Origin of the sequence: Pseudomonas chlororaphis, from assembly GCA_001023535.1 — a bacterium.
In the GTDB taxonomy this organism is placed as follows: Bacteria; Pseudomonadota; Gammaproteobacteria; order Pseudomonadales; family Pseudomonadaceae; genus Aquipseudomonas; species Aquipseudomonas chlororaphis_E.
Genome location: CP011020.1, coordinates 5,405,534 through 5,520,876, shown reverse-complemented (window position 1 = coordinate 5,520,876; position 115,343 = coordinate 5,405,534). Strand labels below are relative to the sequence as shown.

The 115,343-nt window shown below is 62.6% G+C and carries 105 protein-coding genes and 2 pseudogenes (1 of these 107 cut by a window edge); 35 read left to right on the top strand and 72 right to left on the bottom strand.

Annotation, left to right across the window (positions count from 1 at the left end; translation table 11 throughout):
- Positions 1–89 precede the first annotated feature (89 nt).
- Positions 90–494, bottom strand: coding sequence for a membrane protein (locus VM99_24095; GenBank protein AKK00995.1), 405 nt, complete (start codon positions 492–494; stop codon positions 90–92).
- A 955-nt stretch (positions 495–1,449) separates the two neighbouring features.
- Between VM99_24095 and VM99_24090 the strand changes: the two genes are divergently transcribed.
- The gene (locus VM99_24090) at positions 1,450–2,268 is read left to right on the top strand and encodes an AraC family transcriptional regulator (GenBank protein AKK00994.1); all 819 of its coding nucleotides are present in this window, start codon (positions 1,450–1,452) and stop codon (positions 2,266–2,268) included.
- A 95-nt stretch (positions 2,269–2,363) separates the two neighbouring features.
- On the opposite strand, the gene VM99_24085 is transcribed toward VM99_24090, so the two are convergent.
- Positions 2,364–3,107: a GntR family transcriptional regulator gene (locus VM99_24085; protein ID AKK00993.1), complete on the bottom strand. Its 744-nt coding sequence runs from the start codon at positions 3,105–3,107 to the stop codon at positions 2,364–2,366.
- Between the two features lie 132 nt (positions 3,108–3,239).
- On the opposite strand from VM99_24085, the gene VM99_24080 reads away from it, so the two are divergent.
- From VM99_24080 to VM99_24060, 5 genes are all read left to right on the top strand, one after another.
- Positions 3,240–4,079 (top strand): ABC transporter, encoded by an 840-nt coding sequence (locus VM99_24080; GenBank protein ID AKK00992.1) that lies wholly within the window; start codon positions 3,240–3,242, stop codon positions 4,077–4,079.
- Complete coding sequence (locus VM99_24075; GenBank protein AKK00991.1) at positions 4,076–5,077, top strand: aliphatic sulfonate ABC transporter substrate-binding protein; 1,002 nt, start codon at positions 4,076–4,078, stop codon at positions 5,075–5,077. The genes VM99_24080 and VM99_24075 overlap by 4 nt, the downstream gene beginning before the upstream one ends.
- Positions 5,078–5,084: 7 nt before the next feature.
- Positions 5,085–5,834 (top strand): ABC transporter permease, encoded by a 750-nt coding sequence (locus VM99_24070; protein ID AKK00990.1) that lies wholly within the window; start codon positions 5,085–5,087, stop codon positions 5,832–5,834.
- A gap of 60 nt (positions 5,835–5,894) precedes the next feature.
- On the top strand, positions 5,895–8,270 hold the full coding sequence (locus VM99_24065; protein ID AKK00989.1) for a hypothetical protein: 2,376 nt from the start codon (positions 5,895–5,897) through the stop codon (positions 8,268–8,270).
- Between the two features lie 304 nt (positions 8,271–8,574).
- A complete protein-coding gene (locus tag VM99_24060; GenBank protein AKK01854.1) occupies positions 8,575–9,075 on the top strand; it encodes a hypothetical protein in 501 nt (166 codons plus the stop codon).
- A 60-nt stretch (positions 9,076–9,135) separates the two neighbouring features.
- Here the strand turns inward: VM99_24060 and VM99_24055 are convergent, their stop codons facing one another.
- The 5 genes from VM99_24055 to VM99_24035 form a co-directional block, all read right to left on the bottom strand.
- Positions 9,136–9,783: a 2-hydroxyacid dehydrogenase gene (locus VM99_24055; protein AKK00988.1), complete on the bottom strand. Its 648-nt coding sequence runs from the start codon at positions 9,781–9,783 to the stop codon at positions 9,136–9,138.
- Between the two features lie 278 nt (positions 9,784–10,061).
- A complete protein-coding gene (locus tag VM99_24050) occupies positions 10,062–10,775 on the bottom strand; it encodes a sulfonate ABC transporter ATP-binding protein (protein ID AKK00987.1) in 714 nt (237 codons plus the stop codon).
- Between the two features lie 3 nt (positions 10,776–10,778).
- Complete coding sequence (locus VM99_24045) at positions 10,779–11,621, bottom strand: ABC transporter permease (protein ID AKK00986.1); 843 nt, start codon at positions 11,619–11,621, stop codon at positions 10,779–10,781.
- 68 nt (positions 11,622–11,689) lie between these two features.
- The gene (locus VM99_24040; protein ID AKK00985.1) at positions 11,690–12,682 is read right to left on the bottom strand and encodes a sulfonate ABC transporter substrate-binding protein; all 993 of its coding nucleotides are present in this window, start codon (positions 12,680–12,682) and stop codon (positions 11,690–11,692) included.
- A 267-nt stretch (positions 12,683–12,949) separates the two neighbouring features.
- Positions 12,950–13,915 (bottom strand): AraC family transcriptional regulator, encoded by a 966-nt coding sequence (locus tag VM99_24035; protein ID AKK00984.1) that lies wholly within the window; start codon positions 13,913–13,915, stop codon positions 12,950–12,952.
- A 175-nt stretch (positions 13,916–14,090) separates the two neighbouring features.
- Here VM99_24035 and VM99_24030 point away from each other — a divergent pair, with 175 nt between their 5' ends.
- Positions 14,091–15,275, top strand: a complete 1,185-nt coding sequence (locus tag VM99_24030; protein ID AKK00983.1) for an L-fucose dehydrogenase — start codon at positions 14,091–14,093, stop codon at positions 15,273–15,275.
- 4 nt (positions 15,276–15,279) lie between these two features.
- Here VM99_24030 and VM99_24025 read toward each other — a convergent pair whose 3' ends face one another.
- The 4 genes from VM99_24025 to VM99_24010 form a co-directional block, all read right to left on the bottom strand.
- Entirely contained in the window at positions 15,280–16,041 is a 762-nt protein-coding gene (locus VM99_24025; GenBank protein AKK00982.1) for a sugar dehydrogenase, read from the bottom strand.
- A gap of 34 nt (positions 16,042–16,075) precedes the next feature.
- Positions 16,076–16,903: a multidrug DMT transporter permease gene (locus tag VM99_24020; protein AKK01853.1), complete on the bottom strand. Its 828-nt coding sequence runs from the start codon at positions 16,901–16,903 to the stop codon at positions 16,076–16,078.
- 76 nt (positions 16,904–16,979) lie between these two features.
- A complete protein-coding gene (locus tag VM99_24015) occupies positions 16,980–17,885 on the bottom strand; it encodes a LysR family transcriptional regulator (GenBank protein ID AKK01852.1) in 906 nt (301 codons plus the stop codon).
- Positions 17,886–17,974: 89 nt separating this feature from the next.
- Positions 17,975–19,507 carry a type I secretion target gene (locus tag VM99_24010; protein AKK00981.1) on the bottom strand — a complete coding sequence of 511 codons (1,533 nt, stop codon included), beginning with the start codon at positions 19,505–19,507 and terminating at the stop codon, positions 17,975–17,977.
- Positions 19,508–19,774: 267 nt separating this feature from the next.
- Here VM99_24010 and VM99_24005 point away from each other — a divergent pair, with 267 nt between their 5' ends.
- On the top strand, positions 19,775–20,215 hold the full coding sequence (locus VM99_24005; GenBank protein ID AKK00980.1) for a CrtK: 441 nt from the start codon (positions 19,775–19,777) through the stop codon (positions 20,213–20,215).
- A gap of 67 nt (positions 20,216–20,282) precedes the next feature.
- Here VM99_24005 and VM99_24000 read toward each other — a convergent pair whose 3' ends face one another.
- From VM99_24000 to VM99_23975, 6 genes are all read right to left on the bottom strand, one after another.
- Entirely contained in the window at positions 20,283–21,206 is a 924-nt protein-coding gene (locus VM99_24000) for a fumarylacetoacetate hydrolase (GenBank protein AKK00979.1), read from the bottom strand.
- Entirely contained in the window at positions 21,203–22,477 is a 1,275-nt protein-coding gene (locus VM99_23995) for an MFS transporter permease (protein ID AKK00978.1), read from the bottom strand. The genes VM99_24000 and VM99_23995 overlap by 4 nt, the downstream gene beginning before the upstream one ends.
- 129 nt (positions 22,478–22,606) lie before the next feature.
- On the bottom strand, positions 22,607–23,656 hold the full coding sequence (locus VM99_23990; GenBank protein ID AKK00977.1) for a type III polyketide synthase PhlD: 1,050 nt from the start codon (positions 23,654–23,656) through the stop codon (positions 22,607–22,609).
- Between the two features lie 158 nt (positions 23,657–23,814).
- Positions 23,815–24,255: a 2,4-diacetylphloroglucinol biosynthesis protein gene (locus VM99_23985; GenBank protein AKK00976.1), complete on the bottom strand. Its 441-nt coding sequence runs from the start codon at positions 24,253–24,255 to the stop codon at positions 23,815–23,817.
- A gap of 10 nt (positions 24,256–24,265) precedes the next feature.
- Positions 24,266–25,462: a 2,4-diacetylphloroglucinol biosynthesis protein gene (locus tag VM99_23980; GenBank protein AKK00975.1), complete on the bottom strand. Its 1,197-nt coding sequence runs from the start codon at positions 25,460–25,462 to the stop codon at positions 24,266–24,268.
- 30 nt (positions 25,463–25,492) lie between these two features.
- Positions 25,493–26,575 (bottom strand): 2,4-diacetylphloroglucinol biosynthesis protein, encoded by a 1,083-nt coding sequence (locus VM99_23975; GenBank protein ID AKK00974.1) that lies wholly within the window; start codon positions 26,573–26,575, stop codon positions 25,493–25,495.
- 416 nt (positions 26,576–26,991) lie between these two features.
- Here VM99_23975 and VM99_23970 point away from each other — a divergent pair, with 416 nt between their 5' ends.
- Positions 26,992–27,600, top strand: coding sequence for a transcriptional regulator (locus tag VM99_23970; protein AKK00973.1), 609 nt, complete (start codon positions 26,992–26,994; stop codon positions 27,598–27,600).
- 36 nt (positions 27,601–27,636) lie between these two features.
- Here the strand turns inward: VM99_23970 and VM99_23965 are convergent, their stop codons facing one another.
- Positions 27,637–28,518 carry a 2,4-diacetylphloroglucinol hydrolase gene (locus tag VM99_23965; GenBank protein ID AKK00972.1) on the bottom strand — a complete coding sequence of 294 codons (882 nt, stop codon included), beginning with the start codon at positions 28,516–28,518 and terminating at the stop codon, positions 27,637–27,639.
- A gap of 146 nt (positions 28,519–28,664) precedes the next feature.
- Between VM99_23965 and VM99_23960 the strand changes: the two genes are divergently transcribed.
- Entirely contained in the window at positions 28,665–29,345 is a 681-nt protein-coding gene (locus VM99_23960; GenBank protein AKK00971.1) for a 2,4-diacetylphloroglucinol biosynthesis protein, read from the top strand.
- Positions 29,346–29,434: 89 nt separating this feature from the next.
- On the opposite strand, the gene VM99_23955 is transcribed toward VM99_23960, so the two are convergent.
- The 12 genes from VM99_23955 to VM99_23900 form a co-directional block, all read right to left on the bottom strand.
- Positions 29,435–30,412, bottom strand: a complete 978-nt coding sequence (locus VM99_23955) for an ABC transporter substrate-binding protein (GenBank protein ID AKK00970.1) — start codon at positions 30,410–30,412, stop codon at positions 29,435–29,437.
- Positions 30,413–30,522: 110 nt separating this feature from the next.
- On the bottom strand, positions 30,523–33,012 hold the full coding sequence (locus tag VM99_23950) for a ligand-gated channel (GenBank protein ID AKK00969.1): 2,490 nt from the start codon (positions 33,010–33,012) through the stop codon (positions 30,523–30,525).
- A 35-nt stretch (positions 33,013–33,047) separates the two neighbouring features.
- Complete coding sequence (locus VM99_23945; protein ID AKK00968.1) at positions 33,048–33,545, bottom strand: endoribonuclease L-PSP; 498 nt, start codon at positions 33,543–33,545, stop codon at positions 33,048–33,050.
- Between the two features lie 25 nt (positions 33,546–33,570).
- On the bottom strand, positions 33,571–35,145 hold the full coding sequence (locus VM99_23940) for a monoamine oxidase (GenBank protein ID AKK00967.1): 1,575 nt from the start codon (positions 35,143–35,145) through the stop codon (positions 33,571–33,573).
- Between the two features lie 81 nt (positions 35,146–35,226).
- Positions 35,227–37,359: a TonB-dependent receptor gene (locus VM99_23935; GenBank protein AKK00966.1), complete on the bottom strand. Its 2,133-nt coding sequence runs from the start codon at positions 37,357–37,359 to the stop codon at positions 35,227–35,229.
- A gap of 411 nt (positions 37,360–37,770) precedes the next feature.
- Positions 37,771–38,730 (bottom strand): dihydrofolate reductase, encoded by a 960-nt coding sequence (locus tag VM99_23930; GenBank protein ID AKK00965.1) that lies wholly within the window; start codon positions 38,728–38,730, stop codon positions 37,771–37,773.
- Entirely contained in the window at positions 38,727–39,914 is a 1,188-nt protein-coding gene (locus VM99_23925; GenBank protein ID AKK00964.1) for an acyl-CoA dehydrogenase, read from the bottom strand. The genes VM99_23930 and VM99_23925 overlap by 4 nt, the downstream gene beginning before the upstream one ends.
- A 90-nt stretch (positions 39,915–40,004) precedes the next feature.
- Complete coding sequence (locus tag VM99_23920) at positions 40,005–41,015, bottom strand: aliphatic sulfonate ABC transporter substrate-binding protein (protein ID AKK01851.1); 1,011 nt, start codon at positions 41,013–41,015, stop codon at positions 40,005–40,007.
- A gap of 14 nt (positions 41,016–41,029) precedes the next feature.
- Positions 41,030–42,382, bottom strand: a complete 1,353-nt coding sequence (locus VM99_23915) for a monooxygenase (GenBank protein ID AKK00963.1) — start codon at positions 42,380–42,382, stop codon at positions 41,030–41,032.
- Between the two features lie 13 nt (positions 42,383–42,395).
- Entirely contained in the window at positions 42,396–43,349 is a 954-nt protein-coding gene (locus tag VM99_23910) for an ABC transporter substrate-binding protein (protein AKK00962.1), read from the bottom strand.
- Between the two features lie 96 nt (positions 43,350–43,445).
- On the bottom strand, positions 43,446–45,029 hold the full coding sequence (locus VM99_23905; protein ID AKK00961.1) for a sulfurtransferase: 1,584 nt from the start codon (positions 45,027–45,029) through the stop codon (positions 43,446–43,448).
- Positions 45,026–45,634, bottom strand: coding sequence for a cysteine dioxygenase (locus VM99_23900; protein ID AKK00960.1), 609 nt, complete (start codon positions 45,632–45,634; stop codon positions 45,026–45,028). The genes VM99_23905 and VM99_23900 overlap by 4 nt, the downstream gene beginning before the upstream one ends.
- Before the next feature lie 239 nt (positions 45,635–45,873).
- On the opposite strand from VM99_23900, the gene VM99_23895 reads away from it, so the two are divergent.
- Both VM99_23895 and VM99_23890 read left to right on the top strand, forming a co-directional pair.
- On the top strand, positions 45,874–46,779 hold the full coding sequence (locus tag VM99_23895; protein ID AKK00959.1) for a LysR family transcriptional regulator: 906 nt from the start codon (positions 45,874–45,876) through the stop codon (positions 46,777–46,779).
- A gap of 128 nt (positions 46,780–46,907) precedes the next feature.
- The gene (locus VM99_23890; protein AKK00958.1) at positions 46,908–47,702 is read left to right on the top strand and encodes an aldolase; all 795 of its coding nucleotides are present in this window, start codon (positions 46,908–46,910) and stop codon (positions 47,700–47,702) included.
- 59 nt (positions 47,703–47,761) lie between these two features.
- On the opposite strand, the gene VM99_23885 is transcribed toward VM99_23890, so the two are convergent.
- Positions 47,762–48,850: an alkanesulfonate monooxygenase gene (locus VM99_23885; GenBank protein AKK00957.1), complete on the bottom strand. Its 1,089-nt coding sequence runs from the start codon at positions 48,848–48,850 to the stop codon at positions 47,762–47,764.
- A 375-nt stretch (positions 48,851–49,225) separates the two neighbouring features.
- Here VM99_23885 and VM99_23880 point away from each other — a divergent pair, with 375 nt between their 5' ends.
- The 6 genes from VM99_23880 (at position 49,226) to VM99_23855 (ending at position 54,023) form a co-directional block, all read left to right on the top strand.
- Positions 49,226–50,098, top strand: a complete 873-nt coding sequence (locus tag VM99_23880; protein AKK00956.1) for an ABC transporter permease — start codon at positions 49,226–49,228, stop codon at positions 50,096–50,098.
- Position 50,099: 1 nt separating this feature from the next.
- Positions 50,100–50,888, top strand: coding sequence for a sulfonate ABC transporter ATP-binding protein (locus tag VM99_23875; protein AKK00955.1), 789 nt, complete (start codon positions 50,100–50,102; stop codon positions 50,886–50,888).
- Positions 50,889–50,925: 37 nt separating this feature from the next.
- Positions 50,926–51,951, top strand: a complete 1,026-nt coding sequence (locus VM99_23870) for a nitrate ABC transporter substrate-binding protein (GenBank protein ID AKK00954.1) — start codon at positions 50,926–50,928, stop codon at positions 51,949–51,951.
- A 48-nt stretch (positions 51,952–51,999) separates the two neighbouring features.
- Positions 52,000–52,812 carry an energy transducer TonB gene (locus tag VM99_23865; protein AKK00953.1) on the top strand — a complete coding sequence of 271 codons (813 nt, stop codon included), beginning with the start codon at positions 52,000–52,002 and terminating at the stop codon, positions 52,810–52,812.
- Positions 52,813–52,897: 85 nt separating this feature from the next.
- Positions 52,898–53,620 (top strand): biopolymer transporter ExbB, encoded by a 723-nt coding sequence (locus VM99_23860; protein ID AKK00952.1) that lies wholly within the window; start codon positions 52,898–52,900, stop codon positions 53,618–53,620.
- 1 nt (position 53,621) lies between these two features.
- The gene (locus tag VM99_23855) at positions 53,622–54,023 is read left to right on the top strand and encodes a biopolymer transporter ExbD (GenBank protein ID AKK00951.1); all 402 of its coding nucleotides are present in this window, start codon (positions 53,622–53,624) and stop codon (positions 54,021–54,023) included.
- A gap of 95 nt (positions 54,024–54,118) precedes the next feature.
- Here the strand turns inward: VM99_23855 and VM99_23850 are convergent, their stop codons facing one another.
- Together VM99_23850 and VM99_23845 are read right to left on the bottom strand one after the other, a co-directional pair.
- A complete protein-coding gene (locus tag VM99_23850) occupies positions 54,119–54,625 on the bottom strand; it encodes a DoxX family protein (GenBank protein AKK00950.1) in 507 nt (168 codons plus the stop codon).
- A 151-nt stretch (positions 54,626–54,776) separates the two neighbouring features.
- A complete protein-coding gene (locus VM99_23845; GenBank protein ID AKK00949.1) occupies positions 54,777–55,721 on the bottom strand; it encodes an AraC family transcriptional regulator in 945 nt (314 codons plus the stop codon).
- Between the two features lie 211 nt (positions 55,722–55,932).
- Between VM99_23845 and VM99_23840 the strand changes: the two genes are divergently transcribed.
- Complete coding sequence (locus tag VM99_23840; protein ID AKK00948.1) at positions 55,933–56,697, top strand: short-chain dehydrogenase; 765 nt, start codon at positions 55,933–55,935, stop codon at positions 56,695–56,697.
- Between the two features lie 51 nt (positions 56,698–56,748).
- Here the strand turns inward: VM99_23840 and VM99_23835 are convergent, their stop codons facing one another.
- From VM99_23835 to VM99_23820, 4 genes are read right to left on the bottom strand one after another with little or no spacing between them, the layout of a single operon-like run.
- A complete protein-coding gene (locus VM99_23835) occupies positions 56,749–57,150 on the bottom strand; it encodes a hypothetical protein (GenBank protein AKK00947.1) in 402 nt (133 codons plus the stop codon).
- Positions 57,151–57,168: 18 nt separating this feature from the next.
- Complete coding sequence (glcF, locus tag VM99_23830; protein AKK00946.1) at positions 57,169–58,386, bottom strand: glycolate oxidase iron-sulfur subunit; 1,218 nt, start codon at positions 58,384–58,386, stop codon at positions 57,169–57,171.
- A gap of 3 nt (positions 58,387–58,389) precedes the next feature.
- A complete protein-coding gene (gene glcE / locus VM99_23825) occupies positions 58,390–59,451 on the bottom strand; it encodes a glycolate oxidase (protein ID AKK00945.1) in 1,062 nt (353 codons plus the stop codon).
- The gene (locus VM99_23820; protein AKK00944.1) at positions 59,451–60,950 is read right to left on the bottom strand and encodes a glycolate oxidase subunit GlcD; all 1,500 of its coding nucleotides are present in this window, start codon (positions 60,948–60,950) and stop codon (positions 59,451–59,453) included. The genes glcE and VM99_23820 overlap by 1 nt, the downstream gene beginning before the upstream one ends.
- Positions 60,951–61,183: 233 nt before the next feature.
- On the opposite strand from VM99_23820, the gene VM99_23815 reads away from it, so the two are divergent.
- Entirely contained in the window at positions 61,184–61,951 is a 768-nt protein-coding gene (locus VM99_23815) for a transcriptional regulator (protein AKK00943.1), read from the top strand.
- Positions 61,952–62,065: 114 nt separating this feature from the next.
- Here VM99_23815 and VM99_23810 read toward each other — a convergent pair whose 3' ends face one another.
- Positions 62,066–63,025, bottom strand: coding sequence for a LysR family transcriptional regulator (locus tag VM99_23810; protein ID AKK00942.1), 960 nt, complete (start codon positions 63,023–63,025; stop codon positions 62,066–62,068).
- 99 nt (positions 63,026–63,124) lie between these two features.
- On the opposite strand from VM99_23810, the gene VM99_23805 reads away from it, so the two are divergent.
- On the top strand, positions 63,125–63,865 hold the full coding sequence (locus VM99_23805; GenBank protein AKK00941.1) for a short-chain dehydrogenase: 741 nt from the start codon (positions 63,125–63,127) through the stop codon (positions 63,863–63,865).
- 74 nt (positions 63,866–63,939) lie between these two features.
- Here the strand turns inward: VM99_23805 and VM99_23800 are convergent, their stop codons facing one another.
- The 10 genes and pseudogenes from VM99_23800 to VM99_23755 all read right to left on the bottom strand — a co-directional run bounded on the left by VM99_23800 (position 63,940) and on the right by VM99_23755 (position 75,648).
- Positions 63,940–64,881, bottom strand: coding sequence for a transcriptional regulator (locus tag VM99_23800; GenBank protein AKK00940.1), 942 nt, complete (start codon positions 64,879–64,881; stop codon positions 63,940–63,942).
- 372 nt (positions 64,882–65,253) lie between these two features.
- A complete protein-coding gene (locus VM99_23795; protein AKK00939.1) occupies positions 65,254–67,050 on the bottom strand; it encodes a hypothetical protein in 1,797 nt (598 codons plus the stop codon).
- A gap of 4 nt (positions 67,051–67,054) precedes the next feature.
- On the bottom strand, positions 67,055–68,047 hold the full coding sequence (locus VM99_23790; protein ID AKK01850.1) for a hypothetical protein: 993 nt from the start codon (positions 68,045–68,047) through the stop codon (positions 67,055–67,057).
- A gap of 115 nt (positions 68,048–68,162) precedes the next feature.
- Positions 68,163–69,074 (bottom strand): annotated as a pseudogene (locus tag VM99_23785) (hypothetical protein).
- A gap of 18 nt (positions 69,075–69,092) precedes the next feature.
- A complete protein-coding gene (locus tag VM99_23780) occupies positions 69,093–70,352 on the bottom strand; it encodes a hypothetical protein (GenBank protein ID AKK00938.1) in 1,260 nt (419 codons plus the stop codon).
- Between the two features lie 13 nt (positions 70,353–70,365).
- The gene (locus VM99_23775; protein ID AKK00937.1) at positions 70,366–71,268 is read right to left on the bottom strand and encodes a hypothetical protein; all 903 of its coding nucleotides are present in this window, start codon (positions 71,266–71,268) and stop codon (positions 70,366–70,368) included.
- Positions 71,269–71,315: 47 nt separating this feature from the next.
- Entirely contained in the window at positions 71,316–72,335 is a 1,020-nt protein-coding gene (locus VM99_23770; GenBank protein AKK00936.1) for a hypothetical protein, read from the bottom strand.
- Between the two features lie 10 nt (positions 72,336–72,345).
- A complete protein-coding gene (locus VM99_23765; protein AKK00935.1) occupies positions 72,346–73,854 on the bottom strand; it encodes a hypothetical protein in 1,509 nt (502 codons plus the stop codon).
- Entirely contained in the window at positions 73,847–74,236 is a 390-nt protein-coding gene (locus VM99_23760) for a cupin (GenBank protein AKK00934.1), read from the bottom strand. Before VM99_23760 ends, VM99_23765 begins: the two co-directional genes overlap by 8 nt.
- A gap of 161 nt (positions 74,237–74,397) precedes the next feature.
- Entirely contained in the window at positions 74,398–75,648 is a 1,251-nt protein-coding gene (locus VM99_23755) for a membrane protein (protein AKK01849.1), read from the bottom strand.
- Between the two features lie 172 nt (positions 75,649–75,820).
- Between VM99_23755 and VM99_23750 the strand changes: the two genes are divergently transcribed.
- Positions 75,821–77,041, top strand: a complete 1,221-nt coding sequence (locus VM99_23750) for a hypothetical protein (protein AKK00933.1) — start codon at positions 75,821–75,823, stop codon at positions 77,039–77,041.
- Positions 77,022–77,849 (top strand): serine acetyltransferase, encoded by an 828-nt coding sequence (locus VM99_23745; protein ID AKK00932.1) that lies wholly within the window; start codon positions 77,022–77,024, stop codon positions 77,847–77,849. The genes VM99_23750 and VM99_23745 overlap by 20 nt, the downstream gene beginning before the upstream one ends.
- A gap of 181 nt (positions 77,850–78,030) precedes the next feature.
- Here the strand turns inward: VM99_23745 and VM99_23740 are convergent.
- From VM99_23740 to VM99_23725, 4 genes and pseudogenes are all read right to left on the bottom strand, one after another.
- Positions 78,031–78,648, bottom strand: a pseudogene (locus VM99_23740) (glutathione S-transferase).
- Positions 78,645–79,166, bottom strand: a complete 522-nt coding sequence (locus VM99_23735) for a hypothetical protein (GenBank protein AKK00931.1) — start codon at positions 79,164–79,166, stop codon at positions 78,645–78,647. Before VM99_23735 ends, VM99_23740 begins: the two are co-directional and overlap by 4 nt.
- 25 nt (positions 79,167–79,191) lie before the next feature.
- Positions 79,192–80,631, bottom strand: coding sequence for an aldehyde dehydrogenase (locus tag VM99_23730; protein ID AKK00930.1), 1,440 nt, complete (start codon positions 80,629–80,631; stop codon positions 79,192–79,194).
- Positions 80,632–80,654: 23 nt separating this feature from the next.
- Positions 80,655–81,833: a hypothetical protein gene (locus VM99_23725; protein AKK01848.1), complete on the bottom strand. Its 1,179-nt coding sequence runs from the start codon at positions 81,831–81,833 to the stop codon at positions 80,655–80,657.
- Positions 81,834–81,984: 151 nt separating this feature from the next.
- Between VM99_23725 and VM99_23720 the strand changes: the two genes are divergently transcribed.
- Positions 81,985–82,758 carry a hypothetical protein gene (locus tag VM99_23720; protein AKK00929.1) on the top strand — a complete coding sequence of 258 codons (774 nt, stop codon included), beginning with the start codon at positions 81,985–81,987 and terminating at the stop codon, positions 82,756–82,758.
- Positions 82,759–82,799: 41 nt separating this feature from the next.
- Here the strand turns inward: VM99_23720 and VM99_23715 are convergent, their stop codons facing one another.
- From VM99_23715 to VM99_23705, 3 genes are all read right to left on the bottom strand, one after another.
- Positions 82,800–83,726, bottom strand: a complete 927-nt coding sequence (locus VM99_23715) for a rhizopine-binding protein (GenBank protein AKK00928.1) — start codon at positions 83,724–83,726, stop codon at positions 82,800–82,802.
- A gap of 86 nt (positions 83,727–83,812) precedes the next feature.
- Positions 83,813–84,601, bottom strand: a complete 789-nt coding sequence (locus tag VM99_23710) for a hydroxypyruvate isomerase (GenBank protein ID AKK00927.1) — start codon at positions 84,599–84,601, stop codon at positions 83,813–83,815.
- A complete protein-coding gene (locus VM99_23705; GenBank protein ID AKK00926.1) occupies positions 84,598–85,620 on the bottom strand; it encodes a dehydrogenase in 1,023 nt (340 codons plus the stop codon). The genes VM99_23710 and VM99_23705 overlap by 4 nt, the downstream gene beginning before the upstream one ends.
- A 180-nt stretch (positions 85,621–85,800) precedes the next feature.
- On the opposite strand from VM99_23705, the gene VM99_23700 reads away from it, so the two are divergent.
- A complete protein-coding gene (locus VM99_23700; GenBank protein AKK00925.1) occupies positions 85,801–87,822 on the top strand; it encodes an ATPase AAA in 2,022 nt (673 codons plus the stop codon).
- On the opposite strand, the gene VM99_23695 is transcribed toward VM99_23700, so the two are convergent.
- From VM99_23695 to VM99_23670, 6 genes are all read right to left on the bottom strand, one after another.
- On the bottom strand, positions 87,796–88,041 hold the full coding sequence (locus VM99_23695) for a hypothetical protein (GenBank protein ID AKK00924.1): 246 nt from the start codon (positions 88,039–88,041) through the stop codon (positions 87,796–87,798). The two genes, VM99_23700 and VM99_23695, sit on opposite strands and share 27 nt — an antisense overlap.
- Positions 88,042–88,061: 20 nt before the next feature.
- Positions 88,062–88,679 carry a hypothetical protein gene (locus VM99_23690; GenBank protein ID AKK01847.1) on the bottom strand — a complete coding sequence of 206 codons (618 nt, stop codon included), beginning with the start codon at positions 88,677–88,679 and terminating at the stop codon, positions 88,062–88,064.
- Between the two features lie 69 nt (positions 88,680–88,748).
- Complete coding sequence (locus VM99_23685) at positions 88,749–89,504, bottom strand: ABC transporter (GenBank protein AKK00923.1); 756 nt, start codon at positions 89,502–89,504, stop codon at positions 88,749–88,751.
- The gene (locus tag VM99_23680) at positions 89,501–89,971 is read right to left on the bottom strand and encodes an ABC transporter substrate-binding protein (GenBank protein ID AKK00922.1); all 471 of its coding nucleotides are present in this window, start codon (positions 89,969–89,971) and stop codon (positions 89,501–89,503) included. The genes VM99_23685 and VM99_23680 overlap by 4 nt, the downstream gene beginning before the upstream one ends.
- A gap of 12 nt (positions 89,972–89,983) precedes the next feature.
- Positions 89,984–90,763, bottom strand: coding sequence for an ABC transporter permease (locus tag VM99_23675; protein AKK00921.1), 780 nt, complete (start codon positions 90,761–90,763; stop codon positions 89,984–89,986).
- Positions 90,760–91,542, bottom strand: coding sequence for a toluene ABC transporter ATP-binding protein (locus VM99_23670; GenBank protein AKK01846.1), 783 nt, complete (start codon positions 91,540–91,542; stop codon positions 90,760–90,762). Before VM99_23670 ends, VM99_23675 begins: the two co-directional genes overlap by 4 nt.
- A gap of 370 nt (positions 91,543–91,912) precedes the next feature.
- Here VM99_23670 and VM99_23665 point away from each other — a divergent pair, with 370 nt between their 5' ends.
- A complete protein-coding gene (locus tag VM99_23665) occupies positions 91,913–92,416 on the top strand; it encodes a transcriptional regulator (protein ID AKK01845.1) in 504 nt (167 codons plus the stop codon).
- A gap of 54 nt (positions 92,417–92,470) precedes the next feature.
- On the opposite strand, the gene VM99_23660 is transcribed toward VM99_23665, so the two are convergent.
- From VM99_23660 to VM99_23625, 8 genes are all read right to left on the bottom strand, one after another.
- Positions 92,471–93,400, bottom strand: coding sequence for an alcohol dehydrogenase (locus tag VM99_23660; protein ID AKK00920.1), 930 nt, complete (start codon positions 93,398–93,400; stop codon positions 92,471–92,473).
- A complete protein-coding gene (locus VM99_23655) occupies positions 93,397–94,716 on the bottom strand; it encodes a lysophospholipase (GenBank protein ID AKK00919.1) in 1,320 nt (439 codons plus the stop codon). Before VM99_23655 ends, VM99_23660 begins: the two co-directional genes overlap by 4 nt.
- A complete protein-coding gene (locus tag VM99_23650; protein AKK00918.1) occupies positions 94,700–95,569 on the bottom strand; it encodes an aldo/keto reductase in 870 nt (289 codons plus the stop codon). The genes VM99_23655 and VM99_23650 overlap by 17 nt, the downstream gene beginning before the upstream one ends.
- 66 nt (positions 95,570–95,635) lie before the next feature.
- Entirely contained in the window at positions 95,636–96,310 is a 675-nt protein-coding gene (locus VM99_23645; protein ID AKK00917.1) for a TetR family transcriptional regulator, read from the bottom strand.
- Between the two features lie 117 nt (positions 96,311–96,427).
- A complete protein-coding gene (locus tag VM99_23640) occupies positions 96,428–98,050 on the bottom strand; it encodes a chemotaxis protein (protein ID AKK00916.1) in 1,623 nt (540 codons plus the stop codon).
- A 173-nt stretch (positions 98,051–98,223) separates the two neighbouring features.
- Positions 98,224–99,558: a citrate transporter gene (locus tag VM99_23635; GenBank protein ID AKK00915.1), complete on the bottom strand. Its 1,335-nt coding sequence runs from the start codon at positions 99,556–99,558 to the stop codon at positions 98,224–98,226.
- A gap of 120 nt (positions 99,559–99,678) precedes the next feature.
- The gene (locus VM99_23630; protein AKK00914.1) at positions 99,679–100,422 is read right to left on the bottom strand and encodes a 3-ketoacyl-ACP reductase; all 744 of its coding nucleotides are present in this window, start codon (positions 100,420–100,422) and stop codon (positions 99,679–99,681) included.
- A gap of 234 nt (positions 100,423–100,656) precedes the next feature.
- Entirely contained in the window at positions 100,657–101,316 is a 660-nt protein-coding gene (locus tag VM99_23625) for an arylsulfatase (GenBank protein ID AKK00913.1), read from the bottom strand.
- 222 nt (positions 101,317–101,538) lie between these two features.
- On the opposite strand from VM99_23625, the gene VM99_23620 reads away from it, so the two are divergent.
- From VM99_23620 to VM99_23605, 4 genes are all read left to right on the top strand, one after another.
- The gene (locus VM99_23620) at positions 101,539–102,420 is read left to right on the top strand and encodes a GntR family transcriptional regulator (protein ID AKK01844.1); all 882 of its coding nucleotides are present in this window, start codon (positions 101,539–101,541) and stop codon (positions 102,418–102,420) included.
- Between the two features lie 294 nt (positions 102,421–102,714).
- Positions 102,715–103,785: a 3-isopropylmalate dehydrogenase gene (locus VM99_23615; GenBank protein AKK00912.1), complete on the top strand. Its 1,071-nt coding sequence runs from the start codon at positions 102,715–102,717 to the stop codon at positions 103,783–103,785.
- 105 nt (positions 103,786–103,890) lie between these two features.
- The gene (locus VM99_23610) at positions 103,891–105,159 is read left to right on the top strand and encodes a membrane protein (GenBank protein AKK00911.1); all 1,269 of its coding nucleotides are present in this window, start codon (positions 103,891–103,893) and stop codon (positions 105,157–105,159) included.
- A 16-nt stretch (positions 105,160–105,175) separates the two neighbouring features.
- Positions 105,176–106,204: a membrane protein gene (locus VM99_23605; GenBank protein AKK01843.1), complete on the top strand. Its 1,029-nt coding sequence runs from the start codon at positions 105,176–105,178 to the stop codon at positions 106,202–106,204.
- 64 nt (positions 106,205–106,268) lie between these two features.
- On the opposite strand, the gene VM99_23600 is transcribed toward VM99_23605, so the two are convergent.
- Entirely contained in the window at positions 106,269–106,910 is a 642-nt protein-coding gene (locus tag VM99_23600) for an aldolase (protein AKK00910.1), read from the bottom strand.
- Complete coding sequence (locus VM99_23595) at positions 106,907–107,869, bottom strand: GntR family transcriptional regulator (protein AKK00909.1); 963 nt, start codon at positions 107,867–107,869, stop codon at positions 106,907–106,909. The genes VM99_23600 and VM99_23595 overlap by 4 nt, the downstream gene beginning before the upstream one ends.
- 236 nt (positions 107,870–108,105) lie before the next feature.
- Between VM99_23595 and VM99_23590 the strand changes: the two genes are divergently transcribed.
- From VM99_23590 to VM99_23570, 5 genes are all read left to right on the top strand, one after another.
- Positions 108,106–109,077 (top strand): transcriptional regulator, encoded by a 972-nt coding sequence (locus tag VM99_23590; GenBank protein ID AKK00908.1) that lies wholly within the window; start codon positions 108,106–108,108, stop codon positions 109,075–109,077.
- 115 nt (positions 109,078–109,192) lie between these two features.
- Positions 109,193–111,880: an aconitate hydratase gene (locus VM99_23585; protein ID AKK00907.1), complete on the top strand. Its 2,688-nt coding sequence runs from the start codon at positions 109,193–109,195 to the stop codon at positions 111,878–111,880.
- Between the two features lie 18 nt (positions 111,881–111,898).
- Positions 111,899–112,951: a hemagglutinin gene (locus VM99_23580; GenBank protein AKK00906.1), complete on the top strand. Its 1,053-nt coding sequence runs from the start codon at positions 111,899–111,901 to the stop codon at positions 112,949–112,951.
- A gap of 62 nt (positions 112,952–113,013) precedes the next feature.
- Entirely contained in the window at positions 113,014–114,336 is a 1,323-nt protein-coding gene (locus VM99_23575) for a membrane protein (protein ID AKK00905.1), read from the top strand.
- Positions 114,337–114,384: 48 nt separating this feature from the next.
- On the top strand, positions 114,385–115,116 hold the full coding sequence (locus VM99_23570) for a restriction endonuclease (protein ID AKK00904.1): 732 nt from the start codon (positions 114,385–114,387) through the stop codon (positions 115,114–115,116).
- Positions 115,117–115,334: 218 nt separating this feature from the next.
- Here the strand turns inward: VM99_23570 and VM99_23565 are convergent, their stop codons facing one another.
- Positions 115,335–115,343, bottom strand: the 3' portion of a protein-coding gene (locus tag VM99_23565; protein ID AKK00903.1) for an LOG family protein. The gene runs 1,365 nt beyond the window's last position; the window shows 9 of its 1,374 coding nt (coding positions 1,366–1,374); its start codon lies beyond the right edge, outside the window — the gene reads right to left on this strand; the stop codon is at positions 115,335–115,337.

Below are 115,343 nucleotides of genomic sequence, written 5' to 3'. Positions count from 1 at the left end.
GACGCCGACGCGATGGCGCCAGGCAATGCTGACTTTCAATAGGGTTGAACGGCGGCCGGCGAACTTCCGGTCGCGGGCCAGTGAAGGTTTTACAGCGTGATACTGGCGGCTGGGTAGAACAGAATATTGAGTACGAAGAGGATCATCCAGAAACCGATTTCGAGCGTTTCGGTAATAGGCTGGATCTGTTTGATTGCGCCGTAGACATGCACGAAGAACATCAGCGTGAAGACCACGAAAAGAATATCGAAGGCATAACTGAAACTGGTGCCGGTGGTGGCTGAACGCAACATCGCTACTTCAACGACAAGGATGAATGCACCGAGGCAACGGCCGAAATAGATAGCCAGATGTTCGTGTTCGGGGACGGTCCAGCGCATAAGCCGGGCCCATTGGAGCGGGGCGAAAAAGATGGGCAAGGCAAAGAAGAGGGTGGTCACCACCATCAGGGTTGTGATGTATTCCTTGCTGTATTGCGCATAGTAACCAAGCATTTAAGAACTCCTTGTCTCATCCGCACGCCTAGGCGCCCGGCAGTAATTATTATTGTGAGCGGCGTGAAGTGTTGCGAGGGCTGACCAGAAGCGTCAATTGTCCAAAAGCGCCTGCTACCAAAAGCGCGGAGGGGAGTAGTACCACTTACACACGCCGTTTCGACCGATGGCCGTGGTATCTGGGCGGAACTCACTGCGGCGAGGGCGACTGGCGTTTGCGCGGCGCGAAACGGGTAGTGTTGAGGTTGAGCACAACTGTGGGTTAGAGGCGAAATCGCCCACGGAAGCCAGGGGATCGCTTCCCAAACAAAAAAGAGCATTTCGGCACGCTTATCGAGCATTTCGGCACAGTAGCCACGCTTTGTTCAACCTAGACTCGAGCTTCACTCTAAGACTCAGATGGAGCCGCGATGAACATCAGATCAGTCCTGCCTGCACTTACCATGGCTGTAGCATTCAGTGGATATGCCGCCGACTTCTCACTGACCAGCCAGGATATTGCTGACAAACGTCCGCTGACCAAGCGCGAAGTGTTCCAAGGCTTCGGTTGCGAAGGTGGCAACACTTCTCCCGAGCTTTCCTGGGCAAACGCTCCCGCAGGTACTAAAAGCTATGCGATCACGGTCTATGATCCCGATGCACCGACCGGTAGCGGTTGGTGGCATTGGACGGTGGTTAACCTGCCGACTTCCACCAATAGCTTGCCGAGAGGAGTGGGAGCGAACCTGCCTGCCGGTGCAGTACAAGGGCGAACCGATTTTGGCCAGCCGGGATTTGGCGGGGCTTGCCCACCTGTAGGGGATAAACCCCATCGATATCAATTCACCGTATGGGCGTTGAAAGTAGATAAGCTACCACTCGACAGTGAGGCCAGCGGTGCCTTGGTAGGGTACATGCTCAATGCCAACGCCCTTGCCAAAGCGACCATTACTTCAACTTACGGACGTTAAGAACGATGCGCCCTTGTGACGGCATACAGCACCGGGAAAACATTATCGATGCGTGTGTCATACGGGCGCGACAGCCATTGACCTTGCCAAGGGTGCCGGTGTTCGTGACCACCTTGTGTCGAGTGCGGCAAGGGGAAAAGCTGTTGCAATGGGATGATCGGGAGATGCGTGCCGGGCCGCAACATCTGATCCTGATGCCGGCCGGACGCGAGCTGGGTATCTCGAACTTCCCCGGACTTCACGGTCACTACATCGCCGATGCGGTGACCTTTCCCATCTCGGCATTGCGTAACTTCAGCGCCCGATATAGCCAGCAGATCATGAGCCGTCAGGGTGTACTGAAGACCGATCTATGCGTCCCTCTGGACAGGCACACCACACAGGCATGGGATCAATTGTTGGCCTCTATCCATGCGAACTCCCCGGACGCATTACGCGCGCTCTACGGGGAAGCGGTTCTTCTGAGTCTGTGCCTTGGTGGCCAGATCGGACCTCTGCTGATGGGGCGCAACGATCCCGTTCGTGAACGTGTGCAGCAGATCGTAATGGGCAGCCCGGAGAAAGACTGGACGGTTGCGACCATTGCACAACGCCTGAATCTGGGTGAGTCGACGTTGCGTCGCCAGCTGGCGAATGAGGGGGACAGTTTCCGGAACATTCTGGAGGGCGTTCGACTGGCCACGGCGTTGCAAGGGTTGCAAACAACTTCTCGCCCTATCGGGGAAATTGCCGCGGCCAGTGGTTACGCCTCGGCCTCACGTTTTGCGGTGCGCTTTCGCTCACACTATGGGCTGTCGCCACGTGAATTGCGGGCAGCGATTTAAGCCTGAAACGTTGCGCTACGATTTGGGCATTCCTTTGCAGGCACCCGCCAGAGGCCGATGCAATTGCACAGCCGGTATTGATCAGGCCTGGATCATCAACTACCCGAACTGGATTTGAAAACACCACTAAGGACAAAGGCATAGCGTTCCGGTCGGATGTAAAACGTCGTGCGGTCGCAGCAGCGGCCGTCGGCGAAATAGGACGTGCGCTCCATGACCAGCAGGGCTGCGCCGCGTTTGATCTGCAGCGCGTCGGCCAGCTTTTTGTCGGCCTCCTGCGCACGGATTGCCAGGTCGGCGCGAATGACCGGCAGGCCGATGATGGATTCGAGAATGGAGTAAATCGGCTGATGTTCGACTTCGGCCCAGGCCACCTCGGCCAGCTCGGCAGGTAAATGGCTGCGGCCCAGGGCGATGGGTTCGCCATCGACAGAGTGCAGCCGTTCCAGTAGCAGGCAATCCCCGGCGTCTTCAAATAATTCCCGCAATGCTTCTGGAACGGCCTGCAAGGCATGGCTGATCACCTGCATGGTGGGCTGAAGTCCTTGCAGCAACAACGCCTCATGGAAGCTGCGCAACGCGTCCAGGCCGTGGCGCACCTGCTTGGCCGCGACGAACGTACCCTTGCCTTGTTTGCGCTCCACCACGCCGTCGTCGCTGAGCTTGCCGACCGCCAGGCGAACCGTGACGCGACTTACCCCGAACCGCTCGCCCAACTGCGCCTCGGACGGCAGCTTGCCGCTGGGTTCATAGTCGCCGCGTTGAATTTCCTCCAGCAACCGGTGGGCGATCTGTTCGTAGAGCGAGGTGGTGCTGTCGCGAAGAATGGACGTAGACACGGTCAGCTTCCAGGGCTTTGAGTGGGGCAGGGCCGTCACTTCTAAGGTTATAAAAATAGGTTATTGGGCGTACTTGTATTAATACGTATTATGTCGGGCATTGCCATTGTAAACGACCCGACGATACTTGCCATGCTCAGAACCTTACCGCGCCGACAGCTGCAAGCCGATGCCCTGACCGTCGCTGATATCAGCTTCAGTTACCCCAATGGGCATCGGGTGTTTTCCTCGTTCAGCCTGAATGCCAGGCCCGGTGAATTCGTCGCGATCCTCGGGCCCTCCGGCTGTGGGAAAACCACGTTGCTGAACCTGCTATCGGGGTTCGTGCAACCCCAAGGCGGGCATATCACCATCAACCAGACCGCGGTGCGGCCAGAGCGTTCGGAGTTGGGGTATGTGTTCCAGGCGCCGCAATTGTTTCCCTGGTTGAGTGCCCTGGAAAATGCCCGTTTTGGCTTGCGGATGAGTGCCCGGACCAGCGAAGCGCAGCAGCGCCAAAAGGCGCTGCAATACCTGCGCCTGGTCGGTCTGGAAAAAGCGGCGCATCAGCTGCCGCATCAGCTGTCCGGCGGTATGCAACAGCGCGTCTCCCTGGCCAGGACCCTGGCGCTCGAACCCAGCGTGCTGCTGATGGACGAACCCTTCGCCGCGCTGGACGCCATCAGTCGTAACAGCATGAACGAAGAGACATTGCGTATCTGGGCCGAGCTCGGCCAGACGGTGTTGTTCATTACCCACGATATCGACGAAGCGGTGTTCCTGGCAGACCGGGTCATCGTGTTGAACATCGCCCCTGGCGGTATTCACAGCGAACTGGAGATTCGCCTGCCGCGTCCCCGTTCCAACCTGCAAACCCGCCGCTTGCCGGCCTTCCTCGATTACCGCAATGAGCTGATGGAACGCATTTCCCAGGTCATGGACGCGCCCCCGGGTACGGCTTTTCCCACCCCCCGACTTGAGATGACAGCATGACCAAACGTTCGCTGCTTGCCTTTTCCTTGTCTGTTGCCACGCTGGCAGGCAGTGCTTTTGCCGTGGCTGGCGAGGATAAACCCTTGCGTATCGGCTACGTCTTTGCCATGGCCAACGCGCCGGCGTTGATCGCCGACAAGCAGGGGTTCTACCGCGAGGAAGGCCTGGACGTCGACCTCAAGGCGTTGGGCGATGGCCCAGTGATCCAGCAGGCCTTGGCTGCCGGGGAGCTGGATGTGGCCTACGTCGGCACGCCGCCCGTGTACCAGTGGTTTTCCCGAGGGTTGCAAAGCCGGATCCTGGCAAAAGTCAATTACGGGCAGGCCGCCGTGATTGTCGATAGCAAAAGCCCGATCACCGACCTGCAAGCGCTCAAGGGCAAGAAGCTGGCCGGGGTCAAGAAGGGCAGTGGCATGGATGTGCTGCTGCGTGGTTACGTGCTCAAGGAAAAAGCCGGCCTCAATCCTGACAAGGACCTGGACATCATCGACATGCCGCCCGGCAATATGAACGCTGCCCTGGAACGCGGCATCGTCGACGCGGCGTTTTCCTGGGAGCCTTTTGTCAGCCAGTCAGTGCTGCGCGGCTCGAGCCGGATCCTGCTGGATGTCAACCAGGCGCTGCCACAGTATCCCTGGTACGTGGTGATCGCCTTGCCGAAAACCTTGCAGGAGCGACCCGATGACGTGGTCAAGCTGCTGCGCGCCCATCGCAAGGCCATCGCCTTTCTCAACGAGCATCCGGCCGAATCGAACCGGCTCATCGCCGAGGCATTCAAGCTAGAAGCGGTGCAAGGCCTGGATGGCAAGACCATTGCCCCAGAGGCCATTGTTGCCCAGGCACGTACGCGGCTGGGCTGGTCGGCGGATTTGCAGGCCTCGGATATCCAGTTCATCCAGCGCCTGATGGATTACTCCCACGACCTGGGTTTTATCGATGCCACGCTCAAGACCGAACAGATCGTGGACACCACTTACCTGGAAAAAGCCGCGCACTGAGTCCGTCATGTCCCTGCCAAAACCGAATTGGGGATGGGCTTCGCTGCCGGTCCTGTTGTTGATCTGGGTGGCCCTGGCCAGCCGCTTTCCCACCTACATCCTGCCGCAGCCCTGGGATGTGGCCCGCGAAGCCGTTCGCTGGCTAGGCGATGGTTCGCTGTGGCAACACCTGCGGGCCAGCGTCCTGGAAGAGCTGGGTGGTTTCTGCGCGGCGGTCGTCGTCGCAGTCGTGCTGGGTACGGCGGGTGGACTGTCGTCGCGTTTTCGCGATTTCAGTTCGCCGCTCAACAGCCTGTTCATGGCCATCCCGCCGATCGCCTGGGCGCCGCTGATCATGATTATTTTCGGCCTGGGTTATGTCTCCATCGTCCTGGTGATCTTCATCGCGGCGATGTTTCCCATGGCGGTGACCATCCAGGAAGGCGTGCAAAGCATCCGTGGCGGAGAAGTCCGCGCGGCGCGCACCCTGGGCGCCAACGCCTGGCAACTGCTGGCCCACGTCTACCTGCCGGCTTCGTTGCCCTTCGTGACCGCCGCGTTGCGCATCGGCTTCAGCCAGGGCTGGCGGGCGTTGGTCGCGGCGGAAATGATCGGCGCCTCCCAGGGTATCGGTTGGATGGTGTCCACCGGTGGGCAGATTGGCAACAGCAGCCAGGTGCTGCTGGGCATCGTCGTGATCGGCCTGATCGCCTGGCTGATGGAGAGTTTTGTGTTCCGGCGCATCGAGCGTCATTACCAGAAATGGCGAGTGCAATAAGCATCGCCATTGTCCTGACCCCCCTTCAAATCTTCAGTGGACCATTGCACGAGGTGTCATGTGAGTAACGTTTTCGATCCCCGCGACGCCGGGCATTACATCGCCCCCCAGGGCCTGTACGAGCGCAACAAGCAACGGCCGTTCCTGGGCAGTATTCACTGCGACCGTGACACGCTGGTCGCCGGTCAATGGGATGAAATCACTCTGATCTACGAGGTCGGTGGCAGTGGTCTGGCCGACGGCGCCTGGCTCAAGCTGGCCTTCAAGTTCTACTCCGATTGGGCCCTGTTCCAGACCTCGAACCCGGCCGGCCCCAACTATGTCAGCGCGGAGTACCAGGCCGGCGAGCTCGTTCCGGGCCAGAGCCAGGCCACCGTGCAGCACCTCAAGGTGCGCTTCGACCAGAAGGGCCATGAGCGGCCGTTCCAGAAGGCGATCATCATCGATATCGTCGACGGCTATCTGAATCCAGGCGACAAGGTCATCATTCGCCTGGGTGATCGCCGTCAGGGCGGGGCGGGCACGCGGGTGCAGAGTTTCGTGGAAAAAGACTTCCGCTTCCGGCTGTTCATCGACCCGTTGGGCAGCTCGAAATTTGCCGAGGTGCCGGGTGATCCGTTGCTCGACATCGTGCCGGGGCCTGCCCACGGCCTGCAGTTGATCGTGCCACGGCTGGTCAGCGCGGGAGAGGCGTTCGATGTGCTGCTCAGGGCCGATGATGCCTGGGGCAACACCTGCCGCCAGTTGCCGCTCAACGGCACCCTGACGTTGGTTGATCCTGAAGGCGTGGAGCGCCAGCGGCCGTTCACCCTGGCGACTGATGGCTGGGCCATTGCCCGGATTGCGGCCGTTGACCTCGGCACGTCGGGCGAGTGGCGCTTGCGGGCCGAGGTGAAGGCGCGGTCCGTGCGTGGGGCCCAGGCGTTTGTCACGGTCGATCCAGCGGGAACAGCATTGCGCCCTCTCTACGCAGACCTGCATGTGCATTCCGATGACACCGTGGGCACCAACGACACCTTGTACAACCTCAGCTACGGCCGCGACGTTGCCGGGCTCGATGTGCTGGGCTACACCGCCAACGATTTCAATATCACCGAGCAACGCTGGGACCAGGCGGTCAAGCTGATCCATGAACTCAACGAGCCGGGCCGGTTCGTCTGCTACCCCGGGACCGAATGGTGCGGTAACTCCTGTGCGGGCGGGGATCGCAATGTGGTGTTCCTGCATGACCGCAAGCCCGAGTTTCCCTTCGATAATCAAGGGCGCCTGGTGCGCTCCTTCGAATGGAACGAGTTCACCGCCGGCACCCTCAAGCCGGGCGCCTGGCCGGTGGATGAGTTGTACGCCGCGTATGCCAAGGATCCCGAAGGCCACCTGATGATGCCCCACGTGGGCGGACGCCGTTGCAATCTTGACTGGCACCATCCGCAGCTTGAGCGACTGATCGAAGTCGGTTCGGCCTGGGGACAGTTCCATTGGGTTTATGCCGAGGCGCTGGCCCGTGGTTATCGGGTGGGAGCCGCGGCCAATAGCGACGAACACCAGGGACGTTGCGGCGGTGGTGTCCCGGCCACGGCGGTGTTTGGCTCCCGTGGCGGGTTGACCGGCGTGTTGGCCGATGGCTTTGACCGGGCCAGTGTCGGCAAGGCGCTTCGCGCCCGACGCACCTTTGCCACGACCGGCGAGCGTTCGTTCGCCAGTCTGCGCCAGGGCGAACATTTCATGGGCGAGGTCTTCACCGCCGACTCGACCGCCAGGCTGGACTATCGACTGTTGGGAGAGGCCGGCTGGGAACAGGTCGACCTGTTCGACGGCGACCAGTTGATCTGGTCGCGCAACCTGCATCAGGAGCTGGGGTTTTCCGCGCAACGCATCCGTCTTCGCCTGGGCGGTGCGCGGATCAAGGACCGTTATCGCGGGGCCTACTGGAGCGGCGAGATTCGCATCACCGGCGCCGTCATCAAGGGCTTTCAAGCGTTGGGCCTGGATCACCCCGAGCAAACAGTCTGGCGCCAGGATGCAACGGTCCTGGCCTTCCGGACCGACACCAATGGCGATACCGACAGCATCGAGATCGAGCTCTCGCAACTGGCCGGCGCCACGTTGCAGATCCATAGCCGCATCGACAACTACATCAAGGTCGGCGATCCATCGCAACCGCAGCCATACGTGCATGCGCCCACGGTGCGGATGGAAGTGCCCGGCGAGCAATTGCTGGCGCTATCGGAGGTGGTTGAAGAGCTGCCGGGTGCGGAACTGAAGGTGTCCCTGGAGAGGGTCACGGCTGCGCCGCTGCCTCGCGAGTTGCAAGGGGCGATCGACCTTGCCGGGTTGAATCTGGAGCGAGGTCGTGAACACCCTCTGTTCATTTGCGCCCGGCAACGGGATCAGTCACGGGTCTGGACATCGGCGTTGTTTTTGACCTTGCCTGCCTGAGGTTGCTCCCGAAGCAGATCGCTCTTGCGTCATTCGAGACCTTGTCTAGAACGATTATTTCTTACGGTTATTTCCATAGGCATTGATTGCATATCCATAACCTCTCAATCGATTCGATCACTGACAAGGTTTCTGCAATGAAAGCGAAATGTGTGCAATGACGGATGAGCTGGCGTTCCTGGCTTCGCCAGGGCTGCTCGAGCATGCATTCGCGCTGTTGGATCGCCATCTTGTTGGGCTCGATTCAAGGCTTAGAATCCGCGCCATCAGTCTTGTCCACTCTCGATCCTTGAAGGAACACACCATGATGAACGCCATGCAGATGCAAATGCCGATGAACGCCAACATGCCGATGATGGGAATGCCGATGATGATGGCTACCATGACCTGCGAGATGATGGATGACGGCATGATGTGCAAAATGATGCCGGCAGCCGGCATGGACATGGCGATGTTCAAGAACAGCGCCGAAATGATGCAGATGATGATGAACTGCGGCATGCCGATGATGATGCACTGCGGCAACATGAGCATGATGTGCATGTCCCAGGCGAGCATGGCCATGCCGATGGCGAACATGATGATGCCTATGCCGATGATGGGCATGCCGATGCCATCGATGAAATGCGTGATGGAATGCACGGTCATGGCTGACTGCATGATGTGCAAAGTCATGCCGATGGCCGGCATGAACATGGACCTGATGAAAAACTGCTGCAACCTGATGATGAAGATGATGAACGACTGCGGCATGCCGATGATGATGAGCTGCAATGGCATGCCGATGATGTGCTGCACCTGCTGAGTCTTACCAGGACCCCTGTGGCGAGGGAGCAAGCTCTCTCGCCGCAGGTTCACCTGCTTTTCAGTCCAGGCGTTCCGGATAGGTCACTACCAGGTACGCCACCGCTTCGCTGTCGGCCGGGTTGCGGTAACGGTGCGCCTGGTCGGCATAAAACAGAATCGAGTCGCCCGTGGAGAGCAGGTAGCGTTCGTCGTTGACGCTGATTTCCAGCACGCCTTGGGATACCACCAGGTTTTCCTGGACGCCGGGGCCGTGTCCATCGGATTGTTCCTCGCCCAACGGGCTCAGGCGCAGCTCGTAGAATTCCGACTGACGTGCGACGTCGAAAGGGAACAGCGTGCGGCTGACAAAGGCGCCATTGGCGCTGACCAAACGTTTGCTCTGGCTGGCCGCCAGCACCGTCACGCCCTCGAAAGCCCGGTGCTCAAGAAATGCAGCCACGGAAACTTTCAAACCCTTGGCGATTTTGCACAGCACTTTGATCGAGGGCACGCTGCGCCCGGATTCGATCTGCGCGAGCATGGCCCGGCTGACACCGCACTGGCGGGCGAGGGCGTCGAGGGAGAGGTGTCGCTTGCCCCGCAGGCGTTGCAGGTTCTGCGCAACCCGTTCGCAGATAGGGTCCTCGTCCAGCGCTTGCAGGTTATTCAGTTCCACTTCAGGGTCGTCGGAACTCGCCAGAAAACGCGAAGGTTCCAGGGCGCTCACGCCTGGTACGTCCGGGTGGGCTGAGAGGCTTGAAGCCACTGGAACGTCGGGTAACCGGCATTACGCGCGTACATTTCCCACATGGCGTGGGCCCGTTGTTGGGCCTGCTTGCGTTTGCGGAATTGGACGAAGTCGATAACGTTGTCAGTCGGTTTCATAAGGCACTTCACTGTCGTGGACGGTGGCGGAATGAGTTGAGATTACGTGGTTATTTTTATAACCATAAATATTGATTTTTTATTTATTAATTCCTTTTGGTTGTTTTCTGGGGCGGCTGATCAGATGACATGGGCGTTGCGCAATTCGCCGAGGGCCAATGCCTTGAGCCGCGCCAACAACGGGTCGCGCCGGTCCCGCGGGTGCTCCAGTTGCACCGTCAGCTCTTGGCGAATGCTGCTGGGGCGAGTGTCCATCATCAGTACCCGGTCGCTCAGGTACAGCGCCTCGTCCACATCGTGCGTCACCAGCAACAAAGCGATGGCGTGTCGCTCGGCCAGTTGTAGTAGCAGGTCCTGCAATTTCATCCGGGTGAAGGCGTCCACGGCGCTGAAGGGTTCGTCCAGCAACAGCACCCGTGGTCGCGAATACAGGCCGCGGGCAATCGCCACACGTTGTGCCATGCCGCCGGACAATGCCTTGGGCAAGGCGTCGGCGAAGCCTGTGAGGCCGACCTCGTCGATCAACTGCGCAACCCAGGCTTCGTCGTAATCGTTGTCATCGCTGAAGCCGATGTTCTGCTGCACCGTCAGCCAGGGCATCAATCGCGCCTCCTGGAACACGAAGGCCAGTTGTTCGGTGTCGCTGAGCAGATGTCCTTCGAAGTCTTTTTCCAGGCCGGCGACGATGCGCAGCAAGGTGCTTTTGCCGCAGCCACTGGGACCCAGCAGGCTCACGGTTTCCCGAGGTTGCAGTTGAAGGTGGATGTTACTGAGCACCGTGGTGGTGGCGAAGGTCTTGCGCTCGACATGGATATCCAGCAGGGCTTGGGTCATGGCTCATTCCTCGGTGCCGGTAAAGGTGTCGCGCCAGGCCAGGAAACGTTTTTCCAGGCCGGCAAGCATGCCGTCGCTGAGCTTGCCCAGCACGGCGAGCACGATGATCGCTGCCAGTACGATATCCGGGCGCGAGGTTTCGCGGCCGTCGCTCAACAGATAGCCCAAGCCCTTGGTGGCGGCGATCAGTTCGGCGGCGACCAGGAACATCCAGGCCAGGCTCATGCCGCTGCGCAATCCGGTGAACAGGCCGGGCAGGGCGGCGGGCAGGAGAATCCGGCGCACCAGGCGGCGGCGATTGAAACCGTACATATGGCCGACCTCCACCAGCTTGCGGTCGATGTTGCGAATCGCTGCCACGCCATTGAGGTAGACGGGAAAGAACGCGCCGATGGCGATCAGCACCACCTTCGAGGTTTCGTCGATGCCCAGCCACAGCAGGAGCAACGGCACCCAGGCCAGGCTGGGGATCGAACGCAGGCCGGCGAAGGTGGGTTCCAGATAGGCTTCGGCTTCCCGGCTCAAGCCAACCCAGGCGGCGAAGATCAATGCCAGGCTGGCGCCAATGGCGAAGCCCAGCAATACCCGCAGCAGGCTGGCGCCGATGTGTTTCCACAGCGCACCTTCGGCTAGATCGCCCAGCGTAAGGGCGATCTCGCTGGGGGCGGGCATCTGGTAGGAGGGCAGCCAACCGATGCGCACGATGATTTCCAAAATCAAGATGATCAGCACCGGCAGCGCCAACCCTTTGAGCCGCAGGCGCCAGTCGGGGTTGAACGGGGGCGCTTTGCTCGCCAGTGACAGGGCCAGGCGTGGGCTGGAAAGGTCTTTGCTATGACTGCTCATGGTGGTTCTCCGGCAATGGCGAATCCGCGCCAGGCGCGGATCGGTTATTGCCTGGGTTATTGCCTGGGTTATTGACGGGCCACGGCCTGCTGGCGACCGGTGTCGAGCAGTTGGTCGATCACCTGGTCCACATTCACCCCGCGACGGACCAGTTCCTCGGACACCAGAATCGGCGCGGCAGCCTTGGAGGCCAGCACATCCTCGGCGCTCAGTTGTGGGTTACCCAGGTCAGTGCGCGACAACTGCAATCTGGCCACTTCCAGCGGCAGCCCGGATTCGTCGGCCAGCAACTTGGCCAGCTCCTGCGGATGACCGACCGCCCACTCACGCGCTTGTTCGTAGGCGGCCAGCACGGTCTTGATGGTCTGCGGGTGCTCCTGGGCATATTTCTCCGTGACGCTGACCACGCCGTAGCTGTTGAAAGCGGGGTTGCGATACAGCAGGCGCGAGCCGGCCTGGACTTCGCTGGCGGCCATGTGCGGGTCGAGGCCTGCCCAGGCGTCGACGTCACCTTTTTCCAGGGCGGTGCGACCGTCCGGATGTTGCAGGTGCACCAGCTCCACGTCGTCTTTGTCCAGTCCAGCCTGTTGCAGGCTGCGCAGGGTAAACAGATAGGGATCGGTGCCTTTGGTGGCGGCGATCTTCTTGCCCTTCAGGTCGGCGACCGTCTGGTACGGCGAATCCTTGCGCACCACCAGGGCCGTCCATTCGGCGCGGCTGTAGACATACACCGACTTGATCGGGCTGCCGTTGGCGCGGCTCAACACCGCCGCCAGGCTGGCGGAGGAGGCGAAATCGACGCCGCCGCTGTTGAGGTATTCCAGGGAACGGTTGCTGCCCTGGCTCAAGACCCAACTCACCTTGGTCTGGGGCAGGGCCTTTTCCAGATAACCCAAGTGCTTGAGCACCAGACTGACCGGCGAGTAATAGGCGTAATCCAGATGCACCTCGGCAGGCGGGCTTTCTGCGGCCCGGGTCATGGACGGCAAGCCCAGTGCCAGGATGCAGGCACTGATCAGGAATCTGGCACGGGCCAGGGAGACGCGGGAGGCGGGGTTCATGGAACAGCTCCAGGCAAGGCGGCGAGAGGGCGATTTTTTTATTTCCAGAAGATCGGAAGGCAGGAGCAAATCCCGCTTGCCTGGAAGATTGCAGGCTCTGTGCCATAGCTGGGAAAGGACTATTTTCCGGACCTTCAACGGGGTGAGCCCCCTCCGGAAGATGTTGCAGGCCCAACAGTCTGTTACTGCACTGTTGCGCCATGAGCAGTGGAGACAGGTAACGGTGAGCTATGCGCCAATGGAATTTCGAATCAATCGGGGAGGGCGCTACGTTCTATTTTCCCGTGTGTGCTTGATGTCTTTCGACGGTGGGGAGCCGAAGCGTCGAGCGTACTCGCGGCTGAATTGGGCGACGCTTTCATAGCCGACTCTCAGCGCGGCGGTGTTCACGTCCACCCGCTCGGTCAACATCAGGCTGCGGGCGGCCTGCAGCCGTAACGATTTCTGGTACTGGACGGGGCTGGTGCCTGTCAGTTTGCGAAAGTTGTGGTGCAGGGTGGAGCAGGCCATGCCTGACCGTTGAGCGAGATCGGCCACATGCAGCGGCTTGTCGTAGTGGTGTTTCAGCCACTCAATGGCTCTCACAGTGCCTTTGTCCCGGTAACCATCGCGAGCGACGCTGCGCAACCACGGGCCCGCACCGCTGAGCAACAGACGTACGCATATTTCTCGCTTGATAAGATCCGACATCACGCCCGCTTCAAGCGGCCGTTCGATCAGCGTGGTCAAGCGAATGAAGGCGTCGAGCATCTCGCCTGACGCCGCTCCGGATGCGAAGCCGCGTGCGACCGATGCCACTTCCTGCCTGGGGGATTCCAGGGCCTGGATCACCTCGTTGAGCATGGAAAGATCGAGCTTCAACACAACGGATAAATAAGGCGTTCGTTCGTCAGCCGCTGTAACGCGAGCCAGTGTGGGAATGTCGACTGACGTGACGAAGAACGCCCCCTGTCCGAACTCACAGGCTTGCTCACCGAACGTGATCTCCTTTGCCCCCTGCAAAATGATGGCCATGCACGGTTCATAAATGCAGTACGTGGGCGTACCCAACTCGGCCATTCGATAAAAAGTCAGGCCTGGGATCGATGTCGGGCAGACCTCGTTCAAGCCAATCTGGCTCGTGACTTTTTCGATGAGCCTTCCAAGTGCCTGGAGGCGTTCGTTGGGCTGGGCGGGTTCGCCTGCGCCCGGGGGGCGGCTCAGACCGAACTGCGAGAAAGAACCGCTAGTCATCACGTATGTCCTGTTCACGGAGTGTCCGAGTGTGCTGAGCGTGTGTGCCTGGCACAAGGGTATCGGCAGGATTGTGCAGAAAATATGGCGTATTTGGCTCACCCGGTTCCGCTTCGTTGCTCTAGTTTCTGGCCTGTGTACAGCCCGTGAAACCCAGTCGCGAAAGGAATGTTGGATGGACAGACGAGATTTTCTTACCTACTCGGCGGCGGGTGCTGTTGCAGCCGCTCTACTGCCAGCCTCGAGCCTGGCCAGTTCAATGACTACCGCCTCCACGGCCGCCGCGCTGACAGAGCGCGGAAGCGTCATGCGTACAGAAGGGCGACTCGTGCGCACAGACCTGCCGGTCAATGCGTCCTCGCATACGATGAGGTACATGACGCCCCAGCGCTTTGGTATGGGCGGAACGCAGATCGGTAATATTTTTGCGCCCATCAGCGATGAGCAGGCGAGGTCGGTTCTGCAGGCTGCGTGGGGCGAGGGCGTACGTCTTTACGATACCTCGCCATTCTATGGGTTTGGCTTGAGCGAATATCGCCTGGGGCGCTTCCTGCATGACAAGGATCCAGACGACTACGTGGTATCCACCAAGGTCGGCCGCGTATTGACGGCCGCGGGTGGCCGGCGTGCGGACCATGCCATCTGGAAATCGCCGGCGCCCTTCAACTACCGCTATGACTACACCGCGGCAGGCGCACGTCGCTCCGTAGAAGACAGCCTGCAGCGTCTGGGCCTGCCACGCATCGATATCGTCTTTATCCATGATCTCTCACCCGATAACACCGAACTGGATGGCGGCTGGGAAGCGGCGTATCGAATTGCGCGCACGGGGGCGATGGTCGAGCTTGAAAAGATGCGTGACGAGGGGCTCATCAAAGCCTGGGGCTTCGGAGTCAATGCCCCGGACGCCGTGGTCCGGGCACTGGCCGGCGATGACCCGGTTCCGGACATCGTTCTGCTTGCCTGCCAGTATTCCCTTCTTGACCACGGCGATGCCTTGCGCAGTACCTTACCGGCGTTGAAAAGCAAGGGCACCAGCGTCGTGGTTGGGACCCCCCTGAACGATGGATTCCTGGGAGGACGCAATCGATACAACTTCAGCCAGGATCTACCCGCCGGAGCGGTGGAAAAGCGCGCGCGAATCATGGCCATAGCCCGTCGACATGGCATTGATATCCATACTGCCGCCTTGCAGTTTGCGGCGGCACATCCGCAAGTGTCCGCGATCATTCCGGGGGCGCGTTCGTCGGGGCAGGTCGTTTCCAATATCCAGGCGATGAAGGTCGGTATTCCTGCGGCGTTCTGGGATGATTTGAAACGTCACGGACTGATCGATGCCCAAGCGCCGGTACCTTCCTGAGCCCTCATTTACCGCCGGTCACGTCGAGGAACGTGCCGGTGACGAAGGAGGCTTGCGCGCTGGCCAGCCACAGGATGGCCCGTGCCACTTCCTCGGGTTGGCCGCCGCGCCCCATGGGGATCGAGTCCTTGACGCGCTCGACCCGTCCCGGCTCGCCGCCGCTGGCATGCATGTCGGTGTAGATGTGGCCGGGGCGGATGCAGTTGACGCGGATGCCTTCACGGGCCACTTCCTTGGCCAGGCCGATGGTGAAGGTTTCCAGGGCGCCCTTCGACGCCGCGTAGTCGACATATTCGTTGGGGCTGCCGAGCCGGGCCGAGGCGGAGGAGACATTGATCACCACGCCGCCCGGTCCGTTGTGTCGATGGGACATGTGCTTCACCGCCTGCTGGGCGCAAAGCATCGGGCCGATGGCGTTGACCGCGAAGATACGCTGCATGCGCTCGAAGCCGAGGTCTTCCAGGCGGGACTGGGTTTGCAGCACCCCGGCGTTATTCACCAGTACGTCGATGCGCCCGAAGGTGCGGTCGATGGCCGTGAACAAGTCGGCGACCTGCACCGGGTCTGCGCTGTCGGCCCGTATCGCCAATGCCCGACGTCCCTGCGCCTCGACATCTGCCACGACAGCTTGTGCCGCGGGCTCGTTGGCCACGTAGCTGATCGCCACGTCATAGCCTTGCGAGGCCGCCAGGCGCGCGGTGGCGGCACCTACTCCGCGACTGCCACCGGTGATCAGGATCAGCGGTGCCTGCGAGACGTTTTCCATAGGGTTACCTCCTGCGACGGTGAGAAAAGTCGTGTCAGCCGATGATGAGGATGCCGCTGGCGATCACTGCGCAGGCCAGGATTCGGCGAACGGTGAGTGCCTCGCCGAGGAACAGGCCGCCAATCAACGCCGCGAACAGCACGCTGGTTTCGCGCAATGCAGACACCGCGCCCATGGGCGCTTCGTTCATGGCGTAGATGACGATGGCGTAGGCCAACAGGGAGACCAGCCCGCCGGCCAGGGCGGTCAACACGCCGGGCCGCACCGCGAACAGGCTACGGGCGTCGCGCAGGCCGATGTACACCATAGGCATCATCACGCCCCACAAGGTGCACATCCACACGGTGTAGGCCAGTGGCGCGCCGGAGAGCCTGGCGCCGATGCCGTCGGTGACGCTGTAGGCGGCGATGAAGCAGCCGGTTCCCAGCGCATAGGACAGACTCGGAGTGGACAGCTTGCGTCCGCTCAAGGCCAGCGAAATGATGCCGCCCGACACCAGCGCGATGCCGAGTAACGTGCCAGGCGAGATGCTTTCCCCGGCAAAGGCCGCGGCGCCCAAGGTGATCAGGACCGGTGATGAACCACGGGAAATCGGGTAGACCTGCCCCAGGTCGCCGAGCCGGTAGCTGCGTACCAGAAACAGGTTGTAGCCAACGTGCAGCAGCGCTGAAAGCAACGCATAGCCCCAGCTGGCGGGCGCCGGCGTCACCATGAACGCGGCGGTCACGGCGCTGGCGATGGCCACGGCAATGCACATGATCGTCATGGACCAGAGTCGATCGGCGCCGCCACGCAGCAGGGCATTCCAACTGGCATGCAAGAGTGCGGCGAAGAGAACCAGGAGTGTGATGTGGATAGGCATGCGGGCCAGTGTATGCAACGCCGTGCCCGGATTACAGAGAAGTCTCCTCATTGTTTCATGAGTAAAACCTCATGCATCACCCATAGGCTTGCTGGGCTTTCAGCGCCTCGCTCAATAGCCACTGGCGAAAGTTGACGATGTGTGGCTGTGACTCGATGCCTTTCGGACAGACAAAGTAATAGGCAAGCGGGGAGGGAAACGGCACATCGAACAACCGCACCAGACGGCCATCGCTGATTTCGCTTTCCACGTGCCCGCTGCGCACCAGGGCGATGCCCTGGCCGAGCAGGGCTGCCTCGACCGTCATGTTGGTGTCGCCGAACCTGACGCTTTCCTTGAGCGGGAGGAACTCCAACCCGACCTTCTGGAACCAGACTTCCCATTTTGGCACCAGCTCGGCGCCATCGCGGGTCAGCAGCGGGTAGTGCAACAGTTCGGCAGGGCTCTGCGGTGTCCCGAAGCGCAACAGCAACTCGGGACTGGCCACCGGAAACACCTGCTCGCCGAACAGGAACTCCGAATGCAGGCCGGGGTAACTCCCCTTGCCGAGCCGGATCGCGACGTCGGCCTGGGCGTTGGAGAAATGAATGATCTTGTCCGTGGTGTCCAGCGAGACGAGCAGTTCGGGATGCAGGCGCGAGAGACTGGGCAGGCGTGGCAGTAGCCATTTCAGAGCGAAGGAATAGGTGGTACTGACTTCGAGCCGGACCCGGTCTTTCTGCTCGCGCAGATCGCCGAGGGTTGCCTCCAGGCTCATGAAGAACTCCCGCACGATGGGCGCCAGCGTAGCCCCCGCGGCCGTGAGGCTCAGGGACTTGCCACGCTCGAACAGCTGCAATCCCCACAGCGACTCGAGGTGTTTGAGTTGGTGGCTGACCGCGCTTTGCGTGACATGCAGCTCCTGCGCGGCAGCGGTGAAGGTCGTGTGCCGGGTGGCGACTTCGAAGGCACGCAAAGTGGCGGTCGGTGGCAGATCTCTCATGTAGAGGGGGTCCCGGCAGGTCATCAGAAAGGCTCGTCATGAGCACAAGCTCATGATAGAGCATCCCAAGGCGCTGACGGGTCACCTGATCAGATCACGTCGGTATGCAGGTCCGGTCCGGCTGTGCCGATCAACGTCAGTTCCACCTGCTCAGGCAGGGAGCCGCCTGCGTTGTTCGCCGCACTGAACAGCAGGTTGCTTTCGTTGAGTTGGGCGGTGACGTTGCCATCGATCACCAGTTCGAAACGCTGGCCATCGGCATTGGCCTCGAAGCTTTTCAGGTAGGTGCGGGTGTCGTCGGCGTTGTTCTGGATCGCCAGCGTGCCGGCGTATCCGTTGCCGATGCCGGTGAAACCCAGGGCGCTGAGGTCGATGCGATCCTCGTTGGGGTTGAAGTCGAGCAGGCGATCACTGCCGGTGCTGTCCGCGGTGCGAAAGCTGTCGGCCACACTGGCATAGCGAAAGACATCGTGGCCTGCGCCGCCGGAGAGCAGGTCGCGACCAAGATTGCCTTGCAGCAGGTCGTCTCCGGCCAGTCCACGCAGGATCTCGTCCGTATTGACGCCCAGCAATTTATCATTGCTGGAGGAACCCACCAGTCGCGCGTTGCCATCCGGGCTGGCGAAGGTCGTGTCCAGGCTGCCATCGGCGTTCAGCCGGACCACCGCGTAATCGGAGCCGCCATTGGTGTAGGTATCCCCGCTGAGCAAAATCTTGCCGTCGTCGAGCAAGGCGATTTCACTGCCATAGGCCGCTTCGCCGGGCAGATTGATACTGACCAGGCCTTGCTGGCCGAAACTTAGGTCGGGACTGCCATCGGCGTTGAGCCGCAGTACGGCAAAATCCTCGTATGTGGTGGGGCCGGCAATCAATAGCTTGCCGTCATCCTGCACGACCATGTCGCCACGCAACGTGGTGAAGATGGGCAGCGGGACGCTACCGTCACCGCCAAACTGGGTGTCCAGCTCCCCATCTGCCGTGTACTTGAGCACGCTGTTCTGGACGCCGGGTGAGCCGTGGACCAGCAGGCTGCCATCCGCCATTCTGAAAATGCTCTCCAGAAAGATGAACGGTGCGGGCGCTTGCAGCGTGAGGAGACCGTCTGTGCCGAACGATGTGTCCCGCGTGCCATCGGCATTCAACTGTGCCACGTTCAAAAGATTGCCTTGCACCGCGCTGACCAGGACGCTGCCGTCGGCATTGGCTTGCACGATGGACTTGGTGCCGAAGCCGCTGGACAGGCTGGCCTCGGCGTTGCTGTTGAACGCTGCATCGGCTTTGCCGTCGGGGCCCCAACGCTGGACGATGGCGGTGTCATCGTGGCCTGCGTGGGTCGTCACCACCGCGCCGTCAGCCTGGACTTGAAGGTTGTAGTCTTTTTCGAAGGGGATCTGTTTATGGATCACCTGTCGCCCGGCGTGACCGTAGCCGGTGTCCACGCTGCCGTCGGGATTGAGGCGGGTGAGCGAAAAGTCCCTACCGTCATCCAGCGCGTTGCCGTAGTCGCTGAAACCGGCGATCAGGATTGAACCGTCGGGCTGTATGACGACGTCCTGGGCGTTGTCTGTACGTCCGGCGATGTCGACGACAAGGAGGCCTGGGGCACTGTAGGTCGTGGTCATGTTGTCGGTCCTTTGAACTTCGCAAAGCGTTGACTCTAGTCCAGTCCTCCTGATGTGCCAGGGGCTCTGGACCGGTGGTCGCGAGTAGTGCTGCAGGTAACGGCAGGCCGGTTGACGTGCCGCTGCCCGGATTGCGACGCCTCATTGAATTTATGCGCCGATGATCGAGTCATTTATTGGGAAGGGTGCGATGCACCTTCGTACCCCACTCTTGAAGCCGCCCCCTGGCTGTTCGCCCAGGCAGTGGGCCTGCCCTAAGGATCGACAATGACTTTTTTCATCTTTCTCTTGGCTTGTGCCGCCGCCGCGAGCACGGGGATCATTTTCAAGCCGGGCCCTTGGTACGCGTCCCTCGTGAAACCTGGCTTCACGCCACCCAATTGGCTGTTCCCAGTGGCATGGACCGTGATCTACCTGTTGCTGGCCTGGGCGGGTTATCGCTTGGCGCTGATCCCGGGGAGCCAGACCGTGATCGCATTGTGGGCGGCGCAGATCGCGCTCAACACACTTTGGACGCCGGTGTTTTTTGGTGCGCACCAGATGTTCGCCGGCCTGGTGATCATCACACTGCTCTGGCTGGTCGTGGCCGTCATGGTGGTCCTGACCTTGCGCCTGGACGTGATCACCGGGTTGATCCTGTTTCCTTACCTGGCCTGGTTGTGCGTGGCCGCCGCGTTGAATTTTTCCATCTGGCGCAATAACCGTTAGGGCCGGATTGGCTGGATGGCCCTAACGGTTTCAGCTCGGCCCGCGCGCGACCAGCCCCTTTGCACCCTCAGGACTTCCTGGGGGCCGACAAGGGCAGGTCGATGCACGGGCTGTGCGGTGCGCGCCGCGCGGGCAAGGGAAACAGTGCCGCGAGTTCTTCTTCGACGATCTGATTGCGCAGGGTCAATTCCAGCTCAGGGCAGTCGATGCTCAGGCAGTCACCGTGCTGAAGCGACACTTGGGTGGTGCGGTGGCTCAAGCTGTGGAAGACGTAGTGGACGAGGCCGGGTTCGAGAAACTGCTCATGCTTCTCCAGGAACGCCTGCGAGTATCGACGCAGGCTTTGCCAACCATGCAAGCTCATTCGATGGTGACTGGCTGCCAGTGGCTGGCCGTCGCGTTCCACCTGCACGTTGATGGCCAGGTCGGCCTGCATTTCTCCCAGTATCAATGCCGGGGCCACGGCGCAGGTGCGCAGGCGGGCCTGTGCCGAAGAAATCGCATCACGGCCGTGCAGCACGTGATCGTGGAGGTCGTTGCCGAGGGTGAAGCCCATGAAGCGCAGCGCGCCAAAGTGATCGACCCAGTAGAGGCAGACGATGCACGGCTCGCTGCTGATGCTTTGGGCATGGTAAGGCACCTGCAGGGGATCGCCATCCGTCCTGAGCAGGCGTCCGTTACCTTTGTAGTACCAGGCTTGCTCTGTCTTGGCGGTGCAGAGGGTGACTTCGCTGAGCTGCACCGCCAGGTTGCTATCGGGCATGAGCGGTGGCCGGTATTTCACCGCGGCGGACGTGAGCGGATAGGGGGTCGAGGGCTGCTCCTTGAGGTAGGTTTCCCAATCCAGGTTTCCCTGGGCGCAGTGGGTCAGCGCTTCGTACAGGTTGCCCTGCGATGGGCGCACCTCCAGGCTCTGCCCGGATTTGAAATCGAACACACCAAGGCCGCGTTGCGGCTCGGGAGCGTCCAGTAACATCACGTAATGCGTCATGACTTATCCTCCAGGGTCAAGTGAGCGGGTAGGGGGCTGAAGTCGTCGCGTCCGGCGAACGCAGGGTTGGCTTCCTTGAGCCGCAACGACAGCACCCCGCCCGTCAGGCTGCCGGCCAGCGCCAGGAACAGGATGGCGGTCAGTCCCCAGTTCATCGCGATGTAGCCGGCGACCACGGGCGCGACGCCGCCGCCCAGAATCTCTCCGCAGCCCACCACCAGGCCCGTCGCGGTGGCCAGCAAGCTGGCTGGCACCGATTCGCTGGTCAGCGGTCCGACGGTGATGCAGATCAGGCTGAAGTTGATGAAGGACAGGAAGAACAACTGGAGGAACAGCAGCCACGGCAAGGGCGGGCTGACGATGAGCAGGCCCACCAGCAGTGCACTGAGCATGAAGCAGACGGAAACGACGGGCTTGCGACCCAGTTGGTCGGACAGCCCGGGAATGACCAACTGGCCAAAAAAACCACCCAGGCCGATCGCGGAAATGATCATGGCCATGGAGAAATCGCTCAGGTGCAGGATGTCGGTGAGGTAGCTGGGGAGCAGGGCACACAGAACGAACTGGCACGTCAGTATGCAGAGCATCAACGCAATGTTGAGCCGCACGTTGCCGCTGGCCAGGGCCGTTCGCCACTGGCTGGCGGTGGGGCGCTCAATGGGAGGAAGGTGTGACCCCCGGGCCGGTTGATAGCTTCTGTACAGATACCAGGCCACGAGCAGCCCCGGCAGCGAGATGATGGCGAACACCGCGCGCCACGACCCGAAAAATTCCAGCAGGACACCCGCCAGCAATGGCCCGAGGCACAGGCCGATGATGGGAAACAGGGCTTGTTGGATCCCCAGGTTAAGTCCCCGTCGGCAGGGCTGGGACACTTCATCGGTGACGATGATGCTCACGGGCGTGAAGGCCCCTTCACAGACGCCCATCAATGCGCGCAGCAGCACCAGGCCCACCAGGCTGGTGATCAACGCAGAAGCCCCGGCCAACAGCGACAGCAGGGTGATCGACAGCACCAGCAGTTGTTTGGTGCCCAGCAACCGGATGGCGGCGCCCATGAACAGGGCCGAGCCGCCCCACGCGAATGCCAGGATCGCCGACAACAGGCTCAAGTCCTGATAGTCCAGCGCCAGATCACGCATGATCACCGGGAACAGCGGCATGATGATGAACCGGTCCAGTCCTACCAGCCCGAAGCTCAACGACAAAAGGGCGACCATGCGCCTTTCATAGCCACCCCAAGGTCGGGCGGCCAGATACTTCCTCTCCATGTTCCTTCCCCTTCTATCCTTAGCCCTTTGGAAGCCCTCTTGAGCGAGGTGAGTGCTTGCGACCAAAACACCTCTAGCCGGGGGCAGTTGTGCCCCCGGCTGGGTGCTTGTGCTGTGGGTTTCGGCGTGTCAGGCGACCCACTTGCCCACGGCCATTTCGGCCGTGAAGCCGGGGCCGAAGGCGGCCAGCATGCCCGTCGCACCTGCGTCGGGCCCGCTGTCGAACTGGCGCTTGAGCACGTCGAAGACCACCACGCTGGCGATGTTCCCGGCTTCGCTCAAACTGTCGCGCGACTGCGCGACCCTGCCAGGCTCAAGGTCCAGTTGCAGGACCAGCTCATCGAGGATTTTCCGTCCGCCGGTATGGAAGATGAAAAAGTCATTCTGGGCGCAGTGCTGATTGAAGGTCTCGTAGTTCAACTCTTCCATCATGGGTGCCACGTCTTTGATGGAGTTCATGACGGCCTTGTCCAGGGTGAAGTGGAAGCCACTGTCCTTGACGTCGTATTTGATGTAATGCTCGCTGTTCGGTAGGAAGTAAGAGCCGGTCTTGGCAATCTTGAATCCAGGCGCCTTATCGTCGGCGCGCATCACGCAGGCAGATACGGCATCGCCAAACAGCGCAGCGGATATGAACGCGTGCAACTTGGTGTCGTCGGGTTGATAGCACAACGACGAGAACTCCAGGGACACGATGAGCACATGGTTTTCCGGCGACAGGCTGGCGAAGTCATTCGCCCGGTTAATGGCCGCAGCGCCCGCCACGCAGCCCAGTTGGGCAATCGGCAGTTGCACGGTCGACGTCCGCAGCCCCAGGTCATTGATCAAGTGGGCCGTCAGCGAGGGCATCATGAAACCGGTGCACGAAGTCACGGCGACCATCCGGATGTCGTCGGTGGTCAGCCCGGCATTCTCAATGGCCTGGCGTGCCGCGAGGGACGACATGCGGCGGGCCTCGCGCTCGTAGACGATGCTGCGATGGGTGAAGCCGGTGTGCACCGCCAGTTCATCGATCGGCAGCACCAGGTGGCGCTCATTGACCTGGGTGTTCTGGATCATCCGTTTTGCAAGGGCCATGCGAGGATGGTCATCGTGCAAGTGTTCCAGATGGTCGATCATTTGTTGCTGGGTAATCTTGTGTGGCGGGAACAGCAAGCTGGGTTTGCAAAGTGTAGACATGACAAGTCCTCGGCTTAAAGCCAATAAAGAGTTAGGTAACACGTTTAAGGCAATGGCGAAGCAGGACTCTGAAGAACAGAATCAAAGTAACGGGCTGATAGGCCGGAAATATCGACTGTTGTTATTAATAACGCGGGATAGGGCGGACAACTCGCTTGTTATTTCACCAGTACGAACTTATAGGCATATTGCCAAGCCAAGTTACTTTCTCGGACATGTTTACGAACTACCATGCGGACAGGCGCGCCGCTGACAACCTGTCGTGGGTCGACCACGTCGACGATTTCCGACGCAATCACCAGGCCGTCATCCAGGCGCACCATCGCCATGAAACGCGGTACGGTTTCCCCATAGCCCATGGCGGCGAGGATGGGGTTTTCAGCATGGGCACTGACCTGGATCGTGCCGGTGCGCGCGCAGCGGTACGGCTGCACGTTCATCGAGTTGCAGGCGCCGCATACGGTTCGCCGAGGAAAGAAAATCTCCTCGCAATCCTGGCAACGGCTGCCTTCGAGACGGTACTTGCCGCCGTGCTCGCGCCATTCGCGCAACATGCTGGCGGTGGTCATGCGGTGGATTTGTTCTGGGTACAGGGACATGGTCGGCTCCTTAATCGTTGGAAAGCACAATGACGCTGTTATGCGCGGCGTAACCGCCCAGGTTTTGCGAGACGCCAATGCGCGCGTTCTTGACCTGGTTGTTGGACTCGCCACGAAGCTGTCGGAACAGTTCGGTAATGTGCAGGATGCCGTCGCAACCGGAAGCGTGACCGCGCCCGATATTGCCGCCATCGGTGTTCAACGGCAGTTGCCCGTCGAGGGCGATACCGCCTTCCAAGACAAAGTCACCGGCCTGGCCCGGGCCGCAGACACCCATCGATTCCATCTGGATCAGGCCCGCCCCCAGCAAGTCGTAGACCTGTGCCACGTCAATGTCTTTGGCGGTGATGCCGGCTTTTTTGTACGCGATTTCGGCACAGGCAATGGAGTTGGCGGAAACCGCCATGCCCACGTCTTTCGGCAGGCCCGCGTGTTTCAGGGTCGGGTTGTGATAACGCGTCCCGAAGTAATGCGACACGCCGGTGTAGGCGCAGCCACGGATGAACACCGGTTGGCTCGTGTAGTGATGCGCCAGGTGTTCGGCCACCAGGATCGCGCAACCACTGGCCTCGCCCCAGGCCAGCATCGAGCCGCAGGCCTCGCTGTTCTTGAGGGTTTCCAGGGACGGAATCGGCACGCCAAAGCGGGTCGCGGTGGGGGTGTTGTGGGCATAGATGCGCATCTGCCGACCAAACGTGGCCAGGACATCCGCTTCACGTCCCGCATAGCCGAATTTTTCAAAGTATTCGGCCGTCGCCAGGGCGAAGGCGTCGGTGTGTGAAATCCCCAGGAAGTAATCGTACTCACACTCCGTACTGGAGCCGATGTATTCGGCGTAGTTGAAGTGATCGGTCATTTTTTCAAAGCCGCCGCACAGGACGATGTCGTATTCACCTGAGGCGACCATCTGGTGGGCCATCTGGAAGGACACCGAACTGCTGGTGCAGTTGGCAGTGCTCATGAACGTCGGGGCAGGGCTGATGCCCAGGGCATCGGAGATGGTCGGGCCCAGGCCGCCGTACTCGGAAATGCCTTCACCGTGGTAGCCATAGGCGACCGCCTGAAGCTCGCGGGGATGCATCTTGATGGCGTTGAGTGCCTGGTAGGCGGACTCGACGATCATCTCTTTAAAGGTCTGACGAACTCGGGAGCTGCCGGGCTTGGGGGTATAGGCAGCCGAAACGATAGCAACGCGTCGTGCGCACATAGAAGGTGCTCCTTGCTGGATAGATAGAAATCAGAGGTAGGCAGTCAGGGCATAGTCAGGTCGCAAGTACTTGAATTCGTACTTGATCGACGTCCCGTAATCCACGTAATACTTATCCTCCAGCAGCGTGCGCAGCGGGACGTTGGTCTTTTGGTAGGCTTCGATGGCAGGCGTCACCGTCAAGGCAATCGCATCGCTACCCGCGCCAAATCCGTAGGACACCATGAGGATCTTCTCACCGGGTCGCGCTCGATCCAGTATGTTCACCAGGCCCAGCAAAGGGCTCGCCGCGCCGGTATCGCCAACACTCTGGGCATAGATGCCCGGCTCGATCTGCGCTGTCGTGAAGCCCAGGCCCTTGCCGAGGGAGAAGGGCGTCGACACCAGGTTCTGCTGGAAGACGACGTAGTCGAAATCGCCGGCCTGCCGCTTCATCTTGGTCATCAGGCCCGATGCGGCGCGGTGGGTCTGCTCTTCCAGGCCGATGCTGTTTTTGTCGGAGCCCAATCCCATCCCGGAACGGATGTAACGATCACCCTGGGGACGAATGTTGTCCGCGATATCCGCCGCGCAGGAAAAGCTGGCGTCGAATTGCGCGATCACGTTTTCAGTGCCCAGCAGCAAGGCGGCCGCTCCTGCTCCGGCATAGGACTCTGTCAGGTCGCCGGGGGCGGTGTTGCGGTTGATCGTGTCGGCGCCAATGGCCAAGGCGTTGCCGCTCATGCCCGAAGCCACCAGGGCGTAGGCGATTTGAAGGGCGCTGGTGCCCGACTTGCCGGCAAACTGTACGTCTGCGCAGAAGGCGTCGTAGCCGCAGCCGAGCATTTCCAGGATGACCGACGCGGATGCGCGAGAGTCATACGGGTTGGTGCATGTGCCGAGGTAAAGGGCATCCAGGTGGGAGAGGGGCGCTTTGTCCAGCGCGCGTTGAGCGGCGAGTACGCCGAGGGTGATGACATCTTCGTCGGGTTGAAGGACGGCTCTTTCAATGACACCGAGCTGGTTTGTGACCAGGCTCAGGTCAGTGTTCTTCCATACGTGGATCACATCCTCCACTTTGAGACGGCACACCGGAATGCCTGCGCCATAGCTCACAATTCCTACTTTATTCACGTGTACTTCCTCCAGATTCCTTTCTCCACCTGCCAGCGGCGTGGCCGTGACGGATGCATGAAATATTTAGAAACTATCTAATGGTGCCCGCAAAGTGTCATTGGCAGTCCTATGCCCGTAAACCGGGGGCTTCAGTGGAAAAAACTGGCGTTCCACTGATGAGCGATGGGTTTATTATCTCCTTTTTATTATGTATGATACGAAACGTACCGTATCGTTAAGGTCGCATTAAAAATTTATGACTATTCTCTCCTTTTCTTTCCACAATGCGGTGCATACCGCTACCGAGGTGCGCGGTTAAGCAGAAGTCGAGATCAAATAATCATACAAAACGAAACGATCCGTTTCATTGCTTTTCGAGAGAATCCTATACCCTGCTTTTCTTTTGTCAAGCGCCATATTGGAGATTTTGAATTATGGCCCGTAAACCGTCTCGGAGCTCCATTGGCTCATTGAGGAGCCCACACACGCACAAAGCGATCATCATCTCTGCCATAGAAACCCTCAAGGAGTGCGGTTATTCAGGGTTGAGCATCGAGGCTGTGGCTCGGCGCGCCGGAGCGAGCAAGCCGACAATCTATCGATGGTGGGGCAACAAGGCGGCGTTGATAGCCGAGGTCTACGAGAGCGAAAGCGAGCAGATTCGCAAGGAGCCGGATAAAGGTTCCTTCAAGGAAAACCTTAATTTTCTGTTGCTCAATCTCTGGAAGGTCTGGCGGGAAACGATTTGCGGGGAAGCCTTTCGATGTGTCATCGCTGAAGCCCAGCTCGACCCCACGACGCTGCCCAAACTTAAAGATGAATTCATGGAACGGCGTAGGGAATTGCCTCGCAAGCTGGTGGAAAACGCCATTCAACAAGGGGAGCTGCCCAAGGACACGTCCCGTGAATTGCTGTTGGACATGATCTTCGGGTTCTGCTGGTACAGGTTGTTGACCGAGCAGTTGGAAGTAGAGGGGGATATCAACGAGTTCACGACTTTACTGATGAACGGTGTGTTGCGGACCACTTCGGCGGCGGTTTAAGGCGCCGCCGAAGCCTGGTCAAGGGAGGGAAGGGGGTTACGCGGCGCCACTGAACTGTGCATGAAGGCTTGGCAGGATGCTGGCCAGGTGGTTGAACTCACACAAATCATGCACAGCGAATTCATAAGCCAGCGTTTCCAGTTCAGCTTCGCCAAAGCCGTTTTTTTCCAGCAACTGCGCGGCTTGATCGGCGCCTGGAAAACGCTGCATGGCTGGGTGGCTGCCGACCCAGTAACGGCTGGTCAGGTACAAGCCTTCGGGGCATTCCTTGAACAGGTGGACCATCAGCGAGACAGGCACTTGCGGCTGGTCCGCCAGGCTCATCAGAGCGCTGACGCTGCCATCGATTTTCGATTCACGGTACATGTCCGGGCAGAAACCCAGTTCACAGGGATCTCTGAAATGAATATGCAGGTGCATGAGGCGATCGCCGACATATTCGCAGGCGCAGAAGGTGTTTCCATACAGGCTGTCTTCGAAGCTCAAGCTGTCGTCGACCAGCCGCTCATGATGCACGCAGGGATTTTCAACATGCGCATAGGGAAACCACAAGGTGTAGCGCTCGGCTTCGAGCGGGTGCCACATGAACCACCACTTGAGCATCTGCGCCGTGCAACCGGGGAAGAATTTGCGGCTTTGCACGTAGGCCATCGGGCCGGGCAACAGGGCGTATCCAGCCTCCTCGCTGACAAAGTCCGCCGCCAGCATGCGATTGAGGTCTTCGATGCTGGGCGTCAGCGTGTCGGACAAAGGCATCGGTCCTTGTTGGATTTTCTCGACGGCACTGAGCGGTACGTTGATCTGCGAACGGAAAAAGTCGGCGTAGGGCTTACCCTGAACGGCTTTCTGATTGACCAGGAACTGCTTCTGCATGGGCAATGAGAAGTAGGTGAAAGGTGTCATTACGCGCGCTTCCATGACGGTGATTCCTTGATGAGGCGAGAAAGCCTGCGCACATCCAGGCAGGCCTTCACGCAGGGTTGTAAAGGGGCAGTGACAGGACCAAAATAGGTACGTCAAAATAAAAAGTCAAATTTGAATTAGAACTATCGAGAGATGAGCTCATGGACAATGCTTCTGGCAAGCCTTCCGTCGCCCGCGCTTCGCGACTCGACGGGCGGGCAACGCGGCTGCAGATTCTGGAGAAAGCCGGCGAGTTGTTCGCCGAACAGGGCCTGGCCAACACCACCAGTAAACAGATTTGCGAGCATTCGCAGGCCAACAGCGCGGCCGTGAATTATCACTTCGTCAACAAGGAAGGCTTGTACCGGGCCGTATTGCTCGAAGCCCATGCTCGATTCCTGCAGATGCAAACGCTGGTTTCGCTCAGCGAGCAACCGGGTTCGCCACAGGACAAGTTGCGCGCACTCATCATCCTGCTCGTCGAGCGCATCCACAATCATCCGGATGGTTGGGCCTTGAAAGTGCTGACGCGCGAACTGCTTTCGCCTTCCCCCGAGTTCGAGGCGGTCCTTAGGGAGCAGTCCTTTCCCAAGGCGCACATACTGCGCAGCCTGCTGGGGCAAATCATGAACCTGCCGGCCGATCATCCCACCACGCTGCGCAGCGCGATCAGCGTCTTCGCGCCGTGTCTGTTCTTGCTGATCGCACACCAGCCCTTGACCCGGCATGTGCTGCAAGGGCTGAGCATCGAGCCGCAGGGGCTGATCGAGCACATGGTGAGCTATGCGCTCGGGGGGCTTCAGGCCGTGGCGGACACGGCACACGAGGCACCGAACGAATGAAGGGAAAATAACCTTGCGCCTCAAGGCGATGAGGCCCTGAGGGCGCGACTTCAGGACCGGTTTACGGCATGCGGGATCGGCTCGCAGCCTTACTCTGCCCAGATCCCCACATCACGAGCATCCACCGATCGGGGCAACAGCCCCGCGGCAAAAAAAGCATCGGCGATTTTCTGCTGCTCATCCAGTTGGTCGGCTTTCACCGGTTGAACCTGATAGCTGCGATGAGCATTGGCCGCTTCGACCGTTTCCACATCGAGATTGCCCCACAACGGGCTCAGGACCTGCGCTGCGTCGCGCGGGTGATTCTTGATCCAGTTGCCGGCCTCCTGCAATTGCCCGTAGACCACCTTGAGCACTTGCGGGTGCGCCTGGGCATAGCGGGTGCTGGTCAGGTAGTAGCGCTTGTAGCTGGCCAGCCCACTGCCGTCGGTCAGGGTTCGGGTGGGCAACTGTCGTTGCACGCCACTGAGGAACGGTTCCCAGGTGACCCAGGCATCGACTTTTCGATTCTCGAAGGCTGCCCGACCGTCGGCGGGGGACAGGTAGGCCGGTTGGATGTCCGAGAATTTCAGGCCTGCCTTGTCCAGAGCCGCGATCAACAGGTAGTGGGCTCCAGCGGCCTTGGTGACGGCGACTTTCTTGCCCTTCAGGTCCGCCAGTTGCTGCAAGGGCGAATCCTTGGCGACAACGATGGCCTGGGCCGAAGGCGAAGGGGCTTCCTGCGCAAAATAGGTCAGCTTGGCCTGCGCCGCCTGGGCGAATACAGGCACGGTATCGGCCACGTCAGCGCTGATGTCGACATTGCCGACATTCAACGCTTCCAACAAGGGCAGGCCGCTGGGGAACTCATGCCAGCTGACTTCGATATTCGCTTCGGCGAGGGCTTTGTCCAGCGTGCCCTGGGTTTTCAGCAGCGTGATCAGGGTCGACGATTTCTGGTAGCCGATGCGCAGGGTTTCCTGAGCCTGGGCCGGTAGCGCGAGAGTGGACACGGCCAGCGCAACGACCAGGCTGGCCAGGGAGGTGCGGCGCCGTATCACGGCGCATTTGCTGAGGGGGTTTGACATGGCGTGCTCGATATTCAAGGAAAAAAGGAGAGGCGCTGGAGAATCCTATGGTTCTAAAAACTAATTTATAAATACTTTTTGGGCATTAGCTTAAGCAGCGATGCCGGGCCTCAAAAAGCGTACTGGAGGCGGGTGTAGTAATAGCCGCCGGTGAAGCCGAAAGGGGAGTAGCTGCCCCAGTTGTCGCCGAACGAAGCGTTACTGACGCCAATATGATCGGGGTATTTGTCGAACAGGTTCTGTGCCCCGAGGGCGACGGTCAGTTGCTTGTTGATTGCATAAGCCACGTCCAGATCAGTGATCCATTTGGCGCTATAGCGGCGGTCCAGGCTCGGGTCGCTTGAGCTGTTGACCTCGGTGTACGTGCCGTAGCGGGTCAGGCGCAAGTTGACATCGAAGTCGTTGATTGCCCAGTCGGCGGAGAAAATCATTTTGCTGCTGGGGGAGGTCTTGGTGATGAGGGCCCGCGACTGGCGCCCCATCAATTCGAAATTGCTGCCCAGGGCGGTCAGTTGCGAAGGTGTTTCGGCGACGCTGAGGATCTTCGTGTGGTTGTAGTTCAGCGCCGCGGTCCAGCGCACCGAGCCATAACGCTCCAGGTTCTGTCGGTAGTTGCCGACCACATCGACCCCGGACGTGCGGGTGTTGGCACCGTTGGTGAAGTACTGCGCGCCCGCGGTCGCCGGCACGCCAATGCCGTCGAGCAGGGCGGCGATTCCCGGGCCCTGGAAGCGTTCGCTCAGGACCAGGCGATCGCGCAGGTTGATCACGTAGCCGTCCACCGTCAGGCTCAGGTCCTCGCTGGGTGTCAGGGCGAAACCGAGGCTGAAATTGGTCGAGCGTTCGGGTTTCAACGCCTCGGCTCCCAGCGCCTGGGCACCCGCCGAATCCACAGGCAGGATCACATAGTTGTAGGGCTGGTAGACGCCATTGATGGTGTCGAAGCCGGTGGAGCGGGCGGTGAAGATCTGGTTGGCCAGCGAAGGGGCGCGAAAGCCGTTACTGATGGTGCCGCGGACCGAGAACACCGGGTTGAACTCGTAGCGGGTGCTCAGCTTGCCGCTGCGGGTCGCGCCGATGCCTTCGTTGTAGTGCTCGTAGCGTGCGGCAAGCCCCACGTACCACTGTTCGGTGGGATAAAAACCCAGGTCGATGTAGCTGGCGACGCTGTTGCGGCTGACTTTCTGCGCGTCCTCGGGCGTGATGCCGTTGGTGACCTGGGCACCCGGATCGGGCCGCTCCCCGGCGCGTGGATGGCCGGCCGGGAACACGTAGCCGCCGTCGATGTAGGAGGCTTCGGAGCCGGCGCGTGTCTCGTAGCTTTCGCGTCGGTGTTCGAAGCCGAAGGCGACATCCAGCGGTTTCGCCAGGCCGATTTCATAACTGTTCTTCAGGTCCAGGTTGCTGGTCAACTGGTCGGCGATGTAGATGCCCGACGTGAATTTGTTCGGCGTGTTTTCCCCCAGCGACGGGTTCTGGTTGTTGTAGGTGCGTTGCTTGGCGTAGTTGCGTCCGTAGGTGCTGCTCAGGTCCCATGCCCAGCCGGCGGCTCTTTCACCCTTGGCACCGAACGCGGACTGGAAGTCGGTTTCGTTCACCAGCCAATAAGGGCTGTAGCCATCGGGGTAGCCATTGGGCCCGGTGGTAATGGTGTTGCGCCCGTTGGGCAGGCGAAAGTTTTGCCCGTCGTTGTTTTCCCGGGTGGCCAGGGTGGAGAACGAGTAAAGCGTCACGTCGTCGCTCAGCGGCAGGTCGAGGTTGTAGCCGACATCGGCCAGTTGGCTGCGGGGCAATCCGTAGCCCTTGTAGGTGTGGTGGCTTGCGCCGGCCTCGCGTGGGTCGGGCGAGCCGTCGGCTTGCGGGTAGTAATGGTTGCTGTAGCCGTTGCTGCCGGCCTTGTTGTCGCGCTCCTGGTAGCGTGTGTCGAATGAGACGTTGAGCACGCCGGCTTCGCCCACTTGGAATCCATAGTTGAGCGCTTGCTGCGCGGTCCCGCGCTTGCCGTCGTAGCCCTGGCCAAGAGTGGTGTCGGAACCGCCGCCGGTGGTCTGCTTGAGGATGATATTGATCACCCCGGAAATGGCATCCGAGCCGTACTGCGCCGCCGCGCCGTCGCGAAGCACTTCGATATGGTCGATGGACGCCACCGGGATCAGGTCCAGGTCGCTGGGCGCGGCACCGCTGTTGATACCGTTGATGTTCAGTGTCGCGCTGGTGTGCCGGCGCTTGCCGTTGACCAGCACCAGCACGTGGGACGCCGTCAGGCCGCGCAGGGTGGCTGAGCGAACCACGCCGCTGGCATCCCAGCCGGCGCGGTCGGGCAGGTTGAAGGAGGGAATGAATTTGCTCAGCGCCTCCAGCAGGCTTGGCTTGCCCACCGCTTGCAGTTGCGCGCCGGTCACCACATCGATGGGCGTCGGGCTGCTGGTCACGGTGCGTTCGACGGTGCCCCTGTTGCCGGTGACCACCACGGTATCGAGAGTGGACGCGCCGCTTTCGGCGGCCTCAAGGTTGAAAGAGGCAAGGCCACAGGCAAATGACAGCGGCAGCAGCAACGGGCGATAAGCGGGCGCGGCGAGGTGTCTTTGGCGGTTAGGCATGAGGGTGGGCTCCTGATTGTCGGCTGAGGTCCGTGTCACTTCTTGCGAGCGGCGACGGCTTCGATTTCCACCAGGCCGCCGGGCAACGGCAGCGCGACGACTTGCACGGCGGTGCGTGCCGGCTTGTTCGGTTGTTCGGCGCTGCCGAAGAACGGCGTATAGCCTTGCTGCAATCCGGCGAAATCCAGTTGGCCGCCCTTGGCCGGATCGCCCACCAGGAACACCCGCAGTTGCACCACGTCCGCCAGGTCCAGGCCTTGGGCTTGCAGCACACCCTTGAGTTTGTTGAGGATCGATGTGGTCTGGGTCGCTGTGTCGCCATAGGCGGCGAAGGAATTCTTGGGCGCGCTCGGATCGTGCAGGTCGGCGAGCAGGCCGCTGACAAACAGCAGGTCGGTTTGTGCCGGCACCGACACCGCCAGGGAAATCGGGAAGTTGGAGTTGGGCAGGGCGATGCGCTTGATGTCGTCGGCCTGGCTGGCGAAGGCGGTGGCGGTCATGAGAAGTCCTGTAAGTAACGGGGTGGTTTTCATCGCAAGGTCCTTTATCGAAAAAACATCAGGCGGCTAGGCCGGCTTGCTGGCGCTCGGCGTGGCGGCCGATCAGCGACACGATGCGGCGCGCCGAGTCGGCGGCGGTGTTCTGCCAGATGCCGACGCCGCCGTGGGCGAGGGCATCGCTGGCCAGGTAGGTGCGGCCCTGGGGTTCGTTGAGGATCCGGTAGGCCTGCTCGCCCACTTCGTCGTTGACGATCCACGGGCCTTTGCTGAAGGGCACCTTCGACCAGTTGATGGCGACCGGTTTTTGCAACTTGGCGCTGTGGCCGGGGTGCAGCAGTTCGACGGCCTGCCTTGAGGAGGCGAACTGCTCGGCGAGGGATTTGCTGCTGAAGGACTGCGCCGTTTCACTGGTGTTGTAGGCGGCCACCAGGATGCCTTCGGCGCTGTTCAGGCGATCGCTGGGGTACCACAGGCCTTTGACTTCATGATCCAGGTAAGACAGCCCGCCAAAGATGTTGAAGTCGGTTTCCCAGAAGCGCGGCGACTGCCACGCGACCTTGTTCGCCTGGTCGCTTTGCGCGCTGAGGATCGCTTGCTTGAAGGGCGTGGTGAAATTGCTCGGCAGCTTGGCCAGCAGCGGCAGGGGCACGGTGACGATGGCGTAGTCGGCGTTCAGGGTGTGGGACTTGCCCGTCTGCCGGTCGCGGTAGGTGATGCGACTGCCTTGCTCCGACGTCTGGATGTCGCTGACTTCGGCATGAAAACGCACCACGTCCTTGAGTCGCTCATGGAACGCCTGGGGAATCCGGTCCATGCCACCGACCGGTTGGAACATGGTGGAAGAAAATTCGGGAATCTCATCGAACACCAGTGCGCCCCAGAGCTTGGGGTTGAGCAGCGTCTGCAACGCGAGGGGTGTGCGGGTGACGCCGGTTTGATCGCCGGCGCCGGGGATGCGGGTGTAGCCCGAGCGCACCGATCCTGTGTATTTGAAATCGGCATTGAGGTCGCCATAGACCTTGAGAAAATTCAGCAGCGCCTGGCGGTCTTCGGTGCTCAGGTCCTGGTCCAGGGCCTTGCGACTGACGGTGCGCGCCAACAGCTCGGACAGTTGCCCCCGCGTATCGTTGACGGCTTGGCGCAGCTGGAAGGCCGGCTGGCGGGCGTCCGGCAAGGCCAGTGCGTTGCGGCTGCTGTTGACCAGCACTTGCAACTCCACGCCCAGTTCGCGGCAGTAGCCGAGGATCGTCTGGTGATGGCTGGGGATGCGCGCCGGGCCTGCGTTGAAGAACTGCCCGTCATCGAAGTCCACGGTCTGGCTGATACCGTCGTCGAACTCGACCCGACTGCCGCGACGCAGGGTCCAGTTGCGTCCGCCCACTCGCTCGCGGGCTTCGAGGATCGTCACGGCGAAGCCGGCCTTGCGCAACTCATAGGCGCTGACCAGGCCGGAGATGCCGGCGCCAACCACCACTACCTGCTTGCCTTTGCCGCTGCTGCCCAATTGCAACGGGCCAAAGCCCGCCGCGACGGCCTGAGGTGTAAGGCCCAGTGCGTCGAGGGCGCCAACTGCGGCGCTATAGCCACCGATGGCGGCAATGCGGGAAATCATTTGCCTGCGGGTGAAAGCCATGATGTCGCTCCTTGGAATGTTGACGTGATGAGTTGGGCGTCGTCGCTGTTCGCGGCCACGCCTGGGGGATTCGCATCGGGGTCAGAGGTCGTAGCGCACAGACAGCAAGAGGGTTCGCGGATCGTTGATGGAGTAGTACCGGGCGCCGCTTGCGGGCACATAGCCGACCGCTTGGGGGTAGGCCCGGTCGAGCAGGTTTTTCACCGACAGCGTGGTGGTCCAATGGCCGTCGCCCGAGATGTAGCGGGTATTGGCATTCCAGAAGGTCTGCTGGGGAATTTCCTGCACGTCGTCGTTCAGCGCGTTGGCATAGGACTTGGTCTGGAACTGGGCATCGGTGCCGGCCAGCCAGGTGCCGGGCAGGCCGGCGGGAATGGTGTAGTTGAAGCCGACGCTGGTGTTCCAGCGCGGTGAGTACACCAACTGCTGGCCGTTGGCATCGATCCCGGCGCCGCTGGCGTTCTCGAAGTCGTCGTACTGGCTTTGCAGGTAGCCGAGGTTGAATGTCAGTTGCAGGTCGGGCGTCAGCGCGCTCAGGGTTTCCAGTTCGACGCCGTAGGTGTGGGCCTGACCGACGTTGGTCCGCAGGCTGACGCCCAGAGCCGGGTCGTAGGCATTGGTTTGCAGGTCTTTGTAGTCGTTGTAGAACAGCGCGAGGTTGGCGCGCAGGCGCCGGTCGAAGAAGTCGCCCTTGAGGCCGGTTTCCCAAGTGGTCACGTCTTCCGGTGAGAACGCCTGTTCGGCGGCGGCCTGGGTCGGCGCACGGTTGTCGTAGCCGCCGGCCTTGAAACCTTTGGCGACGTAGGCGTACTGATTGAGATGGGGTGTCCAGGCGTATTCGAAGCCGAGTTTCGGGCTGGTGGATTGCCAGGATTTACTCGAGTCGGCGCTGAAGTTGGTGCCGGTGATCTGCCGGTCCGGGGTGACGACGTAGTTGGTGTAGTCGAAGTTCTTGTGTTCGCGGGTGAACCGCAGCCCGGCGATCAGAGACAGTTGCGGCGTGATTTTGTAGCTGCCCTGGCCATACAGCGCATAACTTTCGGTGTTGGTGGTGCTGTATTGGCCCTGGCCGATCACCCGGTTACGCGCGATGGAATAAGTCAGGCTGTCGCGCTCGGCGTCGAATTTTTCCCGGTACAGGTACAGGCCCGTGCTGAAGGTGAAGTCGTCGTAATCGCCGTTGAGCTGGAACTCCTGGGTGGCGTAGTCCTGTTTGTAGGTGATCAGGCTGTGCTGGATCAGGGCCGCCTGGCCGGAGTTGTCATAGTCCACCGGTTGGTTGAAGGCGGAGTAGGCGGTGACCGACTTGAAATTCAAGTGATCGTTGATGCTGTAGATCGCCCGCAATACCGAACTGCCCTGGTCGAGGCGGTTCTTCGGGTTGAGGCCGCTGTAGCTCTTGAACTTGTCGAAGCGGCCGTCGGCGTCGAAGGGGGTGTAGCTGGTGGTATCGCCGCGGTCGAACGTACCGGCCAGCGTCAGTTGCACGTCCCACGGCGAATCGATGGGGTTGAAGCGAAGCTTGCCTCGGTAGGCCTGGATGTCGACGTTGTTCACGTCTTCGCCGCGGGTGGGGTTGGAAACGGTGCCGTCGCGGGTCAGGCGAATGGCCGAGAAGCTGCCGAACAGGGCGTTGTCCACCAGCGGGCCGCTGATCAGCAGGCGGCCGTTCTGCGCGTTGTAGTTGCCGGCGCCGAGTTCGAAGAAACCGCGGGTTTCCTGGGACGGATCGCGGGTAATCACGCGGATCGCCCCGGCACTGCTGTTGCGTCCATAAAGCGTGCCTTGCGGGCCGCGCAAGACCTCGACGCGTTCGACATCGTTGAAGTCGAGCATCGAGGAAATCGCCCTGGGGATGTACAGGTCGTCGGCGTAGACCGCCACGGCCGCTTCCTGTATCGGGTCGGTTTCGCCGATGCCACGAATCCCATAGGTCTGCGCGCTGTAAGAGATCGACTGGCGGCTGAGGGTCAGGTTCGGTACTTGTCCGGAAAGATCGCGAATGCTCTTGATCTGCTTGTCTTCAAGGGCGGCTTCGTCGAACGCGGAGATCGCCAGGGGCGCTTTCTGCAAATCCTCGCTGCGGTGTTCGGCGGTGACGGTGACCACCGCCAGCGCACCGTCCCGGGTGTCTTCTTCGGCGTGGGCCGACAACCCGAGCAAGGCCAGCGAAACGGCCAGCGTCAGGCGGTTTGAGGTGAAGGTATCGTGCATGGTGGACCCCTGGTGTCTGGTGCAGCGTGGGCGTTGGCATTTATTCCGGGCAAAGCGTCGCCACGGGCCTGGCTCCGGGAGGCAGGGCGAGGAGAGCGTTGGCCGATTTCAGGTTGGGTGTGGCATTGACCGTGGGGTGGTGTCGGCCGGAAAAACGTACAGTTCCGCGAGCCTCCACCTGGTCAGGGGTCGGTGATGGTTGTAACAGTATTTGTATAATGGATCGCTGTAAAAGTCCGATTTGTTATAAGTTAATTATAAAAAATAGACATTAAGTTAATAAATTAAATGCGTAATTCTGATGATTATATGGCTCCCTCGAAACGCAATCGCGGGCCAGCCGTGCTCCCACATGTGTCATGTGGCCCTTATGGGAGCATGGCTTGCCCGCGATGACGGAGAAAGGTGCAGCTAGTACCCGCGCTGTACGTTCGCCAGGTTCTGCAGTGTCGCCCCCGACAGGAAGCGTTCGAGGTTGGCGAGGAAACTGTCGGCAATCTCGTGGCGGCTGTTGCTGGAAATCGCCGAAGTGTGCGGCGACAGTCGCACCCGTGGATGAGTGTAGAAAGGATGGCCGTCCGGCAGGGGTTCCGGTTCGGTGACGTCCAGCGAGGCCAGGCCGATGGCGCCGCTGTCCAGGGCCTCAAGCAGGGCAGCGTGGTCTAGCAAGCCGCCACGCGCGACATTGATCAGGTGCAGGCCCGGCTTGGCGCTGGCAAGCACCGCGGGGTTGACGATATGCCGCGTCGCGTCGGTCAGGGGCGCGGCCAGTACCAGGTGATCGGCGCGGGCGAACAAGTCATGGATCCCTTCCGCGGCTTCGACGCCCTTGACTTCGAACGGTGCCGTGCTCTGGCGCAGCGCCAGCACGTTGATGCCCAGCGCACGGGCCTTGGTCGCCAGGCTGCGGCCAATCGCACCGAAGCCGAGAATCCCCAGGGTGCTGCCCTTGAGCGGTGTCAGCGCGGTGAAGTTCCAGTGCGAGTCGTGCACCCAGATGTCCGGCAAGTGCTTGGCGGCGGCGAAGATCGCGGCCAGGGCAAATTCGGCGATGTTCTCGGCGGCGCTGCCCCGGGAGGTGCTCACGGGCGGGCCGTCGAACAACCACTGGGGATAGAAGTCGATGCCCGAGGACACCACGTGCACCCAGTTCAAGCCGTAGGGCCAGCCCGGTGGTGGTGTGTCCGGTGCCTGATAGCCGCGCACGTTGATCGGGCGGGCCAGCAGTACCCCGACGTCGGCGGGAAGGTCGCTGGGCACGCCGGCCGGTACGTCGAGGACCCTGGCCCCGGGGTGCGCCTGCGCGAGGCGCTGGCGGATCACGTCGTTGAACTCTGTGTCCAGTTGGCTGGCGATCACGAGCGGGCTCATGGGGTGTCCTTTTTCTGGCGTTGGGCGAACACCGCTTTGCCGACGCCTTGCAGCACGGCATCGTTTTGCGGGGTGTGGATGCGGCTGCACAGCACGTCGCGGTAGTGCCGTTGCAGCGGGTTATGCCGCGACAGACCGGGGTTGCCGGACGCTTCGATGGCCAGTTCGACCGCGGCAATGGCGTTGCTGGTCACCAGGTATTTCAATTGTGCGGCGTGCTGGGCCGGCGTGCGTCCTTCGGCGGCGGCATCCAGCAGGCTGCGGTTGGCGAACAGTAGGGTGTCGATCTGGCCGACGGTTTCCTGGAAGCGCGGCAGGGTCGACAGCGCGGCGCCGAGGTTGGACGGCTTGCGTTGCTCCAGCCATCCCACCAGCCAGTCGCGCGCGGCTTGGGCGACACCGTCGTAAACCGCCGAGAGCAAGACCGACATCCACAGGAAACCATCGCTGTCGAGTTCGGGCTGTGGCGCGCTCCAGGGGCTGACGCTGACGGCGTGATCCAGGGGCACCAGGACGTCGTCGAACAGCACTTCGTGGCTGCAGGTGGCGCGCATGCCCAGGTGGTCCCAATCCTCGATGATGCTGATCCCTGGCGTGTCCTTGTGCACCAGCCAGGCACCCACCAGCGGGTCTTCATCGGTGCTGCGTGCCCAGACGCTGAACCAGGTCAGACCATGGCTGCCGGTGGAGTAGATCTTGCGCCCGCTGATCCGCCAACCTTCGGAGGTGCGCCGGGCGATCGTCGCGGGCAGCCCGCCACGGGCCGGCGTACCCAGGTCGGGTTCGACCCGCAAGGCATTGATCAGCGCGCCGTCGTTCACGGCGTCGCGGGCCACTCGCAGGCGCAACGCCTCGGGCCAGCTTCGATTGTCTTGCAGGCGCGAATGCTGCAGGTACTGCATCACCAGGATCAACGCCGTGGAAGGTTCGCCCTTGGCGACCGCGCTGATGACTTTGCGGGCCTGCACCAGGCTCGCGCCGCTACCGCCCAGCGCCTTGGGCACCGTCAGGGCCAGCAGGCCATGCTCGTGCAGCAACTTGAAATTGTCCCAGGGGAAGGCACCGCTCTCGTCAAGGCGGTGGGCCGTGGCCGCCAATTGTGCACCGATGCTTTCGAGCACGGCGTCGAAGTCGGCGGCCACGACTGCTTGCAACTGGGGTGGGCGTAAGGAAGAAAGGCTCATGGTCAGTTCACTCGATCGAAAAAGGTGGAAGCTGGATGCCCGGTTCTGGCGACCCGCTGCCGCGCCTGAGCAGGTCGGTGCGAAACAGGCTCACAGCGCGAGCAAGGGGAAATTGCGTTCCCACAGGGGGCTGACGTCGAGCCTTTCGCTGAGCACGCCGGCGTCGAAGAACAGGTCGGCGACTTCCTGCTGCGAGGCAATGGCTTGTTCACTCACGGCGATGATCTTCGACGGCTGGCTGCGTTGGTTGTGCATGTCGAGAAACACCGCCTTGTCGACACCCAGCAATCGCGCCGACTTGGTTGCCCAGGGCTCGGGGTTGTCGTTGATCCATTCCAGGGTGCGCGCCTCACGCTGGATGTAATCCTGGATCGCCTGCCGGCGCAGCGGGTCTTCCAGCGCCTTGGGGCGCGCGGCAATCAGGTAGTTGCCGGACAAGTAGCCCAGGGCGGTCTTGAGGACCCGGGCGCCGCTGCGGAACTTGGCCAACTGGATGAACACGCCGTAGATCACCCACGCATCGAGTTGGCCGCTCTGGAATGCGCTGAAACCGTCTTGGGGCGTGAGGGCTACGGCGGTGATGTCGTTCATGGTCAGGCCCTGTTCCTTCAGGGCCTTGATCAGAAAGTAATGGGAGGTGGTAGAGCGCACGTAGCCAACCCGCTTGCCGCGCAATTGCCCGATGGACTCGACCGACGATTCGTTGGGAACCAGGAACACCTGGTTGTTCACGTCACCTTGCAGCACCGCGATCAGGCGCGGCTGGCGATGGCTCTGGAGGGAAAAGATCGGTGGGATTTCACTCATCCCACCCACGTCCAGGCTGCCGGACGCCAGCGCCTCGACGATCAGGTTGCCGCCGGCGAACTCGGCGTATTCGACCTTGTAGGGCGTGTCGGCGGTGCCGGCATCCTCGAAGAAATAGGAGTCCTGGCCACGGTAGGTGGCCACCCCGAGGGTCAGCTCGGACAGGGACTTGCCCTGGGCGAACGCGCGCGGGGCGAAACCCAGTGTCGACAGGCCCAGGGCGCCAAGGGTGACGGCGCCGGCCATCAGGAAGCCGCGTCGATCGAGCTGCCCTGGCGCGAAGTGTTGTTTCATGACCGGAGGTTTGCTCATGCGACGGCCTCACTGCCCGTTGCCGGCTCAAGGACGTCATGGGTGTACCGGTTCGCCGGCACCGCCAGGCCCAGGTTATCGCGCAGGGTGTGGCCGCTGTATTCGCGGCGGAACACCCCGCGTTGCTGCAGGACCGGCACGACCCATTCGGTGAACGTCTGCAGGCCGTCCGGCAGCAGGGCGTTGATGATGAAGCCGTCGGCTGCGCCGTTGTCGAACCAGTGTTCAATGGCGTCGGCGACCTGTTCGGGGGTGCCGACGAAGTCCCGGCGTGGCTGGGAAAAGCGCAGGGCGACCTGGCGCAGCGTCAGGCCTTCGTCCCGGGCCAGTTGCTTGATCCGCTCGGAGCCGCCTTTCTGGCTGTTGGCGCCCAGGTCGCCCAGCTCAGGGAACGGAGCGTCCAGTGGGTACTGGCTGAAATCATGGTCGTTGAAGGGCCGGCCGAGCGCGACGATGGCGTCCTCGATACTCACCAGCGCCACCGCTTGTCGATAGCGCTCTTGCACCTGCGCCTCATCGCGCCCCACGATCGGACGAATGCCAGGCAGGATCGACAGCTGCTCGGGGTCGCGACCGAATCCGCTGGCGCGACGCTTCAGGTCCCGGTAATAGGCCTGGGCTTCTTCAAAGCTTTCGGCGCTGACGAAAATCGCATCGGCGTTCTCGGCGGCGAAGTTACGCCCGTCCTCGGAGGTACCGGCCTGGAAGATCACCGGCTGGCCTTGGCGGGAGCGGGCGATGTTGAGCGGGCCCTTGACCGAAAAAAATTCACCTTTGTGCTCCAGCGCGTGCAGCTTGCCGGGGGCAAAGAACTCGCCCCGTTGCTTGTCGTAGACAAAGGCATCGTCCTCCCAGGAGTCCCACAGGCCCTGGACCACTGCCACGTGCTCTTTGGCGATCCGGTAGCGCACCGCGTGGGGCGGGTGCTCGGCCTTGCCGAAGTTGTTGGCGGTGCCGCTGAGCCACGACGTCACCACGTTCCAACCGGCACGCCCGGCACTGATGTGGTCCAGTGAGGCGAATTGGCGCGCCACCTGGTAGGGCTCGGTGTAGCTGACCGTCACGGTGGCCACCAGGCCGATGTTCGACGTCACGGCCGCCAGGGCCGAGAGGATAGTCAGCGGCTCGAAGCGGTTGAGGTAGTGCGGGCTGGATTTTTCATGGATGTGCAGGCTGTCGGCGATGAACACGAAATCGAACTTGGCGCCTTCGGCCAGTTGCGTCTGCTGCTTGTAGAAACCGAAGCTGGTGCTGGCATCGGGTTGCGCCTGCGGATGGCGCCATTCGCCCCAGCCATGGCCGACGCCGTGGACCATTGCACCGAATTTGAGTTGGCGTTGCTTGCTCATGGTTCTGCTCCTTTTAACGCGAAACCTGGGTCAGTGGGGCTCGCTGGGTGTTGAAGCGCTTGTCGAAGCCTTGGGAAACGTCGATGCGGCGGGTCAGCAACCCTTCTTCCCGGTAGATGTCGGCGGTCGCCTGTAAGCCGCTGACCACCGCGTCGTCGATCAATACCGGCTGCATCTGGGTCGCCTTGGCCACCTCCAGGTGCACCGCCAATGGCAGGCCGGTGATCCTGGCCTGGGCGGCGGCATATTCGGCAGGGTGTTCGTTGCTCCAGCGGAAGGCGCGGTCGATCCGGGCGACAAAGTCATCCAGTTGCGGGCGCTTGTCGGCGATGGCTTGTTGGGTGGCGGCCAGGTAGAGGTGATTACTCAGCAGGTGGCTGCCGCTGACCAGGACCCTGGCCTGGCTTTGGGCCGTGACCACGGTGGTGAAGGGGTCCCAGGTAGACCAGGCATCCGCGGTGCCGTTATCCAGCACCAGCCTGGATTCGCTGGGCAACAGGAAGACGAATTCCACATCTCGGGTGCTGAGGCCGACGTTGCGCAGGGCCTTGATGGCCAGGTAGTGCCCGATCGAGCCACGGGTGGTGACGATGCGTTTGCCCTTGAGGTCCGAAACCTCCCTGATGGGGGAGTTCTTGGGGACGAGAATGGCCGTGGTATTGCGCCCTTGCGCATGAATGATGCTGACGACCTTCAGTGAGGCCCCCGCGCCCAAGGCAAACACGTAGGGGGCATCGCCCAGGGCGCCGATGTCCACGGCGCCGGCGTTCAAGGCCTCGCCCAGTGGTGCGGCGGCGGGGAATTCGGAAAACTGGATGGCGTAGGGCACGTCCTTGAGTTCACCGGACACTTCCAGCAGGGCTTTGAGGGTGGATTTCTGATTGGCCACCCGCAGTGGTTGCAGGTCGTCTGCGTGAGCAGTGCCGAACACGAGGGCGATTAACAGTAAGGGTAGGGACAGGCGCATGGGTGGAACTCCAGGCTAAGCGTTGCATTCAGCGCCTCCGCCTGGAGAAGGGGTCGGCTGGTCCGGGTCAGGGCGATCACTCGCCCCCTTTTGGGTTCAGATCACATAGAAACCGTGGGTGCCGTCGCGGGCCAGCTGGTCCACGAGGCCGAACTCCCAATCGAGATAGGCTTGCATGGCCTCATGCGGGTTATCGGTGCCTTCGTAGGGGCGGCGATAGCGATCGATGGGCGCAGACACCAACCGGGTCTCGCCATGCGCCAGCGGCCGCTGGGCGGCGATCCAGCCGGCCGTGCCGTCACGCAGCAGGAACACGGCCTGGCCGGTCAGGCGTTCGACGTCCGGGATTGCCCATCGGGCCAACTGGCCGCTGCCGCAGGTCAGGACATAGCGCTGGGCCGACGGCACCTGGGCCAGGGCTTCGCTCAGTTGACTGCGCAGCACCCACCATGCCCCCGGGATATGCCGCTTGATGTAGTTGGCGCTGCTGGTGAAGTCCAGTACCACGGTGTCACCTTCGGCCAGCCACTGTTCGAGGGTGTCAGGGCTGATCTCTTCGGCTTGCGGCGGGACAGGCACAGGGGCTTTCCAGGGGCCCTGTTCGCTGAAGTGGCCGGGGTGCAGATCATCCAGCACGTGCACCTCCCACCCCAATTGCGCGAGCCAGGACGCCGACATGTTGGCCCGCACACCGTCATCGTCGACCAGGACCAGGCGAGCACCGCGCACGCTGGCGAAATGATCGGTCTCCTGGACCAGTTGCCCGCCGGGCGTGGACCGGGCCCCGGGCAGGTGGCCGGCTTCGAATTCTTCTGGGGTGCGTACATCGAACAGGTAGGTGCTGCGTGTCGCGTCCGCTTGCCAGCGGTGCAGGTCCGCGAAGGTGGCGCGACCGACCCGTGCCTGATCGGCGACGCGGCGGGCATCGCGGGCGGCGATGTCGCGATGTTTTTCCTGGGTAGGGGCGAACCGGCGTGACTGGCCGTGCTCCAGCACCTGGCCGGCCAGGGTCCAGCCAATCGTACCGTTGCGCAAGGCCGACACCGGGTTGGCGAGGCCGGCGTTGATCAACGACTGGGTGCCGATGATGCTGCGAGTACGGCCGGCGCAATTGACCACGATGCGGGTCGCCGGGTCCGGCGCCAGTGCCCGCGCCCGCAACACCAGTTCCGCCCCAGGTACGCTGATGCCGCCAGGAATGCTCATGGTCTGGTATTCGTCGAAACGGCGGGCGTCGAGCACCACCACGTCGGCCTCGCTGTCGAGCAGCGCCTGAAGCTCTGGCGCTGCGATCGAGGGGGTATGGCGCTGGCTTTCAACCAGCTCGCCAAAGGCCTTGCTCGGCACGTTGACGTCGATGAACAACTCGCCGCCCGCGTCGCGCCAACCGTCCAGGCCGCCTTCGAGCACCGCGACATCGACGTAGCCCAGCGCTTGCAGGCGCTGCGCCGCCAGGCCCGCCAGGCCTTCGCCATGGTCATAGACCGTCACCGGGGTGTCGCGCCTCGGGATGCGCGCAAACACCTCCAGCTCCAGCCTGGACAATGCGATGTTGGCGGCAAACAGTGGATGGCCCTGGGCGAACGGCGCCTCTTCACGCACGTCGACGATGGCCAGCTCTTCGCGGTTCAGCAACGCCTGGCGGATCTCCGAGTAGGAGCGGGTACGTACAGTGCTCATAAGGATTGGCTCTCTTTGGACAGGTCCCAGATGTTGGGGAGCAGGGTGTTGGAATACCCGGAGATGAACAGCTTTTCGCTACCGTCGGGCTGGTACACCGCGCGGCGTACGGCACCGATGTTGGCGCCATAGACGTGAATGCTGATGGAGACCTGGTCAGCGAAGGCATTGCTGACCTGGTGGATGTCGCCGACCTTGGGCGAGACGGCCTCGACCTGGCCCGGCACAAGCCGTATCGGCGAGCCCTCGGGCACCAGGCTGCCATCAGGGTGGCGAGCGAAGCCTTGAGAGTCTTCGGCGCCGCGCAACAGGCCGATCAGGCCCCAGACCCGGTGATCATGAATCGGCGTGCGTTGTCCCGGCCCCCAGACAAAACTGACCACACTGAACCGCTGCCGGGAATCGGCATGCAGCAGGTATTGCTGGTAGCGCTCGGGGTCTGGTTGGGCAAAGGTGTCGGGCAGCCAGTCGTCATGGCTGACCAATTGAGCGAGCAACTTGCCGCCGCGATGCAGCAGGTCGCCTTCGCGAGGGTTGCCGTCGATCAGCTCGGCCAAGGCGCCTACGAATGCTCTGAGTCTTTCCGGGTGTCGGGCCTGGGTCATGGCGATTCCATCGTCGTTATGAAAGGATCTTCCATGATTTAAGCATAATGATTTTTCTTAATATGCTATTTTTTTATGATTAGGTTATAGCTGAAAGGAATTTAGAACCCTTGTGAATAGAGTTAGATGTTATCGATCATTGCGTTGGGCTATCCAGTCACGGGCAATGGCACTATGCTTTTTCGCCATGGGTTATGCTTTTCAAACATTTTATCGACTGTGTTCCATGTGCGGGCCAAATGAAAATTGATGATATCGACGCCTTCGTCGAAGTGATTCGCTGTCAGTCCATCAGCCATGCCGCCGAGACGTTGCAACTCACGCAACCGGCGATCACACGGCGCGTGCAGAACTTCGAGCAGGCGCTGGGGGTGGAGTTGTTCGACCGCAACACCAAGCCGCTCAAGCCGACCCTGATTGGCACGCGAGTCTACGAGCAGTGTCGCCTGATCCTGCGGGAGATGGATGCCTTGCGCGAGCTGGTCGCCACCGATGCGCCGCCTACCGGTTTGTTGCGCCTGGGCGTTCCGCAAACGATCGGCGACGTGGTGCTGCTCGATGCGCTCAAGCATCTGCGCGTCGCGTATCCGGAACTGCGTGCGCAGGTGGCGACGGGTTGGGGCAGCCAGTTGGTCGGCAAGATCGAACGCGGCGAGCTGGACGCCGCGGCGGCGTTGTTTCCCGCCGGCAAAATTTTTCCCGACAACATCATTGGCGAGTCGATCGGCAAGATGGAGTTGGTGGTGGTGTGCGCGAAGGCGCAATTGCCCAAGCGCCCCAGCAAGCTGGCGGACGTCTACCAGAACGGCTGGATTCTCAACCCGGACGGCTGCGGTTTCCGCGCCGGGCTGCAACGCACGTTGTCCGACCAAGGGCTGGCCCTGCGGGTCAACCTGGAAACCTTCGGTACCGAGTTGCAACTGGGCCTGGTCGCCGATGGCCTGGGCCTTGGCCTGGTGCCGCGCCCGCTGTTGGAACGCAGTGTCCATCTCGATCAACTGGCGGCCATGCCACTCAAGGACTTCAAACCGGTGATGGACCTGTGGCTGATCTATCCGCATTTTCTCGGCAACCTGCAAGGGCCGGTGGAAGCCTTCGGCAAGCTGGTCGCCGGATCGTTGCAGAAGATCAAGAGCGCTGCGTAACGCTGCCGGGGAGGCTGTATATAATAAAAAAAAATGATAATTAGCTTAGATTAAAATGTGCTTTTTATTATTTTTGGCCTTCCCCTAGGCTTGCTGGAGATCCTTAAGGCCATCCAGGAAGTCTTGCCATGAGCAGCGTCAGCCCGCTATCCAGCGTCTCGAAACATGTTCGCCAACGCGTCAGTCCCGAAGAGTGGGAAGTGCGTGTCAAACTGGCCGCCGCCTACCGGCTGGCGGCCCTGTTCAAGTGGACCGACCACATCTACACGCATTTTTCCGCGCGGGTGCCGGGGCCTGACGAGCATTTCCTGATCAACGCCTTCGGGTTGCTGTTCGACGAAATCACCGCTTCCAATCTGGTCAAGGTCGACATTGACGGAACCCTGGTCGACGACCCGACGGGCCTGGGCATCAACTACGCCGGGTACGTGATCCACAGTGCGATTCATGGCGCCCGTCCCGACCTTCAAGCGGTGCTGCACACCCACACCCGCGACGGCATTGCCGTTTCCGCCCAGCGCGATGGCCTGTTGCCGATCTCGCAGCATTCGATCGCTTTTTCCGGGCGCGTGGCTTACCACGGTTACGAGGGCATTGCGCTGGACCTGGACGAGCGCGAGCGACTGGTGGCGGACCTGGGCGACAAGAGTGTGCTGATCCTGCGCAACCACGGGCTATTGACCGCGGGTGTCAGCGTCGAGCATGCCTTCCAGCAGCTGCAAAGCCTGGAGCGTGCCTGCAACATCCAGATCGCGGCCCAGGCGGCGGGCAATGCCGAGCTGATCTTTCCTCCGGCCGAGGTGGTGGCCAAGGTCGAGGCACAGGCCGAAGCATTCAAGCGCGGTGACGGGCCGGGTGTCGCGCGGCACTGGAACGCGCTCATCCGGCAGTTGGAAAGGACCGACGTCGACTATAAGGATTGAGTGATCGCACGGGCAGGCTGCTCAGCAGCCTGCCCGTGGCTTTTCGGGGGGCGCGTGTTTCAAGCGACCTTTTCAGCCGCCTGGCGTTCGCGATCGGCGATCAATTGGCGGGTCAGCGGGATCAGGCGCTTGCCATAATCGATGGCGTCCTCGAGCGGGTCGAAGCCGCGAATCAGGAAGGTGGTGATGCCCAGGTCGTAGTAATCGAGCAGGGCTTCGGCCACCTGTTCGGCGGTGCCCACCAGGGCGGTCGAATTGCCTTGCGCGCCGAGCAGGCCGGCGATGCCGGTCCACAGCCGCTTGTCCAGGCGCGAGCCCTGGGCTGCCGCTGCCAGCAGGCGTCGCGAGCCTTCATTGGGTGGCTCGCGACGCACGAACCCATTGCGCTCGGCCAGTGCGCCTGCCTCTTGCAGAATGCGTTCGGCGCGTGCCCAGGCCTGGTCCTCGGTGTCCGCCAGAATTGGCCGCAACGACAGGCTGAAACGAATGCTGCGACCATGCCGGGCCGCTTCGGCGCGCACTTGGTTCACCACCTCGCGCACCTGTTCGTAGGTTTCGCCCCACAGCGCATAGACATCCGCGTGCTTGCCGGCCACGGCAATGGCGGCCGCCGATGAGCCGCCGAAGTACAACGGGATATGCGGCTGCTGTGGCGACTTCACGTTGGAATGCGCGCCCTCGACCTGGTAGTACGTGCCTTGGTAATCGAAGGGCGTCTCGCGGGTCCATTCCTGGCGCAGCACATCAAGGTACTCGTCGGTGCGCGCATAACGCTCGTCCTTGCCGATATGGCTGCCGTCAGCACGCAATTCGCGATCATCGCCGCCGGTAATGATGTGCACGGCGGTGCGTCCGCCGTTGAACACATCCAGGGTAGTGAACTGGCGCGCTGCCAAGGTGGGCGCGGCGAACCCTGGGCGATGGGCGATGAGGAACTTCAGTCGCGTCGTCACGCTGGCGGCATGGGACGCGATCAGCGTGCTGTCCGGGCTGTTGGAGTGGAACGCGATAAGAGCCCGGTCGAAACCGGCCTCCTCGTGGGCGCGGGCCACTTTCTCCACATACGCGGGCTGCAGCACGGGGCCGCTGCGCGGGTGGATTTCCGAGGCGTGGTGGCCGCCGATGAAGCCGATGAATTCAATACTCATGGTGGGGGTCCTTTCAATGAATGGGGTGTTTGAAGCCTCCACCGGGCAAGGGGTCGGTCCGTGACAAAAAGGTAGTCGCAGCCGGGAAGTGCTGTGAAATGCCGATTTGTTCTATGTTAATTATAAAAAATATTGATCAATATTTAGCTTGTGTATCAGTTCTATGCATTTTGTGGGTGGATGTCCGTGCGCCGCGAACGGCGCGGCCTGTGGGTTTTTATTATGCAAAATATTTATCTAACGGCTTGAGTGGCTGATTTCTAATCATATTAGGTTATTCCCAAAAAGAATTTCACTGACATTTTTTATGCGAATAGCATGAATCCAAAGTGGATGCATGGCGCGATTGACCATGTCGATGGAGGAGGGAAGCCTATGGGCGACAAGACATTAGAGACACAGGGCGCCAGCGCGTTTTCCGTCAAGGGGTTGCACCCGTCAGGGAAGGGTGTCGCGGGGTGGCTGCCGGTGGGCTTGCGCCGCTGGCGTACACCCGAAGCGTTGTTGCGGTTGGTCAGCCCGATTGTGTTGCTGCTGCTTTGGGAGCTGGCGTCGCGCTGGGGCCTGATTCCACCGCGAATCATCGCCGCCCCCTCGCAGATCGGCGGCACGCTGTGGAGCATGATCGCCTCGGGCGAGTTGGGCAGGCACTTGTGGGTCTCGCTGCAACGGGCCCTCATGGGGCTGAGCATCGGTGTGTCGATCGGCGTGGTCGCGGCGCTGATCAGCGGCCTGTCCAAGCGCGGCGAAGTGGTCCTCGATTCGCCGATGCAGATGCTGCGCACCATTCCTTCGCTGGCCATGGTGCCGCTGTTCATTCTCTGGTTCGGCATCGGCGAGTTCACCAAGATCGCCCTGATCGTCATCGGCACGACGTTTCCGGTGTACCTGAACCTGTTTGCCGGCATCCGCAACATCGACCCCAAGTTGATCGAGGCCGCCAATACCCTGGGCCTGAATCGTCGCGAGCTGATCTGGCACGTGATCCTGCCGGGTTCCTTGCCCTCGTTTTTCGTCGGCCTGCGCTACTCCCTGGGTATCTCCTGGCTGGCCCTGGTGTTTGTCGAGCAGATCAACACCACCGCCGGCATCGGTTTTCTGGCCAGTGATGCGCGGGACTTCATGCGCACCGACGTGATCGTCATCTGCCTGCTGATCTACAGCGTGCTGGGTCTGCTGATCGATGGGCTGATCCGCACCCTCGAACGCTTCGCTTTGGCCTGGCGCCCATCTTTTGTGAGGAACTGACATGACGACCATCACGGTAGAAAAAACGCAGCCGCAAGTGCCGGTGCAATTGCGCAATGTGGTGCGCCAGTTCGGCCAGCAGCGGGTCATCGACGGCCTGGACCTGGACATCGCTCCGGGGGAGTTCGTCGCGCTGCTCGGCGCCAGCGGTTCCGGCAAGACCACCTTGCTGCGCAGCCTGGCTGGGCTCGACAGCATCGACAGCGGCCAACTGCGGGTACCGAAGGCGCGGGCCGCGGTGTTCCAGGAGCCGCGACTGATGCCGTGGAAGCGCGCCTGGAAGAACGTGATTCTCGGTCTGCACGCCCCGGATTCGAAGGCGCGTGCGGTGCAGGCCTTGACTGAAGTCGGCCTGGCCCATCGCCTGGAGGCCTATCCGGCGACGCTCTCCGGCGGTGAAGCGCAAAGGGTGGCACTGGCACGCGGGTTGGTCCGCGAACCCCAGTTGCTGTTGTTGGACGAACCGTTCGCGGCCCTCGACGCCCTGACCCGGATTCGCATGCATCGGCTGATCATCGAGTTGTGGCGCAAGCACAAGCCGGCGGTGTTGCTGGTAACCCACGATGTGGACGAAGCCATCCTGCTGGCCGACCGGGTCATCGTCTTGGCCAACGGCAAGATCGCCGAGCAACTGTCGATCGACCTGCCGCGGGCACGCGACACCGGCCAGGCCGGGTTCCAGGACATTCGTGCGCGCCTGCTGGGCTTGCTGGGTGTCGAAGTGGACACCGTGGTCGTGGCGGAGCGTCCTCTGAGCCAGGGTACGGTCCGGCGGTTTGCCCATGGTTGATGCAGCGTTCCATTCATTGATCCCGGAGTGTTCTGTCATGGCGATTCGTGCCCGCCGATCGGCGATGGCGTTGCTGTCTGGCGTTGCGTTACTGCTCGGCGGTTGCGGTGACGCCGTCGAGACCCGATCCATATCCGCCGCACCGACGGACCTGTCCGGCGTGACCCTGATGCTGGGCGATCAAGCCAAGGGCTTGCGCACCGTGGTCGAGGCGGCGAATGCCCTGGAGGGCATCGACTATAAAGTGCAGTGGGCAAACTTCCAGGGCGCCGCGCCCTTGTTCGAAGCCCTGCGCGCCGGTGCCGTCGATCTGGCTCCGGCCGGTGATACACCGGTGCTCGCCGCCGCGACCGGAGGCACGCCACTGCGGATCGTCGCGGTCCGGCGCAGTCAGTCGAGGGGCATCGCCATCCTGGTTCCAGCTGATTCGGATATTCGCACCGTTGCCGATCTGAAAGGCCGGAACGTCGTGGTGTCGTCTGCCCGTGGCAGCATTGCCCAATACCTGCTGATTCGCGCGCTGGCCAATGCAGGTGTCGATGAGAAGGACGTCAAGGTCGGGTTTGTCCTGCCGACCGATGCCTTGTCCGCCTTCAACGCTGGCCAGATCGAAGCCTGGGCCACCTTCGGCATCTACCAGGCGTTTGCCGAGCAGCAGGGCGCCCGGGTGCTGATCAGCGGCGAGGGCATCAACACCGGCCTGACCTTCATCACCGCCTCCGACGAGGTCCTGGCCGACCCCCGCAAGCGCAAGGCGCTGAGTGACGTATTGCAGCGTTTCGCCAAGGCCTTCGACTGGGCCCGGGAACATCCCGACGAGTACGCCCAAGTCTTTGCCAAGGTCAACGACATTCCCCTGGAGGTTTCGCGACGCCTGCGCAGTTGGGGGGATGAAGCGCTGTTGCCGCTCGAACCCCAGGATGTCCAGGCCTTGCAGCAAGTCGATGACCTGTTCGTGGAAAAAAACATCTTCCCTCACCGTGTCGATGTCCAGGCGCTGACGGATGACCAGGTGTTTTCCCTCAAGCCTTTGACCGTGTCGCAGTCGGAGCCGGCGCGTTAGTCCGGGGCCAGGCACGTGTTCGATTTGAATCTTCACAGGAGTCAATGAATGGGCAATGTACAGAGTGCTGCAAGTGCCCTGGAGGTGTTCAGGCGCCCGGCACCCCGCGGCGAGTTGCTCGAGCTTGGCCGGGTCTTGCGCGAACCCTTGGGGTTGTCGCGCCTGCACAGCACGCCCAAGCGAGTCTTGAGTCGTCGCGAAGGGGTCTTGCTGGGCGTGTTTGCGCTGGTCCTGCATGGCGCGGTGATTATCTGGGTCAGGCAGGCGCCCTCGACCGTGCTGCCCGTGGTGCCCCCGCAGATTCCACCGATGACGATCGAGTTCTCGCAGCCGGCCCCCCCGGTGGTGGTGCCGCCACCGCCCGCGCCGTTGCCACCGCCAGTGGTCGAGCCTCCGCCGCGGGTGGAGGATGAGTTGGCTGTGAAGCCACCGCCGCCCAAACCTTTGCCCAAGCCTAAACCGGTGGTCAAGCCGCTGCCCAAACCGGTGGCCAAGCCCGTGGCGCCCACACCGCCACCCGTTGCGCCAGCACCCACGGTCGCCGCCCCCGCGCCGCCGGCTCCCCCGGCACCGACCCCGGTGACCCCGGCATCCGCCAGCGCCGGTTACCTGAAGAATCCGGCGCCGCAGTATCCCTCGCTGGCGATGCGTCGCGGCTGGGAAGGCACGGTGCTGTTGCGCGTGCATGTGCTGGCCAACGGCAAGCCCGGCGAAATCCAGATCCAGAAGAGCAGCGGTCGCGAGCCGCTCGATGCTGCCGCGTTGGCGGCGGTCAAGGGCTGGAGTTTTGTTCCGGCCAAGCAGGGCGATGTGCCCCAGGACGGCTGGGTCAGCGTGCCCATCGATTTCAAGATCAAGTAACCCGAGTTAACCACGTACACCGCGGGCCACCTGGCAAAAGGCGCATCGCTAAAACCGATCCATTGTCTTGTTGGAGAACCCGAGCATGAACCTGATTGCATCCCCCTTCGAATCCACCGAACACTCCGTCATCTGGCTGTTGATCCTTTTTTCCGTCGTGACCTGGGGGCTCGCCCTGTTCAAGGGCGTGCAGTTCACCCGTCTCAAGAGGCAGGATCGAACCTTCCACAAGCGTTTCTGGGCAGCGTCGAGCCTGGACTCCGCCGCCGAGCTTGCCCACAGCCAGCCCGGTGCCGCCGCCCGTGTCGCGTTGGCCGGTTATGCGGCGATCCAGGTCAATGACCCGGCCAATGCCGACCTCAGTCAGTCGATCAACCATCAGGACCGGCTCGAAAGGGCCCTGCGCCAGCAGATCGTGCGAGAGCGGCGCTCGCTGGAATCCGGGCTGGCGATTCTCGCCAGTGTCGGCAGCACCTCGCCCTTCATCGGCCTGTTCGGCACCGTCTGGGGGATCATGTCGGCCTTGAAAGGCATCAGCGCAGCGGGCTCGGCAAGCCTTGAAACCGTCGCCGGCCCGATCGGCGCGGCGCTGGTTGCCACGGGTGTGGGGATCGCCGTCGCGGTGCCGGCGGTGCTGGTCTACAACTACTTGCTGCGTCGCCTGAAGCTGGCCGCCGCCGACCTCGATGATTTCGCCCACGACTTCTACAGCCTGGCGCAAAAACACGCGTTCCGAGTGCTGCTGCACCCGGTGCTGAACAAGTCCGGGGCGACCGTCGCCGGCCAAGCTGTCAAGGAGGCCTCCTGACATGGCCTTCTCCACACAAGACAGCGATGAAGTGCTCAGCGAGATCAACGTCACACCCTTGGTGGACGTCATGCTGGTGCTGCTGGTGGTGTTCATCGTCACCGCGCCGCTGCTGACCAACGCGATCCCGATCAACCTGCCCAAGACCGAGTCGGTGGCGCCGGTGGAGCAGAAAGACCCGCTGGTGGTGAGCATCGATGACAAAGGCAAGGTGTTCATCGACAAGGATGAAATCCAGGCGGATCTGCTCGAAACCAACCTGCAGGCGGCCAAGGCGAAGAACCCCGAGGTGCGCGTGCAATTGCAGGCGGACAACGGGGTGAACTACGGTGAAGTAGCACGGGCGATGGCTTCGATCGAACGGGCGGGGATCACCAAGCTGTCGGTGATTACCGCGAAGTAGGGGCGCGCGCATCTGGCGCTACTTCGTCGCCGCATATCCCGGAGCCTCGATAGGGTCATGGGATAGAACGGCGTCGGGTGTGGTGATGGGGTGGGTCAAGGAATCTTCCTTGACCAAGAAGGCCCGATTGTAACCCGCAGCAGGTGGGCATCCGCTGAGTACGCTCCGCCGCCGCGCGCCACGAGGTAGAGTGCAAGGCATCCCATCAACACGGGAAACTCAATGCCCCGGTCTATCCAGGGCCAGGTCGGCCCGAGCGCGTAACTGATGGCAAGCATCTGAACGGCGATCAGCAGCGCGACCCCGCGGGTGGCCAGACCGATCGCCAGCATGACGGCGCCCACTGTTTCCAGCAGCATGACCAGAACCGCCAACTGTGTGGCGAACGGCAATCCCATCACGTTCTGGATCAGGTTGATCGATGCGGCCATCGGGTCGGCCATCGAGCCGTGGGCCGTGCCCAGGGCCTTGGGCAGTCCGTGGGTGAACAGCACGAGCGCGAAGACAGTTCGCAGCATGGCGTACAGGTACGGTTCCAAGCGCAGGGCCCGGGCGTTGAGGGCGGCCAGGGCGGCGCGTAGCGTTGGGTTTGCAAGGTGCATGGCAGGTCCTTCGCGCGGCGGCGGGTGACAGGGGCTGGCAAGCATCTTTACGGTTTGGGCCCAGGCGATAAACCCTGTGCGATTGCCATGTGTATTCAACAGCGAAGAACAATCGGCCCATGCAGAGACCGGCATGCGTCCCATATACCGATCACGCCTGGCGGTAGGCGCTGGGCGTGATGCCCACTTCTCGACGGAACACCTGGGAGAAATGGCTGGCGCTGGAATAACCCACCTCCAGCCCGATGTCGATGATGCTGCGATCGGTCTCGAGCAGCAGATGGCGGGCACGACTCATCCGCAGCCGGATGAAATACTGCGAAGGCGACAACCCCGTGGCCCGCTTGAACACCCGGCTGAAGTGGTACTCGCTCAAGTCGGCGATCCGGGCCAGGTGTGCAAGGTGGAAGTCATCGGCCAGGCACGCGTTCATCGCCGTGAGGACGCGGCGCAACTTGTAGGCCTGCAACCCATTGTGGCGTCGCTGGCCGCTGTGCGCGGCGCTGTAGCGACGGATCAGGTGCACGGCCAGGGCCTGGGCCAGACCGTGCACGAACAGCGGGCTGGGTTGGCGTTCCTCGATGAGTTCGACGCGCAACTGATCGAGGATGAAGCTCACGCGTTCGTCCCGTGCTCCGGAGAGGTCGGCAAAGCTCACTGGTGCGCAATGCTCGCCCAGCAGGTCACGGGCAGCCTGGTCGATCAGTGGCAGACCGAGGTACAGGTGCATCACCTCGAAGGCGTCACAGTCGATGGTTTGCCAGCGCATCTCGTAGGGTTCGTGGGTGTGGGTGAGGAAGAAGTCGCCAGCCTCGACCTCGGCGGCTTCCCACGCCCCGTCGAGGGCGCGTTCCTCGACCTTGGCCCGGCCGGCCAGGACCAGCACCAGCAGCGGCTCCACCACGGCCGGCACCCGTATCGGCTCGACAACGCTGTGATGGCTGAACAACTGCACTACCACGTCCTGCAGTTGCGGGTGCGAAGGCAACGCCTGCGGGGGGGCCGGCAGGTGCTGCGGCATCGATTCGGCCGGGATGCGCGGCGTATCACGGGCGGCCAGGTCATCATGTTCAGGCGGGTGCACGGCAGGCTCCATCGACAAACCCTCAGAGAGGGCGGGCGTCGACAGGGTAACGCAGAAGACGCCGAGCCAGGCATTCACGCCAGCGCAAAACCCCGACAGCGCAGGCAAGCCTGCGAAAGCCCGGCGCGCCCGGGTGCGAGACAGTGAAACCGTCGATCACGACAGCGCCCCACGGGCGCCGAGCCGGCGAATACCTCACCGGCTCGCAACGCAGGAGAACATCATGACGGATATCAAGCACGGTCTACCCCACGAAGTCGAAGGCAAAGTCGCGCTGGTCACCGGCGCCGCCAGCGGCATCGGCAAGGCGATTGCATTGTTGCTGCATGGGCGTGGTGCCAAGGTCGTGGCCGAGGACCGCAACCCCGCCGTCGAAGACCTCGCCCGTCCCGGGCTGGTGCCCCTGGTGGCCGACATCACCGAAGACGGCGCCGCGGAGCGCGCGGTCGGCCTGGCCGTCGAGCAGTTCGGGCGGCTGGACATACTGGTCAACAACGCCGGCATCATCATCAACAAATTGGTCATCGACATGACCCGCGACGATTGGGAGCGCATCCAGGCCGTCAACGCCACTGCGGCGTTCCTGCATTGCCGCGAAGCGGTCAAGGCGATGATGCCCAACCGCGCCGGGGCCATCGTCAACATCGCGTCCTATGCCGCCTATTTTGCCTTTCCCACCATTGCCGCCTACACCGCGTCAAAAGGGGCGTTGGCCCAACTGACCCGCACACTGGCGCTGGAAGTGATCGAGCATGGCATTCGCGTCAATGCCATTGGCGTCGGTGACGTGGTCACCCACATCCTTGATGAAGTGGTCGACGACGGTCCGGGTTTCCTGGCCCGGCACGGCGAAGCCGCCCCCATCGGGCGTGCCGCGCAGCCCGAGGAAATCGCCGAAGTCGTCGCGTTTCTCGCATCCGGCCGCGCGAGTTTCATGGTGGGTTCGGTGGTCATGGTTGACGGGGGAATGACCGTCACTGCGGGTTGATCGCTCCGGTGGACGCCCGGTAATGGTCCCTCGAGGCGGGTCGCGTGCTCTTCAACCCAGGCACTGCGCGCCGGCCTTGGCGACCTGGGCGTCCTGTTCGGCCTTGACCCCGGACACGCCGACGGCGCCGATCACGTGGCCGTCGACAATGATCGGGACGCCGCCCTCCAGTGACGTCAGCAACGGTGCGGACAAAAAGGCCTGGCGTCCACCGTTGACCATCTCTTCATAACCTTTGGATTCGCGCCGGCCGAGGGCCGAGGTGCGGGCCTTTTCAGTGGCGATGTAGGCGCCTATGGGCGCACAGCCATCGAGGCGTTCCAGGGCCAGCGGGTGACCGCCGTCATCGACGATCACGATGGCGACGGCCCACTGATTGCGGTTGGCTTCATCGCGGGCGGCCGAGAGGATCCGGCTGACTTCGTTCTGGCCGAGTATGGCTTTGCTTTTCATGGGCGGCTCCAGGGTGGGTTAAGGCAACGCGGCTTCGACCCACTCGATCCAGTGTCGGACCGGGGTTCGGCCGGCCCCGTCAAGGTGGGACTGGCAGCCGATGTTGGCGGTGACGATCACGTCGGGGCGCCCGCTTTCCAGGGCGTTGAGTCTGTTGTCGCGCAGTTGTCTCGCCAGTTCGGGTTGGGTGATCGAGTAGGTCCCCGCCGAGCCGCAACACAAGTGGCTGTCGGGGACCTCTGTGAGCTCGAAGCCGAGCTTCGTCAGCACTGCCTCGACGGCGCCGCCCAGCTTTTGCGCGTGCTGCAAGGTGCACGGGCAGTGGAATGCCAGGCGCTGGTCGCTGTGCACGCGCAGGGTTTGCAGTGGTTCTTCGCGCAGCACTTCAACCAGGTCCTTGGCCAGGGCGCTGACTGCCTTCGCCTTTTCGGCGTAGACCGGGTCGTGGCCGAGCAAATGCCCGTAGTCCTTGATGAATGCGCCGCAACCGCTGGCGGTTTGCACGATGGCTTCGGCACCGTTCTCGATGCTCGGCCACCACGCGTCGATGTTGCGCCGGGCACGATCCAGACCCGCGGCCTGGGCGTCGAGGTGATAGTCCACGGCACCGCAACAACCGGCTTCGCCCACGGCCGTCACACTGATCCCCAGGCGATCCAGGACCCGCGCCGCCGCCGCGTTGGTATTGGGTGACAGGCTCGGTTGCACACAGCCTTCGAGCATGAGCACCTGCCGGGCATGGCGGCTGACCGGTCGTGGCTTGGCGGCAGGCACGTGGCGCGGCACCTTGGCGCGCAAGGTGTCGGGCAGCCATGGACGAAACACCCGGCCGCCGCCCACCAGCCCCTTGAACACACCGGGGTTGGGCACGACCGTCCGCAAGCCCTCGCGCAACAGGCGTTGGCCGAGCGGCCGTGCCACCGCCGAGTCGACCACGGCGCGGCCGATGTCCAGCAGGTTGTGGTAGTCGACCCCGGAGGGGCAGGTGGTTTCGCAGTTGCGGCACGACAGGCAACGGTCCAGGTGTTGCTGGGTCTTCGCCGTGACCGGGTTGCCTTCGAGCACTTGCTTGATCAGGTAGATGCGCCCCCTCGGCCCATCCAGTTCGTCGCCGAGCAGCTGATAGGTGGGACAGGTGGCATTGCAGAAGCCGCAGTGCACGCACGTGCGCAAGATGCTTTCGGCCTCTTCGGCGCGAGGCAGTTGGCGAGCCGCTTCACTCAAGGTGGTCTGCATGGTTCAAAGCTCCGCGTACAGGCGTGCGGGGTTGAAAATGCCCCGGGGGTCGAGTTGTTGCTTGAGGTTGCGGTGATAACGCAGCAGGGCGCTTGGCAACGGCTGGAACGGACTGTCGACCAGGCCATGGCTGTAGCAGGTCACGTGGCCGCCGGCGCCTTCGACGATCTGGCGGATGAATGGGGCTTCGGCGCCGGACTTGAGCCAGCGCTGGGCACCGCCCCAGTCGATCAATTGCTTGCCAGGCAAGGGCAGCCACGGCGTGTTATGGGGTACGGACAGACGCCACAGCGGATGCTCTTCATTGAAGAAATCCAGGCGCTGTTCGTTCAGGCTTCGCCAGAATGAACCGTCCAGCCGCTCACCGCCCAAACGGTCGCGGGCGGCTTTGACCGAGCCTTCGCCACCTTCGAGGCGCAGGTGCAGCCGCGTTCCGTCATGACAGGCGGCGCTGATCGGCAGCGGTTGTTGGCCCCATTGCGCCAGCCGCTGCAAGGCCTGCTGGCTGTCCATCTCAAGGCTGATGCTCAAGGTTTGCCGAGGTTTGGGCAGCACCTTGAGCGACACTTCGGTGATCACCCCAAGGGTGCCGAAACTGCCCGCCATCAGGCGCGACAGGTCGTAGCCGGCGACGTTCTTCATGACTTCGCCGCCGAAGCGCAACAGCTTGCCCTGGCCGGTGATGACCCGGGTGCCGAGGACGAAATCCCGCACCGAGCCGGCCCAGGGGCGACGCGGTCCGGAGAGCCCGCTGGCAATCATGCCGCCGACCGTGGCGTCGCCGAACGACGGTGGTTCACAAGGCAACATTTGCTGCGCAGCGTCCAGCACCTCGGACAAGACCTGCAAGGGCGTGCCGCAACGAACGGTCACCACCAGTTCCGTCGGGTCATAGCTGACGATGCCCCGGTGCGGGCGAATGTCCAAGAGTTCGCCCGTGACCGGACGTCCCAGGAAGGCCTTGCTGTTGCCGCCCTGGATCCGCAACGCGGTGGCGTTTTCCAGCGCCTGGTTGACCTGTTCGAGCAACGTGTCGCTGGCGTCCCTGTCGAGTGCGCTGTGCATCAGAAACGCTCCAGTGCAGGGAAGGGCAACTGCCCCAGGTGCACGTGCATGGCGCCAAACTCGGCGCAGCGGTGCAGCGTCGGGATGTTCTTGCCAGGGTTGAGCAGGCCGGTGGGGTCGAAGGCGGCCTTGACGGCATGGAACACCGTCAATTCGTCGCTGTTGAACTGCGCGCACATCTGGTTGATTTTCTCGCGGCCCACCCCGTGCTCACCGGTGATGCTGCCGCCGACCTTCACGCACAACTCGAGGATCTTGCCCCCCAGGGCTTCAGCGCGATCGAGCTCGCCCGCCTGGTTGGCATCGAACAGGATCAGCGGGTGCATGTTGCCGTCACCGGCATGGAACACGTTGGCCACCCGCAGGCCGTATTCGGCCGACAGCGCGGCAATCGCCTGCAACACGCCGGGCAGTTCCCGGCGCGGGATCGTCCCGTCCATGCAGTAGTAGTCCGGCGAGAGACGGCCCACGGCCGGAAACGCGTTCTTGCGTCCGGCCCAGAAACGCACGCGTTCGGCCTCGTCGCGGGCCTGGCGTACTTCGGTGGCGCCGGCCTGTTCCAGTACCTGGCGCACGCGGTCGCAGTCCTCGTGGACGTCCGCTTCGACACCGTCGAGTTCGCACAACAGGATGGCGTCGGCTTCCACCGGGTAACCGGCATGGATGAAGTCTTCGGCGGCGCGGATCGCCAGGTTGTCCATCATCTCCAGGCCACCGGGGATGATGCCCGCGGCAATGATGTCCGCCACCGCGCGCCCGGCTTTTTCGACCGAGTCGAACGCCGCCAGCAAGACCTTCGCGGTCTGGGGCTTGGGCAGCAACTTGACCGTGACCTCGGTGATCACCCCGAGCATGCCCTCGGAACCGGTGAACAACGCCAGCAGGTCAAGCCCCGGTGAATCGAGCGCATCACTGCCCAAGGTCAGTCGTTCACCCTCGACAGTGAGGATCTCGACCTTGAGTAGGTTGTGCACGGTCAGGCCATATTTGAGGCAATGCACGCCACCGGCATTTTCGGCGACGTTGCCGCCGATCGAGCAGGCGATCTGCGAGGACGGGTCCGGCGCGTAGTACAGGCCGAAGGGCGCGGCGGCCTGGGAAATCGCCAGGTTGCGCACCCCGGGCTGCACGCGGGCGGTGCGGGCGGCCGGGTCGACATGCAGGATATGGTTGAAGCGCGCCATGACCAGCAACACGCCTTTTTCCTGCGGCAGGGCGCCGCCCGACAAACCGGTCCCGGCCCCCCGGGCGACGACGGGCACCCGTCTTTCGTGACACAGCGCTAACACGCCCTGGACTTCGTCGACATGACGGGGCAGCACCACCAGCAGGGGCGTGGTGCGATAGGCCGACAGCCCGTCGCATTCGTAAGGCATGAGTTCCTCGCGCTGGTGCAGGATCTCAAGCGCCGGCAAGCGCGCCTGCAAGGCTTGCAGCAGCGCGGCTTTATCCACCTCGGGCAGCACGCCGTCCACGCGTTCATCGTAGAGAATGTTCATAGTCGGCTGACGACACTCGTTGTTGTTATGGGCAGTCAGATTCCGGGGGTAGCTGACTTGCATGATTGGACCGAGGCGATCTACTGTCTATGGCTTGCGAGAGTGGTCGAACCAGTTTTTGCCCGGCCATCTTTTTGTGAAAGATGAAAAGCCATCTAAAAACAATCGGTTGAATGGCATAGGCTGCATGCTTGAGATCCCTGGCTTAGCTGGTCATACCAGTGGGAGGCTGAATGGACGACACCCGGAGCCGTCACGCGCTTCAAGTGGCCGATGTGGTGTGCGAGCGTATCGAGCGCTTGATCGTGGACGGCGTGCTCAAGACGGGGCAGTTGCTGCCATCGGAGCGTCGGCTGACAGAAAAACTCGGTGTCTCGCGCACCGCGCTGCGTGAGGGCCTGAAGCTGTTGCGCGCCCGCGGGATCATCGAGACCGAGCAGGGCAAGGGCTCATTCGTCGCCGACCTGTCGGGCAACAGCGTCGCGTCGCCGCTGATGCACCTGTTCAGCTCACAACCACGCACGCTGTACGACCTGTTCGAGGTCCGCAGCCTGCTCGAAGGCGAATCCGCCCGCCTGGCCGCCTTGCGTGGCACGGAGGCCGATTTTGTCCTGATCACCCGCAGTTACGAGGCGCTGCTCGATGCCCATGCGCGTTCACTGGAGCCCTCCGAACACGCCCGGCTCGACCACGCGTTTCACCTGGCGATCTGCGAGGCGTCGCACAATCCGGTGTTGGTGCAGACCTTGCGTTCGTTGACGGACCTGCTGCTCAGCACGGTGTTCGCCTCGGTCAACAACCTCTACCACCGCGAGCCGCAGAAACGGCAGATCGATCGCCAGCACGCAAGGCTCTACAACGCGGTCACCGGGCGGCTTCCCGAGCAGGCGCGCAAAGCCGCTGTCGCGCATATCCAGAGCATCTGCGACAACCTCAGGGAAATCGAAAGCGAAGAGCAACGCCTGGTCCGTGCCACGTTGCGACTTGAGGGATGGACATGAGCCCGCCCTGTTCATTCGGGCGTTGGCGCCGAAGGTGAGATCCGGCTCGACCGCGAGCCGTGCGATCAATTTACGGCTGATGCCCTGAACGTCAGTTAGCCAACCGCCGCCTGATCAACCCAGCCGCGCGGCGACCGCCTGATTCACCGCCTCATCCCAGGCGGGCGTTTCAGGGAACAACTCAAGCACAAAGGCGATGAAGGCTTTTACGTTGGGGCTCCCACGCCGGCTTTCCGGCCACAGGGCGGTGATGGAAAAGCGCTCCACGGTGAACTGGGGCAGGATCGGAACCAGTTCACCTCGGCGAACATAAGGCGCGGCCACGTAGTGCGGCGTGATGCCGATGCCGCCTCCCGCTGCCATGATGGCTGCTACCGCGTCGCTGACATCCACGGTGAATGCGGCGTCGGGGCTCCACTCCAGCACTTTGTCGCCGGCCTGGTAGGGCCAGCGCAAAGGCTGCCCGGTACTCTGGTAGCGAAAATTCACGCACTCGTGTTGCGCCAGTTGCTCGACGGTGGTCGGCGTGCCATTGCGGTCCAGGTAGTGGGGTGAGGCAAACGCACCAATTCGATGGGGCCCCAGGGGCCGCGACACCAGGCGCGAGTCGCTGGGGTTGCCGACGCGAATGGCCACGTCGATCCCTTGCTCGATGATGTCGCAATACGGGTCGCCAAGCCGCAGGTCGATGGCCAGGTTGGGGTATTGCTCACGGAACCTGGGCAACGCCGGCGCCAGGATGTTCACGCCGATGGGGAGCGGGGCGGTGACTGTCAGCACACCTGAAGGCTCGGCGCGGGAGGCGACCGCGGCCTGGTCGATCTCTTCGACCTCTCGCAGGATTCGCAACGCCCGCTCGTACAGGTCCCGCCCTTCGGGTGTGAGGGTCAGGGAGCGCGTGGTGCGGGTGAAGAGCATCAAGCCGAAGTGCTCCTCAAGCCGCTGCACGCTCTTGCTCACGGCCGAGGGGGATACCGAGAGCGCCCGGGCCGCAGCGGTGTAGCTGCCCAGCGAAGCGGCGCGCGCGAATGCGATGAGGCCGGTCAGCCGGTCCAGTCCAATATGTGCCTTCATGGCACTAGTAAAGCGACTTGCGCCCCAATTATCAATCTACGTTCACGATCTTATGCTCCCTCCATCGAACGCCATCCAGGCGTTCCACTGGAGACTCCCATGACGCTCACCCCAGCACTTGCATCCAATCTTCTCGGCCGCACCGTGGTCATCTTCGGCGGTACATCGGGCATCGGCCTGGCCGCCGCGATACAGGCCAAGGCTGCCGGCGCCAAGGTTGTGGTCATCGGCTCGAATGCGGCCCGTGCCGAGCAGGCGGCGCAGGCACATGGCCTGGATGGATGGCGCGCAGCCGATGTGACCCACCGTGAGGCGCTGGAAGCGGCGCTGGCGGATATCGCAGTGGTGGATCACCTGGTGCTGCTCGCCGGTACGTTCGTCACTGGAAGCATCATGAGCGCTGACGTCGAACATTTGCGCCGGGCGTTCGATGAGCGTATCTGGGCGTCCATCAACGCTATCCGTGCCCTGGGTGACAGGCTTTCCAAGGCGGGATCGATCACCTTCATCTCGGGCGCACTCGCCGATCGGCCTAATGCCCATGGCACTGCCGTCATCGGCGCGGCCTCGGCCGCCATGGAGTCGCTGGCGCGGGGCCTGGCCCTGGAGTTGGCGCCGATTCGCGTCAACACGCTGTCGCCCGGTCCGATTGACACACCGATTTTCAGCAAGGCATTGGGCGAAGGTCGTGACGCTTACGTGGCGTCCCTGGAGCAGGCGCTGCCGCTTAAGCGCATTGGCACGTCGGCGGAAGCCGGCGAGGCGGTGGTGTTCCTGATGGGCAACACGTTCATGAACGGTGCCGTGCTCAACGTCGATGGCGGTGCTCGACTGGTCTGACCCTGGTCCCTGCGTTCGAGAAGCTGTCGTCCTGACAGCTCACCACCACGGAATGATTGTCCCGTGTCGGCGCGTCAGTCACACGCGTAATCGGGTTGCCGGGATTGTGCGGATGACTCGCTGACTTTCAGGAACAGGCTGACTTCGGCCTTTATCCAGTTGGCGAAAATGTTGATCTTCCAATCGTCTGCCTGTTCCAGCGTGCTGATCAGGTAGTAAGCCATTTCGGTATGGGTTGACGCCGCAAAGACCGGTACCACATGCCCGGCCTTGATCGCCGGCCGGGCATAGACGTCGCTGACCAGGGCCAGCCCCTGGCCCGCGATGGCCGCGTCAATCAACAGTTGCTCATCGGTGAAGCTGCTACCGCGCCGCGAGCGGCTGTCTTCGATGCCGTGGGCTTTGAGCCAGAGCTTCCAGTTCGAGCGGCTGGCGTCCTGAAGTAGCGGGTAGTGCAGGCAATCGGCCGGTTGTTCTATTCGTCGGCCTGTCTTGAGCAACGCCGGGTTGCCGATGGGCAGGGTCTTGGGTGTCCACAGTTTTTCGCTGTGATGGCCCGGATGCACGCCCTGGCCATGACGAATGGCCACGTCGATGCCATCGCGGCGTAAATCCGCCGGGTAATGGGAGGTCGACAAGTTGATTTCGATGTCGGGCCAACGTTGTTGAAACCGGGTGAGTCGCGGGATCAGCCAGGCGCTGGCAAAGGACAGGGTGGTATTGACTGACAGTCGGGCGGAACGGGTTCTGAAAGATTCGAAGTCTTCCCAGACAGCTTCGATATTGTTGAAAGACACGGCGAGTTGATCCATCAAGTTTCTTCCGGCACTGGTCAGGCTAATCTCTCGGTGAGAGCGTTCAAACAGCTTGACGGACATTCGGTCTTCGAGGCTTTTTATTTGTTGACTGATAGCGCCTGGGGTAACGCAGAGTATGTCAGCTGTTTTTTTCATACTGTTGTGTTTGCAAACCTCGACAAATATATGGAGCGATGATAATGGCATTGATCGGCTCATCGTTCAGTCCTTGTTTTAATTTAGCCGGGGCGTGTTCCGTGCTGCTAATCAGAAGTACCGTTATGTCGAGGCATGACTTCTCCCTCCACCTTCCAAGAGGGGTGAGCGGGGCGATAAGGTATGACTCGAAAAGGAACGTCCGTGGGGTCAGGAAGTGTTGAATGAAGTCAGCATTGAGAGTCCCTTTCTAATGGCGTGTCGTTGCTCTGTTGTGGTGCGCCGGGTCCCCCGGTAGCGGTTGTTAGATATCTGGCGCCAACGCCTGGCGGGCCCTGATGAGAGTGGCGAAGTTTTCGTACGCTAATCTCAAAGGAAGGCCTGTTGCAAGCGTGTTAAAAACCTCTATGTTTTGCGATAGAGGAAACTGAATATTTAAAATATTTCACTGAAGCGGTGGTTGAAATGGTTGACGGCATTGCTCAGGCTCTTGTCAAGTGCCGCTGAAATGCGTGAAGGGGCATTGGAAGGTACGTAGTGATTGTAATAACTGGAACCTTCCAGGACCGGCCCGAATATATAAATCCGCTCACGCAAATGCGCGTGCACGAATTCCGGGTGGTGGGCGGACGAAAAGTCGCCATAAGCCAGCGGAGAATAGCTCGACGGTTGCTCGGTTATGGCACTGAGCAGGGTGTGCAGCTCACGCTGGGTGGCCTGGGTACTGAGGTTGGCTTTTATCAGATGCTCGAACTTAAACTGCTGGTAGTCGGGCTTTTCCAGCGTGACAGTGAATGTCTGTGTATCGGGATTGTAATGCTCGGCGGCTGCATAGCCTGGCAGCAGCTCGACCACCCCACTTTGTATCAAGGCAATCAATTCTGCATGCCGTTCTTTTTGTGGGCCGGCCACCAGCCGATTGATCAGCGGGCAATACCGCGTGAAAAAGGCCTGGTGGGACGCCGGGGTCAGGCCCCGATGATCGATGGCGTGGCATAACTGATTACGCAGGTCGCGCCAGATTTCCAGTGACTTCTTCAGCGGGCTGCGCCGGCAGCCCAAGGCACTGGCGTGCACGTCCTCCTGGAGCTGGCTGACGAACCACTGCGGGTACGTGTCGGCCGTCAGGTGGGGAGGTGGCGTGCAGGTCAGGATGTCCTGGGGCGTGTAGGGCCCGTATTCGCTGGCCAGGCGATCAAAGGTGGCCGATAGGGTTCCAGTGGCCTGGGCCGTTTGCACCTGCTCCCAGACCTGTTGGTAACGTTCCTGGTAGCGATACGCGTTGCGCTCGTCCTGACCGGCGCAGGCGCAGTAGTACGCGGCCGTCATCTCCTGGTAGAGCAACGGGAGCAGGTCTTTCTCGAAATCGAGTCTTCGTCCCGGGGCCTGGTCTCTGAGCCGGTCGATCGCCGCGTGCGTCAGCAGCAGCGGCTGATAGCGGATGACCGCATCGTCCACCTCCGGCCTGGCGCGGTAGGGCATGCCGGAGTTGCTGTACAGGCTGATGCGCGGTTCCTGGCCAGAGGGTCGGTAGCTCAGGCCACCGGCGGTGTGCTCGAAGACCCCGCCACGGCCCGTGGTCAACGCCGCCACCACGTCCATGGCGGTCAACCCGACACCCTGGACCGCCACGCTCGAATCGCTGGCGATGTCTTCCAGGCTCGCCGGAAGCGGGTAGGGCCGGATAAAGGGGGCGGCGTGGGTCCCGCTCGGCAGCACCCCGTGCCCGGTGCACAGCAGCAAGGTGTCGTAGGCACCGCTCACGATGGGCGATGCGAGCAGCCTGAAGCGTCCGTCCGGTTCTTCTTCGACGCCGCGGATCAGGCGGCACGACGTCTCCAGGCGCACGTTGATGGGAATGTGCTCCAGCAGCCGGGTGAAGTACCACTGCAGGTACAGGCCCAGGTACCGGCGGGGCAGGAAGGCGAAGCGATCCTGTTCGCCACTGATGGCCTCCGGGTGCAGGTGGGCGACCCACTCATAGAGCGAGGGCCGGAAGGTGTGCCGGGGGAACAGGGTAAAGTCGTCGTCCTCGAACATGGAGAGCTGGCCGGCCACCGTGTTGAGGCGCAGGTAGTCCGCCTGGTCGCAGCGATGCACCCCCTGGCCCGGAGCCTGGGCGTCGAAGGCGTGGACGATCACGGACATGTTGGGGTGACGCTTGGCCATGGAAAAGGTCTTGGCCAGGGCCAGCAGGCCGGTGGCACCCATTCCGATGATTGCAATGCGCATGGTTTCAACTCCAGCGGAGGGTGGATTCAAAAAAATCGGTCACCGGCACGCTTTGCTGTTGCGCCTGTGCGATGTCGAAGATTTTCTTGCCCAGTGCCACGTCGAGCACGCCCAGGCCAAACGGGGAAAAGATCATCGGCCGGGACGGGTCGGGGTTGCGCTCGCCGAGCACCAGTTGCGCGAGGGTGCCGTGGATGAAGTCGCGATGGCCGACCTGTTGTTCCGTCAGGTGCAGCGAGGTGTTGGCCTTGAGGCAGTGTTCGATGTCATCGGTCACGTTGAACGCGCCGAGGATCTGGCTGGGCGCCAGGTCGCGCAGGGAGATGTTGAGCAGCACGGTCCCGGCCTTGAAGGCATAGCGCTCGTCGATATAGGGCTGCGCGGCATTCGTGGCGAGTACCACGACGTCGTTTTCCAGCGCCTGCTCAAGCGTGTCGAGCACGCGGCAGTTGAACCCCAGCGCGAGGGCGTGGGCCCTGAAGGCCTGGGCGGAATCGGCGTCGGTGTCGTGGATCAGCACTTCGCCGATGGCCCAGCGCGAGACGCGGAATTGCTCCAGGATCGTGCGGGAAATGACCCCGGCACCGACGAACGATAACCGCGGGATCTCGCTGCGTTGGCCCAGCAGGCAATGGGTGGCCAAGACCGCCGAGGCGGCCGTGCGCACGGCGCTGATGATCGAGGCTTCCAGCAATGCGATGGGATAACCGGTGGCGAGGTCATTGAGAATCAGCGTGGCCGACGCTCGCTGTAGGTTGTGCCGTGTGTTTCCGGGAAAGCTCGCGATCCATTTGATCCCGGCGACCTTGTCCGCACCGTCCATGCAGGCGGCGGGCAGGGCGATGATCCGGTCTGCCGGGCTGTCCTTGAACCGCAGGAAATAGCTGTCCGGGTTCTCGGTAGCGCCGCGATGATGCTGCAGGTAGGTCTCCCGTACCGTGTCCTGGGCCAGGTCGGGAAACTGCCTGAGGACTTCGCGAACGGTGCTGCCTTTCACGACATGCAAGGGGGGTGTGGTCGAGTGCGTGGCGTCATGCATGGGCGTATTCCTTATCGCTGGCAAGGATGTCGGGACGGATGCGGTTGAAGTCGTAGTCCGGGAAGCGGGCGCGCACCCAGTCGTCGTTGTAGATCGTGTCCAGGTAGCGCTCGCCGGCATCCGGGGAGATGGCCACGACGGTGGCGTCGGGATGGATGCGGTCCTTCCAGGCCATGACGCCGGCCAGGACGGTGCCGGTGGAGCCGCCGAACAGCAGGCCGTTTTCCCTGGCCATGTAGCGGCACATTCGGATGGTGTCGACCTCCTTGATGCTCTCCATGGCGTACAGGTCGTCGGCGCGGAACAGCGGTGGCATCTGGCTGGACCCCAGGCCGGGGATGTGGCGTTTCCCCGCCGGCCCGCCAAATGTCACCGAGCCCAGGCTGTCCACCGCGACGATCTTGGTGTAGGGGCTGTACTTCTTGAAGAAGTCGATGCACCCCATCAGCGTGCCGGTGGTTCCGGCGCCCACGAACAGGTAATTGACCCGGGTGAAGCTGTTGAAGATCGAGCTGGCGGTGGTGCGGGCGTGGGTCTGCGGATTGGCCGGGTTCGAGTACTGGTTGAGCCAGAGGCAGTTCGGGTCGGCGGCGATTGTCTGCCGGACGTAGGCGATGCGGGTGCCCAGGTAGCCGCCGTTGGAGTCCTTGGTGTCCACCTGAACGATCCGCGTGCCCAGGGCCATCATCAGCTTCAGGTTGGACTGGGAAATGTTCGGATCGCACACGCAGACGAACCGGTACTTGCGCTCGGCGCAGATCATGCTCAAGGCCACGCCCAGGTTGCCGGAGGACGATTCGATCAGCGTGGTATTGCGGTTGATCAGCCCCTGTTGTTCCAGGCTCAAGACCAGCCCCAGGGCCGTCTTCATCTTGATCGAGCCGGCGGCGTTGAAGTAGTCGAGTTTCAAGGCGCAACGGATACCCAGGCCCTTGATGGTCAGGAATACGTTGTCAAACACGATATCGGAGGAAGCGTTATACATGTCGACACCTTCGGGCGTTCAGAACAGGGAATGGGTCAGGATGCCGGCGCGCATCGCCAGCAGGGAAAAGGACTGGCCCTCTCCGATGCCGTGGGAGCGTTCGGAAAGGCCATTGACGAAAATCGCGGGCTGGAACGACGCAGTGGTCGTCAGCTTGTAGTTCTGTTCCACCCGCACGCCGTTGTCGCTGCCCAGGCTCAGCCAGGGTTGCAGTTGGGACAGGAGCGAAGGGATGTAGTCCTGCTGGTAGCCTGTCCCCAGGATGACGTAGTCGGCGTCAAGGCTGCTGTGTTCCTGGGTGTAGGGGTCGCACAGGTCCAGGGTGACTCCGGCTTCGGTGGGCGAAGCCGATTCGACCTGGGTGAAGATTTTCAACGCCAGCCGTGGCTTGTTGCTGACCAGGCCTTCGTAGAACAGTGAGTACAACGCCTGGCTTTCGTCGACATCGATGCCCGAGTAGTTGGTGGACTTGACCTCTTCGAGGATCATCGCTTTTTCGGCCTGGCCCAGCTTGTGGAAGTACGCCACCCGCTCGGGATGGAAGGCCTGGTTCGGGAACTGTCCCAGTTGGGCGATCTTGAACCCACTGCTGCGGTGGATCGAAGTGACCTGGGCGTTCGGGAAACGGTTCAACAAGTCGACGATGGATTCGCCTGCGCTCTGCCCGGAACCGATCACGGCAAAGGACCAGGCGCCCTGGCGGTCAAGGCGCCCCAGGCTGCTGAGATAGCGCGAGGTGTGGATGATCCGGGCGCTGTCGAGCTGGGCAAACTGCCGGGGGATGTTGGGGGTGCTGCCACTGGAGAGCACCAGGTTGCGCGTCAGGTACTGGCCCTTGGAAGTCATGACCCGCAGCAGCGTGATCTCGCCGTCTTCCATGACCGGTCGGATCTCCTGCACCTCCTCCTCGTAATGCACGTGCGCGGCAAACGCCTGGCCGACCCAGGACACGTAGTCGGACCACTCGTTGCGACTGGCGGGGCGACCCAGGAGGCCGAACTGATAGAGCCGGCCGTGCTCCTTCAGGTACATGGCGAACGAGTGCCGGCTCTGTGGGTTGCGCGGGGTCACGAGATCGCGCAACAGGTGGTGATTGATGTCGGTGCCATCGAGCAGGAATTCCGGGTGCCAGGCGCAGTTGGAATGTTTTTCCAGGAACAGGCATTGACCCGTTTCCAGTGGCCGATGGGGGGCTTCTTCGAGCGCGCACGCCAGGGCAATGCCAGCGGGGCCGAAGCCGATATTGATCATTTCGTAGTAGTCGGGAGTTCCCTGCATGAGGCACCTGTGATCAAGCAAAAGTGAATGGGACGAAACGTTGATTGCGGACTTTCCAGAGGGCGGCTCGGGTAAAGCGGTTCTCGCCGTCACGGAATTGCACATCGCCCATGACGGTGGCGAAGGTGGTGGTGTGCAGGGCGTCGAGCATCGGCCCGCCATGCCTCAGGGCGCTGGCGATCTGCAAGGCCGCCAGGCTTTCCTGGTAATAGGTTTCGCCGGCGGACAGCCCGACGCCGGCAGTTGCCAGGCCAACGATGCCGAGGCTGTCCAGGGCATCGGTCTGCTCGATGAACCAACTGGAGAGCGCGTCGTCGGTGAGGTAGATCGGCCGGTCGCGCAGCTGCTCCGGCAGCGCGTTGACGTAGCGGATGCTGTTGTTCAGGCGCCCGCAATAGACCACCGCGTCGGCGCGCTCGGGCGACATGGTGAGGCGCAGGGTGGTGCGCTCGAGAAGGGTCGTGAGGCTGCGCGCCAGGGACTCACCGTGCGCGGTCGAGTCGTGCGTGAGCAGCACGCTGGCGCTCGCGCCATGGGTGAGCAACTGCCTGGCCAGCAGCGTCATCAGGTCGTTATCCGATGGGCACAGGCGAAAGGCGTGGGTGAGCGTGCCAACCAGGTCCTGCTTGGTCGCTGCCGGGAGCAGCACCGCAATGCCCGCCGCTTCGTAGAGGGGAAGGGCGCCGGCCGCCGCGTCCGATGAAAAATGCCCGACCACCACGTCGGCTCCCCGGCTGATCAGTCGCCGGGCCGCGCGGCGCCCGCCTTCGGGGCTGGCATCGTCATCTTCGAAGATGAACGTCAATCCGGTGGTGTCGTGGGTGTTGATGAAGTGGTTGATGGCCGCGAGGAAGGTGCGTGCGTGCACTGTCCTGGCGCTCTCGAAAATGGCCGATATACCGATGCAAAAGGGCATGGCTGTCCCTCCCTGGACGTGGATTCAAGGTGTGCGACGAGGGGGTGTTAACGTAATCGGGCGATCTGGTCGTAGAGGCGCGATGCGATCGGGTAGGCGTACTTGTAGCCCACCCCATTGAGGCCGGTCGCCAGCCAGATACGCGAGCCTGGGTACTGCGCGCCCAGCCGGGGCAAGCCGTCGGCGGTGTACAGGTCGGTTGCCAGGTCCATCGACAGCAACGAGTACTCATCGGTCTCGCCCAGCAGACCCCGCAGCCGCTGTCGACAGTCTTCGACCATGAGGCGCAAGTGCCTGCGGTCGCCTTCGATTTCCTCCAGGCTCGGCCTGATGGCCGTGGTGCTTTGCAGCAGCGTGTCGGACAGCGGCAGCGCATAGGTGCCGGCGACGAAGTCGATGCACGGCAGGGTAGGAACCGACGGGCCGCGGAACTTGAAGTACGGGAGGGTGCGCACCTGGCTGACGTCGATGAGGCTCAGCGCCGGGCTGCCGGCACCGGCCGCGTTGATCACCCAGCGTGCCCGGTAAAGGGTTTCCTGGCTGTGGATTTCGACGTGGGTGTTGCGCTCCATCAGGCGCTGGACATCGCAGCGCTCGATCAGGCAACCGCGCTGGCGCAACGCCGTTCTCAGGCCGTTCATGGTCGAGTGCACATCGCTGACCGCGGCGGTGGCCTCGTGGTAGTACGCGCCGCTGTCGGTGACGGGGCGGCCCACGAGCACTTGTGCCTCGTGGGCCGAGAGCCGCCGCAACGGCGCGTCGCTGGAGGGTGGCGGGCCGTCGGCGGGCAGGCGATAAAGCGCGCCGGTGACCGTTTCGTGGCGGCGCATAATGGCCTCCACTTCGGTTTCGCCGGGCTTGAGCCCGACGACCTGGGCCATCCGCGCCAACGCCGGGTTCGGCTCGAACGTCCGGCAAATGCCGCCGGTGTGGGCGGTCGCGCCGGCATAGCCGCAGCGGGTCCGCTCCACCAGCAAGGTGTCGATGCCGCGCTCCGACAACAGGGCGGCGGTCGTCAACCCGATGATTCCGCCACCGATGACGGCCACTTCGAAGTCGCTGTTCATGGCAGGCGTCCTAGATGGAGTAATCGAGGAAGTTAGCGTTCATCAGGTTATCCAGGACCAACGCCTCGTTGATCGAACAGCGCTTCTGGATCTGCCGGGACAAGGTCGGCGTGATCGGTGCGCAGATACACGACGCCAACGCCACCAGGTAGTACAGCGGTTGCTCCGCTTGCAGGCGTTCGTACGCCATCTCGTAGAGCTCCACCGCCAGCGCGGCCAGGTTCCGGCTGGAGAAACTGTCGGCGCTGGTGACCGCGGACCAGCGGTTGTACACCTCGCACAACAGCTTGTGTTCATTGCGTTGCATGCCGTCGAGCCAGAAGTGCGGCGACTCTTGCGTGGCCGCGACGGTGAGCGTCTCCAATGTGTTTTGGTAGAACGTCTGGTGCCATTCGACGAATTGGGTTTCGACGAAGTCGCTCTCTTGCTCCTCGGGCGCCAGCAGGGCCATGTACAGCCTGACCGAATCGGTGTCGTAGTCGCTGACCAGGTCGCGGATCCAGATGGCGTGGTTACGGCTGGTGGAGAGGTTCAGGCCGTTGAGCTTGAGGAACATGTTGGTGTAGAGGCGCTGTTTTTTCTTCGCGTACGGACTGCCGGCCAACAGGATCGGGTAGGCGATCCCGTGGCTGTAGAGGCAGTCATAACCCAGGAAACCCACCAGCGTCGTGTCGTCGCTGCGCCAGAAACTGTCGAACAGCTCCGGGGTTTGCTGGTTGACCGTGAAGTGTTCCCGGGTCGCCGCGATGTACCCGGCCATGCCCATGAACCAGGTGTGCACCTTGCCCAGGTGCGGCTGGCCGATGTCCAGGCCCGCATCGCCATGGCGGGTGATTTGCCAATCCTCGGGCGTGGGGGCCAGTTCACGCTCCACGAAGGCCCGCGAGTTGAGGCGCACGGCACTGTCGCCCAGCCAGGCGCGCAGCTTGTGCACGTTCTTGCCGATGTTCAGGTAGGCATGGTCCTTTTCCACCCACTCGTGTTCGCCACCACAGAGCTTGCAGCGGAAGTTCTTCATGTACAGGTAGTTCGGCGCGCAGGCACATTCTTCGCACTGGCTGGCGTCGGAGTCCTGGCCGCAACTGCTGCACTGGCCGCGGCCGAAGGCTTCGTAGCCCCAGACGTTGCAGGCCCGGCAGAAGGGCGCCAGCACGGTTTTCTGGTAGATGTTGCGATCGTTGACGCCCTGGTGATAAAGCTCCAGCACGGCGTCGCGAAAGCAGGTGTTGTCCAGGGACCTCATCCAGTGATCGACTTCGATACCGGCCATTTTCAGGCTGAGGTTGATCTTGCGGGTGTTCTCTTCGCCGATCTGCGCCGGCTCGCGCCCTTGCTCGCGGCCCCGGCGCAACATGTAGGACTGGTAGTCGTCGGAGTAGGACACCAGCACGCAGTCGTGGCCTTTCTGGCGCTGGGTCCGGGTGAAGATATCGGCACTCAGGAAGGGGCCGGCCAGGTGCCCGATGTGCAAGTCGCCGTTGGGGGTTGGTGGTGTGATAGTGACGATGAATTTAGACATTCTCGGTCTCCAGGTGAGCGATATCGGCCTTCATGTAGTCACCGGCGATGAACTTGTCCCACCAGATCACGTAGAAGTGAAAGTCTTCGTCACTGTCGTTGATGACGTAGTGGTTGGTGTGCTTGGGGATGGCGGCGATGTCGCCGGCCTCGAACAGGTAATGCGTATCGCCGATGACCAGCCGGCCCTGGCCCTTGAGGGCGATGAAGATTTCCTGGTCGATTTGCACGTGGGGTTCGCTGCGGGTGTGTGGCCTGACCACGCACCATCCGGCGGCGAACGGCATCGGATAACCGTCCCAAGGCAACAAGCGCTTTCCGTCCAGGTCGTACTCATGCACCAAGGCGGACCAATCCATTTTCCTGAAAATTTCAAAACCCATCGGCTTAACCCTGCGAGTGGAGATGTCACTCGATGGTGTTTGCCGGGGGAATAATTGACAACGCAGATTTATTCAACGCTGGGTTAAGGAGGGCTAAATCCAAGCGGCGGGAGGCCAGGCAGCGCGCTGCCTGGCCAGGGGGGAAGGGTCAGGGGAAAGGGTCAGAACACGGTTTTCTTGAAAGGGCGGCCGGAGACCCCTTGGTAGAACGACAGGATGGCGAGCGCCTGCACCACGACAGCGGCGGTCACGACGGCGATGATCGCCTGGTCCGGCTGGCTGAAGGCGGCGCGCACCAGGCCGAAGGACGCCGGGGCGAAGGCGTAGGTGGCCTGGCTGATCGCGACCATCAGCGCGATGACCCGCGCGGTTTGTTCGCGACTGAACTCGGTCTGCGCGATCAGTGGCGGCAGGGAGGTGGCGTTGCCGATGCCCGAGCCGATCAGCACCACCGCCATCCAGGCCACGCTCGGGTGCAGGTCCAGGCCCAGAAGCATCAGGGTGCCGAGCATCTGGATGGCGTAACCCAGGCAAGCCAGCAGCCTGCGGTTCATGCCCTGGGTCATCAGGCGCGCGGCGACGTAGCGCCCGCCCATCGCACTGGCGGTGGCCAGGCCCATGGCGAAGGAAGCGTCATGGGCGCCCATGCGTCCCACCAGGATCGAGTACAGGTGCGCGATCAGGCCGATCTGGGCGAACAGTCCCAGGGACATGCCGGCGGCCAGGGTACGGAAATTGGCCGCCTTCAAGGTCTGCGCGGCGGTCCATGGCGTGGCACTGGAACCGGGCGTCACCGGTTCCGGCTGGTCGGCATTGTCGGGATGCTGTCCGAGGCTTTGCGGGCTCTTGTTGAAGACCAGCAAGGCGAAGGCGCCGATCAGCAGCACGGCAGTGAGGCTGATCACCAGCGCCGCGGTGGCGAAGCCAAATCGCTCGATCAGTAAGACCCACAGCGGCGAAAAGATCACGCCGCCCATGCTGGCGCCGTTATAGGCCTTGCCCAAGGCCTTGGGCCGCTCCTTGACGTACCACGGAGCGATCAGGGTGTTGACGGCCGCGGCGCCCAGCGTCACCCAGCCGATGCCCGAGCACACCGCCCCGGCATACAGCACCCAGAGCTGGTTGGCCTGGGCCCAGATATTCACGCCGATGCCCAGGACAATGCAGCCCAGCAGGGTGATGGCGGGAATGCCGAAGCGCGCGTAAAGCCTGGGCAGGTTGGCGATCACGACGGTGCCGCTGAGAAAGTGCAGGGTGACGGCCATCGACACCTGGGCGATGGGCCAGCCCGTGCGCTCCATCACCGCCTGCATGTAGATCGGCGGCCCATAGAAGCCGATCCCCCAGCCGATGATCGCCAGGATGAACGTGCAGGTCAGTACGGTCTTTCCAAAAAAACGGGTGTGTGTCATCGCCATCTCCTCCATGTGGGCTCAAAGATTATGCTCCTGGCGGCGTGCTCACTTCGAGGCGCATCGAACAATGGATGTCGCCCTGGCTTTAGTTTTTTTCACGCCTGGGTTTAACGCAAATCGGTTTTCATCAAAGGGACGGCGGTCATCATAGGCGATGGAGGACGACATCATGATGCTGACTGAAAGCCAACGGCAAGACCTTGAGAGCAGGCTGATCGCACTGAGGCGCAGCTTGCACCGCATTCCCGAGACAGCCTACCAGGAGGTGCGCACCAGCGACCTGATCTGTGAGCGCCTGGAGACACTGGGCATCCCGTTCCTGCGGGGGATGGCCGGGACCGGCGTGGTGGGCTTTATCACCAAGGGCCAGGGCGGGCCTTGCATCGCGCTGCGGGCCGACATGGATGCCTTGCCCATCACCGAACACAATCGCTTCGAGCATGTGTCGCAGCACGCCGGCTGTATGCATGCCTGCGGCCACGATGGGCACATGGCGATGTTGCTGGGCGGCGCCGAATTGATTAGCCGCCACATGGATTTCAACGGCACGGTGTGCCTGGTATTCCAGCCGGCCGAGGAAGGCCATGCCGGCGCCAGGGCCATGCTCGACGACGGGCTGCTCGAGCGCTTCTCGATCCAGGCCATGGCCGGTCTGCACAATTGGCCCTCATTGCCTGCCAACTGTTTCGCCACACGACCCGGCGCCATGATGGCGTCGAGCAACAAGTTCGAGATCTGCCTCGAAGGCCGTGGCGGTCACGCGGCGCAACCGCATACCGCCACGAACCCGATCATCGCCGCCGCGCAGCTGTGCCTCGGGTTGCAGACCCTGGTGGCCGGCGAGGTCAAGGCCAGCGACAGCGCCGTGTTGACGGTGACCCAATTGCAGGCGGGCAATGGCTTCAATGTCATCCCCGATCAGGTGTCCATCCGCGGCACCGTACGGGCCTTCGACAGCCACACGGTGGACCGCCTGGCCGGGGCGATCGAGCGTCTGAGTGAAGGCATCGGCGCGGCGTTCGGGTGCCAGTCCAGGGTGGATTTTCGTCGCAGTTACCCGGCGCTGGTCAACAATCCGTTCATGGTAGGGTTGGCGGTGGACGCGGCCCGCCAGGTTTTCGCCCCGGGGCAGGTCAGCGCCCTGGCCGAGCCCACCATGGCGGCCGAGGATTTTGCTTTTTTCAGCGAGCGCATACCGAGTGTTTTCGCCTTTATCGGGTCGGCCAGCCACGCGGACGAACCGCCCTTGCACTCGGCTCACTACGATTTCAATGACGCGATCCTGTATTCGGGCGCGGCCTGGTTCGCCGCGTTCGCGCGGACCTGTTTCGCAGCCTTGAGTGCGACCAACGACCTGGGAGGTCAATGCAATGTTTCTGCTGAACGATGATGGATTTGCGGGGGCCGCGGAGCAGGACACCCGCGCGGGCGCATTGATGTGGGAGGCCCTGCGGGTGCAGGCGATGACGGCGGTGTTGCAGCATCCCGGGCTTGGCTGCCTGGTCGGCGAGCCGGTGCTTGAGTGCACGGGCCTGGGCGCGGGCATGGCGACGCGCATTGCGCACCTGCTGGTGCCGCACGATGCCCGGGAGCGTGGCTGGATGCTTGCCATGCTCCTTGAGTTCAGTCCCCGCCGGGATCTGGAGGACTGCATGGCGGCTGACCTGGAGGCGGTGGTTGAGCGCGACCCGGCGTTCCAGAACGAGCTGGAGGTGTTTCTGTTTGCCAAGGGCTATGCGGCGTTGCAGACCTATCGTTTCGCGCACCTGTTACTGCAGCAAGGCCGCCGGATGGAGGCCTTGTACCTGCAAGCCCGTTGCAACGTGGTCCTGGGGATCGACATCAACCCGGCGTGCCGAATCGGTCGGGGTGTGCTGCTGGACCATGGCACCGGCATCGTCATTGGCGAGACGGCGGTCGTGGAAGACCACGTGTCCATCCTGCAAGGCGTCACGTTGGGGGGCACCGGCAAGGACAGTGGCGACCGTCACCCCAAGGTCAGGACCGGCGTGATGATCGGGGCCGGGGCGAAGATCCTCGGCAATATCGAGATTGGCGCCGGCTCCAAGGTCGGGGCCAACAGCGTGGTGCTCAAGGCGGTGCCACCCAGGACCACGGTGGTGGGTGTGCCGGCCGCCGGGGTTGGGCAACCCAGGCATGAACGGCCCGCCCAGGAAATGGATCAATCGGTTAGCTAGTGGCCTGTACGGTTAATTCGAGTACTCAAATTAACCGTACAGGCCACTAGGCGCCAAGCGCGGCAAAAAAAGGCGAGAAGACCGTCTTCTCGCCGATGCGGCTGGCTCGGGCTCAAGGGGCGATGCGACGGGGATCGAACTCGTCCTTGACCAGGCCGAAGGTTTCATAACCCGGCTGTTGTGAGAGGCAGGCGTAGGGACTTTGCCAGCCGTCCAGGCTGGCGATCCGGCCCAGCCAGGCGATCACGGTCTCGGGCAGCTCGACCTGGGCCTGGTTGCTCCAGAACAGGTAGCCCGCCAGGGAGAAGTCGGCGATCGACAGTTCGTCATCAAGGATGTAGCGACGACCGTCGCGCAGTTCCTTGTCGAGCCGGCCGACGTCTTCCTGGAAGCGGCTGGCCAGCCACTGCACGGCGCCCGGCGGGTAGTCGTCCGGGAAGTAATTGCGGGCCAGGCGCAAATGCGGCAGCGACAGCCCGATCTTGTTCGCTTCCCACAGCAGCCATTCCTTGCACGTGACGGTGCCCCGTCGCCCGCTGCCACCGAACAGCCCCAGGGCATCGGCGAGCTCGATAAGGATGGCATTGGATTGCACGTAGTGCGCACCGTCGAGGGTCAGCAGCGGCACCTCGCCAAAACGCGCCAGGCTCAACGTCCTGAAGGGTTCGGGGCGCGCATCCCGATCGACGAGAATGTCCACTTGTCGGTAGGTGTAGTCCACCTTGGCCACGTCCAGCATCAACTTGACCTTGTAGCTGTGTCCGGACTCCGGGTGGCCGTACAGGGTGATCGACGTCATGGTGTTTGCTCCTTGCGGGTGTGGGTCATCCAGTGGACGTCGATCCAGCCGATGGGCGTGTCGATCGCCTCGGGCCAGAGGCCGATGTCCTTGAAACCGGCTTTTCGATAGCAATTGATCGCCAGGAGGTTCTCCTTCTTGACCCCGAGGTCGACCCGGGCGACGTTGAACCGCTCGTAGGCCAAGGCCAGTGCCTGGCGCAGGATGGCCTGGCCGTGCCCCTTGCCGCGGGCGTCGGGGTCGCCGATGAGGATGCGCGCAAAGCGCAGCGACAGGTGCGGCCAGATGTCCGAGAACTCGATGTGGCCGATCAGCTTTTCATCCGGGTCGAGCACCCCGAACAGGCTGCGCCATGGGTAGCGTTCGCCGGCTTTGTCCAGGTAGCGCTGCAACTGCTCCTTGTCCAAGGGGTAAGTGAAGGTCGCGCCGGCCCAGAGCGACAGGGTCTCTGGGCCATCGATCCAGGACATGACCGTGTCGAAGTCGCTGGCCTGGAAGGGTCTGAGGGTAACGTTCATGGTGATGCCTCCGTTGCCTCGCGAGTCAGGGGCGGGTCAGTTCGCTGATCAGGACCGTCGACAGGTAGCTGTCGTAGGTCTCGCTGCCGCCTTCGCTGCCGTAGCCACTGTCCTTGATGCCACCGAACGGTGTTTCCGGCATGCCCAGGCCGTAATGGTTGATCGAGATCATGCCGGCTTCCAGTTCCTCGGCGAGCCGGGCGCATTCGCTGCGGTCTTCGCTGAACCCATACGCGGCCAGGCCATAGGGCAGCGCATTGGCCTGCTCGATGACGCTGTCCAGGTCGGTGAAGGCAACCACCGGAATGATGGGGCCGAAGGGTTCTTCGCGCATCAGCCGGGCGGTCAGGGGGACGTTGGCGAGGATCGTGGGCTGGAAGAAATTGCCCGGGCGGTCCAGCCGAGTGCCGCCCATTACCAGGCTTGCACCCTGGGCCAGGCTGTCGTCGATCAGGGCTTGCAGGCGCGGGATCTGGCGAGCGTTGCACAGCGGCCCCATGCGGGTGTCGGGGTCCATGCCGTCACCGACCTGGAACCGACGGGTTTTTTCCACCAGGGCCGTCATGAAGTCATCGATCACCGACGCGTGGACGAAGAAGCGTGAAGGGGAGATGCAGATCTGTCCGGCGTTGCGCAATTTCGCGTCCACCAGCACGGTGCTGACCTTGTCGATGTCGCTGCTGGCGCAGACGATCACCGCGGCGTGGCCGCCCAGTTCCATGCTGACCCTTTTCATGTTTGCCCCGGCCTGGGCTGCGAGCTTTTTCCCCACGGCGATGGAACCGGTGAAGGACACCTTGGCGATCACGTCGGAGTCGATCAGGTAGCTGGAAATCTGCTCGGGGTTGCCCCAGACCAGGTTCAGGCAACCGTCGGGCAACCCGGCCCGCTGAAAGATGTCGGCGAGCGCCGCGACGGCCGAGGGGGCTTCTTCCGGGCCCTTGAGGATCAACGTGCAACCGGCTCCCAGCGCAGCGCAGATCTTGCGAATCGCCTGGTTGAAAGGGAAATTCCAGGGGGTGAAGGCACAGCACACGCCCACCGGCCGCTTGACCACCGATTGGCGGACCTTGGGGTTTCGGGCGGGAACCAGCCTGCCGTACAGCCGCTTGCATTCTTCGGCGTGCCACTTGGCGTGCTCGGCGCAGAACCGCACTTCCGCCAGGGCTTCGGCCAATGGCTTGCCCTGGTCGAGGGTGATCAATGCCGCGATCGATTCGGCTTCGCTCAAGATGATCCGGTAGGCTTCATAGAGCACCTTGCTGCGCTCTTCGGCGCTGCTGACCTTCCACCGTGCGAACGCCTGCTGCGCCGCTTGCAGGGCCTGGTCCAGGTCGTTTTGGTCGGCGCAGGCCAGGCGCCCGATCCTTTGCTGGGTGCTGGGGTTGGTGATGTCGAGGCTGGGCCTGTCCCCCTCGGGGTAGCGCCACTGGCCGTTGATGAACAAACCGATGTCCTTGTACATATGCCCTCCTTGAAAGTGCCCGTTCAGTGTCCGGACCAGGCGTTGTCAATGATGGTTTTGTAGTCGTGTACCGACAGCGGCTGCGGGTTGGTCCGGGCGGTCGGATCCGCGACGGCCAACTGGGCCATGAGGTCGGCATCGAAGGGGGAGTGGATGAGGTCGCGCAGGTGCGGGGGGATGCCCAGGCTGGCCAGGAAATCCTTGAGCCAGGCGACAAACGATTCGTAGCCAGGTTGCGCCAAGCCCAGGCTCTCGCACAGGCGCACCAGCTTGGCTTCGATCACCGGGCGGTTGTGGGCGATCACATAGGGCAGCAGCACGCCATTGGTCAGGCCATGGTGGGTGCCATACGTACCGCCGATGGAGTGGCTGATGGCGTGCACGGCACCCAGTCCCTTGTGAAAGGCCACCGCCCCCATCAGGGCCGCGGCGCTCAGGTGGCAGCGGGCCTGGAGATCGCTGCCGTCCTGCACCGCGATGGGCAGCCATTGTTTGATGAGGTTCATGGCCTGGAGCGCAATGCCGTCTCCCATGGGGTGGAAACTGTTGGCGCAGTACGCCTCGAAGGCATGGGAGAAGGCATCGATCCCCACCGCGGCGGTCACCGGCCCCGGCACGGTCAGGGTCAGGGCTGGATCGACGATGACCAGGGACGACAGCATCCTGGGGTGGAATATCAGCCGCTTGCGGTTTTCCTGGCTGTCCAGCAACACGGCGGCCCGGCCCACCTCGGCCCCGGTGCCTGCGGTGGTCGGCACGCTGATGATCGGCGGCACGTCGGCATTGGCGGCCTGCCACCGATTGGGCAGGCTCTCGAAGGTCCAGATCGGCTTGGTCTGCACGGCCATGAAGGCAATCGCCTTGGCCAGGTCCAGGGCGCTTCCGCCGCCGATGCCGACCACCATGTCGCGGGCATATTCGTTGAAGGCGATGACGCCTTGTTCGAGCATGTCGGTGTCGGGGTCGGAGCGGAAGTTCGAGAACAGCTTGAGGTCGATACCCGACTGCTTGCAGCGCTCCAGGGCGCGCAAGATCAAGGGGTGCTCGACCAGCCGTTCGTCAATGATCACCAGCGGCCGATGTTTGCCGAGAAAGGCGCAGCCGTTGACGAGGTCGTCGACCCGCTCGACACCAAACCAGATAGGCGTGGGGTAGCTCCAGTCGACATGGAATGATTGCGTGTTGAAGATCGGATTGTTCATCTGCATGGCGTTCCTCCTTTTGACCTTTTTAGGTCGATCACACAGGTGATACAACGCACAAAAGCTGAACCCTGGCTTTAGAAAAAATGACCTGAAGACGCCTGCGCAACGCTTAAGATCCGGTCGGGATCGATCCTTGAAAGGTGCGCCGATGGTGGAACTCATTGAGCTGAAGGCACAGGGGCAGGCTTGCCTGATCGTGATACATGGCACGGCGGGCCATCCGCGCTCTACCTGGGAGGCATTCGCCAATCACTTGGAGGGTCCTTACCGGGTCCTGGCCGTTGACTGGTCGCGGCTGGAGCGCGAGAGCACGGTCGCGCAAACCCTTGATGGCCTGGGCCGACAAATTGCCGGGAAGATTCGCGATGGCGGCGTGGGCGGTGTCCACCTGGTGGGGTATTCGCTGGGGGCCGCGGTGGCGGTTGAAGTGGCGAGCGTGCTGGGGCCGCAGGTGCTGTCGCTGAGCCTGATTGCACCGTTCGACAATGCCCGTGACCCGCAGGTGCGGCGAACCTTCGGCTATTGGCAACGGCTGCTCGAAGACCACCCGATGAAGCTGGCGGCCGAGATCGTGACGCGTGGTTTTTCCAGCCCTGGCCTGCGGGCGATGTCCGCAACCCAGGTGACCACGTGCATCGAGGATTTTTACCAGCGGGTTCACTGGCCGGCGGTTGCCGTCCAGATGCGGCTCAACCTGACGTTGGATGTCTCGTCGCAGCTATCGCGGCTCGAATGCCCGACGGCCGTGATCATTGGCCTGGATGACCGCTTGATTCCGCCCTCGGTGAGCGTGGCCCTGTATCGCCAGTTGCCCCGTGGCGCCTTGTTCTCGTTGCCGTGTGGCCACTTGATGCTCGCCGAAGATCCCCTTGGGCTGGCGCGGATTGTCCAACGTTTCGTCTCTGATGAAAAACGCCGCTGACCCTTGGTCGGGACAGCGGCGTCGAGGCCAGGCGCCAACGACTACTGGTAATGCTGCTCGAACGTCGCCACCTGTTCCGGCTTGATCAGTTGGAAGGGTACCCAGACTTCCGACTCTACCGGCTCGCCCTTGATCATCTTGATGGCCGCTTGCAGGGCGATGCTCGCCTGGGCCTTGGGGTCCTGGAACACCGAGGCGACGAGCAACCCGCGCTTGATTGCCGCCAGCCCGTCGGGCAGGCCGTCGATGCCGACAATGGCGATTTCGCCCTTGGCCTTGCCGGCCTGTTGCAAGGCCATGGCCGCGCCGATGGCCATTTCGTCGTTGTTGGCGACGATGGCGTCGAAAGAGGCACCGGCCAGCAGCCAGTTGCTGGTCAGGTCCATGCCCTTGGCCCGCTGCCACTCGGCACTTTGCTGTTCGACGATGGTAATTGCGGGATAGTCCTTGAGCACCTGCTTGACCCCTTCGGTGCGGTCGTGCGTGGCGTTCTGCGCGAGGTCGCCCATGATGATCGCGAGGGTGCCTTTGCCTTTGAGTTTTTCCGCCAGATAGCGCATTTGCAACTGGCCGGCCTCGATGTCGTTCGAGGCCACGGTGACCACGCCCTTGGGCAGGGAGCGCTCGTCCGGGTGCCGGTTGACGTAGACCAGCGGCACCTTCGCCTCGACGGCGGCGCGGGTCATGTTGGTGGTGGCGGCGGTGTCCACGGGCAGGACGATGACCGCATCGACCTTCTGGTTGATGAAGCCCTGGACCTGATTGAGCTGGCGCACGACATCGCCCTGGGCGTCCTCGAACTGGACCTGGACATTGTCTTTCCGGGCGGCGTCTTCCAGGCCGCTGCGCACATAGGTCATGAAGTTATCGTCAACCCGGGCGATGCTGACGCCGATGCGATAGCTGGCGTTGGCCCATTGGCTGAAGACGAGTAGCAGCGTGGCAAAAAACAAAGTGCAGCGACGCATGAGGGTGTTCCTTTTGTTGTTATGAGTCGATCAGGCGTGGCGGTCGGCGGCGCTTGGACCCGTGGCCCAGAGGCGCCGCGTCGTCCTCAGTCCAGTGTGAAGGCTTGTCGGAAGCGTTCAAGGGCCATGTCGCTGTCACCGCTGGCCCAGCCCTCCAGGCCGACGACACCGGTATAGCCGATGCCGAACAAGGCCTTGGCAATGGCCGGGTAGTGGATTTCACCCGTGCCCGGTTCCCTGCGCCCCGGCACATCCGCGACCTGGATTTCACCGATGGCGCTGCCGGCGCGCTGGATCAGCTCGATCAGGTTTCCTTCGCCGATCTGCGCATGATAGAGGTCCAGGTTCATCTTGAGGTGAGGGCTGCCCACGGCCTCGATCAACGCCAGGGTATCGTCGGCGCGTGCGAACGGCGTGCCGGGGTGGTCCACCTCGGTGTTGAGGTTTTCCAGCAGGAAGACCCGGCCGGCGTCTTCGCCCAGGCGGGCGATTTTTTCCAGGGTCTTGCAAGCGCTCAGCCACATGCGACCGGTGGTGAGGGCCACCGGTTTGACGGGCAAGCCTTGGTCGCCCAGGCCCGTGCCGTGCAGGTTCAGGCTTGGGCAGTTCAATCGGGCGGCGACGGCCAGGGATTCGCGCGCGCTGTCGAGCAATTGCTGGATGCCCTGCGGATCGGTCAGGTTGCCCTCGATGTAGCCGGTCATCGACGTGAAGTCGGCGCCGGTGGCAACCAGGGCGGCGATGTCCTTTTGGGTCCAGTCCCAGATTTCAGCACTGAAGCCCAGCGCATGAATCCGTTCGACCCGTTCGATGAAGGGCCGGTCGAGGAAGACCATTTCGGCGCTGACCGCCAGCTTGAAGGGGGTAAAGCTCATGGCCGGCCTCCTTGCACGCGCACCGGCTGGCCTTGCTGGAACGACTCGATGCACGCACGGGCAATGGCCAGCGCGGCCCGGGCGTCTTCGCCGCTGGCCAGCGGTTTGGCACCGCTGCGCAGGCAGTCGACGAAGTGGTTGAGCTCGGCCACGTAGGCATCGCGCAGCAGGTCGGTGTCCAGGCGCTGTGTGTCGGCCTGGATGCCATCGGCCAGGTAGCGCACCAGGTCGCCATCGTGCACGCCACCCATGGTCAACATGCCGGCGCTGCCGAACACCTCGCCCCGGACATCGTAGCCATACACGGCCTGGAAGTTCGCCTCGGCGGTGGCGATGGCGCCATTGTCGAAACGCAGGGTCACCGTGGCGGTGTCGAGCAACCCCTTGCTTTTGAATGCCGGGGCGATCAGGGCATCGGCCATCACGAAGACCTCGACCACTTCGGCGCCGGGATTGAGGTAGCGCAAGGTGTCGAAATCGTGGATCAGGGTTTCCAGGAAGATGACCCACTGTGGCGAGTTGGCCGGGTTGTTCAACGCCGGGTCGCGAGTCAGCGAGCGCAGCAGTTGTGGGGTGCCGATGCGGCCGGCGGCCACGTCCAGGTGGGCGGTGCGAAAGCTCTTGGCGAAGCGGCGGTTGAAACCCACTTGCAGGGTGACCCGGGCATTGGCTGCGACGGCGATGGCGCGGTCGGCTTCGTCAAGGGTGATGGCCATGGGTTTTTCGCAGAACACATGCTTACCGGCACGGGCGGCGTTGATGACCAGCTCGGCGTGGCTGCGGGCCGGAGCGGCGATCAACACGCCGTCGATCTCGGGGTCGTCAAGCAACTGCTGGGGGTCGGTATAGACCCGCGTCACGTCCAGTTGTGCAGCCAGGCGGGCGGCTTGGCCAGGCGTCGGGTCGGCGATGGCCGCCAGGCAGGCACCGGGAATGTGGCGGGCGGCCGTCAGGCCGTGAAAGCTGCCCATGCGACCGGCACCGATGAGGCCGAGGCGAATGATCTTGGATGTGTTCATGAAACGGGCTTCCTTGTTGTTATGAGCCAGTGGTTGCACTGTGCTGAGAAAGAGCAAGCCCTGTGCCAGTTAATAAGCAATTGATAAATAACGATTTATTTTTGAGTTGATGGAAAAAGTGTTAAATCTAATGACATGCCTATACTGGACATGTCTAAAAAATGAACATTGGAGAAGCCTGTGCTACCGGCGCCCATCGCTGTCAGCGAGCAAGACCTCGACTACATCACTTCCCTCGGTCCGGCGTCGTTGAGTGACGGGCCGATCCCCGAGTTGGAACGGGCCTGGCTGGCGTGCCTGGCGGGACGCGTCGAGCGCCCCGCCGGGGTCCGGCAGGTGATCTGGAACTCCTGGCTGCGCAGCGTCGAGGCCGGTCTCGATCCCGAGGATGGCGTGTACCGCTTCGTCGAGCCGGCCGTGCTGACCGCGACGCTGGCCGCCCACCGGGCGATGATTGCGGTGGCCGCCGAGGTCATGGGCGGATTGCTGGCCTACAACCCCAGGGGGCACATCAACCTGACCGATGCCCAAGGGACCACGCTGTACTTCTGCGGCCTCGACCTCACGCCGGTGGGCAGCCGCCTGCTGGAATCGGTGCAAGGCACCAATTGCACCGGCCTGGCGCTGGCGGAAGACCGCCTGGTCTACGTGCTGGCCGAAGAGAACTTCGGCACTGGCCTGCGTCGACGGCGCATGCATTGTGCCGCCGCCCCGATCCGTGACCCGCAGGGCCGGACACTGGCCATCCTGACCCTGACGGCAGAGCCGGGCTGGTTTCACTTCCATACGCTGGGCACCGTCCAGGCCGCCGCTGAAGCCGTCTCGCGACAGATGGCACTCCAGGCGTTGCTGGAGGAGCAACAGACGGTGCTTGAAGTGCTCAACGAAGGCTTGGTCGTGCTGGACGAGCGCGGCTGCATCAGGGCCATCAACGGCTACGCGCGACAGCTGTTTGGCGTCGGACGCGACCTGCTGGGCCAGCCGTTCCAACGCCTGGGCCAGAGCGAGCTGAGCGACAAAATGTTGCTGCGTGGCGGAGAAGGGCTGCGAGACCTGGATTGCACGTTCGAACTGCATGACCGCAGCCACCTGGCGTGCCTGGTGTCGGTGTGTGCGCTGGAGCAGGGCGGCCGCATCGTTTCGCTGCGCGAGAACCGGCGCATCCGGGACATCACGCGACGGCTCATCGGTACCCAGGCCAGCTACACCTTCGACACCATCCAGGGCAGTTCCCGGGCGATCCAGGACGCGCTGCACCTGGGGCGCATCGCCAGTCGCAGCGACTCGACCACGTTGATCCTTGGTGAGAGCGGCACCGGCAAGGAACTGTTCGCCCAGGCGATCCACAACGCCAGCGAGCGGCGCGGCGGCCCGTTCGTGGCGGTCAACTGCGGGGCGATCCCGCGGGACCTGGTGCAGAGCGAGTTGTTCGGGCATGTCGAAGGCGCCTTCACCGGTTCGGCGCGCGGCGGCTCGGCCGGCAAGTTCGAGTTGGCCGATGGCGGCACGATCTTTCTCGACGAAATCGGTGACATGTCATTCGGTGCCCAGGTCAGCCTGTTGCGGGTCTTGCAGGAAGGCGAGGTCACCCGGGTGGGGGCGAAGAAATCCCAGCGGGTGAACGTGCGCATCATCGCCGCCACCCACCGCAACCTCAGCCAGGCCGTGGCCGATGGCGCGTTTCGCGAAGACCTTTACTACCGGCTCAATGTGCTGAACCTGACGGTGCCGCCGCTGCGCATGCGTCGCGAGGATGTGCCGTTGCTGGCGCAGCATTTCCTCGGCCGCTGCGCCCGTTCACTGCGCAAGGCGGTGCGAGGCATCTCGCCGCAGGCGCTGGATGTGCTGTCTGCCTATCACTGGCCAGGCAATGTGCGGGAGCTGGAAAACATCATCGAGCGAGCCACCAACCTGGCGGTCGGCGAGTTGATCCAGGCGGATGACCTGCCCCTGGAACTCCAGCAGCGTGGCCGGCCGTCACTGCCCGGCAGCGCGGCTGAGCGCTCGCCGGCGATGGGGCTCGATGCCCACGAAATGAACGCGATCGTCGCGGCCCTCAAGGAAACCCGAGGCAACATCCGCCTCGCCGCCCGGCAACTGAATGTGTCCCGGGGCGGGCTGTACAACAAGATGAGTCGGTATGGGTTGAGTGCCGAAACGTTTCGTTGCGATGAGCTAGATCGGGGGCTCGGCAAACAGTAGGGCTTCGACGCCGTGCAGCCGTGCCAAGGCCAGCAGCCGCGGCGGCGCATTCGTCACCCTGAAGGGCTCGGCGCGATGCCTGGCACGTCGGCGCGCCTCCAGCAGCAGGGCCAGGGTTGACGTGTCGAAGCGCGCCAGGGCACTGGCGTCGATACAGCTTGCGTCGCCCAGTTGGCTGAGCAGCGTGTTGAACTGCGTTGCAGTGGCGTGGGCGGGCAACCGCCATGTCGAGGGAGCGTTCACGATGGGTTGCCTTTGCGATTCTGTTCGGCCAGGGCCTCGATGAGGCTGTCTATTCCGCCTTTGGCCAGGAGCTCGGCAAACTGCGAGCGATAGCTGAGCGTGACCCAGATGCCATCCAGGCTCACGTCGACTATTTTCCAGTCGTCCCCCACCTTGTCCAATCGGTAATCGAGTTGGTGCGTTTCCCCGCGGCCCGATGCCCGGGACCGCACGATGACCTGGGACGGTTGGTTGGGGACGGGAAGGGTGTCGGTGACCTCCACCGAGTAATCGCTGATCTGCCGGATGCCGCCCGCATAGAAGTGAATCAGCAAGGTCTTGAATTCCTCTTGCAGGCGCTGCCGTTGGGCAAGCGTCGCATCGCGCCAGCGCGGGCCGACGGCCGAACGGGTGACCCGTTGGAAATCGATCGCCGGAATGAGCGTCGCTTTCACCCGTTCGATGAGGGCGGTGGCGTCACCCGGCGAGGATCGATCGCGCTGGGTGGCGTCGATGACTTCGCTCGAAAGTTGGCGTACCCACGCCTGCGGTGGCGTCTGAGCGTACGCCGAGTCCAGTGCAAGCAGGCAGGCGAGCGCCCACAGGGCACCGCCCGCGAGGGTTGTGAAGAAAATCCTGGAAGGCATCTGCTGTTCCTCTGGTGTTCTTGGGGCATCAGCTGGTGGGGCTGACGCTGCGGGGTTTCATTGAGGGCGAAGCGGGGCGTCGGCCGCCGGCCCGTCCTCGAAGTCTTCGAAGTCCACCGGTGGCGATCCGTCGTGGACCAGGCTCTGGCGCCGTTGCAGATAGGCGTCGCGAGTGAAGCTGTAGCGATCCAACGCAACGTCGTCGAGCAGTGCCGTGGTATCGAGCAGGTTCGCCCGTGCCTGCACCGCCTGCAGCCCGGTGATCGCGACCTGGCCGGCAGTCGCGCTCGCCAATTGGCTGGGCGACGCCAGTGAGAGTTCCGTCGCCACGCCCACTCCATCGCGCACGGAGGAGGGGCCTAGCAGCGGAAGGACCAGGTAGGGACCACTCGCCAGGCCCCAGACGCCCAGCGTCTGCCCGAAATCTTCCGGTTGGCGCGCAAGGCCCATCAAGGTGGCCACGTCGAACACCCCGAGCACTCCCAGCACGGTATTGGTGATCACCCGCGCACCCATCTCGGCACCGGGCTGCACCTTGTTCTGGAGCAGGTGATTGGCGGTCGACCACAGGTCGGCAAAGTTGTTGAAGACGTTGCCCACGCCGCTGCGCACGGGTGACGGGACATGGTCGCGATAGCCTTGGGCGACGGGGGCCAGGACGCTACGGTCCACGGTGTCGTTGAAGGCATAGACCTTGCGGTTCCAAGGCTCCCATGGGTCGACGCGCTGGGCGGCCGGCGATGGGCCTGGAGAGACGCTTGCGCAACCCATGAGCAGTTGCACGGCCACCAGCCAAGTCAGCAGCCGGCTCATGGCTGGCTCCCTGATTCGGCGCCGCGACCCGTGAGGAATTGACCGATCAGGTTCTCCAGCACGACCGCCGACTGCGTCTGTGTGACGGTCGCCCCGGAGGCGAGTGTCAAGTCGTCGCCGCCGGGCTCGATCCCAATGTACTGCTCGCCCAGCAATCCCGAGGTGAGGATTTTTGCGGCGGAATCCACCGGAAATCGATAGCGCTCATCGATGGCCAGAGTGACCACCGCCTGGAAGCGCTCGGGGTCGAAGGTGATGGCGTCTACGCGTCCGACCCTCACCCCGGCGCTCTTCACCGGCGCTCGCGGCCGCAAGCTGCCGATGTTGGAAAAATGTGCGGTCAATGCGTAGGTTTTGCCTGCTTCGAAGTTGCCCAGGTTGGCCGCCTTGAGTGCCAGAAAGAGCAGCGCCAGGAGTGCCAGCAGAACGAACAGGCCAACGAGTGTCTCGGTGCTCTTGAGGGTCATGGGGACATACTCCTAGCGGGGGCTGAACATCAGCGCGGTCAAGATGAAATCGGTGCAGAGGACGCACAGTGAAGCGATGACGACCCCCCGCGTGGTGGCGGCGGCGACGCCTTCGGGCGTCGGCCGTGCCTCGTAACCCTGGTAGAGCGCCGTGGCCGTGACCACGATGCCGAAGAAGAAGCTCTTGACCAGGCCGTTGCCGATGTCGCGCCAGGCATCGACCCCGTTCTGCTGGATCGCCCAGAAGTTGCCGGCATCCACGCCAAGCAGCGGCACGGCAACGACATAGGCACCGAGAATCCCCACGGCGCTGAAGAGCAAGGCCAGCAGCGGCATGACCGCGATGCCGGCGATAAAGCGCGGCGTCAGTACGCGGGCCAGCGGGTCGATGGCCATCAGTTCCATCGCCAGGAGTTGCTCGCCGGCTTTCATCAAGCCGATCTGCGCCGTGAGCGATGTGCCCGCACGGCCGGCGAACAGCAGGGCCGCGACCACCGGGCCGAGCTCGCGCACCAGCGAGAGGTTCACCACCAACCCCAGGGTTTCGGCAGTGCCGTAGGTGGCCAGCGTGAGGTAAAGCTGCAGCGCCAGTACCAGTCCCACTGCGGTCCCCGAAGCCAGGATGAGTGCCAGCGAGCGATTGCCGGTGGCATGCAACTGGTCGACCACGTGCCGGGAGCGACGCAGGGCGGCAGGGATCGCGCGGGTCATCCTGAGGCAGAGCACTGTGGCCTGGCCCAGCGCCTGCACGCGATCGAGGGTGACGTGACCGAGCGCTCGCAACGCCGTCATTGTGTTCGCCCCAGTTGCTCGTCGATGGGCTCGGCGGGGTAGTGGAATCTCACCGGGCCATCGGGTTCGCCCCGGATGAACTGGCGCACTTCGGGATCGCTGCTGGCCTGCAGCTCGGCAGGGGTTCCACGTGCGATCAGCCGGCCCCCGGAGGTCATGAGGTAGGCGTAGTCGCAGACCGCGAACGACTCGCGTACGTCATGGGTCACCATCAGCGTGGTTGCGCCGGTGGCGTCGTTCAGACTGCGGATCAGGTTGGCGATGACGCCCAGGGAAATGGGGTCCAGCCCGGAGAACGGCTCGTCATACAGCAAGAGCTCGGGGTCCAGCGCAATGGCCCTGGCCAGCGCGATACGCCGGGCCATGCCACCCGAGAGCTGATCGATGCGCAGGTTTGCCGCGCCGCGCAGTCCCACCGCATTGAGCTTCATCAAGACGATGTCGCGGATGGCGGGCTCACCCAGGTCGGTGTGCTCGCGCAACGCGAACGCCACGTTCTCGTACACCGTCAAGTCGGTAAACAGCGCGCCGAACTGCAGCAGCATGCCCAGCCTGCGCCGCAGCGCGTGGAGCTGGGTTTTGTCGGTGGCGTCGAAGTGTTCACCCTCCAGGGTCAGATGCCCGGAACAGGGGGCATGCACCCCCGCGACCAGATGCAACAACGTGGTCTTGCCACAGCCGGAACCACCCAGGATGGCCGTGACCTTGCCACGAGGGAAACGCATGGACACGTCGCTGAGGACCCTCCTGTCGCCGTAGTTGAAAGAGACCTGGTGCAGTTCAACGAAGGCCTCGTCTTGCGTCCCTTCCTGGCAGCGGCTGAGAGGGTGTCCAGCACTGACGGCGGACAGCTCCTGGGACGGTGTGGCGTGGCGACTGGACATGGCTCTGCCCCTTTTTAGGGTGAACATTTGAGAGTTGGATGGTACTTATGCGTAAAAATTGAATCAATAAAGATTCATAAGATACGGTTACGATTTGTTTCTTGATGTAATGGTTCGTACGAGCAGCATGACCCCTGAGGTGGGTGGTGAAGATCGCCAGGGACCCTGATAGGATTCACGCCCTCTTGAATCGGTATTTGGTGAGAACCCTGTGGCAGGCCCGGAGATTCAGGCCGATGACAGCCAACTTCTGGCGTCATTGGCGATGGCGATGGTGGAACACCCGCGAGGCACCTTGATGGAGTTGGCCAGGGCAGTGGGGATCAGCAAGGCCACGCTGTACCGCTATTGCCAGACTCGCGATGCGCTGGTCACCCGTTTGATGGTCCATAGCATGAGCTTGCTGAGCCAGGCGATGCACCGCGCAGCGCTCGATTCGTCGCCTCCCTTGGAGGCACTCGGGCGCCTTAACGCCAATTACCTCGAGCATCGCGAGCTGATCACGTTCCTGATGTATTTCCGACGGGAGAAGTACGCGGCCCAGGACGCGAACAAGGCCTCGGAGTGGGAACTGCGCCTTGATGGGTTCTTCCTGCGCGGCCAGCGCGAAGGGGTGTTTCGCATCGACATCCCGGCGGCGGGCCTGACCGAACTCTGGGCCGCCACGATGATCGGGCTGGTCGATGCAGAGCGACGAGGCCGCATTGCCCGGGCGGGTTTGGCCGGGGTGATCGAACAGGCGTTTCTCGAAGGCGTTTGCGCCCGATAGACCCTGCGGCTGGACAAGGTCGATCGCCTGTCGACCCTGCCCAACGTGGCGCGGTTACATGAGCAAGACGATCCGGCCGAGCCGCCGATGCCCCTGTTCGGCGGCCTTGATGACCGACAGCGCATCCGCGAACGGTGCCTCCAGCCCGATGCAACCATGCAACGTCCCTTCGGCGGACAACCTGGCGATGTCCTCCAGGTTCTTGTAGCCGCTGGTGGAGAACGTCATCCGGTAGCGTCCGGATACCAGGCCCCGCAACACTCTGCCGGGGGTCGGATTGATGTCGATGAAGCGGCCCTTGGGCTTGAGTAGCTTCAGCCCGTCGTCGAGCGTCAGCGTACCGAGGGTATCGAATACCGCGTCGTAGAGACCCTCGGCGGCGAACGAGGCTTTGTCCGAGTACGTCAACGCGGGGTTGACCCCGGCAGCCTTCACGGCGGCCAGCGAGGCAGCGCCGCAGGCGCCGGAAACCTGCGCCCCATGGGCCAGCGCAAGCTGAACCGCGCAGCTTCCCACCGCGCCGCTGCACCCGTGAATGAAGATCCTCGAACCAGGGCCCGCGTCTGCGATGCCTAAGATGGCGGCCCACGCCGTCGTGGCCGGGATCGGGAGGCAGGCGGCCTCGCTGAAGGAGAGTGAGGCGGGCTTGCGTACGACCAGCTTGGCGTTGGCGTCGATGACTTCGGCGAACGCACCTTGCCGGCTGATCTCGGTCGTGCCGAACACCTCGTCGCCCACTTGAAACCCGCTGACCTGGGCACCGATCTGCTCCACCACGCCGGCGAAGTCAGAGCCCATGCCTTGGGGAAATTTCCATCCGCTGACCAGCTTCATGTCGCCGCGCCGCACCTTCCAGTCGAGGGGGTTGAGCGCCGCCGCTTTGACGCGAACGCGGACCCTTTGAGGCGCCAGCGGTGGCAGCGTGTAGTCGGCAAACGACATTTCTTCAGGGCCACCGTAGCGGCCAAATTGCACTCTCTTCATGGACGACTCGTCTTGAGGGGTGTGGGGGAACCGGATGCATCGCTGGGGTTGCTGTGAGTCGTCGTCCGCTCGCTCTCGGCGCTGACGCTGTGGGGCTGGGGACCGCCCAGCACGTGTGCCATCACTGAGGTCTGCCAGTCCAGGTAAGGGTTGAAGGTCAGCCGGGCGTGGATCTTTCCTTCTTCGCGATACCCCCAGTCCGAATACCAGACGGGCACGCCCTGCTCGCAGACCTGCGTGTCTTTTTCACGCAAGCCGTTAAGACAGATGCGCAAGCTGCCGCCGTTGCCGTAGAGGGGATTGTCCGCAGAAAACATCAGGCCCATGTGCGAGAACTGACTGATGTGCCATTCGGGCAGGCGGTCAGGGCGGATCAGTACACGCTGCCGATCCACCAGGCCGTCGGGTTCATCGCCATACCAGACCAGGCGGCTGTCCGGGTGCGTGAAGCGCCGTTGGAAAACCTCGAGCAGGTAATCGGTGTTCAGCACCGAGTCGTGTTGGGCGACCACCATGAAGACCGGCTTGTCATAGGTCCGGTCACGCAACAGTTGGCGCGCATTGGCGCTGGTGCGATAGAACTGGGCGAATCCGTTGGCGGGCACATTGAAGTACTTGAAGGCGTTTTGCATGGGCAGGCTGCCGCCCGGCTTGATAAGCCAGGGTCGGAGGCGGGCCACCGGCGGCGCAAGCCAGTCGAAGGGCGAGCTCTTGAACCCGGGGGAGAACAACACCAACCCGGCGATCTGGGGATGGGCGTAGCCGTATTCGAGCACCAGGTTGGCGCCCGTGGAGAAACCGCCCAGGTAAACGGGGCCCTCGACATCCCGTTGCAGTGCATTGGCCTGCTCCCAGACCACTTGGCGCCATTGTTGCGCGGTGGTTTCCAGCAGGTCTTCGGGACGCGTCCCGTGACCGGGGAGCAGGATGGTCCGCACAAGGAAACCCTGCCTGGCCAGCGGTTGCGCCAGGTCCTGGAACGACCAGGGCGAATCGCCGAGACCGTGCACGAGCAGAATTCCTTTGCGCGGCCTGGCGCCTGCGTCGGATGACGCCGGCCGCCACTCCTGCGGCGCATTCCAGGCCAGCTCGGCGGCCGCGTCGGCAAGCTGGAAGCGGCGGTTGGCCTGGATTCGCTGGATGGTGTCGCGCCGGTAGTCTTCGAAGCTGACCGATGCAACGGGCGGTTCGCTGAAATTCGCCGTGGTGCAGCCGGCCATCAACGCCGCGACCGCCGCCGTCATCGCCAGTAGCGCGCAGCCGACCCACAGGCGTCCCACGACGGGCCATCGACCCGACTCAGGCGAGGTCGGCATGATCTTCGTCAGTCAGCTGGATGTTGGCGGCGGCGACATTCTCGTTCAGATGCTGGATCGAGCCCGTGCCAGGGATCGCCAGCATCGCCGGCGACAACGCCAGCAACCAGGCCAGTGCTACCTGGGAGGGTGTGGCAGCGTGCCGCTTCGCTACTCGGTCCAGCCGCGCCTCGTCGAGGTTGCCCGCGCCTCCGCCCAGCGGAAAGAATGGACAGAAAGCTATGCCTGCCTCCTCGCAGGCCTTGAGCAACCCCAAGTCCTGGCGTCTGGCGATGTGAAAGTTGTTTTGGACCGCCGCGACCGGCGCGATGGCGCGGGCTTGCGTCAGATGACCGTGGTCGATGTTGCTCAGGCCAAGGTGGCGTATCAGGCCTTCCTCGCGCAGCGCGGCCAGCGCTTCGAATCGCTCCGCCAGGGACTCGCCGTGGGGCGGCGACATTTCGCCGATGCGCAGATAGACCAGGTCAAGACGATCCAGGCCCAGGTTTGTCAGGTTCGCTTCAACCAGCCCTCGCATCTGGGAACCCGTTGCCGGACGGTGACTGCCATCTGCATTGAACACCACGCCCACCTTGGTGGCGATCACCAAGTCGGACGGGTAGGGGTGCAATGCCTCGCGGATAAGCGAGTTGGCACGCACGGTGCCATCGCTGCTGCGATAGAAATCAGCCGTGTCGATCAGATTGACGCCCAGTTCCAAGGCACGGCGCAGTACCGCGCGTCCGGTTTCAGGGTCGCGCGCCGGCCCTCGAAAGCCGTTGCAGGGCAGGCGCATGGCGCCAAAGCCGAGCCGGTTGATGGGCAGGTCTGCGCCAAGGCGCCATTGACGTGGATTGAGAGCGGGTGTGTTCATGTTGTCCCTCCGGACAAGGCCTTGGCCGATTCAACGGTCGTTGAAAAACCCCACGTGCTGCGGCGCTCAGGGTTCTCCCTGACGCCTCGATTCGAGGCTTGATGCGCCGTAGAGAAACGTCTGGACGGCATGACCGACGATGTCGTCGATCTCGCTGTCGGACAACAGTGAAGAGCGCAGCCCCGAGGCGGCCAGCAGCTTGGTGTGACCCGACACCAGGCTGATGAAGTGTTCGGCCAGGGTTTTTGCCGGGACCGTGTTCGCCAACCCTTTTCCACTTTCTTGCTGGGTCGCGATCCAGCTGGCCAGGATGTCGACGGCCTTGCCGTAGCTGACATCCCACATCGCCTGGGCAATATCGGGAAAGCGCCTGCCTTCATTCACCAGCAGCCGATGCAGCGCCAGCGTGCGTGGTGCCAGGGCCGTGTCCAGCAGGCGCTTGCCGAGAAGCGGCAGCACTTGCTCTGGCTTGCCGTTGGCGATGTTCAATTGCTCCAGCGGCTTGGCCACTTCTACGCACAGGTTGAGCATCGCTTCCTTGAACAACCCTTCCTTGCCGCCGAAGTGGCTGTAGATGTTGCTGCGCGAGCCGCCCACACGGGCGATCAGGTCGTCGACGGCTACGCCGTCAAAGCCGCGGTCCAGGAACTGTTCCGCCGCGACAGCCAGCAGGTCTCGAAGACGTTGGGCGCCTTTGGCTGTTCGGTGCTTGGGTGGTGTGATGGGCGGAATCGGGGTCATGGCGGGTGTCTGCAAGGGTTAATTACGTATCGTACTGTACAGTACATTTTGTAACCCGCCAACTGTCCGGCCGCGTAATAAACCAGGGGCCCATGGCAAACCTGTGGTGGCGCCTGGTTACATCTTGAAGTGCTGGACCATGGCGTTCAGCTCCGTTGCCAGCAGCCCCAGTGACTGGGACGCACGAGTGGTTTGCTCGGAGCCCGTCGCCGATTGAACCGACAGGTCGCGGATGTTCAGCAAGTTCCGATCGACCGATCGGGCCACGTGGGCCTGTTCCTCGGTCGCGGTAGTGATCATCAGGTTGCGTTGGTTGATGTCGTCGTTGGCGGCCACGATGTCTGCCAGTGCGCTTTGGGTGGCCTGGGCCAGGGAAAGGGTGACGCGGGTCTTTTCACTGCTGCTGAGCATGGTCGATACGGCCAGGTCCGTTTCGCTGCGAATGCCGCTGATCATGAGTTCAATTTCCCGTGTCGACTGCACGGTACGGTGCGCCAGCGCACGCACCTCATCGGCCACCACTGCAAAACCGCGACCGGCGTCGCCGGCACGGGCGGCTTCGATGGCCGCGTTCAAGGCCAGCAGGTTGGTTTGTTCGGCGATGGTGCCAATCACGTCCAGCACTTTGCCAATGCCCTGGGCCTGTTCCGCCAGGCCCTCCACCTGCCTTGAACTCAGCTGCACGTTGTGGGTGAGGGCCTGGATCGCACTGAGGGTCTCGACCATGCGTTGCTGGCCACGAAGCGCGGTGTCCCGGGACGCCACGGACAGTTGCGAGGTGGACAGCGCGTTGCGGGCGACCTCTTCGATGGCCGCGGTCATTTCATTGACTGCCGTGGCCGCTTGCTCGATTTCACCGTGCTGCTGGTGAATGTCCTTGCCGGACATCTGTGTGACCGTGTTCAGTTGCGCCGTGGAGAGGGTCAGTTGGCGTGATGAGCTGGAAATCTGGCCCAGGGTCCGGATCAGGTTGTCCTGCATCGTCGCCAGCGACTCCAGCAGGCGGGTGGCCTCATCGTTGCCGGTAGGGTGGATGGGGTGACTCAAGTCACCTTCGGAAATCGTTCGCGCCGCTTTCACCGCCTGGTTCAGCGGCGTGGTAATGCTGCGGGTCAGCAGCCAGGCCACCAGGATCGTACCAATGCCCACCATGACGATCACCAGGACCACGCCACGCACGGCACGCTGGTAGGCCTCGACGCAATGATCGCCCGCGGCTTCGGCCCCAGCGTTGGAACGGTCGATCAGGTCGTCGAAGTTCTGGGTCATCTGGTCATAGGAGTTCCTGATCGTCATCAGGTATTCCCGGGCGCCGGTCTTGTCGCCTTGACGAGAACGCTTGAGCAATTCGAGATGGTTCTGCGCGTACACATCCAGGCTGGCATTGAAGGCCGCCAGGCGGGCTTTTTCTTCATCGCTTTCAAGCAGTCGAGCGTAGGTCTGCATCTGTTCGCGAACCTGCTGCAGGCGTCCGGCGGTTTTTTCTTCATAGGACTGCATGTCTTGTTCACGGGTGGAGAGGATGTGCTGCATCGACCCCATCCGATAGCGGTTCAACGCGGCGTTCGCCGCTCCCAGCGCACGCACCTGCTGGAGCCAGTTGTCCTTGATCTTGAGCGACTGATCCTGCACTTCGTCAATCTGGCGTAACGCAAAGAGCCCGAGCGCCACGCTCAGGAGGGCAATGATGACGAACCCCAGAACCATGCGAGTGGCAATGGAGAGGTGGCGTAAGCGCATGAGAAATGTCCCTTTCGCAAGTGATGGATCCGGGCACCGCCGGATGCGTTCGACGAGGTCTTGATGCGCCAGCCTGGGGCCTGCGCGGATAAACGTGACGGGCATCCCGAGGCACGAATGCCCCGCAATGCCCGTCACTGGAACGTGCAACGGATCGGCGGCTTGAGGGGGGCTCAAGCACCTGCCTGGAGCGGGAACAGTCCCATGACCAGGCACACGCCTAGAAGCAGGAAACTCAGCGCGAACGCCCATTTGAGGGTGTACTTCTGGTGGTCGCTGAACTCCACGCCCGCCAGCCCGCACAACAGGTAGGTGGAGGCGACCAGCGGGCTGAGCAGGTGCACCGGTTGACCTACCAGCGATGCGCGGCCGATTTCCGCGGGGGAGATGCCGTACACCGCGGCCGCCTTGGCCAGCACCGGAAGCACGCCGTAGTAGAACGCGTCGTTGGACATGAAGAACGTGCCCGGGATACTCGCCAGCGCGGTGATCGGCGCCATGTACGGTCCCCAGGTCTCTGGCAGCATCGCCAGGAAGCTGGCCGACATTGCGTTGACCATGCCCGTCCCCGACAGGATGCCGGCCAGGATGCCGGCGGCGAGGAAGATCGCGATCTGGTTCAAGGCCGTTGGCGCGTGGGCGGAAATTCGTCGGCGCTGGTCATGCATGTGCGGGTAGTTGATCACCAGGGCTATCGAGAACGCGACCATGAACAGGATGGACAGCGGCAGCACTTCCGTGACCAGGCCCGTCATCAAGGCGATGGTCAGCCCGGCGTTCAGCCAGAACAACTTTGGCCGGCGCAGTTCGGCGTTCTCCTCGGACATCGAAGGCAAGCCTTCATCGCCATCATCCTCGAAAAGGGTGGCCGCCGCGCCGGCCGAAAGCCGCAGCTTGCCCAGGCGTTGGCGTTCGCGAATGCCGATGAAACAGGCCAGTGCCATGACGCCCAGGAAGGCCACGACCATCACCGGGATCAGCGGCAGGAACAGGTCCGAGGTGTCGACCTGCAGGGACGCGGCCGCCCGTGCCAACGGGCCGCCCCAAGGCAGGAGGTTGGTCACGCTCGCCGCCAGGATGACCACGCACGTCAGGCACAAGGGGTCCATGCGCAGGCGCTTGAACAACGGCAGCATCGCGGTGATGGTGATCATGTACGTCGTTGAGCCATCGCCGTCCAGCGACACCATGCCCGCGAGCAAGGTGGCGAACAGGACCGCCTTCATCGGGTCGCCGTTGATCAGCGTAATGAACTTGCGAATGATGGGATCGAACAGACCGGTATCGAACATGACCCCGAAATAGAGGATCGCGAACATCACCATGATCGCCGTCGGTGCGACCTTGCGCAGCCCCTCGATCATCATGTCGCCCATCTCCGGGCCGAAACCGGCGATCAGCGCGAATACGATCGGCACTGTGGTCATGGCAACCAAGGGTGACAACCGCTTGGTCATGATCAGGGCCATGAAGGTCACGATCATGCCGTAGCCGAGTAGTGAGAGCATTTGTATCACCTTGACGTAAAGTACAATTATTTTTATGGGATCTGCGCGTCGTGCGCATCAAGGTTCCCGAAGGATTGGAATCTGCCAAGCGGGCATGGCTCGTCGAGGGCCCAGGATGGCTCAACTCATGTGCAGGCCGCCGTTCAGGGAGAAATCGGCGCCGTTGGCGTAGCCGGATTCATCGGACGCGAGCCAGGCGCACATGGAGGCGATCTCCTGGGCGGTGCCGAGGCGACGGGAAGGGATGTCCTGGATGATCCGGTCCATGACCTCGGCGGTGGTGATGGACTTGAGCTTGTCGGTGGCAATGTATCCCGGAGACACGGTGTTCACCGTCACCCCGCGCGGCCCGACTTCCCGCGCCAAGGCCCGGGTGAACCCGCGGATCGCCGATTTGGCGGTGGAGTAGTTGACCTGGCCGACCTGGCCCAACTGGGCGTTGACCGAGGAAATGTTGATCACCCGTCCCCAGCCTCGCTCGACCATTGCATCGATGACCTGCTTGGTCACGTTGAAGAGCGAATTGAGATTGGTATCGATCACGGCGGCCCAATCGTTGGGCTGCATGTCGTGGAACACCACGTTTCGAGCGGTGCCGGCATTGTTGACCAGAACTTCGACCGGGCCGTATTGGCGCTTGATCTCCTCGAAGGCCCGGCGGCAGGAATCCCAGTCGGCCACGTTGCCTTCGGAGGCGATGAAGGAAAACCCCAGCGCTTTCTGCTGGGCCAGCCAGGCATTTTTCAACGGAGAGTTCGGGCCGCATCCCGCGACGACGGTAAACCCGTCTTTTGCCAATCGCTGGCAGACAGCGGTGCCCAGTGTTCCCATGCCAGCGGTGACAAAGGCGATTTTTTTGCTCATGCGTTAACTCCTGTTGTGTTTTCTTGTGGGGAGTAGTGCCGGTGGCGATGAAGGGCCACTGGCCGCTAATAGACTCCACTGCAAATTGTTTTGCAAGCTAACGCAGTACAATTTGCCAAAAAACAGGCGTCTTTTTTTACGAACGGTGGGTGCTCGGCTATCCGTGCGAGGGGTAGCCGAGGGCGGCAGTCGACCTGATCCTGTTGATTTTCCTGCCGTTTATTCGTCCCGGCCTCAGGCGTGCAGCAGGTGCCGAAGCTTCAGTACCGCGCTGTCAGGCGTGGTCAGCACTTCGAGCCCGCTGGCCTTGCTGGCGGCCACCGCAGCGCTGGTCATGGAAAACTGCGCAAAGCACAGCAGGTCGCTGCCTGTGATGTCGCTGGCCCGTTCGCTGATCAGTTGGTCATGGCACGCCTGATTGCCGCGACGCAGCTCATCGAAGGCGTTGTCGCAGACGTAGGTGGCCAACGCCAGCTCCCGACCCTGCTGGCTTGCATGCTGTTCGAATTCCTCGACCATCGACGTGATGGCCTGGGGAAACGTCGCCAACAAGGCCAGCTTGCCGGTCCTGCGCAGCGCTTCTTCGATCATGGCTTCGTTCGGCTTGAGCACCGGGATACTCAGCGCACGTTTGCACTGGTCGATGGCATCACCAAACGCCGAACACGTGAACAGGATGCCGTCGGCGCCCGACGCCGAAGCGTAGCTCGCCAGTTTCACGAAGCGCTCGGTCAAGGCCGGCGTGAGTTCGCCCGCAGCAGCCAGATCGCGGGACAACGAGTCCTCCAGCAGGTTGGCCAGCCTGGCTTCAGGCCACAGGCGCGCGAAGGCGTCACTGATCGGCGCAATGGAGACGGCAGTGGCGTGGATCAGAAAAATCAGCGGTGCAGTCATGTGTTCCCCGGGTCGTAGTGGTGTGATTGTGTGTTATTTTTTCGCAAGGCCTGGCCTGTGGCGACAGCGTCCACTCTGCGTATCGACCCTAACCTTCTTTGATCACTGATAGCCATGAATTCAGCAGAACCGACTCTTGAACCACCCGCGGGCGATCTGTCCAGGGTCAAGGTCAAGATAAAGAAAGACCTGGCGGAGCAACTGGCGCCCAAGATCATCGACATGGCCCGCGCCCGGTCGATGCGTGCCGGTGACCCCCTGCGCGAAGAATCTTTCGCCAAGGAGCTGGGGGTTTCCCGCTCGCCGATACGCCGTGGATTCGCCTTGCTCGCCGAGCTTGGCCTGGCCGTCAAGGAGCCCAACCGCGGGTACTTCCTGACCGCTGACGCGCGGGGTATCGACAGCGGCAAGTTGCCGTTGGAGGTCGATCCGTTCGAAGACTTCTACCTGCGGGTGGTCGACGACGTGCTCCGTGGCGATATTCCCACGACGTTTTTCGAAGCCGAGCTGATGCGCAAGTACGCAGTGCCTCGTGGGCAACTGCTGAAGGTGCTCAGTCGCCTGGCCAACGAAGCCATGGTCGAGCGCAAGCCCGGGCAGGGCTGGGAGATCAATAGTTTCCTGCACGACTCCAAGGCCCATATCCAGAGCTACCGCTTTCGCATGGCCATCGAGCCTGCGGCCTTGCTCGAACCCGGCTACGTGGTGGACAAGGTGGCCTTCGCCAAGGCGCGCACGGCGCAGCAGCAATTGCTCGACGGCGACATCTTCAAGCTGTCGCGCTCGCAGTTGTTCCAGATCGGTGCACAGTTGCACGAGCTGATCGTCCGTTGTTCGGGCAACGCATTCTTTCTTGAAGCCATCCGCCGCCAGAACCAGTTGCGTCGCTTCATGGCCTACAAGGCCAACGTGGATCGGCCTCGGTTGATCAACCAGTGTAAAGAGCACATCCAACTCCTGGACTTGATCGAAAGTGGGCAGCGTGAAGCGGCTGCGGATTTTTTGCGCAACCACCTCGATGTCGTCGGCCGGCAAAAAACTGAAAAAGAAGCCAGGGACGAGCTGGAGCACCAGCGCAGCCTTGAGGTTTCCGCCCGCCGTTAAGTCGTCTCTGCACGCCTGTCGTCTCCTGTCGCCCCCGTTTTGCGTCCGGCCAGCTTGCCAGTGCGACATCGGACGCTCGTGGGATTCAAGCATTGCGCAAATTGTATATTCATGCAATAAAATGCAATCTGTCGACCTGCGAAGGCGATAGCGTCCGGGTTCATGGCCTTGGCGGGGCCCGTGAGCAGTGCTCCGGTCTTCGTTCAAAATTGTACGTTGTGGTGACGATGTACATAAAAGGTCGTTTCAGTCCCGGCAAACACATCCGCTCAATAAAAAGGTAAGGGGTTAGCGATGCGCATTTTGGTACTTCCTGGTGATGGTATCGGTCCGGAAATCATCGAGTCTTCGATGTCGGTTCTCAAAGCAGCCAATCAGAAGCTCGGCCTCGGGCTGACATTCGACTATGACGATGTCGGCTTTGCCAGCTTGAGCAAATACGGCACCACCCTGCGCGAAGAAGTGCTGGAAAAGGCCAAGGGCTACGACGGCATCATCCTCGGCACCCAATCCCATGCGGATTACCCGGCGCCTGAAAAGGGCGGTCGGAATGTGTCGGCCGGCTTCCGGATCGGCCTGGACCTCTATGCCAACGTCCGGCCAGCCCGTACCCGACCGTTCCTGGCCTCGAACATGAAGGAAGGCAAGGTGATGGACCTGGTGATCATGCGCGAGGCCACCGAGGGGTTCTACCCGGATCGCAACATGAGCCGTGGCTGGGGTGAGGTGATGCCGACGCCGGACATGGCCCTGTCCACGCGCAAGATCACCCGCGACTGCAGTGAGCGCATCGCTCGCCGGGCGTTCGAACTGGCCATGAAGCGCGGGAAGAAAGTCACCGCCATCCATAAGGCCAACAGTTTCCACATGACCGACGGCCTCTTCCTGGAGTGCGTTCGGGACGTGGCCAGGGAGTTTCCGCAGGTTGTCCTCGACGACTTGCTGGTCGACGCCTCGACCGCTCACCTGGTGCGCAACCCGGAGCGTTTCGACGTGCTGGTCGCGACGAATTTCTATGGCGATATCCTCAGCGACCTGGCCAGCGAGTTGTCCGGCAGCCTCGGGCTTGCGGGCTCGATGATGGCCAGCGATCACCATTGCTGTGCCCAGGCCCAACATGGCTCGGCACCGGACATCGCCGGCCAGGACAAGGCCAATCCGGTGTCGATGATCCTTTCCGTCGGCATGTTGCTGGCGTGGATGGGCGAGCACCACGGTCGGCCGGCCTTGATCGACGCCGCGCAGGCAATCGACAAGGCGGTCGATGCCGTGCTGGAGGACCCTCGCCAGCGCACCCCTGACCTTGGCGGCGCCTTCGGGACCCAGGCCTTCGGCAACGCGGTCGCGAACCTCATCCTGGGCTGAGCGGCGAGGACGCCGCATCGGCCATGGCGGCCGGCGGCTGTCGGATAACTACATCGGCCTGGTCCCGCACCCACTTCAGGCGAGACCGGGCCCGAGGAGCGAACAGTGAGTCAATTACTACTGGGTTGCATCGCCGATGATTTCACCGGCGCAACGGACCTGGCCAGTACCCTGGTGAGCGGCGGGATGCGAACGTTGCTGGTGATCGGCATTCCACAGGGGCCCCTGCCGGCGGACATCGATGCGGTCGTGATCGCCCTGAAAAGCCGGACCATTGCCAGCGAGGCCGCCGTCAGCCAGTCATTGCAAGCGTTGCAGTGGCTGCGCGGGGCGCAATGTCGGCAGTTTTTCTTCAAATACTGCTCGACCTTCGACTCCACTCCCCAGGGCAACATCGGCCCTGTCGCCGACGCCTTGGCGCAGGCTCTGGGCGTGTCGTTCGTCGTGGCGTGCCCGGCGTTTCCGGAGAACCAGCGCACCCTGTTCCAAGGGCACTTGTTTGTCGGCGATGTGCTGTTAAGCGAGTCAGGCATGCGCAATCATCCGCTGACGCCCATGACCGACGCCAACCTGGTGCGCGTGCTGCAACAGCAGACGGGCAGGGCGGTGGGGTTGGTTGCGCACGGGGTCGTCAGGCAAGGCGCGGACGCTATCTCAGCTCGCTTGCAGTCTCTCCAGGCCCAGGGTTTCGGCTACGCCATCGTCGATGCCATCGAAGATGAGCATCTGCATGCGATTGGCACGGCGCTGGCCCACCATCCGCTGATCACGGGGGGCTCCGGCGTGGCCCGGGGCTTGCCCGGCAATTTCCGGCGCGCCGGTTTACTCGGTGAAGCTCAAGCTGCCTCGGTGCTGCCCGTGCTCGAAGGGTTCGGTGCGGTGGTGTCGGGCAGTTGTTCGTTGGCAACCAACGGGCAGGTCGAGCATTGGCGCAAGGAGAGGCCAAGCTTCGCCATCGATCCGTTGCAGTTGGCCAATGGGCAGGACTTGGTGCGCGCCGCCCTCGAATGGGCCCAGGGCCTGCTCGCGGCCGGGCCGGTCTTGATCTACGCCAGCGCTGCTGCCGATTCGGTGAACCGTGCCCAACAGGCACTTGGCGTTGAAGCCGCCGGCCAGCTCGTGGAAGAGGCCTTGTCCGCCATCGCCGTGGGGCTCTACAACCTGGGCGTGCGTAAATTGGTGGTGGCGGGTGGCGAAACGTCTGGGGCGGTCGTCAAGGCGCTCGGGATCAAGGCCCTGAGAATCGGCACCACGATCGACCCCGGTGTGCCCTGGACCCTCGGCCTGCGAGACGATCCGCTGGCGCTGGCACTCAAGTCGGGCAATTTCGGCTCGGTCGATTTCTTCGAGAAGGCGTTGGCCTGTGCGCCTTAGGGCGTTGTTCACCTCACTGGGGCGGTGGTGGGCGACCCCGGTCGTCGGTGCGGCGGGCGCCTGGCTGGCCAGCGTCTTCCATTGGCCGCTGCCCTGGATCATTGGCTCGATGCTGGCGGTCATCCTGGTGCGTTGCCTGGGTGGGCCCCTGGGGGAAATACCCTATGGCCGCCTGTCAGGCCAATGGATGATCGCTACCTCCATCGGCCTGCATTTCACACCGGCGGTGCTGGAGCAGATCCTCGGGCATTTCGTGATGATGGCGTCCGCGGCGGTCCCGACGATGCTGCTGGCACTGCTGGGCATCGCCTTCATGCAGCGCAGGGGCATGGACCTGACCACTGCATTCTTCGCGTTCATGCCGGCGAACTTCTCCGAGATGATCCAGGCCGGCATCCGGCACAAGGCCAACGTCAGCCAGATCGCCGCTGCGCACAGCATGCGCCTGGTGCTGATCGTCCTGTGCGTGCCGCCGGCGATGTTCTTCACCGCTCAGGTCTCACCCTCGGTGGTTCCCGCGCGCCTGCCAAGTGACTGGCATTGGTTGCTGCCGCTCCTGGCAGGCGGGGCGCTCACGGCCGTCATCTGGAAGCGCTGCCGGTTGCCCAACCCCTGGATGTTCGGCCCCATGGCCTGCTGTGCCGTGGTCACGGCTGCCTGCAACGTGCAAACCGCATTGCCGGTGGAGCTCAGTCACTATGGGCAGTTGATGATTGGCTGCGCCCTGGGCGGTTACTTCGACCGGCAGTTCTTCCGCTCCTCTCCGGCCTTCCTGCTCAAGGTGTCGGTGTTCACGGTGATCATGATCATGTCGACCGTGGGGCTGGCGGCGCTCATCGGGCTTTGGCTTCATGTCCCGCTGATGACGCTGGCCCTCGGGATGATGCCGGGCAGCAGCACGGAAATGTACCTGACCGCCGAAGCATTGAACCTGGCCGTGGGGGTGGTGACCGCGATGCAGATCATGCGGCTTGTCGTGGTGATGCTCTGTGCCGAGCCGATCCATGGCGCATGGCTGAAGTATCTGCGCAATCGCCGCATGTGAGGCCGGAAAACCACGGCGCGGCCCCGGCAGGCACTGTTGCATCCGGGGCGCGAGGGCGCCGGCGTCACCAGTTGGCGGCGAAAACGCTGCGCAACTCCTCGATCGCGCGCTCGTCCAGCGGTGCCGGCTTGGGGTCGCTCATCAGCCAGAGCTTTGCCGTCTCCTCCAGCTCCTCCAGCGCGAAGCTGGCCTTCGATACCGAACTTTCCCACACCACCGGGCCAAGGCGCTCCAGCATCACGCCCCGCACACGCTGTGCCCATAGCGCCACTTGCGCGGCGACCTCGGGCGAGCCCGGCCGTTGATAGGCGATCAGGGGAATGTGCCCGACCTTCATCACTTGATAGGGCGTCAAGGGCGGGAGGATGTCGTCGTCGTGCCAGACGCCTGCCAGGGTCAGCGCCACGAGCGCGGTCGAATGGGTGTGCACGACGCCGTTGACGGTTGGATTGCGGTCGTACACCTGCCGGTGCAGCGCCAAGGTCTTGGACGGCTTGCTGCCGGAGACCCAACTGCCGACCCGGCTGACTTTGGCGATCTGCGCGGGCTCCAGCCGGCCCAGGCAAGCGTCCGTCGGGGTGATCAGCCAGCCATCTTCCAGGCGCGCACTGATATTGCCGGCGCTGCCAACGGCATAGCCGCGGGCATACAGGCTTGCGCCAACGGTGCAGATTTCTTCGCGCAGTTGTTGCTCGTGATGACTCATCGTGGGTGTTCCTCGGTGGCCGTGACAGCGCCGTGCTCGGGGTCGAGTGGGCCTGGGGCGTCGGTTGATGATGCACGCCGCGCCAGGATGGGGGATTTTTCCGCCAACGAGCCGCTCAGGTGCTGGCTCATCAGGCGCGCCGCCTCGACGTTGTCACCCTGTTCCACTCGCTCGATCATCTGGATGTGTTCGGCGCACTGTTTGTAGAAGCGGTTGCGGTCGATCATCGAGCGGTATTCGATCAGCCGCCGCATGTTGTTCATCTGCACCAGGATCATGTGGTAGAGCGGGTTGCCCGAGAGCTGGATGAACGCTTCATGGAAGCGAATGCCGCTTTTGAGCAGCACGTCGGCGGGCAGGGTCTCGATGCCGCCGTCGAGCAGGCTCTGCTGCTCTTTCTTCAACTGCAGAAGTTTGCTGGCATCAGGCTGGTAAGTCTGTTCCAGCAGCGCCGCGGGTTCGATCAGCGAGCGCACCTTGTAGATCTGTTCGAGGCTTTCCGGGGTCTTCGCCACATCCAGCAAGCGCCAGCCGTAACCGGGTTTCGGCGTCACCCAGCCGACGTTCGCGGCACGGTTGAGCACGTCGACGACCTGGGCTTTTGTCAGGTCGTAGCGCGTGCGCAGCATGTGTTCGGTCACTTCTGCGGGAATGGCGTTGTTCAGCCAATCCTCGGAGAGGCGGTAATAGGCTTCCGGCTCCTCCAACGGGACCCCTTCATCGTGGATATTTGTCACGGGGACCAGGGCGTCGAGAACGAAGAAACCACGATTGGGCCGTTGTTCGAGGGCCGATTGGTCCGCCAGCAGCACCAGTGCCTCGCGGGCAGGCGAACGCGAGACGTTGAACTGGTCAGCCACTTTCTGCGCGCTGAGATGATCGCCCGTGGCCAATTCTCCGGTCTGGATTTTCTGCCGGATCTGTGCGGCGATTCGTTGCACCAGGGCGCTTGAAGCCATGTCTGTCGTTACTCAAGGCATTGAGGGAAGGTTGACCTTGCTTCGGCCTCGCTGGACCGGAAAGGTATTTCGCAAGTATTGCATTTTGGTGCACCAATATGAAATCTGCTTGGAGATTTCAGCCGATGGGAGCCATCGCAGGCGTTAAGTTATCCGATTTTTCATAAAATTGTACTTTGTTGCCTTGCAAAGCAATTTAGACTGACGTCTAGTAGGCATGCGGGCTCGCCAGCCCGATGGATCAACGACCGCAAGGCACTCACGCCAGCCTCTCCACCAGGAATCAACGGGTGCGATACGACATTACCAGCCTGGACCTTTTCATCACCGTCGCCGAAGAGCGCAACCTGACCCATGCGGCCCGGCGCCGGCACCTGGCGGTGTCGGCGATCAGCAAGCGCATTTCCGAGCTCGAAGCCCAGGTGGGCTCCTCGCTGTTGATACGTAACGCACGGGGCGTGGACCTCACGCCGGCGGGACAATCGCTGCTGTTCTATGCCCGCCAGGTCAAGCAGACCCTTGAGCAACTGGACCATGAACTGGGCGACTACGCCACCGGCGTCAAGGGCCATGTCCGTATCCATGCCATCACCTCGGCGCTCTCCCAGTTCCTGCCGGACGACGTGTCGCGTTTCGTGGCGCTCTATCCGCAGATCAAGTTCGACATCGAGGAACGGGTGGGGTCGGCGGTCATCCGGGCCGTGGCCGATGGTCGTGCCGACCTGGGCATCATCGCGGCCCAGACGCCGGCCCAGGGCCTGGAAACCCTGCCTTATCGCGATGATGAACTGACCCTGGTCGTGCCGGGAGGCCACCCGTTGGCGGCCCGCGAGTCGGTGCGTTTCAAGCAGGTCCTGGCCCATGAGTTTGTCGGGCCGCACCTGGAAAGCTCGATGCACACGCTGCTGACCGACGAGGCGCAAAAGCTGGGCAGGGCGCTCAAGCTCAGGATCCGTATCAGCAGCTTCGACTGCATGTGCCGCATGGTGTCGACGGGCCTGGGGCTCGCCGTGCTGCCACGCAGCGTGATCAACCAATACCTGCGCAGCCACAGGCTCAAGGCCGTGACCCTGGATGAACCTTGGGCGCGCCGTTCGCTGTTGCTGGTCTGCAAGAAATACGACACCGCTTCACCCACCCTCAAAGCCTTGATCGAACACCTGAGTCATCGCCACGACACCAGAGCGTTCTCCGATAGAGAACGCTGACGTGGCAATTGATCAATTTTCACCCGCAGGGGTTGCTCCTACTATCGGTTGATCAGCGGTAACGACTGGTTAACCCGAGCCCCGCGACCTTATAAAAAAGCCTGAGCGATAGAGCATGACCGAGACTGCCCGCGACTTCATCAATCATCTGCAGATCGATGGCACACCCTATGCCTACATCGATTTGAACAAGATGTTCTCACCCCAGCAGCTATCGAAGCTGCCTTATTCGATACGCATCCTGCTGGAGAACGTCGCGCGCTGTTCCCCTCAAGCGCTGCCCTCGGTCATGGCGCGTGCCATTGGCGAGGGCCCTGATTGCGAGGTGCCTTTCCAGCCAAACCGGCTGATGTTCCACGACACCACATGCCTGCCGGCGCTGGCGGATTTCGCCGGGATGCGCGATGTGGTGGCCGAGCTGGGCGGCGATCCGCAAGCGATGAACCCGTTGATCCCTGCCGTCCTGACGATCGACCATTCGGTGATCGTCGAGCATTACGCCGAGGCCGATGCCGTCGAGCAGAACCTGGACATCGACTTCCGACGCAACAGTGAGCGTTACCGCTTCATCAAGTGGGCGCAGAAGAGCCTGGACAACTTCGGGGTGATTCCCCCTGGCACCGGCATCATCCATCAGATGAACATGGAAGCGCTGGCGCAGGTGGTCTGGGAAAGTCGCAGCGAAGACGGCCAGCGTCTGCTGCACCCGGACGACATGGTCGCCACCGACAGCCATACGCCGATGATCAACGCGATTGGCGTGCTGGGTTGGGGCGTGGGCGGCCTGGAAGGGCAGGCCGCGATGGTCGGCGAGCCGGTGCCGATCAGTTTCCCGAAAGTGGTGGGCATCCGCGTGACCAACGCCCTGCGCCCCGGTGTCACCGCCACCGACCTGTCGCTGCATGTGGCCGAGATCTTGCGCAAGCGCTCGGTGGTCGGCAAGTTCGTCGAGTTCACTGGCCCTGGGTTGTCTTCGTTGAGTTGGGCCGCTCGCGGCACGGTCTCGAACATGGCACCTGAGTACGGCGCCACGGTGGTGTTCTTCCCGTTCGACGACGAGACGCTGGCGTACTTGAAACTCAGCGGTCGTTCCGAGTCTTTGTGCAACCGTGTCGTGGGCTACATGCGCGCCCAACCGTTGTGGCGCCGCGACGCGTTGCCCGAACCCCGGTTCGATGAATGGATCGAGTTGGACCTCGACAGTATCGAGCCGAGCGTGGCCGGACCTCACCAGCCGCACCAGCGGCGAAAACTGTCCGATGCCGCGGCGTCGTTTCGCAACGAAGTCATGGGGGGCGCCAACCTGATTGCCGGGCCGGTCGAGCAGACGTTCTTCGAGCCTTCCTTCAAGGAGCCGATCACCCATGGCGCGGTGGTCATGTCCGCGATCACCAGTTGCACCAACACCGCAAACCCGTCGCAGATGATCCAGGCCGGTCTGTTGGCGCGCAAGGCGCGCCAGTTGGGTCTGCACCGCAAACCTTGGGTCAAGACGTCGCTGTCCCCGGGCTCCAGGGTGGTGGCCGACTACCTGGCGGATGCCGATCTGCTGGAAGATTTCCGCGCGCTGGGCTTTGACCTTGCCGGCTTTGGTTGCATGACCTGCATCGGCAACTCGGGGTCACTGCAGACGCAGGTCGAGCAGTTTGCCGACCAGGGCCTGAAGGGTGTCGTGGTGTTGTCGGGTAACCGCAACTTCGAGGGTCGGGTCAACCCCAAGGTGCCTGCCGGCTACCTGGCGTCCCCGGCCCTGTGCGTGGCCTACGCCATCGCCGGCACCATCGATATCGACCTGGAATCCCAGGCGCTGGCCACGGACCGCGAGGGCAGCCCGGTGTACCTGCGTGACCTGATGCCGTCGGATGCCGAGATTGCCGCGCAAGTGGTCAAGGTGGTCAAGCCTGAGTTCTTCCAGCAACGCCTGGCCAAGGTGTGGGACGGCACGCATCATTGGCAGTCGTTGTCGGCGGAAGGGAGCGTGCAGTTCCCGTGGAGCCCGGATTCGACCTACCTGCGCCGCCCGCAATACCTGGCCGATATCAGCGCCGAGCCGAAGTCCAGCCTGGCCATCCGCGCGGCGCGCACCTTGCTGGTGTTGGGCGACAACGTCACCACCGACCACATCTCGCCGGCCTACTCGATTCCCGCCGATAGCCTGGCCGGCCAATGGTTGCTGGAGCGTGGCGAACACCCCGAGGACCTGAACCAGTATTCCACGCGTCGCAGCAACCACGAGGTGATGCTGCGTGGCGCGTTCACCAACAAGGCCGTGAAGAATCGCCTGTTGGGCGACAGCCATCCGGGCCTGGGGGCCTGGGCCTGGAACGCCGACCACACCCAGTGCCTGCCGTTGTTCGAGGCTGCCCAGAGCTATGCCAGCCAGCACACGCCCATGCTGGTGTTCGCCGGCATCAACTATGGCGCCGGCTCCAGCCGCGACTGGGCGGCCAAGGCCCAGGCCCTGCTGGGGGTGAAGGCCGTCGTGGCTCGGAGCATCGAGCGTATCCACCGCAGCAACCTGATCGGCATGGGGGTCATCCCCCTGCAATTCATGCCCGGGCAGTCGGTCGACGATCTGGCATTGCAGGGCGACGAGCGCTTCGACTTTTTCGGCCTGGATGACCTCGATGTGGGCGACAACCCCGTGAGCATGGTGATGCAGCGGGCCAACGGCGAGTCGTTGCAGGTGTCGCTGAACGTGCGTATCGACTCCCTCCAGGAGATTCGCTACCTGGTCAACGGCGGTGTGCTGCCGTTCGTGATCCGCAAGGTGGTCCAGCGCACGCAGCGGCCCGTCATCTGATACCCGGAGAATGCCCCTATGTTTGCCTATGTTGGATCAAGAACCACGCGCGAGCGCAACGCTCGCGGCGAGGGCATCAGTGTCTACAAAGTGGACCAGGAGCAGGGCACGCTGGCGCTTGTCCAAGTGGTCAAGGCGCTGGTGAACCCGTCTTTCCTGGCCTTGAACAAGGCCGGTGACCGGCTCTACACCGTTCACGGGGACCAGAGCGGCGTGAGCGCCTTCAGCATCGACAAGACGACCGGCAGGCTGACCTTCCTCAACCGGCAGGGCTGCGAAGGCCAGAACCCGGTGCACCTGGCGCTGGACCCTGGCGAGCGATTCCTGGTGGTGTCGAACCACCTTACCGGCTCGCTGGCAGTGCTGAACGTGGAAGAGGACGGGGCGCTCGGGGTGGTCAACCAACTGCTCGAACTGGAAGGACCGATTGGCCCTCATCGGGTCGAGCAGCCGTTCTCCAAGCCGCATTTCAATGTCTTCGACCACACCGGCCAGTTCGTGCTGGTGCCGGACAAAGGCCTGGATCGGGTGTTCAGCTTTCGATTCGACGCGGGCCAGTTGTACCCGGCCGCCCAACCCTTCGTGGCGACTCGCGAGGGGGCTGGGCCGCGGCACCTGGCGTTTCACCCCCACGCGCCGTTTGCCTACGTGATCAACGAACTGGACAGCACCGTCACCACCTATCGCTTCGACGCTCGGACGGGGGCACTGGCAGCGCTTCAGAACCTGCCGTCGTTGCCTGCGACCTTCACCGGCAACAGCCGGGCGTCGGAAGTCGAAGTGGATCGCAGCGGCCGTTTTCTCTACGCCTCCAACCGGGGTTACGACAGCGTGGCGGTGTTTGCCATCGATCCGGACAGCGGTTTGTTGAGCCCGGTGCAATTCACGCCCACCGACGGCAAGACGCCCCGTTTCTTCGCGCTCACACCCAATGGGCAGTTTCTTTTCGCACTCAACGAAGACAGCGACACCCTTGTCTCGATGGCCGTGGACCCGGACACGGGTGGCCTTGCCAGGACAGGGTTTTCGGTTTCGACGGGCAGCCCTGTCTGCATGGTCTTCTCGCCCTGAGCGTTCTGATCCACCCCCTGCAATGACACCAGCAGGTTACCGCCTGCTTCAACGAGGTCGCCATGAACAATAACAAGCCTGATGAAGCCGCGATCGTTCGCAAGGTTACCCTGCGAATCATCCCTTTCGTTTTCCTGCTCTACATCGTCTCCTATCTCGACCGTGCCAACATCGGCTATGCCGCCCTGCAAATGAACAAGGAGCTCGCCCTGTCCAGCGAGGCCTTCGGTTTCATCTCGGGGATCTTCTTCATCGGCTACTTCCTGTTTGAAGTGCCGAGCAACGTGATGTTGAACAAGTTCGGCGCCAGGGTCTGGATCGCCCGCATCCTGGTGACCTGGGGTTGCATCGCCGCCCTGACCGCGTTCGCGCAGACCGCCAACCAGCTCTACATCCTGCGTTTTTTCCTCGGTGTGGCCGAGGCCGGTTTTTTCCCGGGCATCATCGTCTACCTGACCTTCTGGTTTCGCGCCAAGGAACTGGCCACCACGGTGGCGTTGTTCACAGCGGCGATCCCGGTGAGCTACATCATCGGCGCGCCCATGAGCACTTGGATCATGGACAACGTCAGCTGGTTCGACTGGAGCGGGTGGCGCTGGATGCTGTTCCTGGAAGGCATTCCCGCGGTGTTCCTCGGTGTTGCCTGCTTCTTCTACCTGACGGACCGCCCCGAACAGGCCAAATGGTTGAAGCCTGAGGAGCAGCAATGGTTGATCGCCGAGTTGGAGCGCGATCGCCTGAGCCGCAAGGACGTCAAGAGCCTGGGCGTCTACAAGACCATGACCCACCCCAAGGTCCTGTACCTGGCGTTCATCTATTTTGTCTACCAGTGCGGCAGCCTCGGCGTCGGCTACTGGATGCCACAGATCATCAAGGGCTTTTCCGAGTCACTGACCCATACGCAGATTGGCCTGATCGCAATGCTGCCGTACATCGTCGCCACGGCGGCGATGATTCTCTGGTCGCGGCATTCGGATCTGCGCAATGAACGCAAGCTGCATTCGGCCCTTCCATTGTTGATGGCCGCGCTGGGCCTGGTCGGTGCGGCGGTGCTGGGCAATCCATTCCTGGCCATGGCGATGATCTGCATTGCGCTGTCCGGGCTCTACAGTTTCAAATCACCGTTCTGGGCCTTGCCGACGCTGTTCCTGGACCGCGCCACGGCGGCGGTGTCCATTGCGGTGATCAACTCCATCGGCAACCTTGGCGGCTTCGTCGGGCCGTCGCTGATCGGCCTGGTCAAGGGCACCAGCCACAGCGCCGCCAATGGTTTGTTGTTCCTCAGCGCGTTGTTGCTTATTGGCTTCCTGATGACGCTGTTCATGCGGGTGACCAACCGGCCAGCGCCCGACGCCGGGGCGGCCTTGGGGCGCCAGGCCCATTGAGACTGACGCCTTGTCCAGGCAAGGCTTTCACTGAACCAGGAGCAAGCAATGAGTGTTATCAGCCAAGCGGTAATCGATCAGTTGGCGCCGCAAGGCCTGCTGCGGGCAGCCATCAACTTTGGCAATCCGGTGCTGGCGCAAAAGGCTGGGGATGGATCGCCCCAAGGGGTGTCGGTCGCCCTGGCACGGGCGCTGGCCGAGGAACTCGGCGTACGCCTGGAGATGATCACGTTCGATGCGGCCGGCAAGGTCTTCGCGGCACTGGAGGAGGGGGTATGGAACGTCGCCTTCCTGGCGATCGAGCCGGTGCGTGAGGAGCAGATTGCGTTCAGCGAACCCTACGTGATCATCGAAGGGACATACCTGGTGGCTGCGGACTCGCCTTACCGGCAGGTGGAAGACCTGGACCGGCCGGGCCTGCGGTTGGCCGTCGGCAAGGGCGCGGCCTACGATCTGTTCCTTTCCCGGACGCTGGAGCATGCGCAGCTTGAGCGCGCACCGACATCCGCGGGCGCGGTGGATCTGTATGTTGAACAGGGCCTGGATGCGGCGGCCGGCGTACGCCAGCCCTTGGAGCAGGTCGCGGCGCGCAACCCACGGTACCGGGTCCTCGACGGCGCGTTCACGTCCATCCGGCAGGCGATGGCCGTGCCACGTCGCTGCGAAGCCGCAGCGGCCTACGTCCGGGATTTCATCGAGCGTAAGAAAGCCGAAGGCTTTGTCCACGCCGCATTGGCCGCCAGTGGGCAGGCTGACGTGACGGTGGCGCCGTCAGCGTGAAGTGAGAGGAGGGTGGGGCTAGCGCTTTCGAAAGCAACCTCACCCCCCTAGGTTGTGTACGAAACAGTTTGAAACGCAGGTTAGGCAAGGCAAAAACCGGCGAGGAACGACCGGGGTCGCGCTCGACTTGACTGGTTGTCAATGAGCATTCCGAGCCGGTTTTTAACGCCGCATAACCAAGTTTCAGGCTATTTCGTACATAGCCTAGGGCAAACCCGTCAGGTCAC

Bases quoted from the DNA above. Each gene is read 5' to 3' on its own strand.
- VM99_24095 (AKK00995.1), bottom strand. From the start codon at position 494: ATGCTTGGTTACTATGCGCAATACAGCAAGGAATACATCACAACCCTG.
- VM99_24090 (AKK00994.1), top strand. From the start codon at position 1,450: ATGCGCCCTTGTGACGGCATACAGCACCGGGAAAACATTATCGATGCG.
- VM99_24080 (AKK00992.1), top strand. From the start codon at position 3,240: ATGCTCAGAACCTTACCGCGCCGACAGCTGCAAGCCGATGCCCTGACC.
- VM99_24075 (AKK00991.1), top strand. From the start codon at position 4,076: ATGACCAAACGTTCGCTGCTTGCCTTTTCCTTGTCTGTTGCCACGCTG.
- VM99_24070 (AKK00990.1), top strand. From the start codon at position 5,085: ATGTCCCTGCCAAAACCGAATTGGGGATGGGCTTCGCTGCCGGTCCTG.
- VM99_24060 (AKK01854.1), top strand. From the start codon at position 8,575: ATGATGAACGCCATGCAGATGCAAATGCCGATGAACGCCAACATGCCG.
- VM99_24050 (AKK00987.1), bottom strand. From the start codon at position 10,775: ATGACCCAAGCCCTGCTGGATATCCATGTCGAGCGCAAGACCTTCGCC.
- VM99_24045 (AKK00986.1), bottom strand. From the start codon at position 11,621: ATGAGCAGTCATAGCAAAGACCTTTCCAGCCCACGCCTGGCCCTGTCA.
- VM99_24040 (AKK00985.1), bottom strand. From the start codon at position 12,682: ATGAACCCCGCCTCCCGCGTCTCCCTGGCCCGTGCCAGATTCCTGATC.
- VM99_24035 (AKK00984.1), bottom strand. From the start codon at position 13,915: ATGACTAGCGGTTCTTTCTCGCAGTTCGGTCTGAGCCGCCCCCCGGGC.
- VM99_24030 (AKK00983.1), top strand. From the start codon at position 14,091: ATGGACAGACGAGATTTTCTTACCTACTCGGCGGCGGGTGCTGTTGCA.
- VM99_24025 (AKK00982.1), bottom strand. From the start codon at position 16,041: ATGGAAAACGTCTCGCAGGCACCGCTGATCCTGATCACCGGTGGCAGT.
- VM99_24020 (AKK01853.1), bottom strand. From the start codon at position 16,903: ATGCCTATCCACATCACACTCCTGGTTCTCTTCGCCGCACTCTTGCAT.
- VM99_24015 (AKK01852.1), bottom strand. From the start codon at position 17,885: ATGAGAGATCTGCCACCGACCGCCACTTTGCGTGCCTTCGAAGTCGCC.
- VM99_24010 (AKK00981.1), bottom strand. From the start codon at position 19,507: ATGACCACGACCTACAGTGCCCCAGGCCTCCTTGTCGTCGACATCGCC.
- VM99_24005 (AKK00980.1), top strand. From the start codon at position 19,775: ATGACTTTTTTCATCTTTCTCTTGGCTTGTGCCGCCGCCGCGAGCACG.
- VM99_24000 (AKK00979.1), bottom strand. From the start codon at position 21,206: ATGACGCATTACGTGATGTTACTGGACGCTCCCGAGCCGCAACGCGGC.
- VM99_23995 (AKK00978.1), bottom strand. From the start codon at position 22,477: ATGGAGAGGAAGTATCTGGCCGCCCGACCTTGGGGTGGCTATGAAAGG.
- VM99_23990 (AKK00977.1), bottom strand. From the start codon at position 23,656: ATGTCTACACTTTGCAAACCCAGCTTGCTGTTCCCGCCACACAAGATT.
- VM99_23985 (AKK00976.1), bottom strand. From the start codon at position 24,255: ATGTCCCTGTACCCAGAACAAATCCACCGCATGACCACCGCCAGCATG.
- VM99_23980 (AKK00975.1), bottom strand. From the start codon at position 25,462: ATGTGCGCACGACGCGTTGCTATCGTTTCGGCTGCCTATACCCCCAAG.
- VM99_23970 (AKK00973.1), top strand. From the start codon at position 26,992: ATGGCCCGTAAACCGTCTCGGAGCTCCATTGGCTCATTGAGGAGCCCA.
- VM99_23965 (AKK00972.1), bottom strand. From the start codon at position 28,518: ATGGAAGCGCGCGTAATGACACCTTTCACCTACTTCTCATTGCCCATG.
- VM99_23960 (AKK00971.1), top strand. From the start codon at position 28,665: ATGGACAATGCTTCTGGCAAGCCTTCCGTCGCCCGCGCTTCGCGACTC.
- VM99_23955 (AKK00970.1), bottom strand. From the start codon at position 30,412: ATGTCAAACCCCCTCAGCAAATGCGCCGTGATACGGCGCCGCACCTCC.
- VM99_23950 (AKK00969.1), bottom strand. From the start codon at position 33,012: ATGCCTAACCGCCAAAGACACCTCGCCGCGCCCGCTTATCGCCCGTTG.
- VM99_23945 (AKK00968.1), bottom strand. From the start codon at position 33,545: ATGAAAACCACCCCGTTACTTACAGGACTTCTCATGACCGCCACCGCC.
- VM99_23940 (AKK00967.1), bottom strand. From the start codon at position 35,145: ATGGCTTTCACCCGCAGGCAAATGATTTCCCGCATTGCCGCCATCGGT.
- VM99_23935 (AKK00966.1), bottom strand. From the start codon at position 37,359: ATGCACGATACCTTCACCTCAAACCGCCTGACGCTGGCCGTTTCGCTG.
- VM99_23930 (AKK00965.1), bottom strand. From the start codon at position 38,730: ATGAGCCCGCTCGTGATCGCCAGCCAACTGGACACAGAGTTCAACGAC.
- VM99_23925 (AKK00964.1), bottom strand. From the start codon at position 39,914: ATGAGCCTTTCTTCCTTACGCCCACCCCAGTTGCAAGCAGTCGTGGCC.
- VM99_23920 (AKK01851.1), bottom strand. From the start codon at position 41,015: ATGAAACAACACTTCGCGCCAGGGCAGCTCGATCGACGCGGCTTCCTG.
- VM99_23915 (AKK00963.1), bottom strand. From the start codon at position 42,382: ATGAGCAAGCAACGCCAACTCAAATTCGGTGCAATGGTCCACGGCGTC.
- VM99_23910 (AKK00962.1), bottom strand. From the start codon at position 43,349: ATGCGCCTGTCCCTACCCTTACTGTTAATCGCCCTCGTGTTCGGCACT.
- VM99_23905 (AKK00961.1), bottom strand. From the start codon at position 45,029: ATGAGCACTGTACGTACCCGCTCCTACTCGGAGATCCGCCAGGCGTTG.
- VM99_23900 (AKK00960.1), bottom strand. From the start codon at position 45,634: ATGACCCAGGCCCGACACCCGGAAAGACTCAGAGCATTCGTAGGCGCC.
- VM99_23895 (AKK00959.1), top strand. From the start codon at position 45,874: ATGAAAATTGATGATATCGACGCCTTCGTCGAAGTGATTCGCTGTCAG.
- VM99_23890 (AKK00958.1), top strand. From the start codon at position 46,908: ATGAGCAGCGTCAGCCCGCTATCCAGCGTCTCGAAACATGTTCGCCAA.
- VM99_23885 (AKK00957.1), bottom strand. From the start codon at position 48,850: ATGAGTATTGAATTCATCGGCTTCATCGGCGGCCACCACGCCTCGGAA.
- VM99_23880 (AKK00956.1), top strand. From the start codon at position 49,226: ATGGGCGACAAGACATTAGAGACACAGGGCGCCAGCGCGTTTTCCGTC.
- VM99_23875 (AKK00955.1), top strand. From the start codon at position 50,100: ATGACGACCATCACGGTAGAAAAAACGCAGCCGCAAGTGCCGGTGCAA.
- VM99_23870 (AKK00954.1), top strand. From the start codon at position 50,926: ATGGCGATTCGTGCCCGCCGATCGGCGATGGCGTTGCTGTCTGGCGTT.
- VM99_23865 (AKK00953.1), top strand. From the start codon at position 52,000: ATGGGCAATGTACAGAGTGCTGCAAGTGCCCTGGAGGTGTTCAGGCGC.
- VM99_23860 (AKK00952.1), top strand. From the start codon at position 52,898: ATGAACCTGATTGCATCCCCCTTCGAATCCACCGAACACTCCGTCATC.
- VM99_23855 (AKK00951.1), top strand. From the start codon at position 53,622: ATGGCCTTCTCCACACAAGACAGCGATGAAGTGCTCAGCGAGATCAAC.
- VM99_23850 (AKK00950.1), bottom strand. From the start codon at position 54,625: ATGCACCTTGCAAACCCAACGCTACGCGCCGCCCTGGCCGCCCTCAAC.
- VM99_23845 (AKK00949.1), bottom strand. From the start codon at position 55,721: ATGGAGCCTGCCGTGCACCCGCCTGAACATGATGACCTGGCCGCCCGT.
- VM99_23840 (AKK00948.1), top strand. From the start codon at position 55,933: ATGACGGATATCAAGCACGGTCTACCCCACGAAGTCGAAGGCAAAGTC.
- VM99_23835 (AKK00947.1), bottom strand. From the start codon at position 57,150: ATGAAAAGCAAAGCCATACTCGGCCAGAACGAAGTCAGCCGGATCCTC.
- glcF (AKK00946.1), bottom strand. From the start codon at position 58,386: ATGCAGACCACCTTGAGTGAAGCGGCTCGCCAACTGCCTCGCGCCGAA.
- glcE (AKK00945.1), bottom strand. From the start codon at position 59,451: ATGCACAGCGCACTCGACAGGGACGCCAGCGACACGTTGCTCGAACAG.
- VM99_23820 (AKK00944.1), bottom strand. From the start codon at position 60,950: ATGAACATTCTCTACGATGAACGCGTGGACGGCGTGCTGCCCGAGGTG.
- VM99_23815 (AKK00943.1), top strand. From the start codon at position 61,184: ATGGACGACACCCGGAGCCGTCACGCGCTTCAAGTGGCCGATGTGGTG.
- VM99_23810 (AKK00942.1), bottom strand. From the start codon at position 63,025: ATGAAGGCACATATTGGACTGGACCGGCTGACCGGCCTCATCGCATTC.
- VM99_23805 (AKK00941.1), top strand. From the start codon at position 63,125: ATGACGCTCACCCCAGCACTTGCATCCAATCTTCTCGGCCGCACCGTG.
- VM99_23800 (AKK00940.1), bottom strand. From the start codon at position 64,881: ATGAGCCGATCAATGCCATTATCATCGCTCCATATATTTGTCGAGGTT.
- VM99_23795 (AKK00939.1), bottom strand. From the start codon at position 67,050: ATGCGCATTGCAATCATCGGAATGGGTGCCACCGGCCTGCTGGCCCTG.
- VM99_23780 (AKK00938.1), bottom strand. From the start codon at position 70,352: ATGCAGGGAACTCCCGACTACTACGAAATGATCAATATCGGCTTCGGC.
- VM99_23775 (AKK00937.1), bottom strand. From the start codon at position 71,268: ATGCCCTTTTGCATCGGTATATCGGCCATTTTCGAGAGCGCCAGGACA.
- VM99_23770 (AKK00936.1), bottom strand. From the start codon at position 72,335: ATGAACAGCGACTTCGAAGTGGCCGTCATCGGTGGCGGAATCATCGGG.
- VM99_23765 (AKK00935.1), bottom strand. From the start codon at position 73,854: ATGTCTAAATTCATCGTCACTATCACACCACCAACCCCCAACGGCGAC.
- VM99_23760 (AKK00934.1), bottom strand. From the start codon at position 74,236: ATGGGTTTTGAAATTTTCAGGAAAATGGATTGGTCCGCCTTGGTGCAT.
- VM99_23755 (AKK01849.1), bottom strand. From the start codon at position 75,648: ATGACACACACCCGTTTTTTTGGAAAGACCGTACTGACCTGCACGTTC.
- VM99_23750 (AKK00933.1), top strand. From the start codon at position 75,821: ATGATGCTGACTGAAAGCCAACGGCAAGACCTTGAGAGCAGGCTGATC.
- VM99_23745 (AKK00932.1), top strand. From the start codon at position 77,022: ATGTTTCTGCTGAACGATGATGGATTTGCGGGGGCCGCGGAGCAGGAC.
- VM99_23735 (AKK00931.1), bottom strand. From the start codon at position 79,166: ATGAACGTTACCCTCAGACCCTTCCAGGCCAGCGACTTCGACACGGTC.
- VM99_23730 (AKK00930.1), bottom strand. From the start codon at position 80,631: ATGTACAAGGACATCGGTTTGTTCATCAACGGCCAGTGGCGCTACCCC.
- VM99_23725 (AKK01848.1), bottom strand. From the start codon at position 81,833: ATGAACAATCCGATCTTCAACACGCAATCATTCCATGTCGACTGGAGC.
- VM99_23720 (AKK00929.1), top strand. From the start codon at position 81,985: ATGGTGGAACTCATTGAGCTGAAGGCACAGGGGCAGGCTTGCCTGATC.
- VM99_23715 (AKK00928.1), bottom strand. From the start codon at position 83,726: ATGCGTCGCTGCACTTTGTTTTTTGCCACGCTGCTACTCGTCTTCAGC.
- VM99_23710 (AKK00927.1), bottom strand. From the start codon at position 84,601: ATGAGCTTTACCCCCTTCAAGCTGGCGGTCAGCGCCGAAATGGTCTTC.
- VM99_23705 (AKK00926.1), bottom strand. From the start codon at position 85,620: ATGAACACATCCAAGATCATTCGCCTCGGCCTCATCGGTGCCGGTCGC.
- VM99_23685 (AKK00923.1), bottom strand. From the start codon at position 89,504: ATGAGCCGGCTGCTGACTTGGCTGGTGGCCGTGCAACTGCTCATGGGT.
- VM99_23680 (AKK00922.1), bottom strand. From the start codon at position 89,971: ATGACCCTCAAGAGCACCGAGACACTCGTTGGCCTGTTCGTTCTGCTG.
- VM99_23675 (AKK00921.1), bottom strand. From the start codon at position 90,763: ATGACGGCGTTGCGAGCGCTCGGTCACGTCACCCTCGATCGCGTGCAG.
- VM99_23665 (AKK01845.1), top strand. From the start codon at position 91,913: ATGGCGATGGTGGAACACCCGCGAGGCACCTTGATGGAGTTGGCCAGG.
- VM99_23660 (AKK00920.1), bottom strand. From the start codon at position 93,400: ATGAAGAGAGTGCAATTTGGCCGCTACGGTGGCCCTGAAGAAATGTCG.
- VM99_23655 (AKK00919.1), bottom strand. From the start codon at position 94,716: ATGCCGACCTCGCCTGAGTCGGGTCGATGGCCCGTCGTGGGACGCCTG.
- VM99_23650 (AKK00918.1), bottom strand. From the start codon at position 95,569: ATGAACACACCCGCTCTCAATCCACGTCAATGGCGCCTTGGCGCAGAC.
- VM99_23645 (AKK00917.1), bottom strand. From the start codon at position 96,310: ATGACCCCGATTCCGCCCATCACACCACCCAAGCACCGAACAGCCAAA.
- VM99_23640 (AKK00916.1), bottom strand. From the start codon at position 98,050: ATGCGCTTACGCCACCTCTCCATTGCCACTCGCATGGTTCTGGGGTTC.
- VM99_23635 (AKK00915.1), bottom strand. From the start codon at position 99,558: ATGCTCTCACTACTCGGCTACGGCATGATCGTGACCTTCATGGCCCTG.
- VM99_23630 (AKK00914.1), bottom strand. From the start codon at position 100,422: ATGAGCAAAAAAATCGCCTTTGTCACCGCTGGCATGGGAACACTGGGC.
- VM99_23625 (AKK00913.1), bottom strand. From the start codon at position 101,316: ATGACTGCACCGCTGATTTTTCTGATCCACGCCACTGCCGTCTCCATT.
- VM99_23620 (AKK01844.1), top strand. From the start codon at position 101,539: ATGGCCCGCGCCCGGTCGATGCGTGCCGGTGACCCCCTGCGCGAAGAA.
- VM99_23615 (AKK00912.1), top strand. From the start codon at position 102,715: ATGCGCATTTTGGTACTTCCTGGTGATGGTATCGGTCCGGAAATCATC.
- VM99_23600 (AKK00910.1), bottom strand. From the start codon at position 106,910: ATGAGTCATCACGAGCAACAACTGCGCGAAGAAATCTGCACCGTTGGC.
- VM99_23595 (AKK00909.1), bottom strand. From the start codon at position 107,869: ATGGCTTCAAGCGCCCTGGTGCAACGAATCGCCGCACAGATCCGGCAG.
- VM99_23590 (AKK00908.1), top strand. From the start codon at position 108,106: ATGGATCAACGACCGCAAGGCACTCACGCCAGCCTCTCCACCAGGAAT.
- VM99_23585 (AKK00907.1), top strand. From the start codon at position 109,193: ATGACCGAGACTGCCCGCGACTTCATCAATCATCTGCAGATCGATGGC.
- VM99_23580 (AKK00906.1), top strand. From the start codon at position 111,899: ATGTTTGCCTATGTTGGATCAAGAACCACGCGCGAGCGCAACGCTCGC.
- VM99_23575 (AKK00905.1), top strand. From the start codon at position 113,014: ATGAACAATAACAAGCCTGATGAAGCCGCGATCGTTCGCAAGGTTACC.
- VM99_23570 (AKK00904.1), top strand. From the start codon at position 114,385: ATGAGTGTTATCAGCCAAGCGGTAATCGATCAGTTGGCGCCGCAAGGC.